The organism is Leucothrix mucor DSM 2157, from assembly GCF_000419525.1.
GTDB classification, from domain to species: domain Bacteria; phylum Pseudomonadota; class Gammaproteobacteria; order Thiotrichales; family Thiotrichaceae; genus Leucothrix; species Leucothrix mucor.
Window position 1 is genome coordinate 1 of record NZ_ATTE01000001.1, and the last position, 115343, is coordinate 115343.

The 115343-nt window shown below is 46.7% G+C and carries 106 protein-coding genes, 1 tRNA gene, 1 other RNA gene and 2 pseudogenes (1 of these 110 running past the window's edge); 54 read left to right on the forward strand and 56 right to left on the reverse strand.

Annotation, left to right across the window (positions count from 1 at the left end; genetic code table 11):
• The 5 genes from LEUMU_RS28925 to LEUMU_RS0100025 all read left to right on the forward strand — a co-directional run.
• A partial coding sequence (locus LEUMU_RS28925; protein ID WP_040503935.1) for a hypothetical protein occupies nucleotides 1-422 on the forward strand: 422 nt, incomplete at its 5' end.
• An 8-nt stretch (nucleotides 423-430) separates the two neighbouring features.
• Entirely contained in the window at nucleotides 431-3127 is a 2697-nt protein-coding gene (locus tag LEUMU_RS0100010; protein ID WP_157474216.1) for a hypothetical protein, read from the forward strand.
• Entirely contained in the window at nucleotides 3120-6098 is a 2979-nt protein-coding gene (locus tag LEUMU_RS0100015; protein ID WP_022950218.1) for a virulence factor SrfB, read from the forward strand. The genes LEUMU_RS0100010 and LEUMU_RS0100015 overlap by 8 nt, the downstream gene beginning before the upstream one ends.
• A gap of 28 nt (nucleotides 6099-6126) precedes the next feature.
• On the forward strand, nucleotides 6127-7299 hold the full coding sequence (locus tag LEUMU_RS23870; protein WP_157474218.1) for a hypothetical protein: 1173 nt from the start codon (nucleotides 6127-6129) through the stop codon (nucleotides 7297-7299).
• Nucleotides 7300-7311: 12 nt separating this feature from the next.
• Nucleotides 7312-8877: a hypothetical protein gene (locus tag LEUMU_RS0100025; protein WP_022950220.1), complete on the forward strand. Its 1566-nt coding sequence runs from the start codon at nucleotides 7312-7314 to the stop codon at nucleotides 8875-8877.
• Nucleotides 8878-9021: 144 nt separating this feature from the next.
• Here the strand turns inward: LEUMU_RS0100025 and LEUMU_RS0100030 are convergent.
• A pseudogene (locus LEUMU_RS0100030) lies at nucleotides 9022-9360 on the reverse strand (transposase); the annotation flags it as partial.
• Between the two features lie 46 nt (nucleotides 9361-9406).
• On the opposite strand from LEUMU_RS0100030, the gene tnpC reads away from it, so the two are divergent.
• Entirely contained in the window at nucleotides 9407-10873 is a 1467-nt protein-coding gene (gene tnpC / locus LEUMU_RS23875; RefSeq protein ID WP_022950222.1) for an IS66 family transposase, read from the forward strand.
• A 20-nt stretch (nucleotides 10874-10893) separates the two neighbouring features.
• Here the strand turns inward: tnpC and LEUMU_RS27590 are convergent.
• The 4 genes and pseudogenes from LEUMU_RS27590 to LEUMU_RS0100055 form a co-directional block, all read right to left on the reverse strand.
• Nucleotides 10894-11698, reverse strand: a pseudogene (locus LEUMU_RS27590) (IS256 family transposase); the annotation flags it as partial.
• A gap of 154 nt (nucleotides 11699-11852) precedes the next feature.
• Nucleotides 11853-12512: a PspA/IM30 family protein gene (locus tag LEUMU_RS0100045; RefSeq protein WP_022950223.1), complete on the reverse strand. Its 660-nt coding sequence runs from the start codon at nucleotides 12510-12512 to the stop codon at nucleotides 11853-11855.
• 10 nt (nucleotides 12513-12522) lie between these two features.
• Complete coding sequence (locus LEUMU_RS0100050) at nucleotides 12523-12795, reverse strand: YiaA/YiaB family inner membrane protein (RefSeq protein WP_022950224.1); 273 nt, start codon at nucleotides 12793-12795, stop codon at nucleotides 12523-12525.
• Between the two features lie 217 nt (nucleotides 12796-13012).
• Complete coding sequence (locus LEUMU_RS0100055) at nucleotides 13013-13753, reverse strand: helix-turn-helix domain-containing protein (protein ID WP_022950225.1); 741 nt, start codon at nucleotides 13751-13753, stop codon at nucleotides 13013-13015.
• Between the two features lie 140 nt (nucleotides 13754-13893).
• Between LEUMU_RS0100055 and LEUMU_RS0100060 the strand changes: the two genes are divergently transcribed.
• A complete protein-coding gene (locus LEUMU_RS0100060) occupies nucleotides 13894-15069 on the forward strand; it encodes an acetylornithine transaminase (RefSeq protein WP_022950226.1) in 1176 nt (391 codons plus the stop codon).
• 79 nt (nucleotides 15070-15148) lie between these two features.
• On the opposite strand, the gene msrB is transcribed toward LEUMU_RS0100060, so the two are convergent.
• A complete protein-coding gene (gene msrB / locus LEUMU_RS0100065) occupies nucleotides 15149-15592 on the reverse strand; it encodes a peptide-methionine (R)-S-oxide reductase MsrB (RefSeq protein WP_022950227.1) in 444 nt (147 codons plus the stop codon).
• Nucleotides 15593-15797: 205 nt separating this feature from the next.
• Here msrB and LEUMU_RS0100070 point away from each other — a divergent pair, with 205 nt between their 5' ends.
• Both LEUMU_RS0100070 and LEUMU_RS0100075 read left to right on the forward strand, forming a co-directional pair.
• Nucleotides 15798-16589, forward strand: coding sequence for a hypothetical protein (locus tag LEUMU_RS0100070; RefSeq protein ID WP_022950228.1), 792 nt, complete (start codon nucleotides 15798-15800; stop codon nucleotides 16587-16589).
• Complete coding sequence (locus tag LEUMU_RS0100075; protein ID WP_022950229.1) at nucleotides 16579-17535, forward strand: YheT family hydrolase; 957 nt, start codon at nucleotides 16579-16581, stop codon at nucleotides 17533-17535. The genes LEUMU_RS0100070 and LEUMU_RS0100075 overlap by 11 nt, the downstream gene beginning before the upstream one ends.
• 4 nt (nucleotides 17536-17539) lie before the next feature.
• Here LEUMU_RS0100075 and LEUMU_RS0100080 read toward each other — a convergent pair whose 3' ends face one another.
• The 6 genes from LEUMU_RS0100080 to LEUMU_RS0100105 all read right to left on the reverse strand — a co-directional run bounded on the left by LEUMU_RS0100080 (nucleotide 17540) and on the right by LEUMU_RS0100105 (nucleotide 24155).
• Nucleotides 17540-18481, reverse strand: coding sequence for an alpha-E domain-containing protein (locus tag LEUMU_RS0100080; RefSeq protein ID WP_022950230.1), 942 nt, complete (start codon nucleotides 18479-18481; stop codon nucleotides 17540-17542).
• Nucleotides 18481-19941: a circularly permuted type 2 ATP-grasp protein gene (locus tag LEUMU_RS0100085; protein WP_022950231.1), complete on the reverse strand. Its 1461-nt coding sequence runs from the start codon at nucleotides 19939-19941 to the stop codon at nucleotides 18481-18483. Before LEUMU_RS0100085 ends, LEUMU_RS0100080 begins: the two co-directional genes overlap by 1 nt.
• A gap of 80 nt (nucleotides 19942-20021) precedes the next feature.
• A complete protein-coding gene (locus LEUMU_RS27595; protein WP_022950232.1) occupies nucleotides 20022-22181 on the reverse strand; it encodes a diguanylate cyclase in 2160 nt (719 codons plus the stop codon).
• A gap of 218 nt (nucleotides 22182-22399) precedes the next feature.
• Nucleotides 22400-22891: a phasin family protein gene (locus tag LEUMU_RS0100095; RefSeq protein WP_169446317.1), complete on the reverse strand. Its 492-nt coding sequence runs from the start codon at nucleotides 22889-22891 to the stop codon at nucleotides 22400-22402.
• Nucleotides 22892-22956: 65 nt separating this feature from the next.
• Complete coding sequence (gene phaP, locus LEUMU_RS0100100) at nucleotides 22957-23274, reverse strand: TIGR01841 family phasin (RefSeq protein WP_022950234.1); 318 nt, start codon at nucleotides 23272-23274, stop codon at nucleotides 22957-22959.
• 155 nt (nucleotides 23275-23429) lie between these two features.
• Nucleotides 23430-24155: a sulfite exporter TauE/SafE family protein gene (locus tag LEUMU_RS0100105; RefSeq protein ID WP_022950235.1), complete on the reverse strand. Its 726-nt coding sequence runs from the start codon at nucleotides 24153-24155 to the stop codon at nucleotides 23430-23432.
• A gap of 107 nt (nucleotides 24156-24262) precedes the next feature.
• On the opposite strand from LEUMU_RS0100105, the gene LEUMU_RS0100110 reads away from it, so the two are divergent.
• Both LEUMU_RS0100110 and LEUMU_RS0100115 read left to right on the forward strand, forming a co-directional pair.
• Nucleotides 24263-25141, forward strand: coding sequence for a LysR family transcriptional regulator (locus LEUMU_RS0100110; protein ID WP_022950236.1), 879 nt, complete (start codon nucleotides 24263-24265; stop codon nucleotides 25139-25141).
• 387 nt (nucleotides 25142-25528) lie between these two features.
• A complete protein-coding gene (locus tag LEUMU_RS0100115; protein WP_022950237.1) occupies nucleotides 25529-26029 on the forward strand; it encodes a hypothetical protein in 501 nt (166 codons plus the stop codon).
• Here LEUMU_RS0100115 and LEUMU_RS0100120 read toward each other — a convergent pair whose 3' ends face one another.
• Entirely contained in the window at nucleotides 26030-26779 is a 750-nt protein-coding gene (locus LEUMU_RS0100120; RefSeq protein WP_022950238.1) for an endonuclease/exonuclease/phosphatase family protein, read from the reverse strand. It abuts the gene before it with no gap.
• Nucleotides 26780-26946: 167 nt separating this feature from the next.
• Between LEUMU_RS0100120 and LEUMU_RS23890 the strand changes: the two genes are divergently transcribed.
• The 3 genes from LEUMU_RS23890 to LEUMU_RS0100135 all read left to right on the forward strand — a co-directional run bounded on the left by LEUMU_RS23890 (nucleotide 26947) and on the right by LEUMU_RS0100135 (nucleotide 28628).
• Entirely contained in the window at nucleotides 26947-27858 is a 912-nt protein-coding gene (locus tag LEUMU_RS23890; protein ID WP_022950239.1) for a TraB/GumN family protein, read from the forward strand.
• Nucleotides 27859-28005: 147 nt separating this feature from the next.
• Nucleotides 28006-28227 carry an AbrB/MazE/SpoVT family DNA-binding domain-containing protein gene (locus tag LEUMU_RS0100130; protein ID WP_022950240.1) on the forward strand — a complete coding sequence of 74 codons (222 nt, stop codon included), beginning with the start codon at nucleotides 28006-28008 and terminating at the stop codon, nucleotides 28225-28227.
• Nucleotides 28224-28628: a type II toxin-antitoxin system VapC family toxin gene (locus tag LEUMU_RS0100135; RefSeq protein WP_022950241.1), complete on the forward strand. Its 405-nt coding sequence runs from the start codon at nucleotides 28224-28226 to the stop codon at nucleotides 28626-28628. The genes LEUMU_RS0100130 and LEUMU_RS0100135 overlap by 4 nt, the downstream gene beginning before the upstream one ends.
• A gap of 87 nt (nucleotides 28629-28715) precedes the next feature.
• On the opposite strand, the gene LEUMU_RS0100140 is transcribed toward LEUMU_RS0100135, so the two are convergent.
• Nucleotides 28716-29474 carry an FCD domain-containing protein gene (locus LEUMU_RS0100140; RefSeq protein ID WP_026744352.1) on the reverse strand — a complete coding sequence of 253 codons (759 nt, stop codon included), beginning with the start codon at nucleotides 29472-29474 and terminating at the stop codon, nucleotides 28716-28718.
• Nucleotides 29475-29805: 331 nt separating this feature from the next.
• Here LEUMU_RS0100140 and LEUMU_RS0100145 point away from each other — a divergent pair, with 331 nt between their 5' ends.
• Nucleotides 29806-32634: an FAD-binding and (Fe-S)-binding domain-containing protein gene (locus LEUMU_RS0100145; protein ID WP_022950243.1), complete on the forward strand. Its 2829-nt coding sequence runs from the start codon at nucleotides 29806-29808 to the stop codon at nucleotides 32632-32634.
• A gap of 176 nt (nucleotides 32635-32810) precedes the next feature.
• Entirely contained in the window at nucleotides 32811-33263 is a 453-nt protein-coding gene (locus LEUMU_RS0100150) for a hypothetical protein (protein ID WP_022950244.1), read from the forward strand.
• Here the strand turns inward: LEUMU_RS0100150 and LEUMU_RS27600 are convergent.
• From LEUMU_RS27600 to LEUMU_RS0100195, 9 genes are all read right to left on the reverse strand, one after another.
• On the reverse strand, nucleotides 33255-35435 hold the full coding sequence (locus LEUMU_RS27600; protein ID WP_022950245.1) for a diguanylate cyclase: 2181 nt from the start codon (nucleotides 35433-35435) through the stop codon (nucleotides 33255-33257). The two genes, LEUMU_RS0100150 and LEUMU_RS27600, sit on opposite strands and share 9 nt — an antisense overlap.
• Nucleotides 35436-35440: 5 nt before the next feature.
• Complete coding sequence (locus LEUMU_RS0100160; protein ID WP_022950246.1) at nucleotides 35441-36271, reverse strand: phosphate/phosphite/phosphonate ABC transporter substrate-binding protein; 831 nt, start codon at nucleotides 36269-36271, stop codon at nucleotides 35441-35443.
• Nucleotides 36272-36468: 197 nt separating this feature from the next.
• Nucleotides 36469-37698 (reverse strand): ABC transporter substrate-binding protein, encoded by a 1230-nt coding sequence (locus tag LEUMU_RS0100165; RefSeq protein ID WP_022950247.1) that lies wholly within the window; start codon nucleotides 37696-37698, stop codon nucleotides 36469-36471.
• 26 nt (nucleotides 37699-37724) lie between these two features.
• Nucleotides 37725-39707 (reverse strand): beta-galactosidase, encoded by a 1983-nt coding sequence (locus LEUMU_RS0100170; RefSeq protein ID WP_022950248.1) that lies wholly within the window; start codon nucleotides 39705-39707, stop codon nucleotides 37725-37727.
• Entirely contained in the window at nucleotides 39704-40771 is a 1068-nt protein-coding gene (galT, locus tag LEUMU_RS23900; protein WP_022950249.1) for a galactose-1-phosphate uridylyltransferase, read from the reverse strand. Before galT ends, LEUMU_RS0100170 begins: the two co-directional genes overlap by 4 nt.
• Nucleotides 40768-41928 (reverse strand): galactokinase, encoded by a 1161-nt coding sequence (locus tag LEUMU_RS0100180; protein ID WP_022950250.1) that lies wholly within the window; start codon nucleotides 41926-41928, stop codon nucleotides 40768-40770. Before LEUMU_RS0100180 ends, galT begins: the two co-directional genes overlap by 4 nt.
• Before the next feature lie 16 nt (nucleotides 41929-41944).
• Complete coding sequence (locus LEUMU_RS0100185) at nucleotides 41945-44074, reverse strand: alpha-galactosidase (protein ID WP_022950251.1); 2130 nt, start codon at nucleotides 44072-44074, stop codon at nucleotides 41945-41947.
• Nucleotides 44071-44922, reverse strand: coding sequence for a carbohydrate ABC transporter permease (locus LEUMU_RS0100190; protein WP_022950252.1), 852 nt, complete (start codon nucleotides 44920-44922; stop codon nucleotides 44071-44073). Before LEUMU_RS0100190 ends, LEUMU_RS0100185 begins: the two co-directional genes overlap by 4 nt.
• Nucleotide 44923: 1 nt before the next feature.
• Nucleotides 44924-45802 (reverse strand): carbohydrate ABC transporter permease, encoded by an 879-nt coding sequence (locus tag LEUMU_RS0100195; protein ID WP_022950253.1) that lies wholly within the window; start codon nucleotides 45800-45802, stop codon nucleotides 44924-44926.
• A gap of 194 nt (nucleotides 45803-45996) precedes the next feature.
• On the opposite strand from LEUMU_RS0100195, the gene LEUMU_RS23905 reads away from it, so the two are divergent.
• The 5 genes from LEUMU_RS23905 (at nucleotide 45997) to gcvA (ending at nucleotide 50095) form a co-directional block, all read left to right on the forward strand.
• Nucleotides 45997-46794: an IclR family transcriptional regulator gene (locus tag LEUMU_RS23905; protein WP_022950254.1), complete on the forward strand. Its 798-nt coding sequence runs from the start codon at nucleotides 45997-45999 to the stop codon at nucleotides 46792-46794.
• A 3-nt stretch (nucleotides 46795-46797) separates the two neighbouring features.
• Entirely contained in the window at nucleotides 46798-47892 is a 1095-nt protein-coding gene (locus tag LEUMU_RS0100205) for an ABC transporter ATP-binding protein (RefSeq protein WP_022950255.1), read from the forward strand.
• A 341-nt stretch (nucleotides 47893-48233) separates the two neighbouring features.
• The gene (locus tag LEUMU_RS0100210; protein WP_022950256.1) at nucleotides 48234-48599 is read left to right on the forward strand and encodes a DMT family transporter; all 366 of its coding nucleotides are present in this window, start codon (nucleotides 48234-48236) and stop codon (nucleotides 48597-48599) included.
• The gene (locus LEUMU_RS23910) at nucleotides 48596-49042 is read left to right on the forward strand and encodes a DMT family transporter (RefSeq protein WP_022950257.1); all 447 of its coding nucleotides are present in this window, start codon (nucleotides 48596-48598) and stop codon (nucleotides 49040-49042) included. Before LEUMU_RS0100210 ends, LEUMU_RS23910 begins: the two co-directional genes overlap by 4 nt.
• A 117-nt stretch (nucleotides 49043-49159) precedes the next feature.
• Entirely contained in the window at nucleotides 49160-50095 is a 936-nt protein-coding gene (gcvA, locus tag LEUMU_RS0100220; protein ID WP_022950258.1) for a transcriptional regulator GcvA, read from the forward strand.
• Here the strand turns inward: gcvA and LEUMU_RS0100225 are convergent, their stop codons facing one another.
• Nucleotides 50096-52561, reverse strand: coding sequence for an ABC transporter permease (locus LEUMU_RS0100225; protein WP_022950259.1), 2466 nt, complete (start codon nucleotides 52559-52561; stop codon nucleotides 50096-50098).
• Nucleotides 52558-53253 carry an ABC transporter ATP-binding protein gene (locus tag LEUMU_RS0100230; RefSeq protein WP_022950260.1) on the reverse strand — a complete coding sequence of 232 codons (696 nt, stop codon included), beginning with the start codon at nucleotides 53251-53253 and terminating at the stop codon, nucleotides 52558-52560. The genes LEUMU_RS0100225 and LEUMU_RS0100230 overlap by 4 nt, the downstream gene beginning before the upstream one ends.
• Nucleotides 53254-53269: 16 nt before the next feature.
• On the opposite strand from LEUMU_RS0100230, the gene LEUMU_RS23915 reads away from it, so the two are divergent.
• Nucleotides 53270-53977, forward strand: coding sequence for an arylesterase (locus tag LEUMU_RS23915; RefSeq protein ID WP_022950261.1), 708 nt, complete (start codon nucleotides 53270-53272; stop codon nucleotides 53975-53977).
• On the opposite strand, the gene lipB is transcribed toward LEUMU_RS23915, so the two are convergent.
• The 7 genes from lipB to ppa form a co-directional block, all read right to left on the reverse strand.
• Nucleotides 53922-54569 (reverse strand): lipoyl(octanoyl) transferase LipB, encoded by a 648-nt coding sequence (gene lipB / locus LEUMU_RS0100240; protein ID WP_342664658.1) that lies wholly within the window; start codon nucleotides 54567-54569, stop codon nucleotides 53922-53924. The two genes, LEUMU_RS23915 and lipB, sit on opposite strands and share 56 nt — an antisense overlap.
• Nucleotides 54557-54826 (reverse strand): YbeD family protein, encoded by a 270-nt coding sequence (locus LEUMU_RS0100245; protein ID WP_022950263.1) that lies wholly within the window; start codon nucleotides 54824-54826, stop codon nucleotides 54557-54559. Before LEUMU_RS0100245 ends, lipB begins: the two co-directional genes overlap by 13 nt.
• A 3-nt stretch (nucleotides 54827-54829) precedes the next feature.
• Nucleotides 54830-55972, reverse strand: a complete 1143-nt coding sequence (locus LEUMU_RS0100250) for a D-alanyl-D-alanine carboxypeptidase family protein (RefSeq protein WP_022950264.1) — start codon at nucleotides 55970-55972, stop codon at nucleotides 54830-54832.
• 194 nt (nucleotides 55973-56166) lie between these two features.
• On the reverse strand, nucleotides 56167-56640 hold the full coding sequence (locus LEUMU_RS23920) for an SPOR domain-containing protein (protein WP_022950265.1): 474 nt from the start codon (nucleotides 56638-56640) through the stop codon (nucleotides 56167-56169).
• 120 nt (nucleotides 56641-56760) lie between these two features.
• Nucleotides 56761-57876 (reverse strand): rod shape-determining protein RodA, encoded by a 1116-nt coding sequence (gene rodA / locus LEUMU_RS0100260; RefSeq protein WP_084707991.1) that lies wholly within the window; start codon nucleotides 57874-57876, stop codon nucleotides 56761-56763.
• A 24-nt stretch (nucleotides 57877-57900) separates the two neighbouring features.
• A complete protein-coding gene (gene mrdA / locus LEUMU_RS23925) occupies nucleotides 57901-59823 on the reverse strand; it encodes a penicillin-binding protein 2 (RefSeq protein WP_022950267.1) in 1923 nt (640 codons plus the stop codon).
• A gap of 116 nt (nucleotides 59824-59939) precedes the next feature.
• Complete coding sequence (gene ppa / locus LEUMU_RS0100270) at nucleotides 59940-60467, reverse strand: inorganic diphosphatase (RefSeq protein WP_022950268.1); 528 nt, start codon at nucleotides 60465-60467, stop codon at nucleotides 59940-59942.
• A gap of 317 nt (nucleotides 60468-60784) precedes the next feature.
• Between ppa and LEUMU_RS23930 the strand changes: the two genes are divergently transcribed.
• Both LEUMU_RS23930 and mscL read left to right on the forward strand, forming a co-directional pair.
• On the forward strand, nucleotides 60785-61327 hold the full coding sequence (locus LEUMU_RS23930; RefSeq protein WP_022950269.1) for a DUF2058 family protein: 543 nt from the start codon (nucleotides 60785-60787) through the stop codon (nucleotides 61325-61327).
• Between the two features lie 149 nt (nucleotides 61328-61476).
• Nucleotides 61477-61866, forward strand: a complete 390-nt coding sequence (gene mscL, locus LEUMU_RS0100280; RefSeq protein WP_425411581.1) for a large-conductance mechanosensitive channel protein MscL — start codon at nucleotides 61477-61479, stop codon at nucleotides 61864-61866.
• Between the two features lie 46 nt (nucleotides 61867-61912).
• On the opposite strand, the gene gmk is transcribed toward mscL, so the two are convergent.
• The 3 genes from gmk to LEUMU_RS0100295 form a co-directional block, all read right to left on the reverse strand.
• A complete protein-coding gene (gene gmk, locus LEUMU_RS0100285) occupies nucleotides 61913-62527 on the reverse strand; it encodes a guanylate kinase (RefSeq protein ID WP_022950271.1) in 615 nt (204 codons plus the stop codon).
• Between the two features lie 65 nt (nucleotides 62528-62592).
• A complete protein-coding gene (locus LEUMU_RS0100290; RefSeq protein ID WP_022950272.1) occupies nucleotides 62593-63135 on the reverse strand; it encodes a pseudouridine synthase in 543 nt (180 codons plus the stop codon).
• Nucleotides 63136-63145: 10 nt separating this feature from the next.
• A complete protein-coding gene (locus LEUMU_RS0100295) occupies nucleotides 63146-63529 on the reverse strand; it encodes an SPOR domain-containing protein (RefSeq protein WP_022950273.1) in 384 nt (127 codons plus the stop codon).
• A gap of 442 nt (nucleotides 63530-63971) precedes the next feature.
• On the opposite strand from LEUMU_RS0100295, the gene LEUMU_RS27605 reads away from it, so the two are divergent.
• Nucleotides 63972-65435, forward strand: a complete 1464-nt coding sequence (locus tag LEUMU_RS27605) for a hypothetical protein (protein WP_022950274.1) — start codon at nucleotides 63972-63974, stop codon at nucleotides 65433-65435.
• Nucleotides 65432-66973, forward strand: a complete 1542-nt coding sequence (locus LEUMU_RS0100305; RefSeq protein WP_022950275.1) for a tetratricopeptide repeat protein — start codon at nucleotides 65432-65434, stop codon at nucleotides 66971-66973. The genes LEUMU_RS27605 and LEUMU_RS0100305 overlap by 4 nt, the downstream gene beginning before the upstream one ends.
• Nucleotides 66974-67002: 29 nt before the next feature.
• On the opposite strand, the gene LEUMU_RS29000 is transcribed toward LEUMU_RS0100305, so the two are convergent.
• The 5 genes from LEUMU_RS29000 to ileS form a co-directional block, all read right to left on the reverse strand.
• On the reverse strand, nucleotides 67003-68340 hold the full coding sequence (locus LEUMU_RS29000) for a hypothetical protein (RefSeq protein ID WP_022950276.1): 1338 nt from the start codon (nucleotides 68338-68340) through the stop codon (nucleotides 67003-67005).
• A gap of 61 nt (nucleotides 68341-68401) precedes the next feature.
• Nucleotides 68402-68998 (reverse strand): protein-methionine-sulfoxide reductase heme-binding subunit MsrQ, encoded by a 597-nt coding sequence (locus tag LEUMU_RS0100315; protein ID WP_022950277.1) that lies wholly within the window; start codon nucleotides 68996-68998, stop codon nucleotides 68402-68404.
• Nucleotides 68999-69005: 7 nt separating this feature from the next.
• Nucleotides 69006-69938: a protein-methionine-sulfoxide reductase catalytic subunit MsrP gene (msrP, locus tag LEUMU_RS0100320; RefSeq protein ID WP_022950278.1), complete on the reverse strand. Its 933-nt coding sequence runs from the start codon at nucleotides 69936-69938 to the stop codon at nucleotides 69006-69008.
• 242 nt (nucleotides 69939-70180) lie between these two features.
• Entirely contained in the window at nucleotides 70181-70693 is a 513-nt protein-coding gene (lspA, locus tag LEUMU_RS0100325; protein WP_026744360.1) for a signal peptidase II, read from the reverse strand.
• The gene (ileS, locus tag LEUMU_RS0100330) at nucleotides 70686-73457 is read right to left on the reverse strand and encodes an isoleucine--tRNA ligase (protein ID WP_051156087.1); all 2772 of its coding nucleotides are present in this window, start codon (nucleotides 73455-73457) and stop codon (nucleotides 70686-70688) included. Before ileS ends, lspA begins: the two co-directional genes overlap by 8 nt.
• 547 nt (nucleotides 73458-74004) lie before the next feature.
• On the opposite strand from ileS, the gene LEUMU_RS0100335 reads away from it, so the two are divergent.
• The 6 genes from LEUMU_RS0100335 to LEUMU_RS0100360 all read left to right on the forward strand — a co-directional run bounded on the left by LEUMU_RS0100335 (nucleotide 74005) and on the right by LEUMU_RS0100360 (nucleotide 79093).
• Nucleotides 74005-75816, forward strand: coding sequence for an Ig-like domain-containing protein (locus LEUMU_RS0100335; RefSeq protein WP_022950281.1), 1812 nt, complete (start codon nucleotides 74005-74007; stop codon nucleotides 75814-75816).
• A gap of 154 nt (nucleotides 75817-75970) precedes the next feature.
• Nucleotides 75971-76546 carry a redoxin domain-containing protein gene (locus LEUMU_RS23945; RefSeq protein WP_051155937.1) on the forward strand — a complete coding sequence of 192 codons (576 nt, stop codon included), beginning with the start codon at nucleotides 75971-75973 and terminating at the stop codon, nucleotides 76544-76546.
• A 20-nt stretch (nucleotides 76547-76566) separates the two neighbouring features.
• Nucleotides 76567-77331: a biotin--[acetyl-CoA-carboxylase] ligase gene (locus LEUMU_RS0100345; RefSeq protein WP_022950283.1), complete on the forward strand. Its 765-nt coding sequence runs from the start codon at nucleotides 76567-76569 to the stop codon at nucleotides 77329-77331.
• A complete protein-coding gene (locus LEUMU_RS0100350; RefSeq protein ID WP_022950284.1) occupies nucleotides 77328-78083 on the forward strand; it encodes a type III pantothenate kinase in 756 nt (251 codons plus the stop codon). The genes LEUMU_RS0100345 and LEUMU_RS0100350 overlap by 4 nt, the downstream gene beginning before the upstream one ends.
• Nucleotides 78083-78718 (forward strand): SPOR domain-containing protein, encoded by a 636-nt coding sequence (locus LEUMU_RS0100355; protein ID WP_022950285.1) that lies wholly within the window; start codon nucleotides 78083-78085, stop codon nucleotides 78716-78718. Before LEUMU_RS0100350 ends, LEUMU_RS0100355 begins: the two co-directional genes overlap by 1 nt.
• A gap of 3 nt (nucleotides 78719-78721) precedes the next feature.
• Nucleotides 78722-79093 (forward strand): sirohydrochlorin chelatase, encoded by a 372-nt coding sequence (locus LEUMU_RS0100360; RefSeq protein ID WP_022950286.1) that lies wholly within the window; start codon nucleotides 78722-78724, stop codon nucleotides 79091-79093.
• 9 nt (nucleotides 79094-79102) lie between these two features.
• On the opposite strand, the gene ssrS is transcribed toward LEUMU_RS0100360, so the two are convergent.
• Nucleotides 79103-79282: non-coding RNA, 6S RNA (ssrS, locus tag LEUMU_RS28455), on the reverse strand.
• Nucleotides 79283-79438: 156 nt separating this feature from the next.
• Here ssrS and lexA point away from each other — a divergent pair.
• Nucleotides 79439-80038, forward strand: coding sequence for a transcriptional repressor LexA (lexA, locus tag LEUMU_RS0100365; RefSeq protein ID WP_022950287.1), 600 nt, complete (start codon nucleotides 79439-79441; stop codon nucleotides 80036-80038).
• A 133-nt stretch (nucleotides 80039-80171) separates the two neighbouring features.
• The gene (locus tag LEUMU_RS0100370; RefSeq protein WP_022950288.1) at nucleotides 80172-81122 is read left to right on the forward strand and encodes an ankyrin repeat domain-containing protein; all 951 of its coding nucleotides are present in this window, start codon (nucleotides 80172-80174) and stop codon (nucleotides 81120-81122) included.
• Between the two features lie 24 nt (nucleotides 81123-81146).
• Here the strand turns inward: LEUMU_RS0100370 and coaD are convergent, their stop codons facing one another.
• Genes coaD through rpoZ form a run of 3 tightly spaced genes read right to left on the reverse strand, consistent with a single transcriptional unit; the run spans nucleotide 81147 to nucleotide 84060 of the window.
• The gene (gene coaD / locus LEUMU_RS0100375) at nucleotides 81147-81647 is read right to left on the reverse strand and encodes a pantetheine-phosphate adenylyltransferase (protein WP_022950289.1); all 501 of its coding nucleotides are present in this window, start codon (nucleotides 81645-81647) and stop codon (nucleotides 81147-81149) included.
• 27 nt (nucleotides 81648-81674) lie between these two features.
• Nucleotides 81675-83804, reverse strand: coding sequence for a RelA/SpoT family protein (locus tag LEUMU_RS23950; protein WP_022950290.1), 2130 nt, complete (start codon nucleotides 83802-83804; stop codon nucleotides 81675-81677).
• A 4-nt stretch (nucleotides 83805-83808) separates the two neighbouring features.
• The gene (gene rpoZ, locus LEUMU_RS0100385) at nucleotides 83809-84060 is read right to left on the reverse strand and encodes a DNA-directed RNA polymerase subunit omega (protein WP_022950291.1); all 252 of its coding nucleotides are present in this window, start codon (nucleotides 84058-84060) and stop codon (nucleotides 83809-83811) included.
• 200 nt (nucleotides 84061-84260) lie between these two features.
• Here rpoZ and hemH point away from each other — a divergent pair, with 200 nt between their 5' ends.
• The 11 genes from hemH (at nucleotide 84261) to LEUMU_RS23960 (ending at nucleotide 94243) form a co-directional block, all read left to right on the forward strand.
• Nucleotides 84261-85373: a ferrochelatase gene (hemH, locus tag LEUMU_RS0100390; protein ID WP_022950292.1), complete on the forward strand. Its 1113-nt coding sequence runs from the start codon at nucleotides 84261-84263 to the stop codon at nucleotides 85371-85373.
• Between the two features lie 6 nt (nucleotides 85374-85379).
• A complete protein-coding gene (locus LEUMU_RS0100395) occupies nucleotides 85380-86315 on the forward strand; it encodes a lysophospholipid acyltransferase family protein (protein WP_022950293.1) in 936 nt (311 codons plus the stop codon).
• A gap of 100 nt (nucleotides 86316-86415) precedes the next feature.
• Nucleotides 86416-87303, forward strand: a complete 888-nt coding sequence (locus LEUMU_RS0100400) for an energy transducer TonB (RefSeq protein WP_022950294.1) — start codon at nucleotides 86416-86418, stop codon at nucleotides 87301-87303.
• Nucleotides 87304-87331: 28 nt separating this feature from the next.
• Nucleotides 87332-87898 carry a YqgE/AlgH family protein gene (locus LEUMU_RS0100405; protein ID WP_022950295.1) on the forward strand — a complete coding sequence of 189 codons (567 nt, stop codon included), beginning with the start codon at nucleotides 87332-87334 and terminating at the stop codon, nucleotides 87896-87898.
• A gap of 3 nt (nucleotides 87899-87901) precedes the next feature.
• Nucleotides 87902-88321 (forward strand): Holliday junction resolvase RuvX, encoded by a 420-nt coding sequence (ruvX, locus tag LEUMU_RS0100410; RefSeq protein WP_022950296.1) that lies wholly within the window; start codon nucleotides 87902-87904, stop codon nucleotides 88319-88321.
• Between the two features lie 42 nt (nucleotides 88322-88363).
• Nucleotides 88364-88879: a bifunctional pyr operon transcriptional regulator/uracil phosphoribosyltransferase PyrR gene (gene pyrR, locus LEUMU_RS0100415; protein WP_022950297.1), complete on the forward strand. Its 516-nt coding sequence runs from the start codon at nucleotides 88364-88366 to the stop codon at nucleotides 88877-88879.
• Nucleotides 88866-89870: an aspartate carbamoyltransferase catalytic subunit gene (locus LEUMU_RS0100420; protein ID WP_022950298.1), complete on the forward strand. Its 1005-nt coding sequence runs from the start codon at nucleotides 88866-88868 to the stop codon at nucleotides 89868-89870. Before pyrR ends, LEUMU_RS0100420 begins: the two co-directional genes overlap by 14 nt.
• A complete protein-coding gene (locus LEUMU_RS23955) occupies nucleotides 89870-91162 on the forward strand; it encodes a dihydroorotase (RefSeq protein WP_022950299.1) in 1293 nt (430 codons plus the stop codon). The genes LEUMU_RS0100420 and LEUMU_RS23955 overlap by 1 nt, the downstream gene beginning before the upstream one ends.
• Nucleotides 91159-92028 carry a YicC/YloC family endoribonuclease gene (locus LEUMU_RS0100430; protein WP_022950300.1) on the forward strand — a complete coding sequence of 290 codons (870 nt, stop codon included), beginning with the start codon at nucleotides 91159-91161 and terminating at the stop codon, nucleotides 92026-92028. Before LEUMU_RS23955 ends, LEUMU_RS0100430 begins: the two co-directional genes overlap by 4 nt.
• A 158-nt stretch (nucleotides 92029-92186) precedes the next feature.
• Nucleotides 92187-93053, forward strand: a complete 867-nt coding sequence (locus tag LEUMU_RS0100435) for a DnaJ C-terminal domain-containing protein (protein ID WP_022950301.1) — start codon at nucleotides 92187-92189, stop codon at nucleotides 93051-93053.
• A 59-nt stretch (nucleotides 93054-93112) separates the two neighbouring features.
• Nucleotides 93113-94243 (forward strand): trypsin-like peptidase domain-containing protein, encoded by a 1131-nt coding sequence (locus tag LEUMU_RS23960; protein ID WP_022950302.1) that lies wholly within the window; start codon nucleotides 93113-93115, stop codon nucleotides 94241-94243.
• Nucleotides 94244-94576: 333 nt separating this feature from the next.
• Here the strand turns inward: LEUMU_RS23960 and yihA are convergent, their stop codons facing one another.
• Nucleotides 94577-95185 (reverse strand): ribosome biogenesis GTP-binding protein YihA/YsxC, encoded by a 609-nt coding sequence (gene yihA, locus LEUMU_RS0100445; RefSeq protein WP_022950303.1) that lies wholly within the window; start codon nucleotides 95183-95185, stop codon nucleotides 94577-94579.
• A gap of 230 nt (nucleotides 95186-95415) precedes the next feature.
• Here yihA and LEUMU_RS0100450 point away from each other — a divergent pair, with 230 nt between their 5' ends.
• From LEUMU_RS0100450 to coq7, 3 genes are all read left to right on the forward strand, one after another.
• Entirely contained in the window at nucleotides 95416-96030 is a 615-nt protein-coding gene (locus LEUMU_RS0100450) for a c-type cytochrome (RefSeq protein WP_022950304.1), read from the forward strand.
• A 171-nt stretch (nucleotides 96031-96201) separates the two neighbouring features.
• Nucleotides 96202-96999, forward strand: a complete 798-nt coding sequence (locus LEUMU_RS23965; protein WP_051155939.1) for a thiol:disulfide interchange protein DsbA/DsbL — start codon at nucleotides 96202-96204, stop codon at nucleotides 96997-96999.
• A 17-nt stretch (nucleotides 97000-97016) separates the two neighbouring features.
• Entirely contained in the window at nucleotides 97017-97661 is a 645-nt protein-coding gene (gene coq7 / locus LEUMU_RS0100460; protein ID WP_022950305.1) for a 2-polyprenyl-3-methyl-6-methoxy-1,4-benzoquinone monooxygenase, read from the forward strand.
• 72 nt (nucleotides 97662-97733) lie between these two features.
• Here the strand turns inward: coq7 and LEUMU_RS23970 are convergent, their stop codons facing one another.
• The 7 genes from LEUMU_RS23970 to trmL all read right to left on the reverse strand — a co-directional run bounded on the left by LEUMU_RS23970 (nucleotide 97734) and on the right by trmL (nucleotide 104204).
• Nucleotides 97734-98927, reverse strand: coding sequence for an SEL1-like repeat protein (locus LEUMU_RS23970; RefSeq protein ID WP_022950306.1), 1194 nt, complete (start codon nucleotides 98925-98927; stop codon nucleotides 97734-97736).
• A gap of 60 nt (nucleotides 98928-98987) precedes the next feature.
• Nucleotides 98988-99239, reverse strand: a complete 252-nt coding sequence (locus LEUMU_RS0100470; protein ID WP_022950307.1) for an accessory factor UbiK family protein — start codon at nucleotides 99237-99239, stop codon at nucleotides 98988-98990.
• Nucleotides 99240-99379: 140 nt separating this feature from the next.
• On the reverse strand, nucleotides 99380-99940 hold the full coding sequence (locus LEUMU_RS0100475) for a hypothetical protein (protein ID WP_022950308.1): 561 nt from the start codon (nucleotides 99938-99940) through the stop codon (nucleotides 99380-99382).
• A 120-nt stretch (nucleotides 99941-100060) separates the two neighbouring features.
• The gene (gene ispG, locus LEUMU_RS0100480; RefSeq protein WP_022950309.1) at nucleotides 100061-101278 is read right to left on the reverse strand and encodes a flavodoxin-dependent (E)-4-hydroxy-3-methylbut-2-enyl-diphosphate synthase; all 1218 of its coding nucleotides are present in this window, start codon (nucleotides 101276-101278) and stop codon (nucleotides 100061-100063) included.
• Nucleotides 101279-101284: 6 nt separating this feature from the next.
• A complete protein-coding gene (locus LEUMU_RS23975) occupies nucleotides 101285-102649 on the reverse strand; it encodes a TolC family outer membrane protein (RefSeq protein ID WP_022950310.1) in 1365 nt (454 codons plus the stop codon).
• A 160-nt stretch (nucleotides 102650-102809) separates the two neighbouring features.
• Nucleotides 102810-103730 (reverse strand): bifunctional riboflavin kinase/FAD synthetase, encoded by a 921-nt coding sequence (gene ribF, locus LEUMU_RS0100490; protein ID WP_022950311.1) that lies wholly within the window; start codon nucleotides 103728-103730, stop codon nucleotides 102810-102812.
• Between the two features lie 9 nt (nucleotides 103731-103739).
• Nucleotides 103740-104204 (reverse strand): tRNA (uridine(34)/cytosine(34)/5-carboxymethylaminomethyluridine(34)-2'-O)-methyltransferase TrmL, encoded by a 465-nt coding sequence (gene trmL, locus LEUMU_RS0100495; protein ID WP_022950312.1) that lies wholly within the window; start codon nucleotides 104202-104204, stop codon nucleotides 103740-103742.
• A 160-nt stretch (nucleotides 104205-104364) separates the two neighbouring features.
• Between trmL and LEUMU_RS0100500 the strand changes: the two genes are divergently transcribed.
• Together LEUMU_RS0100500 and LEUMU_RS0100505 are read left to right on the forward strand one after the other, a co-directional pair.
• Nucleotides 104365-104440, forward strand: a tRNA-Phe gene (locus LEUMU_RS0100500).
• A 225-nt stretch (nucleotides 104441-104665) separates the two neighbouring features.
• A complete protein-coding gene (locus tag LEUMU_RS0100505) occupies nucleotides 104666-106876 on the forward strand; it encodes a hypothetical protein (RefSeq protein ID WP_022950313.1) in 2211 nt (736 codons plus the stop codon).
• Nucleotides 106877-106947: 71 nt separating this feature from the next.
• Here LEUMU_RS0100505 and LEUMU_RS0100510 read toward each other — a convergent pair whose 3' ends face one another.
• Together LEUMU_RS0100510 and LEUMU_RS0100515 are read right to left on the reverse strand one after the other, a co-directional pair.
• On the reverse strand, nucleotides 106948-107739 hold the full coding sequence (locus LEUMU_RS0100510) for an enhanced serine sensitivity protein SseB C-terminal domain-containing protein (RefSeq protein ID WP_022950314.1): 792 nt from the start codon (nucleotides 107737-107739) through the stop codon (nucleotides 106948-106950).
• Between the two features lie 74 nt (nucleotides 107740-107813).
• On the reverse strand, nucleotides 107814-108857 hold the full coding sequence (locus LEUMU_RS0100515) for a zinc ABC transporter substrate-binding protein (RefSeq protein WP_022950315.1): 1044 nt from the start codon (nucleotides 108855-108857) through the stop codon (nucleotides 107814-107816).
• A 1-nt stretch (nucleotide 108858) separates the two neighbouring features.
• Here LEUMU_RS0100515 and znuC point away from each other — a divergent pair, with 1 nt between their 5' ends.
• Together znuC and LEUMU_RS0100525 are read left to right on the forward strand one after the other, a co-directional pair.
• Nucleotides 108859-109617, forward strand: coding sequence for a zinc ABC transporter ATP-binding protein ZnuC (znuC, locus tag LEUMU_RS0100520; RefSeq protein WP_040504024.1), 759 nt, complete (start codon nucleotides 108859-108861; stop codon nucleotides 109615-109617).
• Nucleotides 109610-110401, forward strand: coding sequence for an iron chelate uptake ABC transporter family permease subunit (locus tag LEUMU_RS0100525; protein WP_022950317.1), 792 nt, complete (start codon nucleotides 109610-109612; stop codon nucleotides 110399-110401). The genes znuC and LEUMU_RS0100525 overlap by 8 nt, the downstream gene beginning before the upstream one ends.
• 35 nt (nucleotides 110402-110436) lie before the next feature.
• Here the strand turns inward: LEUMU_RS0100525 and LEUMU_RS0100530 are convergent, their stop codons facing one another.
• Nucleotides 110437-111597, reverse strand: a complete 1161-nt coding sequence (locus tag LEUMU_RS0100530; protein WP_022950318.1) for a DUF1501 domain-containing protein — start codon at nucleotides 111595-111597, stop codon at nucleotides 110437-110439.
• 31 nt (nucleotides 111598-111628) lie between these two features.
• Nucleotides 111629-112915, reverse strand: coding sequence for a DUF1800 domain-containing protein (locus tag LEUMU_RS23980; protein ID WP_040503937.1), 1287 nt, complete (start codon nucleotides 112913-112915; stop codon nucleotides 111629-111631).
• A gap of 253 nt (nucleotides 112916-113168) precedes the next feature.
• On the opposite strand from LEUMU_RS23980, the gene LEUMU_RS0100540 reads away from it, so the two are divergent.
• Entirely contained in the window at nucleotides 113169-113474 is a 306-nt protein-coding gene (locus tag LEUMU_RS0100540; RefSeq protein WP_157474220.1) for a hypothetical protein, read from the forward strand.
• A 94-nt stretch (nucleotides 113475-113568) separates the two neighbouring features.
• Nucleotides 113569-115343 carry the 5' portion of a translational GTPase TypA gene (gene typA, locus LEUMU_RS0100545; protein ID WP_026744365.1) on the forward strand. It continues 43 nt past the right edge of the window, so 1775 of the gene's 1818 nt are visible here — the first part of the coding sequence; the start codon lies at nucleotides 113569-113571; the stop codon falls past the right edge of the window.

The window sequence follows — 115343 nt, forward strand, 5'->3', positions numbered from 1 at the left end:
CTGAGCCACCAGTGGTACCGGGTACGGTTAAGCCAGTAGTGCCTGATACCGTTACGCCTGAGCCACCAGTGGTACCGGGTACGGTTAAGCCAGTAGTGCCTGATACCGTTACACCTGAACCGCCAGTGGTGTCGGGCGCAGTTACTCCCTTAGAAGTCGAAATAAGAAGTTTGATTCAAAATAATGAAGTCTCGACACAGCAGAAATTTGAGTTGATAGCAAAGGTCAATGAGGTAATTATCGATGGCACCTGGCAGGTTACCGATGGAGAGAATATGCTCAATCCAGTTGCGGGTTCAAATTCTATATTTGAGGCTAAATCTGGAGATTTAGTGATAACTTTTGTTTCTGATGGGCCTGAAGTTAAGAGCGTAACTCGACAGCTGAGAATTGGATCTACTACACCGCAATTTATTAAGTGATGAAAAATATGAATGATAAGGTACTTGAGGAAACACAATCCGCAATTCAAAAATTGATTGGTTGGTATTGGAGTGAGGGAGTCAATCGGGAGGGTGTGTATAAAATCAGTGGGTCTTGGCTCAGTGAGGCCTACAATTGCTTGTCGTCAGTTTCTTCAATTATGGAGCTAACGAGTTCTGATTCTCGTCCGTCATTAGCTGTTTGGGGCCCCTCGCAGACAGGCAAGTCGACTATGCTTTCAAAGGTTATAGATCATCCAGATAAATTTGATTCTGCTCTCAATTGGAGTGACAAAGATAAATATATTTTTTCTCCTCCAAATACCGAGCAATTGATCAATGGACGTTCAAATGGAATAACATTTCCTCCTACCCTAAACCCCTTTAACAACGGTGGAGATGGAAGTGCGGTTGTAGGTAGGTACTACTTGACTTCATCTGATACGCTCCCTGATACAGCCTATCCAGTCAAGATGAGCCTCGGGTCAATTGGTGATCTGATGCAAGCTCTCGCAATTGGATATATTCAAGAATGTGACACCCAACTCGATGATGAAAGTGAGAGGGTTTGGAGTGCAGAGTCACTTGAAGCAACAATACAAATGTTTAGTGGTGAGGTAAGTACTAAGGCCGATAAAAATGCAACTGAGTTGGTTATATCATTAGTCGATGTAATCAGTGAGTTTGTAAACAAGCGGCAATTTCATCGCTATACAAATCTTGCGGCTGAGAACCAGTGGCAAGCGATCTTGAGGTCTGAAATATTAAATAACTCAACTCTCCTAAGTGATCCATCAAGAGCAATAGACTTTATTTGTGAAGTGCTTTGGGATAATAGTGCACTGGTTAATAAATTATTCGAAGATTTGCTGGGCCTTAGAAGCAAAGTTTTTCTTAAAACTTCTGGAAAGCCGCTATATATAAGTTTGCCTAATGCTGGTGTGCTTCTTGATATGGATTTCTCCAAAAAGCTGGATGATAAGAACCAGCTGGCTGAAATAACAAGGAAACTTGAGAGTTTGTCCGTAACTGATGAATATGGGTATGCCACTCTTGGCAGTGAAGCTTCAGGTGATAAGCTATTTGATAATAAGAATACACTTGAGTATCAAATGGGACTCTTGCAAGCCATTTGCTGGGAGTTAGCCATACCACTAAATAAAGACTTTGCCGCAGAGATAGGTGAAGATGTTAAAGCCTCATTGTTAAATATGAATCTTCTGGATATCCCCGGTGTTTCGAAGGCGGGAGAAGGTGATAAGGACGTTAAACTTAGGTCAAATGATTTATTTAGTGATGCGCGAGTTTTTAACAGTCTTTTGAAAAAAGGTAAGACATTTAGTGTGATTAATAAATATGCAAGGGAGTATAGAATTGATGCCCTGCTATTATTAATCAGAAGTTCAGAGCCTCTTTCTACACCGAATCTATTATCAGATGGTATAAGAGCGATTTGGGAAAGTGTTGAGCCAAATTATAGAATCGGGGATAAGAAAGATCTTCCTGTTCCACTTACCATTAATCTGACGTTTTTTATGAAGGTAATAAAAAATATGTTTCAGAATTTTGATAAAGACCACAGGCTCGATACTCAAGAAGGGTTTCTTGCCCCTATGGGAAAAATTGTTCATCCTGATAATTGTTATACCTTTGTTACAAACTACCCTCATCTCCCCGACGGAGAGCCTAGTGCTACAGTACTGAATAATAAGGATCAATTAGGGTTGATTTATGGTACTGAAAGTTCTACGAAATGGATCAACTCTAGGTTTAATTCTGAAGATGAAAAGGCGTCATTTGAAAAGATATGGGAGAACGATGGAGGTGTCGGTCATCTTTTTAGTTCGCAAGCTAGGTTGATTGACAATAAAAAGAGAGCTGAAAGACTTGATGCGCTATTAAATACAAATCAGGAAGCTATATTAAGCCTCTTGTCTGAAGTTAGTCCGGATCAAGAAGATGATGGTGTTAGAGCCAAATCAGCTGTCCTAAAAATCAAGAATTATCTTGAAACTTGCCTGAAAGAAATTGAGTCTGATGAGGATAATGATGGATATGAGGAGGTGGTTCGTATTTCTTCTTCCCTCAAAACAGCTTTTTCTTGCGACCCGCAAGATATTCAGAGTACTTTTTTGAGCTCAGGATTTGTTGGTAGTTCAAAACCAGATATCCTGCTTAGGAAAATACTTAACAAATGGGCTAAAAGCAAGCAAAGATCAGTTGCTTTAAGAGAGCTCTCTCTGTCCCCTCAAGATGTTCCGCTACTTTTGGAAGCTATCAGTAACACACTTCTCGAGAGAAGCGATGAAATTCTGAATTGGCTGAAGGGGTGGTACAATTTTGAATCGAGTAGCATGACTGAGCCCTATAAAAAGAATGCGGTACGCTACATAGCAGCATATTTATCTAAAGAAATAAAAGATGGTATGGGTGTTGCAGTAGCTCCAAGCTCGGAAAGACTTCGACAGCACTGTGAGAATAAATTTGATGAGTGGACTGAAAATAGGAGCCGCTCACACATAGAATTGGTTATCTTACCTTTTATCGAATACCTTGATTGTCTCAGTTTAGGTAAGTCAAATCGAGAGCCGCAACCCGGCGATCAAGAGTTAATTGATATAATTGATTCGTATGATTTTTTAAGAACGAGTAGTAAGTTTGCGGAAGAAAGCGACACTGAAATTGAGGAAGAAATAAATGGATGAGATATTGCACAACTTACGTCTTAAAAGCGACTCAGGGCATCACTATTATTTTTTACCGATTGCTGCTTCCGCGAGTTTAACAGAAGAGCTTCTCGAGAGAGCTCAGCTCACCAGTAGGTTTCCTCCCAAACCAAGCCAGCCAAAGTTAACAAGGTCCCTTTCTGAATTTGCTTCTACTTACCCAGATTGGATAACTGGCCCTGAAGGTTTCAAGTGGATCAAGGTTAAATTTTCTGAACAGCGGATGCCAATTTCAAGAGGTATTTTAGGGGCTGGGCAGCATGTAGTTAGAGGTATTTGGCTATGTATAGAAACTAATACGGGTGCTAAAGATAAAGGTAATTTTTATCACCGCGAGATTGGTGATAGCCAAGAGGTGATTGAGTCAATAAAAGCAGAACATAGCCAATATGTCTGTACGGATCCATTGAAGCTTGATAGAACTATGAGGGTTGATTTATCAAGTGTTTTTACTCAGCTAAAAGACTTTGTTGGTTCAACAAATATCCCAAGACTAGTATTAAATATTCTTTGGAATGAGTATGACGAGTCAGATATTCCTGTGCGTTTACTGGTTGACTACGGGAACTCCAGAACAGTAGCGGCTGCAATTGATAATGCTCCTCATGCTTCTGGAGACTCACAGTTATCTTACATCTCCCGTCTAATCGATTTAAATAGTGAGTATCAAGCAGCAGATAACTTTTTTATTGAAGAAAATCAGAAAGTTTACGATGATTATATCTCAGATTCTTGGATGGTACTCAGGACCCCAATTTTTGAGGGTAGTCAGGATCCTATTACCTCTGGTTGCTCAAGAGAGTTGATAATGGAGTGGAGTAACTTAAGCTTCTGGGATAAATTGTTTCGCAGAAAAAGTAAGTTAGTATCGAGTGAGATAAATTACTATAAGCCTTACATGTTTCGAGAGCTATCACCGGCTGCGATCGGTAAACCAGCCTATGAAGTAGTCGGCAATGCGGAAATAGATGTCTTCATCAATTACTTTTTATCTGCACCTAAAAGATATTGCTGGGATCATGATCCAGTTGGTTCGGGCGGAAGCTCATATTGGTACATGATTGATACAGCTGAGAGTACGGGGCTAACAAAAACTAAAGAACTTTCAGGCGAGGCTCTACGTTACCTGCCTTATGATTTTGAAGATAGGTTTCTCGGTTTGCCAAATGGACATGATGAAGATCCGAGTATGGGGCAGTCGGGTAACCCGGTAGATCGTGAGCCTGAGCATCAGCAAATGAGTAAGCCAAGAAAGGCGGAGTACCCTAAAGCAGATGCAATGATATGGAGTGCGCTAAGAATCATTGAGATTGCTAACAGGCAGGTTCAGTCAGAAGCTTATAGGGCAGGGCGTCCCCCTGGTAAACGTAAAATAACAGAAGTGGTTTTGAGTTATCCATCAGGGTGGACACACTCAGAGAAACAATCTTTTTTAGATGCTTGGAGATCAGCAGCGAACATTTTTTACTGGAGTCGTTTTGGAGAAGAAGAGACTCCAGTGAATGTCCGTTTAGGGCTTGATGAGGCAGTTGCATCGCAATTACCCATCGTGTTTGCAGATATTACGCATCTTGGCAACAATGTTCAGAGGTGGCTTGAGCTTTACGGTAAAAAAAGGCAGGAAGGCCTATCTTGTCGAGTGTTAACCATCGATATAGGCGGAGGTACCGTTGATACTTCGGTTGTAGAGTACTTTGATGGTAGTGAGGATGATAGTCCGACAACTCCAAACCTTGCGCCAAAGGTGCTTTTGACTGATTCATCATATCATGCCGGAGATAAACTCATAAAAGATTTAACAGAGAAGCTGTTGATACCAGAACTTTGTAAAGGGCTAGAAGAGGATAGTATAAAAATTCTCTATAAGTATCTGAAAGGTGGAGATACCATGGCTGTTGATACATCTAAGAGAGCAGTGATGAATAGAACTGTTTTCTTGCCAATGATTCTAGGCTGGCTTAAAAAAATGTCATTGTATATGGATAGCTCAAGAACCGGTGGTGTAATTTCTTTAAGCGCAACTGAAGCAGGGTGTCACTATGCAAAATTAAGTGAACTTAACTTGGATCTTTCTAAGTTAGGTATTAGTGTTGACGTTTGGAAGCATGATAATCCAATGGTTGTCAATGTAAGTGACATCAGAAGTGTGGTCGTTGAGTGGCTTAATCCGCTTGTCAATAGTAGCGTAAAGTATTTAGGCGGGATGGATTGTGACCTAGTAGTAGTAACAGGTAAGCCCTCTGAAATTGAAACAGTTAGGCATGAACTGCTGGAGCGGTTACCCATAGATTCGACAAAAGTTATTTTTGCCAAGGGGTTTTATGGGGGTAAACATTTGCCTCTATCAAGTGATGGGGCGGAGGATAAGTATATTCCTGATGCAAAACTTGTGACCTTGACAGGGTCTATCATTCGCGAAGCTACTGATGTGGATAATGCTAAATTAGCAGTTGAAGGAAGTGGATCGCTGGTGAAAAACTGGCAAATTGCTTCAACAGTATATGATTCAGAGTTTTCGAAAAACTACTGGCACTTAGAAACATTTGATGGCTCAATCGATAAAGATCGTTGTCTTTTGGAGCCGGATCAGGATGATTTTATTCTTAAACACTCAGCTAAGAGCTCAGCTCATTTGTCGCGAAGTAAGTTTAGAAATGGAGAGAAAGAGTTAGTTTATGAACTCAGGCAGGTTGCTTATAATGATGAAGCCAAATTCGACGTGGTTAAGCCAATAAATTTTAAAATTAAGCGGATAATGGATAAGCAAACTGAGCAAGATCAAGTACTTATTACCGAAAAATTGGTGTTAGAGGGAGTGTCCGGTAAGTATAGAGACGGGACTGAAGCGATTCTTAGTCACTGGGAATTAAGAGTAAAAACTATGTATGGTGATCATTGGTTAGATGACCCTAAGTTTGACCGCGTTACTACAAATACAGTTTCAACTTGAGACCGCTATTGATAATTTAAGGCTTTTTATGTTTTCTTCAAAACACTCTTTTTATTTGGCAAAGTTACTAATAACATTTTTAATGTTGTTTCCCCCGGCAACAGAGCTGAATTTAGGTGATAATTTAATATTTCGTACTAGCGGATGGGGTGTCAATGCAGAAACCGAGCCTACACTACCTAGAGCTGCTGAACCGACATATACTTTCACCAATACCAATGAAGAAAGTGATAGTTCTTCCTTTGGTGCTGGGAAGGCAAAGTCAGAAGCACCAAAGTCAGAAGTACCACAGTCAGAAGTACCACAGTCAGAAGTACCACAGTCAGAAGTACCACAGTCAGAAGTACCACAGTCAGAAGCACCACAGTCAGAAGCACCACAGTCAGAAGTACCACAGTCAGAAGCACCTCTGTTCGATACCATTAGTTTTGTTTTGCGATTGTTGGTTTTATGTTTGTCAATAGTCTTTGTAATATTGAGCTGGGGTAGTATTAAAAATAAGCTTAACGGCTTTTTGGGAAGGCGAGGGGGAGTTCGTAATCTTCGAGATACTTCTGGTGGAGTGATAAATAACAAAAATGAATTTTCAGATGCCGAAAATATAACTTTTATAAAGCTACAACAGGAAATTTCGGAGTTAAAAAGGAGTAATACTGTTCTTTCTAGCAAGGTTGATGATTTAAGTGAGAGCTTGAGTAAAACGAATATTAAAAAAAGGTTAGCTGAGGAGTATAACGAAAACTTATTGAATAAAATGAGGCGTTTTTATGATAATGAAGGTGTTAGTAGCTTGGGCGTAGAGTTATCTTTGTTATCAGTTCAGAAAGGAAATAGCGGTGGAGAAGGTTTGTATGGCCTTATCCGGTCTCTAGAAGAAATTGACAGAGCTTTATTGGATACATCAAAACATATATCCGTTGTTACTGAGCAGCTGACAGATCTTGGGGCGAATCTACTGCCTTTTTTGGAAGAAATTGGGTATTCACAGATTGAGATTCCAGACGCGATAGATGGTTTAGTAGGTGAGATTCATGCTAAAAGTAAGTTTCATTTCGAATTAGAATTTCCTTTGGTAGGAACAAGTGTAAATTTAAAAAGCATGAGCGTAAAAGGTGATGGGGTCAAAGTGGGCTTAGTGTCAAATTGGGCAGTTCTTTACGACAACGAATATATTGTCAAAGCAGTTGTAAACTCTAAATAAAGGTAAATTAAAGTGGAAGTATCATGGCTTTTCAGAGTTGCGCAAGCAATTCTACTTACTATCTCTGCACTGACAACTATGTATGGTTTATCTTTTTTTATAGATGGACCAACCGTTAATATCTTTGGTTCAAAGGTTGATATATTGATAGTAGTAGTCATCTTCGTGGTTATAGCGCTGACTTTTGCAATGTTTCACTTTTTAGAGCAGTTATTTAGCAGAACGACTTCCGCACCAAAAAAGTTTTTTTCATTAATTTTGTATCTTGTTTTTGCCTGTATCTCAATCACCTTTGCTTACGGTTTTTGGTGGAAAGGTGTTGCATTTGCAGGGTGGGGTACTACAGAGTATGAAAAAATAATTACAAAAACTAAAACAGAGCTTTCAGGCTTAGATCAATCTATATCATCTTTACTGCTTGACTCTAAGTCACTTAAAAGTACCTCAGATAGAAAAATGAAACAAGAAGTGGAAGAAGGTAGTAGCTGTGATGGAAGTACATCAGGAGCGGGTGCTGGAAGGATATTTGATGAGCGTAGTGAAATTACCAAAAGAATAAGTGACTTTACGTTTTCCTTAGAAAATCAACTGCATTCAAAGCAAAAAGCCCTAGTAAGTAAAATAGAGGATGTGACGAGTAGCCTTGTTCAGGTATCCAGAACCCTCGAAGCTAAAGAGCTTCAAGGTGAGGTTGAGGAGGGAACAAATATAATTAACAGCATTGTAACAAGTTTTAATAGTGAATTAGATAGTTATAAGGCGGCAGAAGAATCTAAACTAAATAGAATTGAGCGAGCGGTACAAAAGCTACCAAATAGTATTGGAATTACAGGATATAGCTTTTTAGGCGAGAGAAAATGTAACGATGCAGAGTTGGCACAAGCAATCTTTAGTCTGAAGAGGAAATTGAGTGGATTTTCGGCGATTAAAACGATAAATTCTGATGCCATAACAACTATAGACCCCGTGGAAGTGGCTATAAAATCTTTAGTTCGAAAGGGTATAAACATTATGCCGGGAAGTAATCTTTCAGCTACGCATAATATACACTTGACGGCCTTAATTCTTGCATTCCTAATTGATGGTTTTATATTTTTATTCAGCCTTTTTGTTAAGAGACCGCTCATCAAAAGAGATCAAACTGCTTCTTGGTTGAGTGATAATTTTGATGAGAAAGAGATATCTTATTTGAATGAAATAACAAGTGATTACGCCTTAAATACATCGGAAGAGACTCTAATACCAGTACCCTCTCGCTCATGGAAAAAAAATCAAGCTGACGGTAAGGCACAGGTAAGTGATTTAAATGGTGTTATCCACAAACTAAGACGTTTCAAGATAGTTAATAATCTAAAGTCTGGTAAGTCTAAAAAAAGTGCAGACTCAGAAAGTCGAATTCAAAACTTGGGCTGGGAGAGGTCGCTTGGTGAGGCGGGGCCTGAAATCTACATTGTTGTAGATTCTGATTCATGGGAAAAAATTAGGAAGGGTCTTGCAAATACTGATGCGATAAAGAAGCCATCAGGAAGTAGGGGGCGTCCTACGCCAGCAACCAATACGAGAAAGGCTAGGTATTGATGGAGCAGGAAGTTTTAAGCTAAGATTGTCGCTGATGCTTTCCTAAGAAAGTAAAGGTCGGTATTTTGAGACGTTGCAATGAGAGGGGGAGGCAGTTTTTAGTATTGGATAGGAGGGTGTTCAAAATTCTGTGTCAGCGGGTCATCACAGTTCTAGGTGATCATCCAATCGTCCCTCGAAGTGAATCGCCAATTGCGAGAGCGTGAGGCTCCAGTTTTGAACCGGGTGACTCCAACGTTCGGACACCTTGAGTATTCCAGCGTAGAGCAGTTTGAGCAAACTGTTTTCATTGGCGAAGCCGCCCTTGGTCTTTGTCAGCTTGCGGAACTGGCGGTGCACCGCCAGTTCCGCATTAGTTGTATAAATCGCGGTACGCACGTCCTGCGGGTACTTAAAGTAGGTCGATAGCGTCGGCCATTTTAACCGCCAGGACTTAATCACCAATGGGTATTTATCACCCCACTTAGCCTCCAGGTCATGTAACCCTTCACGGGGTTGCATTTAGGCCACAATTCGTTATGATTAAACAATGAACAAACTAACTGAGGCGCTTTTCAATCACCAACTGCCCGCGGATCTGGCGGCGTCGCAGCGTCTCAATCGTCAGTTATTGGATTTAGTGACCCAACTGGAACAGCGTGTCGCTGAGCTGGAAGACATCGCAGGCAGCGGGAGTTCTTCCAGAAACTCCTCCAGACCACCGTCCCAGGATTCACCGGAACAACGGGCTAAGCGCGAGAAGAAGCCTAAGAGTCCTCGCAAGCAAGGAGCCCAGCCGGGTCATCAGGGTCATCAACGCGTTCGGGTAGAGCTGTCTGCGACGGATGAGCAAGTTCATTACTACCCAGGCACTCAATGCACCTGTGGTGCGGTGTGTGATGTCGCTCAGGAGCCTTATCAGCGACATCAGGTCTTTGACCTGCCTGAGGTTCGCAGTCAAGTCACTGAACATTGTCTTTATGAGGCAATCTGTCCGGGTTGCCGCAAGCGTCAGGTGGCTCGCTTGCCAGACACGGTTCCCTGTGGGCAAATGGGGCCGGGACTGGTCAGCTGGATTACGCTGATGAATGGCGCTTATGCCTTATCGGTGTCAAACATTCAACGCTTACTGAAAGATCACTGGCAACTCGCCTTCAGTACCGGTGCCGTGAGCCAGGCCACCCGCTCGGTCACGGGATGGTTGCTGCCGCTGTATCAGCAAGTGGGTCAGGCGGTACGGAATTTACCCGTTGCTCATGCGGATGAAACCAGTCATTACCGCAATAATGAGCAGCGTTGGCTTTGGGTGCTGTGTTCCTCGCAAGTCGTCTACTTTCTAACGCATCATTCTCGGGGTAAAGGTGCCGCGAAGGGTTTACTGGATAATTTTGAGGGTATACTGGTCACTGACCAACATGGCGGCTACAACGATTATCCGGTCGAAAAGCGCCAGCTTTGCTGGGCGCATATTATCCGTAAGTTTCGGAAAATATCAGAACGTGTGGGACGGGCCGGGGTGCTGGGGAAACAACTCTGGCGATTATCCCGCTTGATTGTACACTGTCGTAATCGTTGGCGATCGGGCGGCTATTCTGATGCTGGCTACCACACACGAATGCGACGATTCAAACAGGCGATCCATACGCTACTGTGCCTGGGGTGTGAGACCGCGCCCGCTGACCCGTTAAAAAAAGCCAGCAAAACAGCCAATCAGTGCAAACGACTGCTGGCGGATGAATCGATGCTCTGGACGTTTTTGCAGGATCGCGCGATTCCCATGACCAACAATGAAGCAGAACGTGCGATACGTCCTTATGTGATCTGGCGTAAAACCAGTTTCTTCAGTCAGTCTGCCAGAGGAGATCAGTTCCGTCCGGTGATTCTGACTCTGACTGAAACCTGTAAGCGGTTGGGCTTAGGCGTTTATGGACTATTGAGAAAAGTCTGTGAACAAGGCCTGTGTGGTGAGGCTATTACCGTACGGCTACCCTTAGGTCAGCACGCTATATCAGCGTAAGCCCCCCGTGAAGGGTTACCCAGGTCATCCAGTGCTGACTCTGCGGCATTGAGGGTTGCTGCTTTATAAACACACTTCAGGTCAGCCATAAACGCCTTCTGATTTTTAGAGCCCACATACTTCAGGGAATTGCGGATTTGATGAATGATGCAGTGCTGTATTTCAGTCTGAGGGAAGATCGTTTCGATGGCTTCCGGAAAGCCTTTCAGTCCATCAATATCAATACAGATAATCAGGATGTCCTGGACCCCTCGATTTTGCAGGTCTGTCAGGACGCTAAGCCAGTGATGAGCGCCTTCCTGATCCGATAGGTATAAGCCGAGGAGTTCTTTCTTACCGTCCACATTGAGGCCTAGAATGGTGTACACCGCTTTGCTGACGTAGCGCCCGTTTTCCTTGATTTTGTAATGAATCGCATCCAGCCAGACAATCGGATAGAGCGCTTCAAGGTCGCGTTCCCGCCAGGTTTGTAGCTCAGGTAATAACTTATCCGTGACGGCGCTGATGGTGCCATTGGGTAGCTTCATATCATACATATCGATGAGGTGATCACGAATGCTTTGATAGCTATTCCCCAGTGCAAACAGCGAAATTACTTTACGCTCAAGCTCATCCGTTAAATGCGTTTGGTGCTTTTTAATGAGCTGTGGCTCAAAGCTTCCGGCCCGATTCAGACTGTAGGTGGCTATCCAGCTCAGCCTGCATCGCGGCTTCAGTCAGCTGTTTAATCAGCGGCGTTAAAATGCCGTCTTTGCCACCGAGATCGGCCCCTTCACGCAAGGCTTTGAGTGCGGCATCCATATCGAAATTAATATTGTCTTTCATGTGTCACCCTTTTTAGCTGCAACCATTTAAAAAATTTATACCAATCAGTGCATTTGAAATGAGTCATGCAAGGTTGTTGGGATTTATGGGCTGTGGCATACAAACTAAAAATGCCCACGACCTAAGAATAAGATCGCAGGTAAGCTTATTGTTATTATTTAAATCGAGCCAGTACGGCTTCGGCTTGTTGTTGGTTTTGTTGTTGTCTGTCTGGCTCGCCTTTTAGTTGTGCATCAATATCCTGCATCGCTTGCAGGTGATCATCAAAGCCCTCATGTTTCTGGCGAATCCGGTCCAGAGATTCCTGCATTCTGGAAAACGCGTCGCCATGTTGATTGGCGTGTACTGAGATTTTCCCCATCGACTTTTGCGCCTGTTGCGTGGCTTTGGCCATGCTCAGTTCGCTGCGATATTGGCCCAGCACATAGGCCGTATTTTTCAGCTTTTGCAGTAGGGTGTGCTCGTATTCTTCCAGCTTATCGAACTGCTCTTGCTGGCGTGCCAGAAAGCTTTCCTGCTGTGCCAGCTCACCGGCTTGCTGCATGGCTTTGGCTTCATTGCCTTGCTCTAAGCTGCTGCGAATACTGGCTTCACGCGTTCTGATCGATGCTTGTTGCGCATTGAGCTGGCGCTTCAAGCTAAGCTTTTGAGCGACGACCTCGGCCAAATGGTGCTTGGACTCGGTGAGGTTGGTTTCACACTCGTAAATTTCCTGCGACATAATCCGAATCGCATTGGTGTCGACTGCTGACTCCAGCGCTTCACGGGTTCCACCACGAATGGCGGTCGATAATTTGTAGATAAGTTGCATCATGGCCGTCACCTTATTCCGTGTATTCTTTCAGGATTTTGTTGGTTTTCGCTTCGCTGATCTTGTGGATCAGGCTTTGTGCTTCGTGCTCATCACGCATGGTTTTTGACATCATGATGGTGGAGCTGATCAGGAACAGAGAGTTCAGCGCCAGGTAACCTCTCATCAATAAGCTGCCTTCCATAAAGAAGATAAAAGCGGCCATGGCTGCGATTGAGATTCCGAAGGTCAGCTTCACGAATAATAACCAGCTAGTCGAATTCGGTTGTAATGTTGCATCGCTCATAGTGTTTCCTCGCATCGTGTTGTTTTAGTGTGTTGTGTTTCGATGACTGAAGATTAGGTGAATAGTATTGATTGGAGCAACAAACATGTCGATAAATGAAAATTACACGCCTTTAGGTATTATTATTCGATACTTTGTTTCGGTATTGTAAGAAAAACGGACAAAGTGATTGAGCGACTGCAAGGGAGGGGCTTTGTATAAATTCGCTTGTGCAGGCTCAAGTCCTACGCTGTTGGCCAAACAGGCGCTCGTAGTTCCAGTCACGCAGGCCGACTAATAAGGTATAGCCCTTGCGTTGGCCAATCGGCAGATCGGCATCATCTTTACTCAGCGTATCGAAATCTTTAGCGAGCTGCGCCATTTTACGCTGGAATAGGGCATTGCTGGCATCGCTTAACATGCCATTGAGTACGACCAGTTTCTCCGTCTCACGGCTGAAATTCGTGCGGAAAAATTCAGTTTCAATCTTGGCTAAGAACAGCTTCATAATCGGGCCATCATCGCGCCACTTAAAGTTAGGCGAGACTAATAGCTTGATGCGATTACCCGGTAGCAATTCAATAATCCGCAAGCGATCCAGATGAATCAGGTGGCGAATACATTCGGCTTCGGTGAAGTTATAGCGGCTGGTAATATCCTTTAAGCTCCAGCGATTGAGCACATACACCGTGATCATTAACAGGTCGAGATTATCCGCGATTTTCTTTTCTTGCTCATGGGTGAGTTCGCTGATCGAGGTATTGTGTTCGGCTTGCATGGTGCGCACTAGGTCTGAAATCTCAATTTCCAGTAAGCCACAAATCGCATCCAAGCGTTGCAGGGATAAGTTCTGTTCTGAAAACAAGCGCTTAACACTGGCCTCAGAAAGCGCTAAGCACTCAGCCACATCCGCATAGGTTTTGCCATGCTGTTTTAGCAGGCGCTTTAAGGTGTGAATGAGGTTGGCGGTTTGCGACATAACGGAGCCTTTTTGATCGACTAGAATTAATAACCGCAGACAGAGTCTCAGGATGTTCGCGGCAGTCTATACAGCTTATTGATTGCGGTGTAGCATTGTCCATTACTAACACAAAATTCGCTGATTAATAAGGAAACCCGATGAAGACAGCATACGATTCAATCATGCAGATTGCCAAGCGGCCAGACATTGTATTTGAACTAGGAGAAGGCAGTTGGCTGATTGATAGTCAGGGTAACCGCTATCTGGATTTCATTCAGGGCTGGGCGGTGAATACGTTGGGGCATTGCCCACCGGAAATTACCGAAGCATTGACCAAGCAGGCAACGCGCCTGATTAATGCCAGCCCTGCATTTTATAACGGCCCGATGGTTGAATGTGCGGATATGCTGGTGAAGCATTCGGTATTTGATCAGGTATTCTTCGCCAATAGCGGCGCAGAGGCCAATGAAGGCGCAATTAAGCTGGCCCGTAAATGGGGTAAGGTTAATAAGAATGGCGCGTATAAATTCATTACCTTTAATGGCGCATTCCACGGCCGTACGCTAACGACGATGGCAGCCAGTGGTAAAGCCGCGTTTGCACCGATGTTTGAGCCTAAAACACCGGGTTTCACTAAGGTTGATTATAATGATCTGGCCGCAGTTGAAGCAGCGATTGATGACCAAACGGTTGCGATTATGCTGGAGCCGATTCAGGGTGAAGCCGGCGTTATTCCAGCGGAAAAAGCCTTTATGCAAGGCCTGCGTAAATTAGCTGATGAGCACAATCTGCTATTGGTTGTGGATGAAGTACAAACAGGCGTTGGCCGTACTGGTCACATGTTTGGTTATGAAGCTTTTGGCATCGAGCCAGATGTGATGACCTTGGGTAAAGGCCTGGGTGGCGGCGTGCCGATTTCTGCATTGCTGGCTAAATCATCTTGTTGCGTGTTTGAACCTGGCGAGCAGGGCGGTACTTACAACGGTAACCCGCTAATGACATCTGTGGCGCTGGCAATTCTGACACGATTGGCTGAGCCTGACTTTATGCCAATGGTGAATGCGCGCAGTGAGCAACTGACGAAAGAGCTGGATGCGTTGTCTGCGAAATTTGGTTTGGGTAAAGTGCGCGGCATGGGCCTGATTCTGGCGCTGGATACTGGCACATTGGATGCCAATGTGATTTCAGCGAAATGCATGGAGCGAAGAGTGCTGATCAATGCACCGCAAACTCACGCACTGCGTTTTGTGCCTGCGCTGAATTTAACGGAAGCTGAGATTACTCAGATGGTTAGCACGCTGGATGAAGTGATGACTGAGATGACTGCTGCTTAATCGTTAGGCTAGATTAAGCACACAAAAAAGCCGCAGATGATTGCGGCTTTTTTGATGGTGTCTTTTGGCTGTTAAGCGATTAGTCCACTTTTTTCAGCGCGACCGCATTCATGCAATAGCGCAATCCGCTCGGTGGTGGGCCGTCAGGGAATACATGGCCTAGGTGTGCGCCACAGGTATTGCACAGCGTTTCGATGCGATCACTGGCCATACTGCGATCCAGATGATACGACACGCCATTCTCTTTCAGCGGTTGGGTAAATGAAGGCCAGCCGGTGCCGGACTCAAATTTCTCAGTCGCGTCAAATAACAAAGTATCGCAGCACACGCAGCTGTAAATGCTGGGCTCAAACAGGCTACACATCTCAGAGCTAAACGGGCGCTCGGTGCCTTTTAAGCGAGTGACCTGAAACTGATCTGGCGTTAGCTTTTTACGCCATTCTGCCTCGCTCAACGTAACCGTCTTATCCGGTGTTGGATTGCCGTTTTTAGCAAACGCGAGCACATCTTCCCACTTAAGCATTGTCAGTCCCTCGATTATGATAATTAAGGTTGGATTTTAGCACAGGCAGTATTTGCAAATGCAAATCCCATGGTGTAATTCTGCCATCACCAAATAAACACGGTCTAAACCTTGTATCTGGGTAAACCAGCTTTTAAGATGAATTCAAATCAGCACGAAGTGATAAAATTCCCCCCAGTTGTGGCGTATAAAGAGGCTTAATAGTTTGGAATGGATTTCAATTATTATTGGCGTAGCAGGCTTTCTGTTTGGCATTTATGCCTATCTGAAAAATCGCTCAGTCAAAGCGTTAACCGTGATTTACTCCAATACGCTCATCGAAGCCAATAGCCCCGCAGGCGTTGAATTAGTCTTTTTGGAAACGCCGGTTTCTCACTTTATTCGCTATCAAATCACGCTGTTTAATCACGGCAATAAGACGCTATACCCACAGGATTTTCGCGAACCGTTTAAGCTCGGCTTCGAGAATATGGAGTTGGTTTCACACACTGAGCAGTTTGCCAGTGAGGATGTGAATCCGGTATTTGTTGAGAAAGCGCATGATCTGGTGGTTAACTTTGATCATATCGCGCCGAATCAACACATCACCTTTGAAGTGCTGGCGGGTACACATAGCGCCAAATTACTGCCGCCAGTGTGTAAGGCTGAAATTTTAGAAGGCCAGCCGATAGCATTTCACCAGCAGGTATTTTTTGAGGAAGATAACCGCCATTATCAGGCGCTGAGTAGTCATCTGGGCATGGTTTTAGGTTCCGGCCTGATCGGGCTTGTGCTACTGATTATTGCTGGCTTTAGTAAATATGAATCGTTAGCTGCCGTGCAATCAGCGGCCATCATCACTAAGCTTGAGCTGTTATGTCGGGTGGAATCCGTTCCCATGTTTATGGTGTTCATGGTTTCCTTGGTACTGCTGTTTTACGCTTATGAAGCCGCCAAAGTGCTAAAGCCAAAATTACGACGTTATAAGTTTGAGCAGTTTATCCAACATGAATCATAATAATGCACCGATGAACTTGGGCAATGGTCACCTCGATACCTTGCTGCCGTATTTATTTCGACCCATTAAAAAGCAAGCCTACCAGCGGGAGCGCATTGAAACGCCGGATAATGATTTTCTGGATTTAGATTGGGTAAAGGGCGGTCATCGCAAACTGTTGATTATCTCGCATGGCCTTGAGTCCAGCTCCAAAGCGCAATACGTGCAGGGCATGGCGGACTTATTTAAACAGCATGAGTTTGATGTGTTGGCATGGAATTACCGAGGCTGTTCTGGCGCGGTCAATCGCACCATGAAATATTATCACTCCGGTGCCAGTGAGGATTTGGCAACGGTTGTCGAGCATGTAGAAAGCCTGCAAGCCTATGATTCGGTATTTTTGATGGGCTTTAGTCTCGGTGGCAATCTAACACTGAAATATGCTGGTGAGCAGAGCGATGCCATTGCCGAGTCCATCAAAGGCGTGTGCGTGTTTTCAACACCGTGTTACCTCAAAACGGCGAGCCATCAATTGGCTAAGGGCTTCAATAAAATCTACACGCAAAATTTTGTACGAAGCCTCAAGCAAAAAGTCTATGACAAGCGTGCTTTGCTGGAAGCCAATGGTTTTGATCTTGCGGATATCGACAAGCTAAATAGCCTGCCAACGTTTGATGATGTGTTTACTGCGCCGATGCATGGTTTTAAAGATGCGGATGACTATTATCAGCAGTGCAGTGCCACGTTTTTTATGCCCGATATTCGCGTACCGACCTTAATTGTGAATGCGGCTAACGATCCCTTCTTATCGAAAGAATGCTATCCCTATCAGTTAGTCGACGATAATCCCTGCTTGCAGATGGAAGTACCAAAGCACGGCGGCCATGTTGGCTTTTACCAACCACTCAAAGGCAATGTGATGTGGTCGGAAGCGCGTGCTTTGGCATTTGTTCAGAGCTTGCTATAAGGCACTAATCCGCTTGCACCTGTGGCGTAAACCAAGTCTGGGCGATTTGAACATGCAGTTCCGTGAGTTCAGATTGTAAGTAATCCATCAGGATATGCACTTCCTCAGCTGGAATGCTCCCCACATCTTCCGACATCAAGTGTTTTAGCACAATTTTCTGGGTGATCAACACCTGTTTTGGTGTTGGCAAGTGCTCCACATACACCGCAATTTGCATCACCGCATAGCGAATGGCATGTGGGAATACATCACTTTGCACCAGAAAACGCAGCACATTATCCCCTTTAACCGGCGGGCGCATATGCTGCAAATACATCTGATGAGCACTGAGCGATTGCAATACATTAGTCCATAGAATGCTTTCATATTGGCGCAAGGTATCGCTGCGGGCATCGGATAATAATAGCGAGGTCATTTCCAGAATTCGGCTAGTCATATCGGCGCGTTCCAGGTACTTACCCGTCTGCACAAAGTCGTAAGTATGATTGCGGCACAAATGACTTTCTAATACGCCAAGGATGGCCTGACAGTGACTAATCACGCGTCGCAGCATCAGCTGCCGACGGTGGCGATTGCGAATGGTCGGAACCGTTTCTTTAATCAGCAAATGCGCTTGGTTAACTTGCTCCCACATATCTTCCGGCAAGATATCCAGCGTGGTGCGCACATTCTCCCGCACACTGCTTAAGGAGCTGATTAAGGAGGAGGGGTTATTCTCATCGGCCACCAAAAAATGCATGATGTCCGGCTCGTTAATCGTCAGGTGCAGCTCGTGATAGAGGCTTTCAGCATTGAAAATCTTTACCAGTGTAAACCAGTTGATTTCCATTTCAGCGGGCATATCCATTAACAAGCTGGTGTGTACGCTGATCAGGCGGGCGGTGTTTTCAGTGCGCTCTAAGGAGCGGGCCATCCAGTAAACGCGTTCGGCAACTTTTGATAACATTACGCTTCCTCCTGATAACGAGTGGTATCGACGATCCAAGTGTCTTTACTGCCGCCACCTTGGGATGAGTTCACGACTAAAGAGCCTTTGCGCATGGCAACGCGAGTCAGGCCGCCGGGTGTTACGTAGATGTCCTCACCATTTAAAATAAAGGGGCGTAAATCAATGTGGCGTGGTTCGACCTTGTTCTCGCAGCAGGTTGGCGTGACTGAGAGGTCCAATGTGGGTTGGGCGATATAATTATTGGGATCGGCAATAATCAGCTTGCGGAAGGCTTCAACTTCTTCGGCTGTTGAGTGTGGGCCGACTAACATGCCATAGCCACCGGACTCATTGGCAGGCTTTACCACCAGGTCGGCCAGATTTTCCAAAACATGTTCCAGCTCATCTGGACGACGACATAGCCAAGTGGGCACGCTGGGCAAGCTTGGCTCCTCACCCAAGTAATAGCGAATCATATCCGGTACATAGGCATAGATGACTTTGTCATCAGCCACGCCGCAGCCGGGTGCATTAGCGATCGCAACATTGCCTGCTTGCCAAGCGCGCATCAGTCCCGGAATTCCTAATTGGGAGTCTTTACGGAAGACTTCAGGGTCTATAAATTCATCATCAATGCGCCGGTAAATCACATCCACCCGCTCAGGGCCGTGGATAGTGTGCATATAGACGTAGTCATCGCTATCGACAAACAAGTCAGAGCCTTCCAGCAAAATCAAACCGGCTTGTTGAGCAAGGTAGGCATGTTCAAAATAGGCTGAGTTATAAATGCCGGGCGTGAGTAGGGCGATGGTTGGGCTGGTCATATCCGGCTTGAGTGACGCCAGCATGGAATACAAGTGTGCGGGGTAATCACTGACCGGCAGAATATTCAATGGGCGGAAAACTTCCGGTAATACGCGCTTGGTGATATTCCGGTTTTCCAGCATATAAGCAACGCCGGAGGGTACGCGTAAATTATCTTCCAACACATACATAATGCCGGAGCTATCCCTGACTAAATCCGAACCGCAGATATTGGCCCAGACCCCATGAGGCGGCGTAATACCGACACAAGCTTCGCGATAGCCTTTGGATTGAAGCACGACTTCTTCGGGAATAATGCCGTCTTTAATAATATTGCGTTCGTTATAAATATCTTGGATGAACAAATTTAGGGCTTTAATCCGCTGTTTTAGCCCCTGTTCGGTGCGTCGCCATTCATTGGCCTGAATCACTCTGGGAATAACATCAAAGGGCCAGGGGCGGTCTATATTGCCGGCATCGCTATACACGGTAAAAGTAATGCCCATCTCATGAACGACCGCTTCAGCTTCGTTAATGCACTGTTCAAAGGCATCGCGCCTCAGCCCACGCAGGTATTGCACCAGTTTATAGCTTGGCTCACGGGGTTGGTGGGGGCTGAGCATAAGCTCATCATAGAAATGGGAGGGGTTATATTGATTCCATTCAATTTTCATAGGCTTGCCCGTATCTTGTTCTGAAATTAGGGACTGATTGTCGATCAGCGCATACCTAATTTATTCAGCAAAATTCGTGCCTAAAGTGTGTTATCCGAAACGGGTGAGCAGGTGCAAGCCGGTTTACAGTCGTGAATCACTTGATTACGGCCGCCTGCTTTGGCTTTATACAGCGCCTGATCTGCGCGTTGAATCGCATTGTTCAGATTGCGAGATACTGCACGGCCACCAGTAAACACACCCACACTGATGGTGATGTTGGGGGCAACGGGAGAGGATTTGTGTTCTACATTTAGCGCTAGAATATTCTGACGCATTGTTTCAGCCATGGCCATTGCCGCGATGGCTGAGGTGTCTGGCAGTACGATCATAAACTCTTCACCGCCATAGCGAGCCACCAGATCGACCTTGCGGGTAAAGCTATCGGCTAATACTTTGGAGACTTTACGCAGGCATTCATCACCTTCTAAATGCCCGTAGGTATCGTTGTAGCGTTTAAAGTAATCAATATCACACAGAATAATGCTGAGCTCGTTGGTGCCTTTGCGTTCGGTACGTGCCCATTCACGGGCCAATATCTGATCGAGGAAGCGACGGTTTGCTAGTCCAGTCAGTGAGTCACGGCGGTTTTGTTCTTCCATTAACTCATGCGCTTTTTGCAGGTCGGCATAAGCTTTGCTGAGTTCAGCTTCTTGTTGTTTACGGTCGCTAATATCGCGGATGATGCCGGTAAACTGTATCCCTTGTTGCGTTTTTACCTGAGTAATTGAAAGCTCCAGTGGGATCAGCTTTCCATTGCGATGCAACCCATCCGCCTCTAACTCTTTGTTAGATTGCAGGCCCGATAAATTACTGATCGAAAGCATTTTATTCGTTTGCAGCATGTATTCTTGAATTTGCCCGCGTGGCACCAGAATGCCAATTGAGCGGCCCATCACTTGGCTTTTGCTATAGCCAAAAATTCGCTCTGCTGCGGGGTTAAACGTAATGATGTTGCCTTTGTCGTTTGTTGTGACAATTCCTTCGACGGCATTATCAACCAGCAGTCGTAAGCGAGCCTCGCTTTCTGTTAGCGTGGTGCGTTCTTGGTAGGCGCTAATGAGCCCGGCCAATGGCTGAAGTAAGGTTTCGATTTCCTTTGCCAGTCGTTTATTAAAGCCTTGTTTTCGATTTACCAGGCAAAGCACACCCACTAATCGGTAGCTGTTATACAGCGGTAAGCCCATAAAGTGTTCAACGGTTACGCCGGCGGGGACTGGAAAGCCTAGCTCTTCATTGGGCGACTCATTGTTATTGTGAATGACCATGCAGCCACGGCTCACTACCTCACTCAGGAGTGAGTACTCAGGACAGATTTTCGCCGGGCGATTAGAGGAGGGTAGCCCCAATGTATGATTTAGCGATAAGGGATTGATGCAAGTAACTCGGTTGTCATCTTCTACGATTTCACAAATAAGCCCGGTTTCTGACTCGGTCAGCGTTAGAATGCGTTGCTGCAGTGAGCCGTAAACTTGTTGGATATCCTGATCTAAGGTTAGCTTGCTTTGAATCAGACGCACGACATCCTGAACATCTGAAACGCGACGCATGGCTTGGTCTCGTTCCATAATTTTTTGGCGCATTACTTCAAGCGAAGCACCGAGTTGGCCGACCTCATCTGTACCGATCTTGATTTGCTTTTGCTCGTAGTCACCTTTAGAAATCTGTCCAGCAAAGCTCACCAGCTTGATTAGTGGCCTAAGGATGAGCCTATCCAAAAACAGCGAGACGGTCAGAATGGAGAACAATAAGATACCTAAAGCGGCTCGCCTAAAATGCCGGATATGGTCCAGTTGGCTGGTAACACCTTGGGAAATATTCATCGCCAACTCAAGCGAGCCACGCCGCCCACCGCTCAGCATGATGTCTGAGGTGATGGTATTCAGCTTCACGTTATCATCGTTGCTGCGCTGAGCCAGTGATAAGTTTAAAGGTTCATCCGAAGCGCGTACGCTTAACGAGTACCAGTTGCTATGTTCACTAAGAATTTCCTCTGAAAAGTCAGTTAGGGCATCCATATCATTGAGTAATAGGGCAGGCTGGAGCGTGATGCTCAGTAACTTAAGATAGGTTGATTCTTGGGTGATCGCTTCTTGCGTTACCTGTTTTTCGTACTTTGGAATGACGTACAGAGAACTACCAGTCAGTACAATACTGAACAGTAATATAAACGGTAGTAGCATTTTAAAGCGTAATTTCATTGCTAATAGATGTCGTAATAGTCTTCAGACCCATAAACTATTGGGAGGTCTTAGAGTTTTATTTTTATTATTTGAGGGCGCTTTAACTTTAATTGACTTGGAGCGTGGGGTAAACGGAATTCAGACTGCTGGTGATACGTTTTATCGAAGCATAAAAAAGCCGCAACATAATGTGCGGCTTCTCGTATCCTAGCCAGTAGTTACTGGCTATCGGTCAATTATGCTTTTGGTGTTACAGCAGTCTTTACTGCTTCAACAGCTTCTTTGCTGCTAGTCGTTACTAGCTTCTGTACTTCAGCTGTGTAGTCTTGGCTGATCTTAGCAACAGCTTTGCTGTCTTCAACTAAACCTTCCATGATTTCTTTTGCTTTTGCATTTTGCTCTGCAAAGTATGCTTTAGCTGCTTCTGCATCTTTAACTTCCATCGCTGCTTTCGCGTTAGCGATAGTCATTGCGCTGTACTTGTTTAGCAGTGCAGTGTTCAGTGCGATCAGACTTTCTGACTTTTCGATAGCCAGTGCTGCGAATGCTTTAGAAGGTGCCATTGCTTTTTCGAAATCAAATGCTTGTGTCATTTTAATAGTCTCAGTCAGTGTAAATACAAGAAAGTTGCTTTTGTGTTGCGGCGCAACATGTGCATAATCTAACAGGCCGAATGCTGCAGCGCAATATATAATTTTTGTTGTCGTGATCAGCTTTTTTAAAGACACAAAAAAGCCGCAGTACCGAAGTACTGCGGCCGTATTCATCAACTGATGACGCTGGTGGCTAAAGCTTATGCTTTAACTGAATCAGCAACCAGTTTTTGAACTTCAGCTGTGTACTCTTCGCTGATCTTGGCAACAGCTTTGCTGTCTTCAACTAGGCTTTCCATTACTTCTTTAGCAGACTCAGCCTGCTTAGCGAAGTAAGCTTGTGCCGCTTCTGCATCTTTAACTTCAAGAGCTGCTTTAGCATTAGCAATGCTCATTGCGCTGTACTTGTTCAGTAGAGCGGTGTTTAAAGCGATTAGGCTTTCTGACTTTTCGATAGCCAGTGCTGCGAATGCTTTAGAAGGTGCCATTGCTTTTTCGAAATCAAATGTCTGTGTCATGATAATAGTCTCAGTTAATATTTAAATGTTTAGGATCGTTGTTTTGATCCATTGCTGCACTGCAGCATGGGTGTAATGTATCAACGCTTATGTTGCAGTGCAACATTTATTTTAAATTAAGTTAAAATTTATTTCTACCGCCAACCTTCTGACCGCTAACTAAACATAAATAACTTAATGGCTGCGATCGCCGACATGCCCCGAATTAGCCATTTGAACTGGTTAAGGTTTAGCTTCTTAACCAGCCAATAACCCATAAAAGCGCCTATCACCATGCCCGGTATGCAATAGACACTAAACAAGATTGTTTCCTTATTCATGAGCCCGAGCATGATCAAGGGCGGAAACTTGGCCAGATTAATTAATAGAATGCACCAGGCGCGGGTACTCATATACGCGTCTTTAGGCAGCTTTTGCTCCATAAAGAATAAGCTGACAATCGGCCCTGCGGCATTCGCCATGATGCTCACGACACCACTGAGCAATCCTGCAATATAGATGGCTGTAGGGTGGCGCATAAAATTACTCGGATAGTGATCCGTAAAAATACTGTAGCTCAACATGAGCACCACCAAAACACCCAGCATCAGCTGAAACTGATCCGGATTAATACCAGACAGCAGCCAACCACCCAAGCCAACGCCCAATACGGTAATCGGTAAGAATCTGAGTAAAACACGCCATGCAATTTGTTTGCGATAAGTACTAACGGCCATGAGGTCGGTGATCACATACATTGGCGCAATCACGCCCAAGGCTTCCGGGCCGGGGAGGGCAATCATAATGACTGGCAAGATTAATAAGCCCATGCCGCCGACGGAGAATTTAGAAAATCCTGTAATCATCCCCGCCATAAGTAAGACCAACAGTGTGATGTCCAAAAGTGTGCCTCTTTGATTCGTTTGTTTGTAATAGGCGGCTAGTATATTGATCTATATGAATGCAAGATAACGACATGTTTCTATTATCCTGATCGGTTTTTACTATCATGAAAAATGACCAGTTAAAGGCATTCGTGGCAGTGGTTGAGCACGGCAGCTTTCGTGCAGCGGCCTCTGCCTTGTTTAAAACGCAATCGACGGTGAGCGCTTCGGTTAAGACGTTGGAAACGGAATTTGGTGTGCAGTTGTTTAACCGCGATGCCTATCGGCCGAGCTTAACCAGCGCAGGAAAGGTGTTTTACAGGGATGCTAAAAAGCTTGTCGCTCAAGTGCATGAATTGGAGGTATTGGGCCATCAGTTAGCTACCGGCATCGAACAGCGATTATCGATTTGCTTAAGTGCGGTCTGCGTGATTCCACCGGAGTTAAATACGGTCAAGCGCTTTTCGGCGATGCATCCGGATATGCGCCTGTCTATTTCAACGGGGCATATGTCGGGTGTGCTCGAAGGCTTGCGCTTGGAGAAAACAGATCTGGCCATCGGTCCGCATCATGGTTTGGATGATCGCTATGAGTTTCAGGAAATTAGCCAGATTCATATGACTACGGTGGCTGCCCCAAACTACATTCCAGTGGGGCCTGATACGTTGATCAGTCAGGCACAAATGCGCCAATATCCGCACATCTTAATCTCCGATACCGGCACCTCGCCATTAGATCATGTCAATGTATTAACCGGTGGCCAGCGTTGGTTTGTGAATGATTATCACATTAAGAAAACACTGATATTGGCCAGTATGGGCTGGGCGCGCATTCCAGCTCATATGGTCCAGCGGGAAGTGGCTGATGGACGATTGGTCGAACTAGCCATTGAGAACTTCAATTACACCGGCAGAATGCCTATTTATTTGATCCGTTTACGGGGGCATCCTCACAGTGAATTGGCGCGAGAATTTTGGGATGAGGTGGTTAGTAATAAGCAGTAATGAGCGCTAGCCAATATGCCTTGTTATGTATTATTTAACATCATTGTGATACTTTAATGCATAATGTAAACATTCGTAACGTTTAAATTTGACTCAGAAGTTTATAGTGAAGATAATAATTTTTTAGGGATCTAGCAGAGTGAGCTGTGGTAAGAGCCTTAGGTTCTTGTTCATTGTGCGATACAAAAATTTCTACGGGCTTGCGAAGACTGAAATCAGATGTTTATTACAAATATAATGACAACATTATCCTTTCTGATCTGTCCCGACCATCTCCAGGTCGGTAAGCAAGTTCTATCTAGTCCAAGTTTCACCAGCCAGCCATTAAGTGATGCCTGGCTCGGAAGTCTTGATACGCAACACTTTATACAGATACGACACGCCGATATGTTACATCGCTCAAGTACCGGTGCTTACTCACCTCGTTGGAAAACCGTTTCAGTTTATTTGACTGACAATGAATTTGGTCGAAGAGGCTTGTTAGAAGCATTCAATCAGCACCACCCGGAGGCTTCGGTTCTGAATGTATTCTGGAATAATAAAGCCGTCGCCCAATATCGTTGTACGGAAGAGACTTGCCGGTTTAGCAACTTCGAGCGCTTAGTTGATGGCGCTCCGATTCCGGTGGAGCAAGCCAATGCAGACTTTCTTGAGACGAGTGTGGAGCAGGGGACTAAGCAGCTGTGGTCTAACCTCTATTTTGCTGGTATCGACCCTGCTTTGGTGTCAGATTTTGAAGCGATAGAGAACGGTAGCCAATATCTGCCGCTGCAAGATAATATTCAGGTTCATACTGACTCGCAGACCCGAGTGGCTTACTTGGATTGGAGTAGTGCAGTGATTAAGAATTTTGACGCGCTGATTCAATTCTCTCGGGAGACTGCGTAGTTAGGCAGTGTCGAGTTTTAGAGTTATGGGTACGTGGTCGCTGACAGTTAGCCAGTCTTCCGGTATACCTACATCAAGTGTGCAGCGATCTAATAAATCCTTGGAGGCGAAGGCATAGTCAATATGGTAAGCCTTAGCCATCCGCCGATATAAGAAGAATGTAGCAAGGGATTCCTCTCCCTGATTCTCGCCATGCTGCCAATGATAGACGCTGCTTAATCCCAATTCGGCAAGCTCTTCAATCACATTAGAGTGATTCCACCAGCGATCGGATTTATCCCAGATAGCATTACTATTAAGGTCACCCATGATTAGTTGGCGTGGGCCTGAAAGTTGCTGCCGGTGAATCTGTAAATACTTCCAGAGCTGTCCAATATAAGCAAAGGCTTGAGAGTCTGCGCCCTTAGTCCAAACCCCCAAAACCTTGTAATCATCATTAATTGAAAATGGTAGAAACAGTTTAAGCGCTTCGGTTGTCCAGCTGCCAGAAGGGTGCTTGATACCTGCAATTTCAAATTTTCCTGACCAGTTCAACGCTGTTACCCGATGGCCGTTTTTGGGGAATATGCCAATGCCTTTATTTTTTGAATCACCAAGCCATAGGTAGTTACCCGCCCACTCCCGGTAAGCATGAGTTGAGCGAGCTGGGTCCTCACATTCTTGAATAATCAATATATCTGCTGAGAGGCTATCAGCTTGATCCAGTTTTTTCCGTAAAGCGCCACCGCAATTCCACGAAGCTATTTTCATTTTTCATTCCTAAAGTTACCGAAATAGCGGCGTGTAGTGTTCGATGGTTGCTTTAAATGGTGTTGTTTTAATCAATTGCAAGTAATCTTGAGAGTACCTCTGGCCTTTAAATATACAGAGGTTCATAAGGATATGCATATTGGATGCTCGAATATAAGGAACAAATAATGATTACTTGCAACACATGTACCAGAACCCTTTCGCTATTATCCGTCACGCTGGCGGCTGCGCTATTGAGTCAACTGGCGGTCGCTGACAGCTCAGTGTGGAAAGCGGAAAAAGACGGAAACCATATTTACCTTGGCGGCACGATTCATGTCTTAAGCAAGGATGATTACCCGCTGCCCAAGGAATACGAACAGGCCTATAAGCAATCAGAAGCGGTTTTCTTTGAAGTTGATATTAAGAAAATGAAAGACCCGGAAACTGCGCAGTTGATCATGCCGCTGCTAATGGCTCAGGATGGGGAAACACTGGATAAGGTGTTAAAGCCTGAAACCATGGAAGCGTTGACTGCTTTTACAAAAGCGCGCGGATTACCAATGACGGTAATCAACGGTTTTAACCCTAGTGGTGCTTATTTGATGCTGACCTCTATGGAGCTAATGGCCATGGGTATGATCGATGCGGGCGTGGATGAGTTTTACGATACTAAAGCACGCGAGGATAAAAAGGTACTGGGCCAGATGGAAACTATTGAGGAGCAAATGTCACTCTTCGCTCGCATAGGCAAAGATGATCCTGATCAGTTGATTATGTATACCCTTCGTGATTTGGCAGAAATGCCAGCGATGATGAAGGGTATGAAAGACGCTTGGCGCTCAGGTGATCGGGCGAAGTATCGCGAACTGTTACTGGAGCCATTTGTGAAGGATTATCCGGATGCTTATGAAGCGTTGTTGGTGGAGCGGAACAATAACTGGATGCCTAAGATTGAAGCGCTGTTTGAGACGCCGGAAATTGAGCTGGTGCTGGTGGGCGCGCTGCATATGATTGGTAAGGATGGGCTGTTGCAGCAGTTGGAGAAGAAGGGATATAGGGTGGGGCCGTTTGAGGGTGAAGATCTCGTTGCTGAATGAATTCTCATTGATGGCTGGAGACTTGACATAAGGGCTCAGATGATTCTCATCAAGCCCCCGTAGTTGCAAAATTAATAGTGATGTACGGAGGTTGCTTGCTAAAAACAGCCTTTTTCCTTACAATTAATAAAAAGTAAGGAGTTAATTATGTCATCCGCAACAATCACCAGCAAAGGTCAAACCACAATCCCCAAGGATATTCGGGATGCGTTAGACCTCCATTCAAAAGATAAAATTGAGTTCACATTGCTCCCCGATGGAACCGTCATTATGCGGGCGAAGCGACGGAGTATTCTAGAACTGCATGGTTTGTTACATTCGCCCGATAGAAAACCAATTCCTTTGGGACAAATGAGCCCTTGGAAATGAATGCAGTGTTTGGTTTAGACACCAACGTGCTTGTTCGTTTTTTACTGAATGATGATGAAAAGCAATCTGCTATTGCACGTGACAGAATCAAGCAGGCGATTAAAAGTGGCATACCTTTACGTATTAGTTTGCTTACAATTCTTGAAACTGAGTGGGTGTTACGCAGTTATGGAAAGTGCAGTAAAGAGACTATATTAGAAACGATGAAGTGCTTGCTAGAGTCTCGGGATGTTCAGATTGAGCAGGAAGAAACATTGGAGCAGGCGCTTTATTATTACCGAAATCACACCGCAGACTTTGCTGACTGCTTGATGGTGAGTCGATATCAGAGAACAGGGTGTGAGGCTATGCTGACGTTTGATGAGAAAGCATCTAAATTGCCGGGCAGCCAGTTGTTGTAGCAAACAAGGTCTGCATATTCTCAGACCTTTTTCTCGGCAGATGTCAGCTACTTTCTCAGCGTAGCCTTTCTAATTGGGCTTGTTCGGTCACCGTGCAATCTCACCAAGAATATTCAATCGGTTTAGCGAGCGTATTTTGCGGGCTTCATCATTATCAATTTCTTTAATAGAGTCTTCCACAAAAGCAAGGTGATGTTGTGCTGCTTCGCGCGCATCTTCCGGCCGTCCTTCTACCACCGCTTCCATCAGTGCTTTATGTTGCGTACTGAGAGGATCAAACACACGGGGAATGGTGTACAGTTTATCGAGGTTGTGCGTAATACTGTTTTGCAGCAGCTCAAACAGGCCGCGCATGACATGTAATAACACCAGATTATGCGAGGCTTCGACGATCGATAAATGGAAGGCGGCATCGGCGCGCGCTTCATCCATGGGATCTTTGCTGCCATGCACCTTGATCATGGTTTCATAGTTTTCACGTATCTTGGCTTTGTCTTCGTCGGTAGCACGCAGCGCGGCATAAAACGCGGCATTGCCTTCTAAGGCATGGCGAATTTCCAATACATCGAAACGGTATTCGGGATTCTCCCGAAACATGGCAACCATGGGATCATTGAAGTTGGTTGATACCGAGTTTTTCACAAAGGTTCCACCGCCGGGACGAGTGAATAACAAACCTTTGCTAATCAGTTTTTGTATGCCCTCACGCAAGGAGGGGCGGGATACTTCGAAGCGCTCAGCAAGTGTGCGTTCGGCGGGCAAACGATCGCCAGGTTGCAAGCTACCATCAGCAATCATGCTTTCAAGCTGGTCTGCGATGCGCTCAGATAAGCGTGGTTTTTTCATGACTTCCTCGTTATTGGTCTTACCAATTGATAGGGCCATTCTAATAACTTCGTCAATTGATTGCAAGCAGATCGCAGGGTGTTTTCTTCAGTCTACTGGAGGTTATATTGAGCTTTAATAATTGTTATATATACCTATTTACTGCTAAGTGTTTGATTTCTTCAATTGACTTAGTAGTGATGAATAGTCGAAAATGATTGAACTGACCAATTTACCAATAAGTGGAATTGGTAATATTTTTTAGTCGCTATCGGTGCCTTGATCATTAGATCAGTAATGACGGTAAGCTGTGGCTAAAAACGGACAATATTGCGATTTGGAGTGATGGAAAATGAAGACTGCTAACTATGATGTATTTTGTCGTGAACTCGAAACTTGGGTTCCATCCTCACGCCAATATCGGGATGATCTACATCGCCTGACTTACGGAACGGATGCCAGCTTTTATCGGCTCATTCCGGAAGTCGTGGTTAAAGTCGTTGATGAGTCCGAGATTGTTGCGCTGATTAAGTTGGCCAATAAGCACCAATTAGCCGTCACCTTCCGCGCCGCCGGTACCAGTCTCTCAGGGCAGGCAGTAACGGATTCCGTATTGGTTGTACTTGAAGGCAATAGCTGGCGCGACTATGAAATACTCAATGGCGGCAGCCAGATTCGTTTGCAGCCCGGCATTATCGGCGCACAAGCTAATAAGTACCTAGCACCCCTTGGGCGTAAAATCGGTCCAGATCCTGCTTCCATCGCAGCGGCTAAAATCGGTGGTATCGCCGCTAATAATGCCAGTGGCATGTGCTGCGGTACCGCGCAAAACAGCTATCAAACTCTGGTCGGCATGCGCATTGTATTTGCAGATGGTAGCGTACTGGATACGCGTGATGATGCCAGTTGCGAAGCCTTTGCCAAGTCACATCCTGAGTTATTAGATGGCTTGCGCAATATGGCCCTGCAAGTGAAGTCAGATACCACGCTACGCGATAAAATCCATCATAAATTCCGCCTGAAAAATACCACCGGCTACAGCTTAAACGCGCTAGTGGATTATGAAGAGCCGATTGATATTTTGCAGCATCTGATGATTGGCTCCGAAGGTACTTTGGGCTTTATCTCCGACATTACCTATAACACTGTGCCTGATCACGCAAACAAAGCCACGGCATTGGTGTTATTCCCCAATATCGAAGCGGCGTGTAATGGCGTGGCGGCGTTAAAATCGCAACCCGTCGATGCGGTTGAGCTGATGGATCGCGCCGGTTTGCGCTCGGTAGAAGATAAGCCTGGTATGCCCGCGCACTTAAAAGCGTTGGATAATGAGGCGGCTTGTTTGCTGATCGATGTACGCGGTGAAACACCGGCTGCCTTGGCTGAGAAAATCGCCGTTGTGCAAGCCACTTTAGCTGAGCACGATTTATTGATGCCCGCCGAGTTCAGCACTGACCCTACTGAATACGCGCGCCTGTGGAATATCCGTAAAGGTCTATTCCCCGCCGTTGGTGCCGTGCGTGAAAAAGGCACGACCGTTATTATCGAAGATGTGGCTTTCCCAATGGAGTATTTGGCGCAAGGTACCCGTGAGTTGCAGGCGCTTTTCCTTAAGTACAATTATAGCGAGGCGATTATTTTCGGGCATGCGCTGGAAGGTAATCTGCACTTTGTATTCACGCAGGATTTTAGTACCCAAGCTGAAGTCGATCGCTACGCAGGCTTTATGCACGATGTGGCAGAGCTGGTGGCCGTTAAATACGGTGGCTCACTTAAAGCAGAGCACGGCACCGGCCGCAATATGGCACCATTTGTGGAAATGGAATGGGGCAAAGATGCCTACCAATTGATGTGGACATTGAAGGGCTTGTTTGATCCGTCAAACCTGCTCAATCCTGGCGTTATTTTGAATGAAGATGCGGATGTGCATCTTAAAAACCTGAAGCCAATGCCGGCTGCTAATGACTTGGTAGACCGCTGTATTGAGTGTGGATTCTGTGAGCCAATTTGCCCATCACGGCATCTAACGCTCACGCCTCGCCAACGGATTGTCGCCGTGCGCGAACAGGCGCGTTTACTGGCAGAAGGATTGGATGACTCGGCCAAAATCTGGGCAAGTGCATTAGATTATGATGCGATTGATACCTGTGCAGTGGATGGTTTATGCGCCACGCGTTGTCCGGTGAATATCAATACTGGCGAGCTAATGCGTGAGCTGCGTACCGATCGCCATGGCAATTTGGCAAACAAAGTTGCAACCACCGCAGGCAACAGCATGGGCGCTTTAACTGCAGCCACACGCGTTGGTTTAAAGTCGGCTGATCTGGCCTATAAAATTTTGGGTGAGAAAAAACTAAGTAGCGTAAGCAAAGGTGTAAATAAAGTGAGTGCTGGTAGCATTCCCGTTTGGCACCCTTATATGCCGCGCGGCGCAAAGTCGTTTGAAGCAAAAAGTGCAGGGCCGTCAGCGAGTATGGTTGGCAACGGCAAGGTGGTTTATTTCCCAGCCTGCGTCACGCGTAGTATGAGCACGTCGGTAAATGATTCAGAAACTCGTGATTTGCGCGCGGTCATGGACTCATTGCTGCAAAAAGCGGGCTTTAGTTCGGTGATCCCGCCATCGGTGGATAAGTTGTGCTGCGGTATGCCATTTGCCAGCAAAGGATATCCAGATGCGGCAAATACTTCGGTTGAGCAGTTGGAAGCCGTACTTTGGGAGGCCAGCGAGCAGGGTAAATATCCGGTGCTGTGTGATACCAGCCCTTGCACCTTGCGCATGATTGAACAATTCACCAAGCCGATTAAAGTGTTTGAAACAGCCGGTTTCATCGAGCAGTATTTGTTGCCACATTTGGAGCTTAAGCAAAAAGAGCAATCTATTGCGCTCCACATCACTTGCAGTGCTCGTAAAATGGGACTGGATGCGACTTTGCGCAAACTGACTGGCTTGTGTGCCAAACAAGTTATCGAACCTGAAGAAGAGGGCTGTTGTGGCTTTGCGGGTGATAAAGGCTTTAGTGTGCCCGAGCTGAATGCCGCTGCGTTGACGCGCTTAAAGCAGCAATTACCAGATGACTGCACACAAGGCGTCAGTAACAGCCGCACTTGTGAAATTGGTTTGTCCTTACATTCTGGTCGGCAATATCATTCTATTGCTTACTTGGTGGACGATTGCAGCTAGTAGTGCTGAAACAATGGACAGCAGCTTGCCTGTGAATGCGTGATATCTGGCAGTAATTGAGTTAAAGTGAATACACCGAACTGGGCTGATTGATAAATAAAAATAATGGGGAGCCGGTCACTCATGGAGTGATGGTTAAAATTCCTTATAAAAAGTGTATAGAGGTGTTTCACACAATGACTGCCAGTCAATTCCAAGCAAAATCCGAGCTTTTGGAGCGGATACAGCGCGTGTTTAAACGAGAAGAGACCGGAATGCTAACCGTGCTCACAGATAACAATCGCTCGGTGATGATGCGTTTTACCGCTGGTGAACTGACCAGTGCGCGTTGTCGAAGCTGGGATGTTGCCAATACTATTGAGGCGTTGCTAGAGGCTAAAACAGTCAAATATACCTTTACCGCTGGCTTATCTGAGGACAAAGCGCCAATCATGGGTGCGCAAGATTTTATGGATGCTATTTCAATGGGCGAAGAGCCTTTAGAAGTGGTTAGTGAGGTGGTTGACGAAGTCGTTACAGGCGTCGTGACAGAGGTTGTCACCGAAACGGTAAGCGACTCAGCAGCAGAGCCAGAGCAGGAAAAGCCCAAGCTCGATAAGCGTACCGCAACCCGTATGAATTTATTCTGATTCGTGTAGTTTGCTGCTTGGGGTAGGGTTCAGGGTTTCATAATGAACCACCTGATTCCTGCCAGCGGCTTTAGCCTGATAGAGGGCTTTATCTGCGAAGTCGATACTCGCCTTTAAGCTTAAGCCTTCCGTATTGTGAATAGTATACACACCCGCACTAATACTAACTCTTGCCGCCACGGGCGATGATTTGTGTTCTATTGCTCGTGCCCAGATATTTTGCCGCATTTTTTCAGCTTGTCGGGTGGCCGAATCAGCCGGAGTATTCGGCAAAATAATCATAAACTCTTCGCCGCCATAGCGAGCAGATAGATCAACTTCCCGTGTGAAGCTGTTTTTAATCCCCAGCGCAACTTGCCTTAAACACTCATCGCCTTCGAGGTGGCCATAGGTGTCGTTGTAGTTCTTAAAATAATCAATATCGCACAGAATAAAGCTCAGTGGGTTATCCGGCTGGCGCTTAGCACGCTTCCATTCCAGCTGTAGTGTTTCATCTAAATGACGGCGATTCGCAAGCCCGGTTAAAGCATCGCGACGGTTCTGTTCTTCCAGCTGCTCGTGGGCTATTTGTAACTCGCCATAGGCTTCGTTTAGCTCGGCTTCGTGTTGTTTGCGCTCGGTAATGTCGCGCACGATACCGGTGTATTGCAGGCCTTGCTGAGTGACTACCTTTGAGATCGATAGCTCCAGTGGAATGAGTTTGCCATTGCGGTGTAAGCCATCAGTTTCCAGCTCATTATTGACCTGGCGGATATTGAGGTTGTCATCCAGTAAGAATTTTATCGCTTCAATATGGCTTGTATGATTGTCTTCAGGAACCAAGGAGATGACTGACGTGCCAATCATTTGATTTTGACTGTAGCCAAAAATCCGCTCGGCAGCGGAGTTAAAGTTGGTAATCGTACCTGTTTTATCGGTTGAGATAATACCTTCGACCGCATTATCCACAACCAGTCTGAGTCGGGCCTCATTGTCGATCAACGTTTTACGTTCGCGGTATGCCACAATCAATTGCGCGAGTGTTTGCAGCAAGACTTCCAGCTCACTAAACACCGATTGGCTAAAGCTTCGCTCATTGTTTACAAGGCACAAAATACCGACAAACTGGTAACCTGTGTACAGTGGAAGCCCTAGGAAATTATTGACGGTTTTATCATCGCCCAGAGAAAAGCCTAAGGTGTCATTCGGGATGCTGGGGCCATTATCAATCAGCGGCTTACCGGTTGCCATTACTTGACCTAACAACGAGTTCGACTTGCCAAGTTGTTGCTTATCATCATTTGAGGTTTTGATGATGGTATTGCCGGAGTAAAAATGAATTTTATTGTTAATTGATAAAGGGGCGATATAAGGCTGCTTCTGATTATCCAGCATTAGCTCGCCAATCAGGCCTTCACTGCAATGAGTGAGCCCTAAAATCCGAGCCTTAAGTTCTAAGAAAACGTGTCCCGCATCTTGCTCAGAAATGAATTTGCTTTGTACAAAACGAATAGCATCCTGAATGTCAGAATAATGGCCCATTTCCAGATCACGCTCATGGATCTTGTGCTGCATGGTCTCTAGCGATTTACCGAGTAATCCCACCTCATCTTTGGTGTGGATGACAGGTCGCGACTGGTAGTCACCACTGGCAATTCTGTCGGCGAAGTTGGCCAGTTTGACCATTGGCTTACGAATAAAAGCGTCGAGAAAGACCGACATCGCCAGAAAAATAACGAATAAAACCAGCATGATCGAATGCTGTATTTGTGTGACGTAATCGACTTCTTCCTGAATCGTTAGATGAAGATCCAGTTTCAGCTGTATCGTGGCATACAGCTTGCCATTGAAGATCACATCACGATTCAGTGATTCCAGTGCAATATCCTGAGGGAGGTAACGCTCAGACAGTGGATAAATCCGAATATTATCCACATTAAATAACGATAGCGCGTACCAATGCTTACGCTCTGCCAGAACCGTATCCAGCGTGCTGTACACATTAGCCAAGTCACTTTCTAAGAGATCCGGTAGTAATGCTGTAGACAGCAAATCGATGTAAGTTGACTCTTGCTCGATCTGTTTGCTCTTAGCCAATTCGACATAGCTAGGAATCATATACAGCGAGCTATAAGCGTAAACAGCAGCCAGTAACAGGGCAAAGGGTAAGATGAGTTTAAGGCGCAGATTCATGTCACTTATTTCACGTAGAATTCATCGAGCTTCATCTCATTCAGTAGCTGATAGTCTTGAATGCTGGCCTTTCCTGCGCTAACCATTGGAATCTTTTTCAGGAGTTTAGCGCCTTGTTCGGTTGCGGCTATTTTAAGAAAGGCATCGCTAACCGCTTGTTTTACCTCATCCGGTACTCGCTTGTGGGCAGTAATCGGGTGAGGAGGGACTTCCTGAGTTTTGCTAATAATTCGAAGCTGGCTAGTAATTTGCTCAGGCTGTTGAGAGAAGGTCTTTTGGACACCGCCACCAGCAGCAGCGAGCCCTAGTGCGACATTGAGGTAGACTGAGCTGTGGCTGCCAACATACATTTCTTCCACATCAATATTATATTTTCGGCTGAATTCGGCGCGGGGAATGAGCGCTGCACCTAAAGCATTAGGGGCTGGAAAGGCAACCTTTTTACCATCCAAATCTTCTATAGCATTAAATGGGCTGTCTTTTTTCACCACGATAATTCCGTATAGACTACGCCCTACATCGCGGATAATGGGCTCATAGCCTTCTCTATCATGCCCGATAATCGCGTGATAAGGATTCATATAGGCAAAGTCGTAGCGGCCTTTTATAAAGCTGCGCTCGAATGCAGGAATGTCTAAAGAGCCACTGAGCTCAAACTGCAGGCCGGTTTCTTTCTCCAGCATCTCAAGCACAGGCTCCCAAGTTCTACTAATGCGTTCAGATGAAAACTGCGGAACGACACCAAAAGAATAAGTCTTTGTTTTTACTGGCTCGTTGGCCAAACTGACTGTGGAAGCGGCAACCAGTGTCAGGCAAAGCAGCAGGGCTGATTTCATGACGGCACCTTTATTTTAATTATTAGTGCAATAACTTTAAGTTGTTTCAGCTGGCTGGAAACTGAACTCAGGCCTCAAAAACAGTTAAACATTAGGGTTATCTAATATATTGATAGTCGTGATTAGCGCTCAACTAGCATAAAAAAGGGCGGCAGTATGGTGGCTGCCGCCCTGATCTTTCAGCTGTAAGTGGTGAATTACTTCACTTTAAACTCACGCTTACGAGTCTTCTCTAACGACTCAAGGATCTTATCCAAACGCTCAGGCTTAACCATGAACTCCTGGAATCCTTTCATACCTTCTTTCGCCATGCCCGGTGTCGTATCACGGTCATAGAACTGTGCAGTACCGTCTGCTTCACTCAACATCTTAATACCGATATTCAGGAAGTAGTTATCAGCCGCTTTCGCATCTTTATTCGGTGGAATCTGGTTGATGGCGGCGTTGATTGTGGTCTGTACATCCGGTGTTGCTAAGTAAGCCAGGAATTTACGTGCATCTTCCTTGTTCTTCGCTTTAGCGGGGATGTGAACCGTATCCATTGGCGCATCTTCACCAACACCCACTTCAGGGTTGATAATCGGGAATTGGAAGAAGCCCATGTTCTCTTCCTGATCACCAAACTGAGGTGTAATGAAGTTACCCAGCAAATACATCGCCGCTTCGCCTTTCAGCAAGAACGGTAGTGCTTCCTGCCAAGAGTAAGTCGCGTGATCTTTTACAAAGTACTCTGGCTCAACCACTTTTGACCAGTTAGCGAATGTCGCTTTAACACGGTCATCTGTGTACGGGATTTTTCCATCCATCAGGTCGATGTGAAAGTCTAAACCGTTAGTACGCATGTTCAGGTAATCGAACCAGCCCGCCGCAGTCCACAGGTATTTAGTACCGATTGTAACCGGTGCAATGCCTGCTTCTTTGATCTTGGCACACGCCGCGAGGTACTCATCGTAAGTTTTTGGAATTTCGATGCCTAGCTTTTCGAAAATATCCTTACGGTAGTAAACGCCCCACTGGTAATACGTGTATGGCATGCCCCATTGCTTTTTGTCGATCGACATTGCAGGTGCTGCAGTGCTCATCTTGTTCAGCAGGTCGCCATCTGTCCACAGATCAGAGACATCTTCGAACAGTTTCTTATCTACAAATTGCTTCATGCGGTTACCGGCATACCAGAACACAACATCAGGCGGCTCAGTCGCCAGCCAGTTGCGCAGGGCTGTTTTATACGCTTCTTTATCGAAGGTATTCAGCTTAACCTTAATGTCCGGGTTAGCCGCTTCAAACTGTTTAACCACTTCAGCAAATGCCGCTTTTGGAGCCGGATCAGCTTGATCTGAGTTAATCACCAACGTACCTGCCAGAGCAGATGTTGACAGCGCAATGGTTGCCGCCAGCGTGATTAAAGTTTGTTTGATCGGATGCATAGATTTTCCTCTCTTCTCATTGTTGATCATGTGTCAATTTGAACAATTGCCAGTTGCCCCTGAGCTAAATGATGCCCACCCAGGACCGTTTGACGTTGGTTAGGTAGTGACTGATCTTCCGGACCGTAGTTAAAGAAGAACTGCCATTTCCCGACTTTCTGTTGCCGTAAGCCACCGGCACAAGGGTTGATCTTCAAGTGCTCATTGCTTTCGAGTACTTGTTGTATCAATTCGTTCAGACTGTGTTGATCGGCACAGCCATTAATATAGTGGATGTTATTGTGCTGGTAAGCAAATCCCCAGCCATCAGCCGATTGATAACTTGGGCTGAGGTCTGTTTCTACAAACTCACGCCACTTGCTAACAGTTAATGATTGTTCTTTTGAGACGCTGTGTCTCACGGTATCAGACCAGAAGTCCGCTAAAGATTCAACCCGCACCACGCGCAGAAGGATAAGCTGCTGCAAACTGCCCGGTGCTAAGTTCGCCGGGATTTGATATTGCTGGGTTTTAGAGAACGTACGCGGGCCAAGGATTACCTGTGCGGACGTGTTTTTCAGTGAGGCCAATAACTCTGCATGCTCCAGCTGCTGATTGGCAACCACAATCGCAGCATAGCCATCCAGATTCGCATTTGGTGGCAGGATATCCACATTTACACCCGCCTGACGGCAAGCGGTGTACATCGACATGGCCCAATCCAGCGGATGGTAATTATTACCTTGAGGCTGTACGCGTAAGGACCAATCACTTTCATAGTCAAAGATGAAGGCCACTTCTTTGAGAATATGGCTGGCATCAATGCCTGTATTTTCGCTGCCTGCCTGTGCAGTAAGGCTTTGTACTTCGCCAGCGGTTTGCGTGGCTTCCAGTAGGCCGATATCAACACTGTTATCCGGACGCTTTAGGCCGCTGTGCATTTGCTCTTGGGCAAATGGGGCTTGTCGCCAGCGGAAATAACTGACTACTTCTGCGCCATGGGCAAAGGCTTCCCAAGTCCAGAAACGGACCATGCCATCCAGTGGAGCAGGGTTGTGCGGTGCCCAGTTGACAGGGCCGGGTTGCTGCTCCATGACCCACCAACGACCTTTGCCCACGCCACGGTATAAATCATGGTGGAATGCGGCAAAGTCAGGGTGGCCAGTGCGCATCCATTGCTGCTTTTCAGCATCGCTGGCACGACTTTGGTCAAGGAATCCCAGCGGATAACTATCCCAGCTGGCAATGTCCAGATCGGCAGCCACATCGTGATGATTAAAGTCGGTGAAGTTACCCATATAGTTATGGATTAAGTCGCGACCCGGTGCGTATTTACGCAGAATATCGACTTGTAGCTTGTTATAGACCACGACCTGATCGCTACTAAAACGCCAGAAGTCTAGTTTGTGTGCCGGGTTGGATTCTGTAACGGTCAGGTTTGGCCGTTCGATTTCATTAAAGTCGCGGTATTCCATGCTCCAAAACACATTGCCCCAGGCTTCATTCAGGGCTTGGATATCACCGTTATATTGCTGGTGGCACCAAATGCGGAAGGCATCGCGAGCGGCTTCAGAGTAGCTGATAATGGTATCGTGGCAGCCGTATTCATTGTCTGTTTGCCAACCGGCAACGGCTGGATGGTCGCCAAACTCTTTCGCCATTTCAGTGACAATGCGAGCGCATTCCACTAAATAAGCCGCGGATGAAAAACAGTAATGACGACGCGAGCCGAAGCTGCGCGGCTTGCCGTCTTCATCAACTGCAATCATGTCAGGATTTTCATCGACCAGCCATTTGGGTGGTGTGGCAGTTGGCGTGCCTAGTACCACTTTCAGACCAGCATTACCTAAAATATCCAGTGAGCGCTTCAGCCAGTCCCAATCGTATTCACCGGCTTCAGGCTCGTAACGGCTCCAGGCAAACTCGCCTATGCGTACCCATTCGATACCGGCGGCAACCATTTCGGCAGCATCCTGCTCCCAGAGTGATTCTGGCCATTGCTCAGGATAATAACAAACTCCTAACTTCATGCGTTTTCCTCACGCTGGGTCACTTTGGCAAAGGCTTCGCGTAGCCGTTCTGCCGCGATTTCTGGTTGGACTGGGTTCACAATATTGGCGCTTCCGGACTCGTAGCCCGCAAGGTATTTCAGCTTATCTGGCTCACGCAATGGCGGCTGCATAATCATATGGAACTGCCAGTGCTCATTGTCCGGATGATCATCGCAAGGCGCGTTGTACATCAGGCTGATATTGGGACTTTCGCGCTGGAATAACTCGTTATAAGTCTTTGCCATTTTCTGATAGAGCAGGGATAAATCATCACGCTCGACATTATTCAACTGGCCAATGTGTGCGGCACGGCGTTTTGGCAGTAGCCAGCACTCATAAGCAAAGCGGGCAAAGTAAGGAATGATTGCAACGAAATGCTCGGTCTCGGCAATAAGCAGAGACTCTTTATAAGTATCGCGGCTTAGTAAATCCAATAGCAGAGTGCTGCCATGTTCACGAGCCCAGTCTGCTTGCGCTTGGCGCGCACGGCTAAAGGTATCGCCAACAAAGCCCGTCGCGTAAATCTGTCCATGCGGATGCGGGTTGGACACGCCAATCTCCTGACCTTTGTTTTCAAAAATCAGTATCTGCTGAATCGCGGGGTCTTTAGAGAGTGTGTTGTATTCTGTTTGCCAAAGCTGGCCGACAGTGCGCATGGTCTCTGTGCTGATGGTCGCTAAGGTACGGTCATGGCGCTCAGTCCAGCACAGTACACGACAACGACCTCGGTTTGAGGCGCGGCGTTGCAATGGGTCTGCCGCATCGGCTTCATCAAACACCGGTGCATTGGGCGAGAACGACGCATAGTCATTATCGAAAGCCCATGGGCCTTGATAGGCAGGATTCACTTCACCATTGGCGCGCGTGTTACTTGGACAAAGGTAGCAACTGGGATCATGCTCTGGAGGCTGCTCGGCTTTATCGCTGACGACGGCACCTTGCCAAGGGCGATTGCCCGTGGTCGCGGCAATGATTACCCACTGCGAGAGCAGGGGATGCCAGCGGCGCTCCCAGTTTCCCTGATTATCAGTCGCGGTGCTCATTCGGTAATTTCCCGCATGCCGTTGTCACTTTGCGTCGGGTAGAAATCTGCTTTTAAGCCGCAGGCTTCACGGTAGCGCTTGCCCACTGATTCGATGAAGTACTCAACCTGATCTTCTGCGACTAGGTTTACCGTACAGCCACCAAAACCGCCGCCAGTCATCCGTGCGCCAATAACGCCCGGTGTATCCAATGAAATAGCCACTAATTGGTCAATGATATCGGTAGAGGCTTCAAAGTCTTCACTCATTGATTTGTGTGATTCATTCATCAGCCTGCCGAAAGTATTCAGATCATCAGCATTCAAAGCAATAACGGCTTCACGTACCCGATTGTGCTCGGTGATGACATGCTTGGCGCGCTTTGCTACGTCAATACTGCTGAAGTACTCGAGGCTATCTTTCATCTGTGCAGGCGTTACTTCCGCCAGCTGCTTGATGTTCAGATGCTTGCTGAGATCACGAGTGGCAGTCTGGCATTCCTGAAATCTCTCATTGTATTTGGAATCCACCAGATCACGGCGCTGATTGGAGTTCACGATAACAATTTGATAGCCATCTAATTTGAGCGGCGTTTGCTCGCACTCAAGTGTGTTGCAGTCCAGCATCATGGCATGATCTTTCTGTGCCATCGCGACCGCATACTGATCCATAATGCCGCAGTTAACGCCGACAAATTCATTCTCAGCGGCCAGTGCAATGCGTACCAACTCGATATCATCAAAACCCGCACCGAACAGGCTATTTAGAGCAAACGCGGTAACGACTTCCAATGAGGCTGAGGAGGAAAGTCCGCCGCCATTAGGAATATTGCCGCTATACAAGCATTCAAAACCGGTAGTTTCAATGCCACGCTTGCGGAATTGATCAATCACACCAAGTACGTAGTTAATCCAGTTATCACCATACTTCTGATTAAGCTCAGCCGGTGATAAAGAAGCCATTAATTCAAAATTGGTAGAGGCCAGTTTGACGGTATCGTCATCGCGCTTTCTGATCATGACGGTCGTGCCGCGATCAATAGCACAAGGGAATACCAAGCCGCCACAGTAATCAGTATGGTCGCCAATTAAGTTTACCCGGCCAGGGGCATAGAAAGTGCGAACCGGATTGGAGCTTTCTTCAAAGCGCTCAATAAAAGGTTGGTAGAGTGTATTCATGCTCATAGCCCAGTGATCAAATAGAAGTGCAATGTAGTAATAAGGCGGTTTGTGGCGGCATATAAGGCAGTACTAAGCCCATTTGCATTAGCAGCTCACCGCTCAGGGTTATCGACGGCTGTTCCATCCATGCTGGCAATGCTTTTGCAAAATGTGCCAGATAAGGCAGGTTAGCATTCAGGCAAGTCACTGCATAAGTTGCTTGTGGGTCTAAACCGTGAAACTTGAATTTGCCAGCCGTTGCGTGCAAGTGGCTGCCATCGCTGACCGCGCTCCACAGCGATTGTGACTGATCTTCAGAGACTAAGCCCTGTGCGTGGATGCAGCCTTGTATCGCCGGTAAGCGCCAGAGCTTTGCTTCGGCTAACCAGTTGCGGTTGTCTTTGTAGATTTTAGTGTAGTGCTGAACCGTTGCGCGGTCGGCATCACTTAGCAAGCGGCTATCAAACTCATAGCCCGTCTGACCCTGTAAAGCCACAATGGCGCGGGTATCCAGCTCAGTCTGGCGTCCAGTTAAATGGGCAATGGCCGAGCCAATGTGCGCGCCCATGATTTCCGGTGGAAAGAATAAGCTGAAGCCGTTTTGAATGCTGATGCGCTCAATCGGGTCGATATTATCAGAAGTCCACACGCGGCCAGTATGGCGCAGTACGCCAAAATCAACGCGAGCACCGCCAGAGGCACAGGTTTCAATTTCCAGTGTCGGGTGGGCTTTATTCAGCTTGTCCATCAAACGGTAAACCGCGAGGATTTGCTGGTGTTGCGAGCCCTTGAACTGAGAGCCTGCATTGAGGGTATCGCGGTTCATATCCCATTTGATGTAATCAATTTGATATTCGCTCACAAGCGATGAAATGGCATCAAATAGGTAATCAAATAATTCTGGCTGGCTAAGGTCGAGCACTTCCTGATTACGAGCAGGTACTAATGGATAGGGCGCGTGTTGCAATGCCCACTCGGGATGCGCGCGGAATAAGGCGCTATCCGGATTCATCATTTCTGGCTCAAACCACAAACCAAACTGCATCCCTTTGGAGCGCACATGATCAACCAGTGGCTTTAGACCTTCTGGGTAAATCGCGGGATCAATCTGCCAGTCACCTAAGCCTGCTTTATCGTGGCGGCGGCCCATAAACCAGCCGTCATCTAGTACAAAGCGCTCGGCCCCAGTGGCATGGGCCGCATCAACCAAGGCAATCAATTTGTCGATGGCATGGTCGAAGTATAAGGCTTCCCAGCTATTGGCATGAACAGGGCGCTCGCGGCGTGTCCATTCCGGCAAAATATTGCGACGCGCAAAGCGGTGGAATTGCTGCGATACGCCAGAAAAGCCGCTGCTGCGAGTACTGTAAAGTAATGGGGTTTCGTAGCTTTCACCCGATTTCAGCACAATTTCGCCAGGTAGCAATAGTTCGCCACATTGCAAATAGCGCTCATGTTCGCTGAGGCTATCAATCAATAAGCGATAATTGCCGCTCCAGCCAAGGTGTGCTCCGAAGGCTTCGCCGGCGAGTTCGCTAGTGTGTGTTTCCCCGAGTAATAAGCCAGGGAAGTGTTCATGACTAGTGCGGCCACGACGATTATCAATCTGAAAACGACCGGCTTGCAACGTAGTGTTCTGAGCTTGGAACTCTTTACCCCAGCGCCCGTGCAGCGTAATCATTTGCTCCATGGCTAATGCCAATGGCAGGGTTGGGCAGCTCAGCCAGTCTAATGTGTAATCGCTATCGGCAGTGTTAGTCAGCGTATTCTGCCAGCTAAAGACATTACTTTGTGCATCGCAAGTGATCACGATTTGCAGGGCCAGGCCAGCGGCATCATCTTCAGCGAAAAAGGTAATCGCCTGCTCAGTTTGCTTAACATCAGTGACATTAAAGCGATGCGCAAACTGTGCTCCGGCGCGATGGCCTTGCAAGCCTGCTTCACCAAAATGGCCACGACTATTTTCAGGCAATAAAGCCAGCTGAGTGCGGTTATCCAGTTTGGCGTTCGGAATTGCATCAGCTGTTAATTTCAGTGCGGTCTCCGCGTCCAGTTCACTGGCCAGACGCGCCCCATAATAAATAACGGCTGGAATCGCGTTGTCAATGCTGAGTAATAGCAGCGTGCTTGCCGCGCTATCCAGCCGGTAAAGATTGTTACTCACCCTTTGTTCGCTCCCAGAGTTAAGCCCGCAACGAAATGCTTTTGCATCATGAAAAACAGCATTACGGGTGGCAATGCGGCAATCACTGAGCCTGCACTAATCAAGTGCCAGGAGGCCAGCCACTGACCACGTAAGGCGTTCAACCCCGCAGTAATCGGACGAACTTCATCGCTTTGCACCAGAATTAAGGCCCAAAAGAAATCATTCCAAACAAAGGTAAAGATTAGTACGGCCAGTGCAGCTAAAGCAGGGCGTACTAGTGGCAGAATGATATGAATGAAGATTTGCCAGTCTTTAACACCCTCAGAGCGTGCTGATTCCATTAATTCATTCGGCAGCTGCGCAATAAAGTTACGCATAAACAAGGTACAGAAGCCGGTTTGGAAGGCGACATGGAATAATACGAGTCCAATCGTCGTGTCATACAGCCCAAGGCCAATGGTCAGGTCGCGCACCGGAATCATTAGGATCTGGAATGGTACAAAGTTACCGGCAATGAAGATCGCAAACAAAAAGGTGTTGCCGCGAAACTTGTATTTAGCCAGTGCAAAGCCTGCCATGGTTGCCAGTGCAATACTGCCAATCACGGTTGGAACGGTGATTTTTAGCGTGTTTAACAGGTACTGCCACATTGGCGTTGCCTGAAAGACTTCACTGTAGTTTTCAATCATGTTCCATTCGCTGGGAATACCCCAGTAGTTACCCTGATTAATGTCTGCAATGGAGCGGACTGAGGTCAGCGCAACTGCGATTAATGGCAATAACCAGATGAGTAGTACCACCGGAACGGCAATGCGATAACTGATATTAGCGGCTTGAGAGCGATGTTTTAAAGGAGTTGGAAACATTTTAACGTTCCTCCGCACGTAACATGCGCCACAAGAAGAAGGCGATGTAAATATTCATGATCATAAACAGTACGGTGGCAATCGCCGCGCCGTAGCCCATTCTGAAGTTATTGATACTTTGCTCGTACATAAAGTACGCCAGTACCGAGCTGCTGCCGTAAGGGCCGCCGTCGGTCATGATGGCAATCAAGTCAAAGCTTCGCAGCGCACCAATCACTGTTACCACGATTGCGATAAAGGTAGCAGGGCGAAGTTGCGGGAGGATGACATACCATAACATTTTGAATCCGCTGGCATTATCAAGGCGTGCAGCTTCGATTTGCTCAGGGTTTAGGCCGTTAAGACCGGTTAGATATAGAATCATACAATAAGCGATTTGTGGCCATAAACCAGCCGCGATAATCGCGTAAGTTACTGTGTTTTCATTGGCCAGTACCGACATTGGCTCCAAACCAAAGAAGGTCATTACCTGTCCCATCAAGCCAAAACTGGGGTCGTAGAACCAGGCAAAAACTAGGCCGACAACCACTTGCGAGATAACGAATGGGAAGAAGAATAGGGATTTAGCGAGGCGGATGCCGGCAACTTCCTGATTCAAAAACAGCGCGATGGCCAATCCAATCACCGGGGCCAACATAAAGAAGACCAGCCAGAGGATGTTGTTTTTCAAGGAGGTCCAGAAATTATCATCGTCGAATAGCTCCGTGTAGTTTGCCATTCCTACCCAGGTTTTCTCGCCAAGCCCGTCCCATTCGTAAAAGCTGAGTGAAATGCTCTGGATGATCGGGTAGAGCACGTATAGCGCAAACATAACAAAGGCTGGCAGCAAAAATAGCCAGGGTGTCATGTTAACGGGTCGTTTATTCAGTGACTGACTCATCTGAAATCCTTAGAAAGTTAGCAAACTAAAAAATCGGAACATCGTTCCAAAAACAAGTATATTGATGTTTCTCGACGACTGTCAATCATTCAAAACATCTTATTTTTATTGTTTGAATTGGGGTGTTGTGTTTTTTTCAAGATAGTGGAACAATGTTCCATATGTTACTAAATCTGTAGAGTTGAAGAGATGATATGGCGAAGGTGAGCGGAGTAAAAGTAGAGAACAGTGGTTTGACCCGTGGACTTACTGTGATGTCTGCCATCGCTGATTCGCGGACACCGATGCGATTCGCAGACTTACAAACAGCACTGGATTTGCCCAAAGCAACCCTACACCGGCTGCTGGCGAGTCTACAGCTTGAGGGAATGGTGCGCTTTGATGAGGGTAACCAGACCTATCGTATAGGATACCGATTGCTGGAAATGGCTAATACAGCCTGGAAGCAGTCGGATGTTCGGGAAATTGCTCAACCACTCATGACAGAGCTAGCTGAGTTAACCAATGAGTCGGTTCAGTTGGCGGTATTGGTGGATTTAAATGCGGTGTATGTCTCTCAGGTTGAGTCCAACCAAAGCGTGCGCTACACCGTGAGCGTGGGTGATAAGTCCCCGATTTATTGTAGTGGTGTGGGTAAAGCCATGTTGGCCCACATGCCAGAACAGCAGCAGGCTGAGTTGATTGATCGCATAGAGTTTAAGCGATACACACAACAAACCATTACTTCGCCGGTTGTGCTTCAGCGACAGCTGCGGGAGGTTATAAAGCGTGGGTATGCCTTTGATACTGAAGAGCACCAGCATGGTATTCGTTGTGTGGCCGCTGCGATTGTTAATAACTCGGGCATGCCCGTAGCAGCAATTAGTGTGACAGGCCCGACGTTTCGGGTAACGGATAGTGATTTTGAGGATTGGGGGAGACGGGTAACAAAGTCAGCAGCGACTATTGCCCAACGCCTGCAGCCGGAGACAATAATGAGTGTAGAGGTTTAATAGATGGCTGACGTAACGTTAACGAAACTAGTCAAAGCATTTGGCGATGTTGAGATTATTCATGGTGTGGATCTGCAGATTCAATCCGGTGAGTTCACCGTATTTGTTGGCCCATCTGGCTGTGGTAAATCGACGCTATTGCGCTTAATTGCAGGCCTTGAAGATGTCACAACGGGTAAGATCGAAATCGGTGGCCAAGATGTCACCGAAGTAGATGCAGCCAAGCGCGGTATTGCGATGGTATTCCAATCCTATGCGCTTTATCCGCATATGACGGTTGAGCAAAACCTTGGTTTTGGTTTGAAAATGAACGGCGTTGATAAGAAAATTATCAAAGAAAAAGCCGATCATGCCGCTGGTATTTTGCAGCTTGATAAGCTGATGCAGCGCAAACCTAAAGAGTTATCCGGTGGTCAGCGCCAGCGTGTGGCGATTGGTCGTGCCATTGTTCGTAATCCAGATGTCTTCTTATTTGATGAGCCATTGTCTAATTTGGATGCTGAGTTGCGGGTTGAGATGCGCCTTGAGATCGGTAAGTTGCATCAAAAGCTGGGTAACACGATGATCTACGTGACCCATGATCAGGTTGAAGCCATGACAATGGCGGATCGAATTGTGGTACTGAAAGACGGTTATGTAGAGCAACACGGCTCTCCGCTGGAGCTTTATACGCATCCGGACAACCTATTTGTTGCGGGTTTCATTGGCTCGCCACGTATGAATTTTATTCCTGTGACCTTAGAGGCACCTGGTGCAGAAACGTCTGGCGTCAAGCTGCCGGATGGCCAAGTTATTAGTCTGAATTTCGATACTAGCGGCGCTAAAGCAGGGGATCCGCTGACGCTTGGCTTGCGCCCTGAGGACTTATCAGCTAGCGAAGGAGACTTTAACTTTGAACTTAAAGTCATTTTATCTGAACATTTGGGCGGCACCAGCTACTTATATGGTGAATACGGTCAAAACGATAACTTCGTGGTTGAACGCCCAGGTAACGATAGAACACGCTCTGGTGAGTCGGTTGCAGTCTATGCCGATGCTAAGAGTGCTTATTTGTTCGGTAGTGATGGACAAGCGTTTAAGCGTGATGTCGAAATGTAATTAGAGTTTAGCGGCTTAAAATCAATAAAAATAATCTTGTAAAGCCGCGATTCACTTGAAATGTGTTAAAAATGAGCTAATAGGATCTGGATATAGTGTCTGAACGTAAAGATACTGAGTTTCCAAGATCAGTAAAGTCAGCATGTTTTTTAGCACCGCAATGCGTAATTTTGAAGTGATTATGTTTTCCTTTTAATCAGTTTCGACCCTCGTATAGTACTTTAACCTATTGATTGTATTGGTTTTTTGAATCTAGCAACTCTCGCCTGTATGCTATATATTAGACGTGTGAACTCAGAGGCGAGCGAAGAAGTTCATATCTATACCGCGAGGGAGCGAAAGTGATTTTTACGCGTGAGGTTTTCTTGGCTTTACTCTGTTCAGTGGCATTCACCAGTGGTGGGCAGCTATTACAGAAACAAGCATCACTGAAATATGCAAATATAAAAAGCAGTAGTATTTTCAGGCGCTTATTAAGTATTGAATTTGTCGGCAGCACCGCATTTCTTGGATTAGGTCTGCTGTTCTGGATGATTGTGCTCACTAAGGTTGAACTCAGTCTGGCATATCCTCTACTTAGCATTAATTACGTACTTATTCTATTAGGTGCCCGGTATCTCTTTAAAGAGAAAATACCGTTGCAACGCTGGCTTGGTGTGTTTGTCATTCTAGTTGGGATTGGTGTTTTGCTTCGGGGCGCGATATGAGTGTCTCAGAAGATGGCAGAATTAAGCCGAGATCGTGGATAATCCTAGGTGTCGCCATCTTATTAACGGCTGTTGGTCAGCTGTTTATGAAACTCAGTACCCAGTATCTAAGCGGTTGGAGTGAGCTTTGGCAGCAGTTGACAGAGTATTCTCTAACCAGTGGTAACCAAACCGCGCTATTATGGTTCTCCCTCGGCATTCTTAGTTATTTTGTTTCGATGCTCATGTGGGTTTATGTGTTGTCGTTTCTTAAGCTGAGTAAGGCTTATCCCTTATTCAGTATCGCCTATGTCTTGGTTTACGTGGGTGCTGTGTGCTTGCCTCAATTTAATGAGACCACCAATCTTCAAAAAAATATTGGCATTCTCATTATTATTATCGGTGTGGTGATTGTCAGTTTGCCTTCTTCTCGGGAGAGAGTGATGCGTACTAGCAACAAATAAGCATTGTAAAAGCCAATAGACTATTGTTTAAAACCCTTTTTTTTCTTATGCTACATGCGGAAGACGCAGTAACATCATCTTATTATAATTTATCGCCGGATCAGCACTGACTATACTATGCCACAACTCCCTCCTTTAAATTCTTTGCGAGTCCTCGAGTCAGCGGCACGTAACCTTAGTTTCAGTAAAGCAGCTGACGAATTATTTGTGACCAAAGCAGCGGTCAGTCATCAAATCAAAGCCCTCGAAGAATATCTCGGCTTTCCTCTGTTCGAACGTAAAAATCGTTCCATTGAGTTAACCGAAGCGGCTGAAGTAGCCTTACCTAAATTGCGTGAAGGCTTTACCAATCTTGCCGAAGCGGTGAACCTTATGCGTCGTCATACGGCACATGCCAGTGTGAATGTCTGCATGGCGCCATCCTTTGCGGCTAAATGGTTAGTCCCTAAGTTGCATAAGTTTTCGGGTGCACATCCGGAAATTGACATGCAAATTACCGGTGATGACACTTTAATTAGCAATCGCAGCACTTCTGACAATATGGATGATTGGTTTCGAAGTGCTGAAATCGACTTAATTATTCGTTTTGGTGACGGTATTGCGCCTGGTTATCAGGTCGATAAGTTATTTGATGTGGCTGCAGTGCCATTGTGTAACCCGGATCTGTTGACCGAAGGTGAGCATCCGCTGAAAACACCGGACGACTTACGCCACTATACGTTGCTACATGATGATACTGGCTATACTGGCCGCCCATCTTGGGAGCGCTGGCTTGAGCTGGCAGGTGTTGAAGGAATTGATGCGAAACGCGGTCTGCACTTCAACCACGTTTCGCTGGTATTAGGTGGAGCGATCGACAAGCAGGGTATTGGCCTTAGTATGGAGCCGCTGGCTCAATATGACATTGATGCCGGTCGCCTATGCATTCCATTTGACCTGAAAATGCCGCTTGATCACTCCTACTATGTAATACGCCCCAAAACGGATACTGTAAATGAATCCGTTGAGGCGTTTGTTTCTTGGTTGTTAGAAGAAGCGGCAAATTACTCCTGATTAGCTAGCATGTTCCTGAAATAGTAAGGCTGGCGCGACATTGAGCAACGGTCTTAAGTTTAGATAGCCTGCAATTCCCACCAATAAGCCACCACTCACTATGCCGATGATAATGAGCGTCATATTAATTGACGGCTCAAGATCGAATAGGGCATAGGCGGCGACATTACTCGCAATAATTGCAAATGCTCCAGCCAAGAAGCCTGCAATGGCTCCCACCAAAGTAAACTCCAACAGAATCGTTTTCTTTAGCTGGCGTCGGCTAGCGCCAATAGTCTTTAGGATTGCGAGTTCTTTACGGCGCTCGGCTTTTTGCGACTGTAGCGCTGCAAATAACACAATGATTCCAGCAATCAAGGTAAAGGCAAAAATGGCCTGCACCGCAAAAGACGCTTTGCCGATCAGGTCTTTGATTTGACCCATAATAGCGCTGATATCAATTGAACTGACGCTCGGGTGCTGCTTGATGAGATTGGGGACCAGCGTTTTATCATTCTCTGGCACATAAATGCTGGTGATAAAGGTCTGGGGTAAGTTCTCCATTGAGCCTGGCGCTGCCAGTACAAAGAAGTTGGGTGTGAGGTTATCCCAATTAACACGCCGTACACTTTCAATCTTCTGAGTGACTTTTTGACCGGCAATATCAAAGGTTAAGGTATCTCCCAGAGCCAGCTTAAAGCGTTCCATAATGCCTTCTTCTACCGAGAATCCAGTGGTTTGGCCTTTAGTAAACCAGTCTCCATCAAGCATGATATTGGCTTCGGGTAACTCAGTTACTGAGGATAAATTGAATTCGCGTTGCAATAAGCGACGATCTCTTTCCGACTCTACGTCATCAATAACAACTGGTTCGCCTTTGATCTCAACGAGTCGGCCACGAATTAAAGGATACAAGTTTGGATCGATTTGCTTCTGTGCAAGATACTGTTTGAGGCTAGTCACTTCATCCGGCTGGATATTAATCAGGAAGTTATTAGGAGCATCGGCTGGAATACTATTCTGCCAGCGATCCAATAGGTCTCCGCGTAGAGCAGTCAGTAATAGCAGACTGAATAATCCGATTCCAAACACTACAATCAGTAACTGCAAGCGTTGGCCAGCACCAGACAGTGTGCTGAGGACTGATTTTCCTTTGATTTTGATGTGTGCCATCGACTTAAGCAGTACTCTGGCGACTAGCCAGAAAACCACAACTGCGGCAATCGTACCCGCAAACACATAAGCGCTGAGCTTTAGGTCGTTGGTTTGCATCCACATTAAAGCAAAAATACCCGCAAGAATGGTCCCGACTAAAAATTTCCAGCTGGTCGTGCTTCCTTGGGATTGGTTTTGAAAGATCTGTACTGGTGCGGTATTAACCAGCTGCACGAGCTGTGGCGATGAGAAACTCAAAACCATTAACCAAGCTGTTAGTAAGCCGGTGATTGCTGGCAGTATGCTAGGGGCTGGTAAAGTCTGGCCGATCAAATCCTTCAGCATAAAAGCAATTAGGAATTGAATGACGAAGCCGAGCAGCGCACCGAGTAGTGCTGCAGTGGTCGAGGTCAGTAATAGCTGGCTCAAGTAGCGCTGCAAAATACGGCGTCTTGAAGCGCCCATTGTTTTAAGAACAGCTACGGTGTGTGTTTCATGTTTGCTAAAGCTATAGCTGGTTAGCGCAATGGCGGCGCCCGCAAGAATAACGCTGAGTAGGGCTGCCATATTTAAAAAGCGTTGGCCGCGTTGTAATGCGGTTTGCACAGAGGGTAGACCATCATCCAATGTTTCTATGCGTTCGCCTGTTTTGAGCTGGGCTTCCAGCCAGCTTTGTAATTCATCAACTTGGGCATCACTGCCGGCAAATAAGTAACTAAAGCGGGCACGACTTCCGGGAGTTAATAAGCCAGTCGCACTCAGATCTTCCAAGGGCATTAATACCTGTGGAGAAAACTGAAAGACATTAGCGCCTTGGTCTGGCGTACTGGTAATAATTTTGGATAAGCTAAATAAGCTACGACCGATACGGACTTCAGTACCGGGCTGAACTTCAAGCGCGGTGAATAGTTGGGCAACGCCCCAGACCTGATTCGGCTTGAGCGCATCTAATGTCTCTACCGCACCCGGTTGCTCAAGGCTGTCGCTGATCTGTACTTCGCCACGCAGTGGGTAATTGTCAGTTACTGCTTTGATTTGTGCTAATTGAAGGCGGTCATCTACCGATACCATGCTGCTAAAGCTAACCATCTCAGCGGCTTGCAGTCCCATGTCTTTAGCGTGCTGCAGGTAGTTTTCATCCAACGGGCGAGAGGAGCGCACGATAATATCAGCACCGAGTAACTTGGTTGCCTGCGCAGTCATTGCGCGGTCGGTGCGATCAGTAAAAAAGTTAACCGAAGTAACGGCAGTCACTGAGACTAGTAACGCTAGGAATAACAGACGCATTTCTGCGATGCGCCATGCCTGACGCCAGTGTTTGAGTATATTCATTCTGACGTCACCACTTCGCCGTTTTGCAGGCGGTAGTGAATTTGGCATTTCGCAGCCAGCGAGTCATCATGCGTCACTAAGATCATGGTGCTCTGATTATCTTGCTGCATTTTAAATAGCAGCTTCTCGATATCCTGACCCGTTGCCTGATCCAAGTTACCCGTGGGCTCATCTGCAAATAACACTTTTGGCTTGTTAACAAAGGCACGAGCCAGAGCAATACGTTGTTGCTCACCACCGGACAATTGAGTGGGTAAGTGGCTGGCGCGCTGACTCAGACCAACTTGCTCTAGTGCATCTAACGCTTGCTGTCTGATATCACCTGAAACCTGCTCAAGTTCTAGCGGTAACATGATGTTTTCCAGAGCCGTTAAGTTGTTCATTAGGTGAAAAGACTGGAATACAAATCCCACCTGTCCTAATCGTAATGCAGCGCGTTGATCTTCACTAAGGTCTGACATGGACTTGCCAAGTAGTTTGATATCTCCGCCAGTTGGCGCATCAAGTCCCGCTAAGAGGCCGAGTAATGTTGTTTTTCCTGATCCAGAGGCTCCGGTGATCGCCACCGAGCTGCCTTGTGGAATCTGCAGCGTGATATCATGCAGTATCGGGAGTGACTCTCCTGTTTTTAGTTGGATCTTTTTGCTTAGTTGCGTTGTCTCAATGGCGTAATTAATCGCTTCTTTTGGCATTGTATTAGGACTTTTTATGAAATTAATCCGTTTAGTATACGCGTTCACCTTAGTCGTTGCAGTTGGGCTTATATTAAATTCTGGTGAGGTTTTCGCGAAATCAGAGCCGCAACCTGACAGCAGTAAGTTAACCGTTCTGGTATGGGGTGATAGCCTGAGCGCAGCCTATGGAATACCTATTGATAAAGGTTGGGTGAGCCTGTTACAGGCTGAAAATGAAGACACTTTATCTGTGGTTAATGGAAGCATTAGCGGTGAAACGACTCAAGGTGGCTTGACAAGATTGCCGGATGCCCTAGAGAAATTTCAACCTGACCTGATCTTGTTAGAGCTGGGTGCCAATGACGGTTTACGTGGTATTAAAACCGAAGTCATCGAAGAGAACCTAAAGGCGATGGTGGAGTTGGCTCAGGAGGCGGATGTTGATGTGGTGCTGCTGGGTATTCGGATTCCGCTAAATTATGGCTTTACCTATACACAAAAGTTCGAACAAGTATTTGTTGATGTTGCCAAAGAGTATGAGTTACCGATGCTACCGTTTTTGCTGGAGCCTGTCGCATTGGATTATGACTTAATGCAAAGCGATGGTTTACATCCAACTGCCGATGCTCAACCGCAAGTACTAGAGCATGTGATGACAGTCTTAAAGGATGTATTGGACGAGCAACTTAAGCCGGAGGCAGTGTCGTCATCTGAGTCGGTAGCTGTTGGTTCAGATGGCTAATTAATTCATTAGTCAGGGTCTCAATGGAGCTATTGATGCCCAGATCCTGGCACTGAATAATCTCCAGCCCCGCATAGCCGCAAGGGTTGATTCGGGTAAATGGTTCCAGGTCCATATTCACATTGAGGCTTAAGCCATGCGTGGTATAGCCTCTGGATACTCGTAAACCTAGGGCAGCAATCTTGCGTTTATTCACATACACGCCAGGCGCATCCGGGTCGGCATAAGCATCCACGTCGTAGGTTTTCAGCAGGGTCACAATGGACTCTTCCAGAATAGTCACTAGCTTACGGATGCCTAGTTTGCGGCGGTGAAGATTGAGTAGTAGATAGATGACTAATTGTCCTGGGCCGTGATAAGTCACTTGGCCACCGCGATCAATCTTCACAACAGGAATATCACCAGCATTTAGAATGTGCTCGGCTTTGCCGTTAGTGCCAAGGGTAAATACAGGCGGATGCTGTACAACCCAAAGCTCATCAGGGGAGTCTGCATCGCGAGCTCTGGTGAAGCTCTGCATCTCCCGCCAAGTGGTTTCATAATCACGCAAACCCAGTTGGCGAACAATCACATCGTTGCTTATAGCGCCCACAGAATATGTTCGCTAGCCGTCAGATCAAGATAGATCGCATCGAGGTGCGGCTTATTTTGAGCATAGACGTTGATGGTCATGCTGGTGAAGTTGCCATTCTTGCTGGCACGCGTGGTAATGCGCTCTACATCAAACTCCGGATCATGACGATGGCCGATGGTGATAATGGTCTCATGCAGTTCCGGACCCGTCTTTCCCATGGCTTTAATCGTAAAATCGCAAGGAAATTCGATTAGCGTGTCTTCTTGTTCACTCATATATTACTCCACAAATAACTTTTTGATACTGTCAGTAATATTGGTCCAAGTACCGCCAGTATCAACACTGTCCATTGCAACAAGTGGTTTTTGCAGCACAATACGGTCTACATCTTTGATGACAGCCATACCGATTAGGTCGCCACGCTTAACTGGTGCGTCGATAGATTTGTTAATTTCCATCAAGCCTTTAAGCTGTGAATAATGACCTTTTGGGATGGTGACGTAGAAGTCTTCCATGATGCCAGTAGGGACGGTGGATTTCTCACCCTTCCAAACGCGTGCCTCAGCCAGTACTGAGTTAGCATCATAAAGTTTGTGAGTTTCGTAAAAGCGGAAGCCGTATTCCAGTAATTGCTGGCTGTAATTGGTGCGGGCTTTATCGCTCTCTGCGCCAAGAACTACTGCGATCAAACGCATTGAGCCGCGCTGTGCTGAAGAAAGTAGGCAGTAACCAGCACTTTCTGTATGACCTGTTTTGACGCCATCAACGGTTTTGTCGTGCCACAGTAATTTGTTGCGGTTGTACTGTTTGATTCCGTTGTAGCTGTATTCTTTTTCGCTATAGAGTTTGTAATGCTCGGGATATTCTTTGATCACTGTACGTGTAAGCTTGGCGATATCGCGAGCGCTCATGTAGTGATTTGGATCAGGCCAGCCAGTTACATTCATAAAATGAGTGTTCGTCAGTCCTAAGCGGGCAGCTTCAGCATTCATTTTGCGAACAAACTCTTCCTCTGAGCCTGAGCTGTGTTCAGCCAGTGCCACAGCTGCATCATTTCCTGATTGGATAATTAAGCCGCTGATCATGCGCTCTAGTGGGACTTTTTTGCCGATCTCAAGAAACATGCGTGAGCCTTCCATCTGCCAGGCTTTCTCACTTACCAGCACACGGTCTTCAAGCTTGATATTGCCTTTGTCTAATTCTTGATACAGCAGATAGGCCGTCATCAGTTTTGTGATGCTGGCGGGCTCAATACGTTTATCCGGGTCTTTGGCGGCAAGTTCAGTGCCACTCAAAAAGTCGACCAGCAAATATTGAGCTGCGTCTAATTTTGGAAGTTGTGGGACGCTACTATCAGCGAAGGAGGGGGTGAGCAGACTTAGCCACAGACATACGAAAAGGGTGATGGTTCTTACAAACATACTTGTTTAAAGCCTCGACAACTGGTTAAGGTAGCTCCTGCTATATTTTTTCGCGCTAGCCGACATTATAGACTGTGAAGGCAGACCTTACAGCCTCTTTTATGCTATTTCCAGAGTTTATTCGAGGATGCTACCGGTGAGAAAATCGCCTGTTAACTGTGCGGATAATGCTCACCGGTTGCTTTGCTGTCAAATTAACTTTCAACAACCTTGAATTGTGAGAGGCCATCACTCAGCAGGCTATCTTTAACTTTGTCGATTTGCTCTTGGCGCTTGAATGGGCCAAGGCGAACCATGTGGAGTGTTTTTCCGCTCTTAGTAGTACGTGATTCCATCGTCGCATTTGGCAGGCCAATTGAAGACAAGCGAACAAAGGTATCCATTGCTTGCTCAGAATCAGGATAGGTACCCACAACAACGTAGTAATTCTTGTTAGAGCTTAGTGAATTTTGTGTACTTTGAGGTGCTTGGCGTTGCGTTGTCGCCGAGCTTACGTCAGCAGGCAATGCCAGTGACGGTGGTACCACTAAGTTAGCCTGATCTTCGCTGTAGGAATCACTTCCTTGGCCGCCCAGTTTGGTAACACTTTTTACAGATTGACTAATTTGGCTACAGCCACCTAGGATGCCAGCCACAAGTAGTAGCGACAGAGTGCTTCTTATTTTCATTATTGTCCCCTGAATCAGGTTTTATATTATTATTAGTATCGCTCAGCCCAAGCGATTGTCGTTTATATTAACATAATTTTTTGAAATGTCTTATGCTGGCTGGTTAAGCGGCGAGTTTGCTTAGGACTCGTCATAGCCGATTTTTCGCTTCTTTAAGCCCATTAGTAGGCCAAAAGCCGCCATTAGCGTAACCATTGAGGTGCCGCCGTAGCTGATAAGTGGTAGTGGAACTCCGACAACTGGCAGTACGCCGCTAACCATTCCGGTATTCACCAATAAATAAACGAAAAAGGTCAGGCTTAAACTACCACCAAGCAACCTTGAAAACGTATCAACACCACGCGTTGCAAGGTGCAACCCTCGTAAAATAATAAAGATGTAAATACCAAACAAAATCAAATTGCCGAGTAGGCCAAATTCTTCACCAAAAATAGCGAAGATAAAGTCGGTGTGGCGCTCAGGTAAGAAGTCTAAACGGGACTGATCTCCGTTTAACCAGCCTTTTCCGTATACGCCACCAGAGCCAATGGCGATTGTCGATTGCGTGATTTGATAACCCGTGCCGAGCTTATCAGAGCCGGGGTCTAGTAAGGTCATTACGCGTTGGCGCTGATAGTCTTCCATGCCAAAGAAGAATAGTAGAGGAGCTGCCCCCATGACTGCTGCAAATAACAATAGCAGCCACTTCCAGGCAATACCTGCAAAGTAGATAACAAAGAATCCAGCGCTTCCGATCAGCAGGGCGGTACCAAGGTCGGGTTGTTTGGCGATTAATAGCATCGGTACTGCAACGAGTGCTGCGGCGATGATATTGTCTTTAAACTTTGGGGGGAGGGTCTTTCTGGAGAAGTAACTGGCCACCATCATGGGGACTGCGAGCTTCATTACCTCGGAAGGTTGAAAGCGAATCGCCCCAAGCTCCAGCCAACGTTGAGCACCACCACCCATTGAACCTTGGTATAACACCAGAACTAATAAAGCGATACCGCCAAAGTAGACCCAAATCGACCACTGGCTGAGTATATGACTGGGTACTTGTGCGGCGACGAGCATCACCACCGCAGCAATAAACAGGTGGATAAAGTGCTTCTCCATCATCACCACATTTTCACCACTGGCGCTGTGCAAGGTAATGCCGCCAAGGGTTAGGAGGATAATCAATGCGATTAATAACACTAAATCAAGCTTTGATAGTACTTCCCAGGCAAGGCGAAAAATACCCATTGAGTTATTCATATGCGACAAGCCTCAGTACTATCTTTAAGTGCGATCATTATTTTTCTTGTTAACTTGAGTGGTTTTTACCTCGCCTTCCTCGGGCTTTTCAGCTTCGATTTGTACAGGTTTGGGGAGTAAGTAAGTGTCTAGTAGCTCACGTGCCATCGGCGCTGCCACCGCGCTACCGCCGCCGCCATTCTCAACAATGATTGATAAGGCAATGCGAGGATTTTCCAGCGGTGCAAAAGCCACAAATAAGGAGTGGTCGTGAAGCTTCTTGGCAAGTTTTGAGGCGTTATAGGTTTTGTTCTGCGCAATTCCAAAGACTTGAGCAGTACCTGTTTTACCCGCGAAACGATATTTGGCGCCAGCACCGGAGCGTCTTGCTGTTCCCATCGGACCATGAACCACATTGACCATGCCTTGAATGACCGCATCCCAGTGTGCATCGGTGGCCTTAATGCTGGGTAGGCGTTTAGGTACAACCACTTTTTCAGGTAAATCACGTGAGGTTCTAACCGACTTCAATACGTGGGGCATAACGCGTTGTCCACGCATTGCAACCGCTCCGGTCGCATGAGCTAGTTGTAGCGGTGATGCCGTCCAATAACCTTGACCGATCCCGATATTAACGGTATCGCCAGGGTACCAGCTTGTTTTGTAACGCTTCTTTTTCCATTCAGGGGTTGGGATAAGACCAGAGCGCTCGTGCGGTAAATCGATTCCGGTTTTCTGTCCAAAGCCAAATTCGCGCATGGCTACGGAGAACCGATCAATACCCATACGATAGGCCAGATCATAAAAATAGACATCGCAGGATTGGTAAATCGCACGGTTCAAAGAAATATGACCATGGCCTGTTTTTTTCCAGCAGCGATAACGATGTTTGGTCCCTGGAATTTGAAAGAAGCCGCGGCCATAGACTGTGCGCTTTTCATTAACAACGCCAGCTTCTAAACCAGCCAATCCTGTAATTGGTTTAATGGTTGAGCCTGGTGGGTAGGCGCCTTGCAAAGCACGGTTAAACAGTGGCCGACCGGGGTCATCGCGTAAGGCATTGTAGTCTTTGTAGGAGATGCCATTCACAAATAAGTTGGAATCAAACATCGGTACGCTAACCATGGCCAAAATTTCACCATTGCGAGGGTCGAGTGCCACGATAGCACCACGCTTTCCTTGTAATAGTGTCTCGGCTTTGGTTTGAAGCTCCAGATCAATACTTAAGAATAGGTCTTCACCTGAAATAGGGGACTGTTCTTCCAGTGTGCGCTGTGGCTCACTGTGTGCATCCATTTCAACCTGTTTGAAACCTGCTTTGCCGTGCAGTCTGGATTCATAGAATTTTTCAATGCCAGTTTTGCCGATATGGGTAGAGCCTTTGTATTCGTTTTTACCCAATCTTTCTAGGTCGCGTGTATCGATACGTCCCACATAGCCGATGACATGAGAGGCGACAGAACCTAAAGGATAAACCCGCTCGGTGCGGATATTGACTGCAAAGCCCGGAAATCGGTAACGATTCACAGAAAAAATAGAGATCTCTTCCGGCGTTAGCGCTGAGCGTAAGACAACAGGCTGAAAGCGCGAGTTAACCCGAAGCTGCTGTTTAAACTTGTGAATATCTTTGGCCGTAATTGGAATGAGTTTTTGTAGCAGGCCGATGTTTTCATCAAGCTCAGTTGCTTTATCGCGAACCACTTCCAGTACATATTCGATTTTATTGTCAGCAAGTACCACACCATTGCGATCGTAAATTTGACCACGAACTGGGGGGATTGGAATACGCTTTTGGTAGTTTTCCTGAGCAAGCTCAGTCAGGTGCTCATGCTGTGAAACCTGAAGATAAAACAGCCTGACGCTGATTGCTGAGAGCAGCATAACCACGACGCATGCCGCAACAATTGCTCGTGAGCGGAAGAGAAGGTGTTCTTCTTTTTCGTCTTTTAGTATTTTACTTTCCGACATCGTCGCCGCAGTAGTTAGAGAATCGATTATATGAAAACGGACTGTACTAAATTAGCACAGTCCGTCAATTATTGTTATTACTATCGAGTTAACACTTTTTGATCATTCAGAGCGACTTACTTAGAGTAAGCTTCAACACTTTCCTGGATCGCTTGACGTGCTGCAGCTGCATCAGCCCAATCGTCAATTTTTACCCACTTTCCTTTCTCAAGCTGCTTGTAGTGCTCAAAGAAATGCTCGATTTGCTGAAGTAGCAACTCAGGCAGGTCTGTGTAGTTTTGAATGTTGTCGTACTGAGTTGACAGTTTGCCAGCTGGCACTGCAACGATCTTTACATCTCCGCCGCCTTCATCAGACATGTTCAAAACGCCAACTGGGCGAGCTGGGATAACACAGCCATGAACAAGAGGCTCTGGAGTAACAACCAATACGTCAATCGGGTCGCCATCATCTGCCAGAGTGTGCGGTACGAAACCGTAGTTTGCTGGGTAGAACATTGGAGCAGTCATGAAGCGGTCAACCATCAACGCACCGCTGTCTTTATCAACTTCGTACTTTACAGGTGAAGCGTTAGCAGGGATTTCGATGATAACGTTAACGTTATTGGGTACATCTTTTCCTACGGAGAGTTTGTCGATATTCATCGTCTGAGTTCCTTTAGATGTGGAAATAAATTTGTCGCAGCATTATAACGAACCTAGGTGTGGTGCACTACGGCTAATCTTCTGGGCTGTTGAAATTTAGGGCTTATCTTAAAATCCTAATAGTCGCTATAGCATTGTCTGGATAAAAAATCAGAGAGGCTACTGATTTATAAGAGTGATGCACTTGGCTTTATTGGCTAGAGCAAGTGTTTTTATGTGACAAAGTAGGGCGCACTCTATATTATGCCGAGCAGTATGCGCTGAGATTATGATGTGCTTTTCTCCCATTTAGTTAATACAGAATTAAGTAATCCAAAATGAGTTCTATTCGAGACCAACTGTTAAAGGCTGGTTTGGTAACTGAAGAGCAGGTTAAACAGGCAGAGACTAAGCCTAAATCTGTAAAAAAGAGTGCCAAGCCAAATAATAAAAATAAAGCCGCTAATTCAGGCAGTAACCGTAACAAGCGTGCTGAGAAGCCTGCCAAGACGCATGAGCCTAGTGATCTCGAGCTGTTTTATAAGCAGCGATCTGCGACTGAGAAAGCAGAGCAGGCAGAGCAGGAAAAGCAACGCAAAGAAGCGGCTAGGGTTCGTAAGATAAACCGGGCAAAGATTGGTGCGTTGATTCGTGACAATGCGAAAAACGAAGAGTCGGCTGATATTCGCTATAACTTTGTTGTTGGTAGTTCAGTTAAATACTTGTTTGTTACTGAGGCTCAGCAAGAGCTACTTTCTGCCGGAGAACTAGCCATTGCCTTCTTGGGCGAGCGACGTTGCCTGATCACCCCGGAAGTTGCCGATCAAATCCAAGCAATCGAATCTTCAAGATTAATCATTCGTTTTGAACCGGAAAATTAATAATAACCACTAACGGTTTTTCCTGACAGAAAAAACAAATCACACGTTTAGAGTTTTCATGCAATGTCTCTACCGAGTACTTGCGTGAAAGCTTGAGTGTGCTTCATTAAATAATTTTATATAAATATAGAGAGAAAAAGAAAATGGGTATGATTGCTGAATTTAAAGAATTTGCACTGAAAGGTAACTTGGTCGATATGGCTGCAGGTATCATCATCGGTGCTGCAATCGGTAAAGTTGTTTCATCATTAGTTAGCGATATTATCATGCCACCAATTGGTGTGATGATGGGTGGCGTTGACTTCACAGACCTCTCTTATGTGATTCAGGAAGCGGCAGGGGATGTTCCTGCGGTAGCAATTAACTACGGAGCATTTGCTCAGACATTCATCGATTTCATGATTGTAGCAATGGCTATTTTCTTGATCATTAAATTGATGAACAAGGCGCAACGTAAGCAGGAACCAGAGCCTGAGCCAGCTGGCCCAAGCAGCGAAGATCTGTTGGTTGAGATCCGTGATTTGCTGAAAAAAGCATAAAAATATTGCAGGCCCGTCTACTTAGGCGGGCCTGCTTTAAAACCGATTAATCGATTAATGCTCTTAGTATGTCAGCATTGCGTAATTCAGCTTTGCTTAGTTTGACTCTTTGGCTTACAAAGATACTCTGCAGTTCCTCTAGCGCCTTTTCAAAATCCTGATTAATGATGACATAGTCATACTCTGAAAAGTGAGTCGCATCCTCTTTTGCCTGAGACAAACGTCTGGCAATAACTTCATCTGAATCCTGATTTCTTGATTGTAAACGCTGCTCTAAGGCTTCAATTGACGGTGGCAGTATAAAGATGCTGCATGCTTCGGGTTCCAATACTCTAATTTGCTGGGCACCTTGCCAGTCAATTTCAAGAATGACATCAATGCCTTGTTCCAGGCGTTCCTTAACCGTTGACTTAGACGTGCCATAGAAGTTATCAAAAACTTGCGCATACTCTAAAAACACGCCCGCCTCAATACCTTCCTTGAAGCTTTCAACCGACACAAAGTGATAATGCTGACCGTGAATCTCACCATCCCGTGTTGGACGCGTGGTATGAGAAACCGAGACTTCGATACCTGAGTTCTTTTCCAGTAGAGCACTGATCAGGCTGGTTTTTCCGGCACCCGAAGGTGCTGAGATAATATACAGTGTTCCAAGTGTCATAACAGATTCCACAACCGTGAGGCTCTCTTAAATAATGCAGGATTGTAGCGCGAAACGGTTATCGGCTAAACAGTTTCTGAGCGCCAAAGGCCATTGTCGAGGCCATCAATAGTCCATGAGCCAACCCGATATCGGATTAGCCTTAGAGTGGGTAGACCTACTGCGGAAGTCATTCGGCGCACTTGTCGGTTGCGACCTTCGCTGATGGTGATTTCAATCCAATGATCCGGCACACTTTTGCGCTCTCTCACTGGTGGGGTACGCGGCCATAAGATGTGTGGTTCTGCCATAAGGCGTGCTTTGGCTGGGCGTGTCATACCGTCTTTAAGTAAAACGCCGTCGCGTAATTGCTGAAGTGCAGTCTCATCCGGTGCACCCTCAACTTGCACCCAGTAACATTTCGACATCTTTTTTGCAGGGTTGGCGATGCGGTGCTGTAACTTGCCGTCATCAGTGAGCAGTAATAAACCTTCGCTGTCTTTATCTAGTCTTCCCGCAGGATAGCAGCCGGGAGCCTCGATAAAATCTGCTAAGCTGTTAACACCCTCTTCAGCGGTAAACTGAGAGAGAACCCCATAAGGTTTATTAAATAAAATCAGTTGTGCCATGGTACTTGTCTCATAATTTCTTTTTCACAATGGCGTCTTTTAAAAAGCCATATTGTGGATACTGATGAATAACTCGCAGCTTGGCGTTACTCGCCTTAAAGTGTGAGTTGAATGGGCCGATCTGTACTTGATAGAGGGAGGTGCCTTGTGAGTCATGGGTTTTTACAAAGGCGGGAAAGCCATGCATCATTAAGGTGTTTTTTATGCCCTCTGCCTTCTCAGCGCTCTGGCTGGAAAGAAATTGCACAACGTGACTTTTCATCAACTGCGGAGACAGTTTTGTTGAGGTATAAGGTGGGTTGGACTTTACGGTTTGCCAGTTAGCTTGTGTAGCAGAGTTAATAAGTAGTGACAGACATATGATTGCTGTTATTTTAAAAGGGATGTTATTCATCCGACTATTCCTCGAGATTACAACGGAAGTGGTCCGGCCTTTAATGGCTCTTTTTAGTGATCAGTGTAACACTTGAACAGAGAAAGGTCGTTCAATCGTTAAGTTGAAGGCCTTTGCCTGATACTAATTTACCGCTAATAGGTTGCGATAGTTTTGTGCTATTTTTGCTTGATAATAGTACGATGAGTATGTTTTTTTGGTAAGTTATATGGCTGTTTTACTGGTAATCTAGTCCTGTTGGTTGCGTAGGAGGCGATTGCTGACAATGTGCTATTTATAGCGGAATAGTTTTTGTTTGCATTTAAGGTTATATCTATAAAATAGCCGACATTAATAAACCAGCCACGGGCTTGTCGCGACGAATGATAAGCGTCTTTTCATGCCCCTCAGGCCTGCTGGTATTTTCTAATAAAAGAGCAGCGTTTAGCTGAAAAATCCGTCAATGATGATAGATGAATTTCACTTGTCCAAAGAAATGGATTTTCTTTGTGCATCCAGTTGGTTTTCCAATAAGCCACAAATGAAGCGTTTGCTAAGCCACTTAGTGAGTCATGCGCTGAATAAAGATGAGAAGCCGTTTGATCAGCGTGCGATAGCCGTGGAAGGGTTGGGAAGAGGTTTTGATTTCGATCCGGCTGAAAACCCATTGGTGCGTATCGAAGTAGGGCGCTTAAGGCGTCTATTGAATGATTTTTACGTTACTAATCAAGAACGTCCATTTAGGATCACCATTCCACTACGTCAGTACCGACCAGAAATAATCCCATTATTACCTGACTCCACCCCTAATCCAGCTTTACCAAGCTTGCAGTCATTGGTCGTAAAAGAAGAGCGTCTCTCTGTGCTGCTGCAGTTTTCTACTGAAGGCGGTGAAAGTGCTGAACTCTATTTATTGCGTCACCAGATTCGGATTGGCCTGACGCTTCAGCTTAAGCAGCTGGAAGAGATTAGGTTGATTATTGCGATACCTTCCGCAGCAGGAATGGTTGCCGCTAAAGCCGATATTGTTATAAAAGTAACATTAAGCACGGTGGAGCAGCAGTATCATGCTCAAGCGCAAGCCTCTTGGATGGGCGAGGATAGGCCTTTTTTTGAGTCTAAGCTATCGCTGCCGTTGATATATGAGGCGCAGAGTCTGGAGCAAAAGCTACTGCATTGGGTTTCTGGTCTGTTTGATATTGAGATGGGTTTGGCTTGGGGGAAGTGGATTCAGGCAAATGGTGACTATCGCGACACCCCATACCCTAGTCTTGGTAAAGCCATTTTACTGTACTTGAGTTTTCTTCGGGATGGTGGTGAGCGGTCATTCTTGGCAGCCTTAGCTGCAGCAAAGGCGGTTGTTGAGCACTATCAAAACCCCAGAATCGCTAAATGTATTTTGGCAGACTTACATTATCAGGGAGTATTGCGTGGTTATGGTGTCGTCGAGCATTTGCTGGGATCGGGGCTAGGATATGCCGGAGAGGCGCTACGTACTCATCCAGCCTGTCCCAGAATGCATATGACTTTAGCATCGCTTAGCTACTTCTTAGGTCAGGATAGTTTAGCTGAGCTGCAATTTCGCAATCCCGTCGAGAATGAGAATAGGATCTACTCGATTGGATTTCATCGAAATGTTTTAAAGAGCTTGGCTTTTGACTGGAAGCAAGGGTTTAAGAGCATTGATGAGTTAGTCGAGGCTTTTGATTATTACCCTGATTTATATCCGGTGATGGCTTATATCAATGTCTTTTTGGGGTCAGACCTACAGGCTAAGCAGTATTGGCGCTCAAAAGTGTTGAAGTTAGGCTCTGAGCGCAGTGTTCAGCAGTTCGTCAAGCTGATCCGAGACCCAGAGCAATTAGGTTGGGCCGGTGGGCGCGATGAGCTAGGTGCTCTGATGGCTGAAGATTTGGTTGCCAAGTGATTACTGAGGATCGAGTTGAGCGAACACTGCGCTTAGTTAGCCAAAGTGACTTATTTCGTGAAAAGCTTCAAATGATTCGTCTGCTAGGCTACTTGTCCAGGCATAGTCGCAATGAGCGATCGACGGCTTTACAGCAGCGGGAAATTGCCATTAATTGCTTGGGACGAAGTGAGACTTTTGACCCAAATAAAGACCCCATTGTTCGGATTGAAGCGGCAAGGCTAAGAAAGCTACTAGATACGTTTTACGAAACACCCGATGCTAAGCAAGCCTGCTGCCGTATCTTGATGCCATTAGGCGGTTATCGACTTGAATTTTCGGAGTATCTGAACCGACATCAGAGCACCGGCTTGAGCATGCTACTCATTTGCCAAAGTCATGAAGGTGCTCCTAGGGCGCTAAGCCAGTTGGCTTTGGAAATACGTCAAACCTTGTCGTTGCGTCTTCCTCAGTTTGAGCACATTAACTTAAGTGTTGATTTTTTGGAGCAGCATCAAGCTGTAGAGATGGGGGTCGCCCATCTATTGACGGACGAGGCACATGACTACATTCTCCGGATAGAAGTGGTTGACGACTTGGATCTTAATTTCTTGATTAGTAGTGTCCTGATTCATCGGGCGACACAAGAGATTATTTGGAGCCAATGCGCCGACTTGCCCAAGCAATATAATGAGGCGGAAGCGGAAGGCTTTTATCGAGGTTTGATTGCTCCTGTAGCGGGGGATGCGTTTGGTGTAGTCGGGCAGCATTGGTCGGATCGGCATTGGAAGCTGGGTATTGAGCAAATTGATGCTCGATTTCAGGCATTCGTATGTTTAATTCAGGTCGTTAGATTTCCAACCCTTAAGAACTGCCAGCAGGCGGTTAATTTGCTTCAAGAGCACCTAAAGCAGAACCCTAATGATATTCACGCACACTTTTGCTATCTGTCGATGGGGTGTATTGGCGATATATTGAATTATAAATTGGTGGATGGCGATTCAGGTAATCAACTGACCAAGTGTTTGAACCTGATGGCCTTTGCTCCAGATCATGCTGGTATCGTCGCCCTGCTGGGATTCTGTTACTTCAAGTCGGGAGATAACGAGAAAGCATCTTTGTATTTAGTGGATGCAATGCGCTTATGTCCTGACAGTGGTTTGCTGAAATTTATGTACAGTGCCTTTTGTTTACAAGAGGGGTGTGCAGCTGAAGGGATTGAGCTGATTAATGAGCTGTTGCAATACAATGAAAACCCGCCCGCGCTGTACTATATTCCTCTGTTTTTCTCGCACATCGGTGCAGGACGCTTATCAGAGGCTGCTTTTTTAGCGACAAAGGTTGTTAATGTCGATGGTCTCAGTGACTTGTCTGAGTTGCTCATCGCGATTGAGGTTGGCAGTGTAAAGTTTGACTCTGGAAGTTTGAGGCAGGGAGTAAAGCAGGGTGATACCAATCATCAGATACTTCCTGACTGGATAGAAAGTGATCTACTGAATAAATACCCTGATATGAAGCAGAAAGTTAAGGGCTTACTAATGATGCGACAGAGCTTGTAAGTAGATTACAGGCTCTGTCGCTCAGCAAATTAAATCACAAATGGTTGACGGTAAGTGTTAATTCTCACAGTCCAGCCGCGCATCCAACGGTTTTCATTGCGAGCAGGGTTCGAGTTATTAACACGACGCTGCAAAGTTTGAATCGCTGAGTCTGCAAAGTTGTTCAGTGCCATTTGGCCTGGTTGGCTAGGGCGCATATTTTCCAGAACCTGTAACAAGCCCCAGTTTTGTCCTTTATAACCACCACTGCGATTCAGGCCTTCACCTTTAAAGTTCACGTAATCAATTAATGCATACCAGCCACCACGTGTGTTAGCCACGGCGTTTAGGTTTTGTGCCACAAGCGGGCGCAAATGTGGTGGTGCGGTTTTAACCAGTTTTGGCATTGCACGTTTTGCACGCTCAAAGATATAGCTAGCTTGCAAATCACGTGTTTGATACAGCAAGTTTTGGAAGTCTTTGATCTGAGCTGAGGCTTTGGCATTGCCCAGTTCACCTTTAGTGCGCCATGGTGCTCCCTGATGACGAGCTCTCTGAACCCATACTGGCAAGTTGACGCCATTTGCTTTCAAATGATCCAGCAAGCCGGGGAAGGTATTTCCATAGCGAGTTCTGCGGCCAGCTGGGTACCAAGTGAAATGGCCAATACCCATTGAGGCAAAGTTCTCACCATCATTCCAATGCACCAACTTATTGATGTCACCACCGCTCTCATTTAGGAAAATTTTGTCACCGATTGCACGCATTTCAGCCTGAGATAAGCCTGAAATACCGGTGTTTCTGCTTTGTGGTGCCTGTTGTGGACGCTGCTGTAATAGCATCGCGTATTGCTGTGCCTGTTGGCGCGCCGCTAGTTGCTGTTGTTGAGCACGTTGTTGGGCCTGCTGTTGTGCAAGCTGCTGAGCTTGTTGCTGGGCTCTTTGTTGTGCAATCTGGCGAGCCTGTTGCTGCTGCCAAACATTGCGGGCGTGTTGTTTTTGCTGAATTTGTGCTTGTGCCTGAGCCGCTAACTGCATCGTGCGATTTTGCTCGGCGGCCTGCTTCTGTGCTTGCTGTTGAGCTTGCCAATTACGGTGATACATCTGGCGTTGCTGTTCTTTTTGGCGGGCTGCTGCAGCCGTTTGTTGCTGTTTTTTGAGTTGCTGCTGTTTAGCATAACTGTTTGATGCGGTATTGATTTTCGATTGCGCCGCCTGAGCTTGCGGCGCATTCTGCCTTGTTGCATAGCGTGGTTTAGATGATTTAGTAACCTGCTTGGCTGCCGGTTTTACACTGCTATAGGCTTTCGTATTACGTGGCTGATTGCTGCAGGCAGAAAGGCCAAACAGCGCAATAAGCGATAAGCTGATCAAGGCTTTATTATTCATATTTTTATTGCCATTTTGTGTAGTTATTATTTTTTTTATGGGAATCTGAACCCGAGATTTTTTACGTTCCCCTTATGCGCCACCAGATTCTTTCCAGGAATAGTAGCGTAACGATGACCGCGTAGATGAGCGGTTCTGTCGTGTCAGATTTAACCAGCAACCAAAAGTGTAGCACGCTGAATATGACTGTAGGATAAACGAGTAAGTGAATTAATCCCCAAATCTTGCCCAGTTGTCGCATTTGAGCGCGGGTAGAGGTCATAACAAGCGGAATCAGGAATACGAAAGCAGCAAAGCCAAATGTGATAAACGGGCGATCAATAACGTCTTCGATGAGAAATTCAAGTACAAAGCTGAGGTCGAACCAGAAGTAGCAAATAAAGTGCAAGCTGGTGTAGTAGAAGGTAAATAAGCCGAACATGCGGCGTAATGAAAGCAGTTGGGGCCAGTCTAATAAGCGACGAATTGGCGAAATCATTAGTCCCATGACCAATATACGCAGCGCCCAGTCTCCAGTAATCCGTAGAATGGCTTCGGGTGGGTTTGCACCCAAAGTGTTGGTATAGACTCCCCAAATAATGCTGACAACCGGCAGCATCAATAGCAAAAAGGCTATCGGTGCTAAGATGTTCTCGAAGATTTTTTCTTTGATTTGCACGGTGTGATTAGAAGTAGCGTGCCAAGTCCATTCCGGTATACATTCCGGCGACCTGCTCAGCATAACCATTAAACATTTCTGTTTTACGCTTTCTAAACTCCCCAATGCGGCGCTCTCTGCTTTGGCTCCAGCGAGGGTGTGGTACTTCCGGATTTACATTGGCATAAAAGCCGTACTCTGTTGGCGATGACATCTGCCAGGAATTCAGTGGCTGCGTTTCGCTAAACACAATGCGCACAATGCTTTTGATACTTTTAAAGCCGTATTTCCATGGCACGACTAAGCGTAGCGGCGCGCCGTTCTGGTTGAGTAACTCTTTGCCATACAGTCCGGTGGAAAAGAGTGTCAGCGGGTTCATTGCCTCATCCATTCTCAGGCCTTCCATGTAGGGCCATTCCAGCTCATCAGTGCGCTGTCCGGGCATGACGTCAGGATCGTAAAGTGTTTCAAAGCCAACGTATTTGGCATTGGAGTTTGGCTTCATACGTTTGATTAATTCCGCTAGCGGGAAGCCCATCCAAGGAATAACCATCGACCAGCCTTCGACACAGCGTAGTCGGTAAATTCGCTCTTCAATGGTGACTGATTTGAGAAGGTCTTCTAGAAGGTAAGTGCCGGGATTATCGCATTCGCCGTCGATATCAATTGTCCACGGTGTTGTGATCATTGATTTGGCGTGCTTGGCAGGATCTTTCTTGGAGGTTCCGAATTCGTAAAAATTACAGTAACTTGTGATGTCTTTGTATTTAGTGAGCTTGTCGCCAGGCATTATTATTGGTGTGGGATTCTCGGCTTTGGCGCTGAGGTGGTGGGTGGCAAGGCCGGTTGTCGCAATAATGCCAACTCCCGCAGCAGTTTTCATGAAGCGCCGACGGTCTTTATAGATTTCGTAATCGGTTACATCATTCTCGGTAAGATCATTTTTTTTGGAAAAATGCATAATTTGCCCCCGGGTATGCAGTCTCAGCTCGGGATCGAGAAATCCCAGCAATCGAATATACCGCGTTATTGATTTACAGCAGCTTAAGTGGTCTTTTAGTTATTATGCTTAGGCTTACGTTTACACGATTCAATATGAATGCGCCTTAAGCTCGCCACTATGTTTATCGTTATAGTGGCGAGCCTTTGGTTTTGACACATGATGGAGTGTGGTGTTCCATCATTTTACTTTTTTATAGTCGATCAGGTTTTTGGTGAGTCTTCGTTACTGGCATCAGTATCCGGTAGGAACAGGCTCATTACCACCAGCAAAATCGCGCCCAGAGTAATGGCAATATCTGCGATATTAAAGATCGCAAAATGGCCGTTATTCAAGAAGAACAGATCCATATCAACATAGAGGTCGATAAAGTCAGTTACCCGTCCGCTGATCAAGCGGTCTATGCCGTTACCGAGTGCGCCACCTAAAACCAGCGCTAGCGCAATGGCTGTCCAGCGCTCGGAACGATCCAGCTTCTTCAACCAGTACAGAATGTACGCACTCACCAAAAATGACAGCACGACAAAGAACCAGCGCTGCCAGCCACCTTGGTCACCCAAGAAGCTAAATGCAGCGCCGTAGTTATAAGCCAGTGTCATATTCAGGTGAGGGATGACCGCAATAGGAGTGCCCATATCGAGGTTCGCGACAGCGACCCACTTGGTGAGCTGGTCCAGAATCACGGTCACAATGGAAATCCATACCCACTTAAGCACAGTGTCGTACCTCACCATCACCACTGACGTTGCTTACACAGCGTCCACAAAGTTCAGGATGCTCAGGGTCAATGCCAATATCTGGCTGATGATGCCAGCAGCGCACACATTTCTCATCGGTAGAGGCTTGTGACTCAATCCAGATGCCGGGCAACTCATTAATGGCCACCGCATTTTCCGGAGCAGAGTCCGCTTCGACAAGCGTAGCGCCAGAGGTAATCAGCACAAAGCGTAGCTCTTGTTGCAGCTTGCTTAGGCTGGCGAAGTGCTCGCCTGAAGCATAAACCGTTACAGCGGCATCCAAAGATGAGCCGATTTTGCCTTCGCCACGCAGAGTTTCAAGTTGCTTACTGACTGCTTCGCGTACTTTGAATAAGGTCGCCCACTCGTCATTGCTGAGTAAGTCATTGTCATTCAAGGTAAACAGCTGATCAGACCATAAGCTGAATTGCGCATAAGGCAGGGTTTTATCCGCCGCATTGTGCGGCATTTCCTTCCAGATTTCTTCTGCAGTGAAGGTGGTGATCGGTGTCATCCAGCGTACTAGTGCGTGCAAAATCAGGTAAGCCGCTGTTTGTGCTGAGCGACGTGGCTGTGAGTCTGCAGGCATGGTGTACTGGCGATCTTTGGTGATATCCAGGAATAGGCTGCCCATTTCAATGGAGCAGAAGTGCAGCATTTCCTGATAAACCAAATGGAACTGCATTTTGGCATAAGCATCGGTAATGCGCGCTTGTACTTCGGCTGCTTTAGCAACAGCCCAGCGATCCAATGGCAACATATCTTCCGGAGCCAATACGTCGGTTTCCGGATTAAAATCACTTAAGTTCGATAGCAGGTAACGCGCCGTATTACGAATTCGGCGGTAAGCATCCGCAGAACGGTTGATGATTTCATCCGATACAGTGATTTCACGGCTGTAATCTGATGATGAAATCCATAAACGCAGGATATCCGCGCCCAGCTTGTTGATGACGTTTTGCGGTGCGATCGTATTACCGATCGACTTCGACATCTTCTTGCCTTTAGCATCCACAGTAAAGCCGTGAGTTAACACGTTCTTATAGGGTGGTACGCCGTTCATTGCCATTGACGTCAGCAATGAAGACTGGAACCAGCCGCGATGCTGATCCGAACCTTCCAGATACATATCAGCTGGGAATGATAGTTCCTCACGGGTGCGCAGTACAGACTCATGCGTGGTGCCAGAGTCAAACCACACATCAAGCGTGTCCATCGCCTTTTCGTAGTCATCAGCGTCATCGCCAATAAGCTCTTTAGCGTCAACACTATGCCAGTACTCAATGCCCTCTTTTTCCATGCCTTGAGCGACTTTTTCCATAATCGCTAAGGTGTCAGGATGCAGCTGCTGCGTTTCTTTGTGTACGAACAAAGAAATCGGCACACCCCAGAAACGTTGGCGCGAGATACACCAGTCAGGACGTGACTCGATCATCTTGTAGATGCGATCGATACCCCAGCCTGGAATCCACTGAACTGTTTTGATAGCTTCCAATGTTTTCTGGCGAAGGCCTTGTTTTTCCATGCTGATAAACCACTGAGGTGTCGCACGGAAAATGATCGGCGTTTTGTGGCGCCAGCAATGAGGGTAGCTGTGACGGATTTTTGTGGTATTCAACAATTGTCCGTTTTCTTCCAGCAATGCAATGATCGCTTTGTTGGCTTGGTAGATATCTAAGCCTGCAAACAGTGGGGTGTCTGGTAAGAACTTACCGTCACCGCCGACTGGGTTGTAAACTTCAAGCTTGTACTTTTGGCCAACCACGTAGTCGTCCGCACCGTGAGCAGGTGCGGTATGTACTTCACCAGTACCACCTTCGGTTGTTACATGATCGCCCAAGATGATCGGTAATACGCGATCATAAAATGGGTGTGCCAGCTGAACTAAGTCCAGATCTTGGCCTAAGCAGCTACCAACCACTTCGGCAGACTCAATGCCATAACGCTCCAAAGAGCTCCGTTGCAGAGACGGCTCTAAAATCAGGTAGCCACGCTCAGTTTTTACCAAGTTATAGGTAAAGTCCGGGTGAACCGTTACAGCCATGCTGGCAGGTAGTGTCCAAGGCGTTGTGGTCCAGATCACGGCTGAGATATCGCCATCAACCGTTGCGCCAAATTTAGCGGCGACCGCTTGGGTATCAACCACGTTGTATTTCACATCAACTGTTGGAGAGGTCTTCTCTTCGTAGTCCACTTCGGCTTCAGCCAATGAAGAACCACAGTCGATACACCAGTTGACTGGCTTCTCGCCTTTCATCAAGTGGCCTTTATCGATGATCTTAGCCAGTGAGCGAACGATGTTCGCTTCAGTTTCGAAGTTCATCGTCAGGTAAGGATTGTCCCAGTCACCGAGTACGCCCATGCGCTTAAAGTCATTACGCTGACCATCAATCTGCGTTAGCGCAAACTCACGGCACAGTTGGCGAAACTTTTTGGCGTCTACTTTAACGCCGACTTTGCCAACTTTCTGCTCAACCTTTTGCTCGATCGGCAAACCGTGGCAGTCCCAGCCCGGTACGTAAGCCGCATCAAATCCCGCAAGATTCTTACTTTTGGTAATCATGTCTTTCAGGATTTTATTTACAGCATGTCCAATGTGTAAATCGCCGTTAGCGTAAGGAGGGCCATCGTGCAGCACGTAACGTGGCCGTCCGGCAGCATGCTTGCGCATTGCCTGATATAACCCATCGTCGGCCCATTGGCGCAACATGTCCGGCTCACGCTTTGCAAGGTTTCCACGCATTGGGAAACCTGTGCTTGGCAGATTAAGCGTCGCTTTGTAGTCGGTCGTTTTTTCTGTCACCGTCAATTACCTGAATGATCTTTTTCTGAACGGTGGAGAATATCAAGTTTTCACCGAAAAACCGATATCTATTAATGCATTGAATTTGTTCGAGCTATATTTTTAAGCAATTGGCGATTAATGGCGCTGTATTTGGTCTGTGGCGGAGTCTTTATCTGTTAAGTGGGGATGGTGTGGTGCTAAGTCTTCACTTCAGAGGCTGAGATAGTCTTTGGTAATCGAGTCGGCATCACTCTAATCGTCATTATTCAGCCAATGCGTTAGCTCGATTTAATGATAATTAATGATCAGCCATTATTAACGGTATTAATCGGCCGATAGGATGATGGTCTGGAGTAAAAAACTGGATGAGTGGGCGCTTTTGGAAATGGATAGGTTGCGATAATAAATCTCGTAAGCCCGCTTCGAATAGTCATCCCGACATTGGATTGTCAGGATATAAAAAGGTGAGATAAAAAGGCTCGCCGAACGCCATAGGAAAAACAATATGTTCTCCCCAGATAACAAGAAATTTGTCACACGGTTGGTACTGCCCATTACTTTTAGCTCGTTAGCCTGTGCTTCTGCACAAGCGGCGGTCTTTCCGGTTGCTGTTGCTGATAGTTATACGACGACTTCCGGTCAAACACTTCAGATTAAACCGCTTGAGAATGATACGGGCGAAGGCTTGTTCATTGAAGAAATTAATTCACCAAGACCATTTGGTTCAGGGGCAACGGTACTGGTTGATGGTTCCACGTTGACCTATACCGCACCTGATGGCTTTGTTGGTACTACTGAGTTTAACTATGGCATTAAAGATGTCGATGGCCAGATTACCAGTGCACTTATTACAGTCGAAGTAACCGCAGGCTCTGGTGTGAGCTTTCCAGTTACGGTAGCGGACGCTGCGACCACCACGAAAGGCCAGCCAGTCACTATCGATGTGCTAGCCAATGACAGTGGTAGCAATCTGTTTATCGAAGAAGTCGATTCACCACGTCCGTATGGCACAGGTACGAATGCGATTTTGAATAACAAGGTTGTATACACGCCGCCGGTAGGTTTTACTGGAACGAGTCAATTTCATTATGGTGTGAAAGATTCTGCCGGACAAATTAATAGCGCTGAAGTCACAATTACCGTGACTGAGCCTGTTTCCACCTCTCCTTGGCCAACGGCTGGTGCTGATTACGCGACCACAACTTCAGGCACTATCATCTATATCAACCCATTGTGGAATGATACGGGTAGTGGTTTGCGAGTAACGGATGTGAACTCAGTAACTACCTTAGGTGGCTCTGCTTCAATCGATAACAATCAACTGGTTTTCACTCCATCTGTTTACTCAAAGGGTGAGGATAGCTTCTGGTATCAGATTACCGATGATCAGGGGCGTACTAATGCCGCGAAGGTTACGGTAACCGTTAATGGTGCGGTAGTCGATATGGGGCCATACCCAACGGCTGGCTCTGATACATACACCGTCAATAAAAATTCTTCTGATAATGTATTCGCAGTGTTTGCGAATGATACCGGTTCCGGTTTGTCGTTCCATGAGACTTATGCTTATTCGCAGAAGGGTGGCAAAACAACGCCAACAAGTGGAACGATAGTGTATAGCGCACCAGCTCAGTTTGTAGGAACAGATGAGTTTTGGTATGCGATGAAAGATGCTTATGGTCGCACTAATGCCGCTAAAGTAACGATCAATGTTGTCGACAATGAGCCCGGCCCAAATACTGAGCCAGATGCGGTTGAGGATATCTTCCAAAAGTCTATAAATGGTGCTGAGAGTCGTTTAGATGTGTTGGCAAATGATGTTGATGCAGATGGAGATACCTTGGTCGTTGATAGTGTTGGCGCAGCAACCTTTGGCTCTGTTCGACTGAGTGGAGCAGGCCGGGTGTTTTATACGCCGCCATCCACTCCAGTGAGTGATTCATTTAGTTATGAGATCTCTGATGGTAATGGTGGTACGGCAACCGCAGTCGCAACAATTAGTGTGACAGACCCTAACGATGGCAATGTCAGCTATCCAACTATTACCGGTGAGTTTGTAACGGTTGCTCCAGGTGCTACGGTTCTGATCAAGGTGCTTGATAACGACTTTGACTCCGATGGCGATACGCTGGTGTTAGATCAGGTAACGAGTGGCTCGCAGGGTGGTACTACGAAAGTGGCTGATAATAATGGTGAGTTACTTTGGGTTGAGTATACGGCCTTGTCAACAGCAACAGGCACTGATGAGTTTTACTATGGTGTGCATGATGGTCGTGGTTTGAATGGCTCAGGTAAAGTAACCGTTACTTTCGAATAAGTCAGAATAGCTCCACCAATAAAGGCCGAGGCTTGTCCGGTAACTCCGGATAGGTCGCGGCCTTTTTGCGTGCTATTGTCAGCGGGTTTTATGCTAGTATTCTGCTGGATAGTCTCTGATTAGACTTAATAGGCACGTGGGGGTGCTGCGGCAAATGGCGCAAACGGTAGTGAAAAAACGGAAAACAAGCTGGTCACGGCTGCTGGTAGAATTGCTGCTGATTGTAGCGATCGTACTCGGTGTACGCATGTGGTTTCAGCGTGATATGCCCTCTGGCCCGGCTCCAGACTTTCAAGCAGTTACAATGGATGGCAAGTTGGTTAATCTTCAGGACTACCGAGGCGAGCCATTATTGCTTCACTTCTGGGCTAGCTGGTGTGACTTCTGCCAATTTAGTGAGAAAAGTATTACCGGTATCAGTCAGGATTGGCCAGTGCTGAGTGTGGCTTATCAGTCTGGAGATAAGGCTGAAGTATCTGAGTATATTAAGTCGCATGGACTTGAAGGGTGGACGACAATTCCTGATGAAGATGGCCGTTTGGCTGAGTTGTTTGGGGTCTCTGCTGTACCTGCCAGCTATGTCATCGATGGTAAGGGGAATATCCGAATCAAAGAAGTGGGCTTAACCACTGGCTGGGGCTTAAGAGTGAGGCTTTGGTATGCCAAAAATGTCGATAGCTTAGGTGGTCTTTTCGGCTTTCCGTCCGCTGTTGCAGGCGATAATAAATAATAACGACTCAGGCGTTGCCAATGCAATCTGAACGAATTAGCGCAGAATTTTTAATACAAAATAGCCGCCAGCAATGGGCGGATATTCAGGTGCTTGATCGCATCGACTCGACTAATAATTACCTTAAAAATAAATCGGAAGCTCGCTTGGTATGCCTTGCTGAGCAGCAAACTGGTGGCCGTGGTCGACATGGAAATCAATGGCGATCGCCAGATGCGCAAAATATCTACCTTTCCTATAGCTGGGAGTTTGAAACTCCACCAGACCATTTGGGTTTATTGAGCCTTTGGGTGGGTATTGTGCTGGCTAAGACGCTCGAAACATTCGGCTTAAGCGAGCATGGAATTAAGTGGCCCAACGATGTGTACTGGCGACAGCAAAAAATGGGCGGCATTCTGATTGAAGGAAGTAATCTATCGCCGGTTTTGGTGGTTGGTATTGGCCTCAATATTAATATGCAAAATGGGGCTGGGATTGATCAGCCGTGGGTTAGTTTAAGTGAAGCACTTGATAAGCCGGTCAACCGTAATCATTTATTGATTGCGATGTTAGACGCACTTTATGAGGCGATGGAGGAGTTTGGGCATATGTCGCCAGCAGACCTTTTACGAGACTGGCGTCGATGGGATCTGATCCGAGATCATGCTGTCAGTTTTATGGATAACCAGGAATTACTTCAGGGCAAGGCGCGCGGCGTTAGTGCTGATGGTAAGCTGTTGGTCGAGTTGCCTTCCGGTGAAGTAAGGCCATTCAGTACCGCCATTAATACGGTGCGTTGGAAATGATTCTGCTGGTGGATATGGGGAATAGCCGGTTGAAGTCAGCGGTCTACAGCGCAAGTGGTCTATCCGACTTTCACTCTGAACCTTATGATGGACGTAAAGCCATAGAGTGCCTGAATGAGCACTTGCTGCAGCATAGTGATGTGACTGATTTAGCCTTAGTTTCAGTGCGTGGCAAAGGATTTGAGGCGGATGTTCGCGAGCTTTGTCAGCAAAGCGGCATCAAGCTGCACTGGGCGGGCTCAGTTGCAGAGGCACATGGGGTTAAGAACCAATATCGACTGCCTGAGACTCTAGGTAGTGATCGCTTTGTTGCGCTGGTTGGTGCGCATCATTTATTGCCTAATGAGCATTGCATTGTTGTCGATTGTGGAACGGCAGTCACCATTGATGGTTTAACCGCTGACGGTGAGTTTAGTGGCGGCGTCATTATCCCTGGCCTGCGGCTTTGGGGGGATAGCCTGATACAGCGTGCAGATCAGCTCAATGAGCACCGCCTACAGCATCCTGAAGTTTTTGCTAAAGACACTGCACAAGCGATCGGTAGTGGAAGTTTGTACGGATTAGTGGGTGCAATAGAAGGCATCTGTCAGCGCATGCAAGATCAGCTTGAAGCCCGCTTTGGCTCAGAGATTCATGTTACCCGTATCTTGTGCGGCGGTGATGCTGAGTTGATTGCGGAGCACGCGCAGTCCAAATTCCAGTTACAGCCACATCTGGTTTTGCAGGGCTTGGCCCAATTTGTGGACTGCTAATGCGCATTCTGATCATCACACTTATCACGCTAAATATTCTCTATTTTGTTGGAGTGTATTTATTTAGCTTGGTATTTGATCAGCGCCCACCAATTAACGAGCCTAATATTCCAACGATTACCTTGCTAAGCTCGGGTAATGAGAATGATTTGGGTAAAGTGGTTGATACGCAGTGCTTCACCGTTGGCCCCTTCAGTGTTGAAAAGACCGCACGCTTAGTGGCGGATAGGCTCTCAGATGCCGGCTTTGCTGTTAATATTCGTCGACAGCAAACTGATCAAATTCAACAATATCTGGTGTTCTTACCGCAACTAAAGAGCCGTGAAGCGGCTGAAAAAGTGGTTGCCGATATTAAAACTCACAACATCAAAGATTACTCGATTATTGCCAGTGGGCCTTATAAAAACGCCATTGCACTGGGTGTGTTTAGTAATCTGGATAAGGCGCGGCGACATGCAGAGTATGTGCGGTATTTGGGTTACGATGCCCGATATACCGAGCAGCGTCAGCGGGCGGTGGTGTACTGGATTGGCTATGATGAGCCATTTGGCGAGCCAGCTCCGGTGCTTAAGTGGGCAAAAGAGGTTGATCCGAAGGTCAGTGTGCAAAAAATTCCTGAAGCCTGCGAGTTCTGATCTATGAAAACCTTGTTATTGGTTGCCCATGGCAGCCGAAAAGTTTCATCTAATGCCGCGATTGAAGCTTTAACTGAAAAACTTCGCCAGCGCTTGGCGGGAACCGATTTTTCTGCGATTACTCATGCATTCTTAGAATTAACAGAGCCTTCTATTCCGCAAGGTATTGCCAATTTAGTCGATGGCGGTGCGAAGCAAGTTGTGATTATGCCTTATTTTTTGGCACCGGGTACCCACGTAGTGGATGATGTGCCAGAGCTGGTTAGTGAGGCGAGATCCCGATACCCTGAGATTGAGTTCACTATTATGCCGTACTTAGGGGAAACAGAAGGGATCATCGACCTGATACTGCTGAGTGCAGCTCAGGCCGATTAGAATTAGGTGGATGCAACCAAGTCGCCGTTGTAACTCATTGTCCTTGAACCAACGGTTCAAGTGGGAGCCATGAGAGTGATATTAGGCTTACCGAAAAACGGTCATGCGCACAGCCACTCCACAAGTGCTCCCGGGTAGCATAATTAGGCTCAAGGGAAACCCGAGCACTGACAAATGACCCAGTAGACATCCGTATATTTAATATAATCTATCTGAGCAGTTTTGTTAAGTACTCTCTATCTAAAATAAAATTTAGAGTAAATAGTTAGCAGATATTGATGAGTGCTTGAAAGTTTTCTTTTTGTTCGCTATAACTTTTGCAGGGGCAAACTTAAGGAAACAATCATGTTAACGAATAAGCAGCAAAATGTGTTGATGGTTATTCAGGAATTTATCCGAAACAACCAGCGTCAGCCTACATTAGAAGAGGTTGGAGATCATCTGGGGATCGGTCGCAGCACAGTTCATAAGCATGTGCATGCATTAATTCGTGCGGGTAAGTTGTTTGAGTCATCAGGCAAGGCAGCTTATGAATATGTCGATGATGACGAAGATGTTGGTACATTGCCGTATCTTGGTCGCATCGCAGCGGGTAAGCCAATTGAGGCAGTGCTGGATCAGAAGCAGGTTAATCTCGCGAAATTCTTCTGCGGAGCGGGGCGTTACGTGCTTCGCATTAGTGGTGATTCGATGGTCGACGCGGGTATTTTTGACGAGGACTATGTGGTCATTCGCAAGCAGGAGACTGCACGCCCGGGGAGTATTATTGTGGCCTTAGTGCAGCAGCGCGAGGCTACGCTCAAATACTATCACCCTCACGATACTGGGGTGATTGAGCTACGCCCTGCAAACGCTAATGTAAAAAGCATGTACTACCCCGCTGATCAAGTTGTGATCCAAGGCGTACTGATTGGCGTATTTCGGGATTATCAGGCAGTTGCTTGAATGTGTCGGCCGTTTTCTCACGAGCGGCCGGCACTATCTGTATCATTAATGTTCAGATGGCAGAGAACTATACACATACGGTTTCAATATAAGCTACACTAACAGGCTCGATTTCACAGTTTGGGGACTGAAGATGTTATCGCGATATTTCAGTTTTATTACGGTGATGGGTGTTGCGCCTGTTGCTATGTTTGTCACTATGGGTATGAGCTTTCCTGCTTATGCTAACGCTAATGTCTTGCTGGATACCAATGGGAATCCTTTGCCTAATGACTTTGGAGCTCTAATTGAGTTGCTGGACTCTGCCAGCGCAGAACAAAAACGTAAATTGCTTGGTACTAGCGCGGTCAGTGCTCCAAGATCGGTTACGCCTGAGCCCGCGTCTGCTACTAAAAGTACTCCGGCAGCATCTGCTGAGGCTGTAGAGCCAGAAGTTACTGAAAAACAGAAAAATCCTGCTTTTTATAATCCTGAGTTAGCCAAGCGTTTGTATGATGCTTTGGATGTCGGTGACGCTGCGCGTTCTAAGTGGTTGCTGGATTCCGGGGCGGGTAATAAATACGTCACTGAAAAAGGTGACACCAGCTTACGGTTGGCGATTCGTAAGCGTTGGGCATCTGTTGTGCGCGTTCTATTAGAACGTGATCCTGATTTAACTCAAATGGATACAGGTAAAGTTAGTTTGTTGCATGAGGCCAGTGCGCGTGGTGCTTACGATATCGCTAAGATGTTGATTGATGCAGGACTTGATCCGCACGCTAAGACGGCTAAAAACTGGACCAACTTGCACTTGGCGGCACGCTTCGGCCATGCGGATATGGTGCGTTACTATTTGCAGATTGGTTTAGACCCGAATGCCAGAAACTCTGAGGGAAATACCGCTCATTGGTTGGCAATGCATCTGAGGCATTATCAGGCGGGTGCTTATTTGGCTCCACATACCAGTGCCACATCACACCAAAGTTTTGGTGATGAGAAGAGTAAAAAAGGGAGTTCTAAGCGCTCCAGGCGATCTACCCAGAAGTCAAAGCCAGCAAGAGGATTCTCACCGGCTGAGCTTGAAATGCTGAGATCTATCCAGTAATTGATTTAAAAAGTATGGGCGACCTTAGTCGTCCATACCGTTTTGTAGTGCATCTAATACGATTGGGTGTACAAACCGTGAAACATCCCCACCCAGTGCGGCGACTTCTTTAACCAAAGAAGATGAAATAAACGCATACTTCTCTTCCGGCATTAAGTAAACCGACTCAATTTCAGGGCGCAGGCTGCGATTCATGCTAGCCAGCTGAAACTCATATTCAAAATCCGAGACTGCTCTCAGCCCACGAATCAGTACATTGGCCCCTTGCTCGTGTGCAAAGTCTGTCAGCAGAGTATTAAAACCCATAATAGTCAGGTTTTCTTTGTCACCAACCACTTGGCGGGCAAGCTCTAGGCGCTGCTCTAAACTGAAGCGTGGGTTTTTCTTAGAGTTTGAGGCAATGGCTAAAATGACGTGATCAAATAGATTGCATGCACGACGTAGCAGGTCAGTATGACCGTTAGTAAGAGGGTCGAAGGTGCCTGCATAAATAGCAGTTCTTGGTGGTCTTGTTGATGATGTCATTGGCTATGGGGTCTTGAGTAGGAAATGTTACATGGGTCTTGAAACGGACAGTACCAGATCAAGTTCCTGTAATTTATGAGCAACGCTGTGCAGGTGCTCAGTATCGAGTACTTCAATGACAATATAGAAAACTTTCGTGTCATTGTCGCCGCTAATATGCATTTCTTCAGTGTTTATTCCAAGGTCGTGCAAGGTATTACTTACACTGGAAAGCGCTCCCACTCTGTTGCTGACTTCGATCGAGAGTGCAGCAGGGTAGGTTTGTGTTTGGTTGGGTGCCCAGGATATTTTGAGCGGGCGGCTATTGGCATGCTTAAGATTGGGGCAGTTGGCGCGATGTATTGCCATGCCTTTATTTTTCTCTAGCTGAGCCACGATAATATCGCCGGGGACTGGGTAGCAGCAGGGTTGCAAGTCTACGGCTAAGCCTTCGGTGCCTTTAATCAGAATAGGGCGCCCCAAGTCTTCATCGCGAGTCTTTACGAGGTTATCTTCATCGATTAAGCGTCTTGCGACTAGCTTTGAGCACTGCTCTCCATTAGCGATTAAGCGATAAAGCGTCTCATTGGAGTCTAGCTTTAGATTTTTCAGGGTTTTCAAAAACTGTTTTTTCGGTAAGTCTTCCAGTTTAATACTATGAGATTCTAGCGCTTGTTCCAGTAGTTTTTTGCCAAGAGCGATGAATTCACTGTCTTTGCGGTTTTTCACCCACTGACGAATCGCCGAGCGCGCTTTTCCCGTGGCAACATAGCTTAGCCATGCAGGCTGTGGTGTTGAATTTTCATCTGAGTAAATTCTGACGGTGGAGCCATTTTTCAGCTGTGTACTTAACGGGACGCGTCGGTGATCAACAACGGCAACCTTGCAATGATTGCCAAGGTCGGTATGGATATCATAAGCGAAGTCGATGGGTGTTGAGCCAACCGGTAAGGTTTTGATGTCACCGCGAGGCGTATAAACCTGTATTTCCTGTAGGAACAAATCAGAGCTAATGTCTTCCATGAACTCAGAAGGACTGCCGCTGGTGCGCTGAATATCTGCAACTTGTTTAATCCAGCGATCCAGATAGATCTTGGAAAAATCGGTTGGAGACATTGAGTTCGGGTAGCGGTAATGCGATGTGACGCCGTATTGCGAAATATGGTACATCTGCTTAGTTTGTATTTTTACTTTGAGTAGCAGACGTTCATAAGTGATTAGTTCGGTTTGTAGCGCCTGATAGCCATAAGCTTTTCTGGCAGCAATGAAGTCTTTGAATTTGCCATCTTTTGGGCTGTATAGCTGGTGGATCAAGCCTAGCGCTAGATAACACTCTGGTGTCTTATCAACTAATATCCGGATTTCAACAACGTCTGACTCGTGGCTCAGGTATTTATTATTGCGATGGTGAAGCGCTTCCTGATGAACCCGGTATAGGTTTTTTTCCCAAAGGAATACCGAGCTTTCGACGTGCTGATTACGCAATGCCTTGGTGATGTCGTCTAATATACGTTCGTGCGTGACATGGTTTTGCTCAAGATTCGCATCGATTGCTTTGAGCATGATCTTGTAGCGCCAAGGGTGTAGGTGGCTTAGGCAAAGCAGCTGAAGTTCTTTACGAAACTTATTCATGCCCATGCGTCTGGCAAGTGGGGCGTGAATAGAGAGTGTTTCGTTGGCTATGCGGCGTTTTTTCTCGGCAGGCATGGAGCCAAGAGTGCGCATATTGTGTAAGCGGTCTGCCAATTTAATCAACACAACCCGGTAATCCTGAGTCATGGCGATCATCATTTTTTGGAAGCTGGCTTCTGAGGCCTCAGTGCGGGAGGTGAAGTGGTTGCCGGCAAGCTTGGTGACGCCGTCTACCTGATTGGCAACGACTGAACCAAAACGGCTTTCTATATAAGCTTTATCGTAATCTGTGTCTTCGATGACATCATGAAGTAGGGCGGCGCAAATGGTTTCGACATCCATATGCAAGTCCGCCAGGATTCGGGCAACTTCCAGAGGATGATGAATATAAAGTTCGCCAGACTTGCGGCGCACTCCACCGTGAGCCTCTGCCGCTAAAGTATACGCTTTGCGGGTAGTCTCAACGTCTTCGGGTGACTGGTATCGCTGAACTATGCGATACAAGTCTGTCGCTCCGAACTCCGGTGCCGCCTGATCCGCGGACATGGTGTTAACCTGCGATACGGATTTCGATCGCTTCGTTGTCTTTGCTGACAAGAAGCTCATCCATTGAATCATTCGCTTTGGCAACTGCTTGTTCTGCGATTTCGCGCAAAGCAATTACGGTAGGCTTGTCGTTATCGCGATCTACCAAAGGCTCAGCACCTTCTGCGATAGCGCGTGCGCGCTTAGAAGCCTGCAGTACGAGAGCATAGTTGCTTTCTACGTGTTTTAAACAATCTTCGACCGTTACTCGGGCCATAGTTTTACCTAATCAAAATCATACAAGGGACATTGATTATAGACGGATGCTCGTTAATTACCACCATAAATGGTAGTAGGGTGACGAATATCCCTTGTCCTTAATGATAAATATTGGCAGCTTGAGCGACTGTGGTATTCTGCGGTGCAACAGAAACCGGTGATTACTGGTTATTAAGGTATAAAAAACGGATCAAAATAATGAGTCGATACAGTCACGATGAGCAGTTTTTCCATGGTAAAGCGGAAAGTCTGGGTGTTTTAATAGTTAACCTTGGTACACCAGATGAGCCAACCACGCCATCGGTACGCCGCTATTTAAAACAGTTTTTATCCGACGAACGAGTGGTCGAAATACCTCGTGCTATTTGGTGGTTTATCCTAAATGGCGTCATTCTGCGTCGTCGTCCGGCAGCCAGTGCCAAATTGTATGAATCCGTTTGGGAAAAAGATGGTTCGCCATTGCTGAGTATCAGCAAGCAACAGCAGCAAGCTTTGCAGCAAGAAATGTCTGTCCGCTTTAATGGCCCGGTGCATGTTGAGTTGGCGATGCGCTATGGTAATCCTTCAATGTTAAAAGGCTTACAGGCACTACGCAGTAAGGGTGCGCAGCGCTTACTAGTGTTCCCGCTGTATCCGCAATATTCTGCAGCAACCACTGCCACTTCTTATGATGCTGTGAGTGCTGAAATGAAGCGCTGGCGCTGGATTCCTGAAATTCGTTTTATCAATCACTATCATGACCATCCCCGTTATATTAAAGCACTTGCACAAAGTGTGAAGGCGCACTGGGAGAAGCATGGTCGTAATGAAAAGCTAATGATGTCGTTTCATGGTTTGCCTAAGCGCAACTTGGAGCTAGGCGACCCGTACCACTGCCAGTGCCATAAAACAGGGCGTTTGCTGGCAGAAGAGTTAGGGCTTAAGAAAGAGGAGTGGGTGTTAACCTTCCAATCCCGCTTTGGGCGTGCAGAGTGGCTCAAGCCATATACTGATAAAACATTGGAGTCATTAGCCAAATCAGGCGTTAAGGGCGTTGATGTAGTGTGTCCTGGTTTCTCTGTGGATTGTCTGGAAACGTTGCAGGAAATTGCGCTAGAGAATAAAGAAGTTTTTGAAGAGGCAGGCGGCAAGCAATACAGCTACATTCCTGCGCTAAATGCAGATGGTGAGCATATCCAGGTACTGGCTGACTTAATTCAGCAGCACACCCAAGGCTGGCCAGAAACGGATAAAGGCTGGAGCGAAGCCGTGCAGGAAACAAATAACCAAAAGACTCAGGCTCTGGCAAAGGCCTGCGGCGCAAAACTTTAAGTAGCTATGGCATCAACTGATTATCCAGACGTTCCATTTCAAACGAGCATGTTACATCCTCGCTATTGGCCGACGTGGCTAGGTTTGGCATTTGCCAGTTTGCTGGTTCAGCTACCGTTGTCTTGGCGGCATAAGTTGGGCGATAAGCTTGGTGCCTATTTGTATCGGCAAAGTGATAAACGACGAAATATTGCACGAGTTAATTTAAGGCAGGCATTTCCGGTGCTATCAGAGGCTGAGCTGGAGCTAAAAGTAAAAGCGCATCTTCGATGGTATGGGCGCGGCTTAATTGATTACAGTGTGTTTTTCTTCTCCGGTCGCCAGCGTTTACTGGAGCAGGTTGAGATTGAGGGAGGTGAAGTTCTTGAGCAGGCCCACTCTCAGCAGCAGCCGATCATTTTGTTGCTGGCTCACAGTGTAATGTTGGAGTTTGCCGTTATCGCGCTGTCGACTCGTTATGAAAGCTTTGGCTCGTATAAAAGCTCGAATAATCCGGTGTTAGATTGGATGATTGCTCGCAGTCGTTGCCGCTTTGCTGATTTTGTCGTGCCTCGTGACGCAGGGCTGCGACCATTGGTTCGGGCGATTCAATCTAAGCGCATTATGATTTTCTTGCCTGATGAAGATTTGGGCTTGGAAAATGCGGTATTTGCGCCATTTTTTGAGCGTCAAAAAGCGACATTAACAACACCTGCTCGTTTAACTAAGCTTGGTAAAGCGCAGGCGATTGCCGGATTTGTGGCATTTGATGAGTCCAGGAAGCGCTATGTACTCAAATTAAAAGCAATGCCGGAAAATTATCCTACGGGTGAGTTAGAAGCGGATGCAGTGTCGTTAAATAAAGCATTAGAAGCACTGGTTTCAGAGTCTCCTGAGCAGTATATGTGGCTAATGAAATGGTACAAAACCACTGCTGAGGGTGACGAGTATTTATATGGCTAGTCTTGAACTACCCGTTCGTCATATTGACTCGGCGGGCTTATAGGGCTAACCTAGGCAGTAGAACTAAAAATAAAAACAATCGCCTGTAGTGAGTTGCCTTATGTCCACCCTTTTCTCAAAAAAAGCTGAATCAAGCCCGTTATTTAAAAGTTTACCGGTTGCCGTGTTTATTCACGGAGCGCTTATCTTTGGTACTGGTTTTATGATTCCGGAGCCAAATGCGGTCCGTCAGGGCGCATTGCTGGATATTACGCTGGTAAATACCTTCTCAGATATTGAACCGGAAGATGCTGACTTTTTGGCGCAGTCTAATCAGCAGGGCGGCGGATCACTTGAGGAAAAGGCGCGAATTACCAGCAAGATGGCTTCTGAAAACCCCAACGATACCGATGGGGAGCAGAGTTTTGCCAGTGAGGAATCCGCACCAGAGATTGTTCAAAGGCCTAAGCCAAAAGTATTGACCACCAAAGGCGCGACTAATAAACGCATTAAGAAAGAGCCTGAAGAGGAAGAGGTTGAAGAAACCAAGGTCGTTGATAACGAGCTTTCTGAAAAGGCGGATGAAATTGCCATGCTCATGGCGGAAATGAATAAGGACGAGCAGCGCTACGCTAAGCGTCCCCGAATTCATTTTATTGACTCGATCAGTGCTAAAAGTGCGGTTGAAGCACAATACATCTCGAACTGGGCTAGAAAACTGGAACGAATTGGTAATATTAACTTTCCAGATGAAGCAATTCGCCTGAGTTTGAGTGGTACTTTGATCCTGAATGCAACATTGGATCGTGCCGGACGTGTTGTTGAGATGCAGATTACTGTATCATCAGGATCTAAGATCTTAGATAAAGCGGCCTTACGCAGCGTGAAGCTAGCGGCTCCTTATGAGCCATTGCCTCCTGAGATCCGTAAAAAATACGACCGCCTCAACATCACACGTTCTATTGTGTTTCATAAGGAGAATGGTAAGGCGGCTTTTTACACCAATTAAGGTGATAGTCTATTCAGGTCAATAATCTATGCAGGTGACATCGTCTAATTTGCGTAACCAGCTCTTAATCGCGATGCCGGGAATGGAAGACCCCATGTTTTCACGAACCGTTACGCTGATCTGTGAACATAATGATGAAGGCTGTTTTGGTGTAACCATCAACCGGCCCATAGATATTACGCTGGGTGACCTGTTTAAACAGCTCGATATTGATTGTGTAGAACAAGACTGGCTAGATAGCACTGCTGTAAAAGGTGGTCCGGTACAGCCCGGTCAAGGCTTTGTCATTCACGACACTTCCCGTTCTTGGGAAGGGACTCTCCAAATCGATGATAACCTTGCGATTACTTCTTCGCGCGATATCCTGGATGACATTGCCACAGGGCAGGGGCCTGAACACTTCCTGCTGGCCTTAGGCTGTTCAAGCTGGACGGCTGGACAAGTTGAAGAAGAGCTGCTGCAAAATGCGTGGTTGACCTGTCCGGTTGACCCTCAGATTCTGTTTGAAACCCCTTTTGATCAGCGTTGGTCAAGTGCCGCTAGCACGCTTGGTATTGACCTAAACCTTATTAGCGACGTCGCAGGGCACGCCTGAATTATGTCAACCGTTCTTGTGTTTGATTTTGGCATGCAGCGCACCGGCGTGGCTGTGGGTAACACCATTGTTGGTACTGCCTCGACTCTAACAACCCTCCAAAGTATTAATCAAAAGCCTGACTGGGAGGGGATCACTCGTTTAATTAATGAGTGGCGACCTTCATTGTTGGTGGTTGGCGTGCCGCGCAATTTAGATGGTGAAGATGTGCCCATCACGCCGATTGTTGAGAAGTTTTGTAATCAGCTGCGTGGTCGTTATAATTTGCCGGTCGATGAAGCGAACGAGCAATTTACATCCATCGAGGCAGGTCGCCGTTTAAAAGAAGTGCGGCAAGCAGGTCGGAAGCGTAAAGTCAGGAAAGAAGAGGTTGATCAGGTATCAGCCGTTATTATTTTTGAAAACTGGTATCAAAACCAGTAGTGTCATTTCCCCGAAAACATTAGTCCGGAAGCTCCCAGAATCATGGAATACGATAACGAACGCGTTAATCAAATGCTGCAGAAAATGCAGGCAGATCTTGAACAACATATGCAACAAGCGAATATCACCTCACCGTTAATGGTCGGGATTCATTCTGGTGGTGTTTGGGTAGCGCAGCGCTTGCATGAAATGATGGGCTTTGATGAGCCATTGTCTGCTTTAAACAGTGGATTCTATCGGGATGATTTCTCAAGCAATGGTTTGCAGGCGCAACTTAAGCCATCGCAAATGCCACTGAGTATAGAGGATCGCCATATTATTCTGGTTGATGATGTATTATACACGGGCAGAACGACCCGGGCGGCGATGAATGAGCTGTTCGATTATGGTCGTCCTGCCAGTATTACGTTGGTCGTATTGATAGATCGCGGGCATCGTGAGCTGCCGATTGAGGCGCAAGTGGTTGGCGTAAAGCATGAGCTGGCTCTAGAAGATTACTTGCAGGTCTCAGGCCCTGATCAACTGGAAATGAGTATAATTCGTCGTGAACCTCACTAATGCCTATTTAGCGCCCGGCCCGCTCCCGGCCTCGCTGCAACTCACACCGGATGGCAAGTTAAAACACTTCCTAACCGTTGAAGGTTTATCCCGTGACTTGCTAAACGAAATTCTTGATCGTGCCGAGCAATTTGTCACCTTGCCCAGCAAGGCACAGAAGAAATTCCCGCTGTTGCGCGGTAAAACTGTGATGAATTTGTTCTTCGAAAACTCCACTCGTACCCGTATTACCTTTGAATTAGCCGCTCAGCGCTTGTCAGCTGATGTGGTGAATTTGGATATTCGCAATTCCTCTGCCTCAAAAGGGGAGAGTTTGCTGGATACCATTCGTAATTTGGAAGCCATGAACTGCGACATGTTTGTGGTGCGCCATCATCACAGTAGTGCGCCGCATTTCATTGCTCGTTACTGCGCGCCACACATTAGTGTGCTGAATGCAGGTGATGGTAATCACGCACATCCTACGCAAGCGATGTTGGATATGTTGACGATTCGTCAGCACAAGCCTGATTTCACTGCACTCACGGTAGCGATTACGGGCGATATCATGCACTCACGGGTTGCGCGTTCACAGATTCATGCGCTGAAAACGTTAGGTGCTCATGAAATTCGGGTGATTGGTCCGCGGACTCTGATTCCGATGGGCATTGAGCAGATGGGCGTAAAAGTCTTTCATGTTATGGAGGAAGGGCTGCGGGATGCGGACGTAGTGGTGATGTTACGCCTTCAAAAAGAGCGCATGCAGGGGGCATTATTGCCCTCAGAGCGAGAGTATTTCTCCATGTACGGACTCACAGAAAAACGCTTGAAGCTGGCAAAGCCGGATGCGATGGTTATGCATCCCGGTCCAGTAAATCGCGGCGTGGAAATTGATTCCTACGTAGCAGACGGGCCTCAGTCGGTGATTATGCAGCAGGTGACTAATGGTATTGCGGTGCGTATGGCGGTGATGTCGATGGTAATGGGTGCGCAATCGGAGAGGGGAGTCTAATGCCTAAAGTATTAATTCAGCAGGGGCGCTTAATCGACCCTGTCAGCAATACTGATCAGATCTGCGATATTCTAATTGAGCAGGGAAAAGTCAGCCGGATTGCAGCTTCGATTACGGATGTGCAGGATGCCGATGTGGTTGATGCAACCGGCCACTGGATACTGCCAGGTGTTGTAGATATTGGTGTGTATGTGCGTCACCAAGAGCGTAAAGCCACGGTTGAAACTGAGTCGGTTGCGGCCGTGAATGCAGGTATTACGCGGCTGTGTTGTATGCCAGAGCTGGCGAAGCCGATTGATTCCACTGCAGAAGTGAATTTGATTAAAGATCAGGCATCTCGTACCGGACGAGTTTGGTTTGAAATTATCGGTGGTATTACTGATGGCCTGCAAGGTGAGCAACTGACTAATATGGGGGGCTTGAAAAAAGCCGGCTGTGTGGCGGTAAGTCAGGGGCATCATCCTTTTATTAGTTTGGATGTCATGCGAAAAGCCATGGAATATGCCCATACCTGCGGCTTACCATTGTTTTTACATCCGGTGGAATACGGCTTGATTGGGCGTGGTTGTGTGCATGAAGGCGCTATTGCGACACGTATTGGTTTGCCCGGTATTCCGGTGGCTGCTGAAACAGTTGGCTTATCCCAAATTTTATTGCTGGCTGAGCAGGCTCAGGCACAAATTCACTTTTGCCGCGTATCCAGTGCCGCAGGTGTTGAGCTAATTGCTCGTGCCAAGCAGCAAGGCTTGTCGGTGACTGCAGATGTTGCTGCGCACCAGCTATACCTGAGTGAGCAAGATATTCAAGACTACAACCCACTCTGTCATACCATGCCGCCATTGCGGAGTATGGCAGACCGTGAAGCGCTGAGGAAAGCGGTCAGTGATGGTGTCATTGATGCGATCTGCTCTGATCATCAGCCGCACGATATTGATGCAAAATTGGCACCGTTTCAAGAGTCTAGTCCCGGTATCTCGTCACTGGAAACTCTGATCCCATTAACTATGAAGTTGGTTGATGAAGGTGTGCTGACAGTGATGCAAGCGGTTGCGAAGTTGAGCAGTGGCCCTGCTGATATTATTGATCGACCAACAGGGCGATTATCTGTTGGTTCAGTGGCCGACTTGCTGATTTACGATCCGCAAAAGCAGTGGGTATTTGAAGTAGAAAAGATGCGAAGCACTGGCAAAAACACCCCATTTGGCGGCTGGCCATTTACCGGTAAAGTCGTGCAAACCTATATTCGTGGCCAACGCGCTGATAATCAGCTGCATTTTGAGGAGATTGCATGATCCATAGCATGACTGCTTTTGCCCGGGGTGATGATGCCAATCATGCCGGTTCGCTGACTTGGGAAATTCGCAGCGTTAATCACCGCTATCTCGATACCTCAATGCGTTTGCCGGATGGTTTTCGAAGTATGGAAAATGACTTTAAAGAAATTGTTCGTAAAAACGTTGCGCGTGGAAAGGTTGATGCAACACTGCGATTTGAGCTGGATGGTGCAGAAAAGCAAACCACGATCTCTTTGGATGATGCGCGCATTCAGGCATTGATGACGGCTCAATCACAGGTTCAGTCTCAGTCTCCAGATGCTACGCCATTAACAGTCTCACAAATTCTTGCTTGGCCGGGTGTGGTCAAGGCTGAAGAAACCGATTATGAAGAGCTTTTTGATTCAGCTCGAAAGTTGTTGGTAGAAACTCTGGCTGAGTTGGTAGAAGGTCGAGCGCGAGAAGGTGCCCGTTTGGTAGCGTTTATTGAGCAGCGTTGCGACCAAATTGAAAGCATCGTGTCTGAGGTGACTGAGCGGCGAGAAGTAGTCGTAGATGGCGCTCGTGCGCGCTTAATGCAGCGTATTGAAGGCTTAGATCTTGAGTTTGATCCGCAGCGCTTAGAGCAGGAGTTGGCGATTCAGGCGCAACGTCTGGATGTCACTGAAGAATTGGATCGCTTAGGAGCGCACCTTGCAGAGTTACGTCAGATTTTGAGTAGTGGCAAAGCGGTTGGTCGGCGACTGGATTTTTTGATGCAGGAGCTGAATCGTGAAGCCAATACCTTGGGCTCTAAATCCAATGATGCGATTACTACGCGATTCTCTATGGACCTAAAAGTACTGATCGAGCAAATGCGCGAACAGATTCAGAATATAGAATAATGAGTCGCTAAGAATGGGTGGAAGCATCCGCCCATTTGCTATTCACCGTTAAAACCACATTATTTACCCTTGTAATTGGCGCATTGCGTCGCCATTTTAGGTGCATCTGTGGCTGCTTTAAGCGGCCTATCTATATTGAATAAGGTAAGCGTAAATTCATGGAATACAAAGACTATTATAAAGTTTTAGGCTTGGATAAGACGGCTGACCAGGATGCAATTCGTAAAAGTTATAAGCGTTTGGCACGAAAATACCATCCCGATGTGAGCAAAGAGCCTAATGCTGAGGCAAAGTTTAAGGATGTCAGCGAGGCCTACGAAGTGCTGAGCGATAAAACTAAGCGTGCACAGTATGATCAGATGGGAAGAACAGGTTATCGCAATGCTGATCCGTTTAGCCAAGGTGGAGGCTATGCGTCGGGTGGCTTTGGCGGAAGCGCTTCTGGTTTCGGTGACTTTTTCGATACTTTCTTTAACGGTGGCGGCCGGTCAGCAGGAGGTGGGCGTCGACCTCCACCGAAAAAGCCTGAGTCACAAACAGCCACTGTTTATCTGGATTTAGAAGATGTGTTTGCCGGTGCGAATAAGCGTATCCGCGTTCAAACAGGCTCTAGTATTGAGGTAAAAATTCCTCGGGGTATTGAGGAAGGCAAAAAGATCCGTTTAGCAGGTAAAGCCAGTAATGGTGGTGATTTACTACTGGAGATTAAGCTGAATCCGCATCCAAAATTCCGCGCGGAAGGTAAAGACATTTATGTGGATTTGCCGATTGCGCCATGGGAGGCAGCATTAGGCGGTAGTGTGACGGTACCTACTTTAAATGGTAGTATTAAATTAACGATTCCGGAGGGCTCAAAGTCCGGAGGTAAGATGCGGTTAAAGGGCAGGGGGTTGCCAGGAACTGTACCGGGTGATCAGTATGTGGTGTTGAAGGTGGTGGTGCCTGAAGCAAAAACAGCTGAGCAGCGGGATTTTTACCAGAAAATGCAAACATTATTCGATTGGGATCCTCGTCAATCAGTATAACGCGGGAGCGCCTTTTTGTGCTCTGCAGAAAAGCTAATGCGTCAGAGTAGGAATAGGGCATGGGAAAGTCAGTAGTAAGGTGGTACCAGAAAAACATCAAGCGCGTTTGTGGTGTGGCTTTGATGTGTATGCTGGTGCAAAGTGGCGCCTCAGTTGCAGCGCTGCCAAGCTCGGTTAATGGGCAAGCCTTACCATCGCTGGCTGACATGCTGGAGAAAGTGATGCCTGCGGTGGTCGATATTGTGACCGAAGGCTCAGCGTCTGAGGCTGCGGATGGTAATTACCAGCGCTTATTTGGCGGAGAGCTACCAGAGCGTGGTCGTGGTACTGGCTCTGGAATCATTATTGATGCCCAAAATGGTTATGTCGTCACCAATGCGCATGTTGTTAATGGTGCGCAAAAAATAAAAATAACCTTAACGGATGGCCGTGAGCTGGAAGCCGAATTAGTCGGTGAAGATGCTGGTGCCGATGTTAGTGTGCTGCAGGTTAAGCCGGAGCGACTGGTTGCGTTAAAGTTAGCTGATAGCGATAAGTTGCGGGTTGGCGATTTCGTGGTCGCAGTAGGTAATCCCTTCGGCTTAGGCCAAACCGCTACTTCAGGAATTGTGAGTGCACTAGGGCGTTCCGGCCTTGGTATCGAATCCTATGAAAACTTTATTCAAACTGATGCGCCGATTAATCCGGGTAACTCCGGCGGCGCTTTAGTTAACTTACGTGGTGAGTTAATTGGCATCAATACGGCTATTTTAGGTGGCCGTGGCGGCGGAAGCGTCGGTATTGGTTTTGCCATTCCATCGAATATGGTCGGCAATATCAAAGACCAGCTCATTAATTTTGGTGAAGTCAGGCGTGGTCAGCTCGGGGTCGAAATCCAAAACTTAGAGCCAAATATGCTTGAGGCCTTGTCGATGAGTAATGCCGAAGGTGCCTTTATTTCCCGAGTTGTAATCAACTCGCCAGCAGATCAGGCAGGCTTGCAAAGCGGTGATGTGATTGTTCAGGCGAATGGCAGCCGAGTTCGTAATAGCGTTAGCCTCCGCAATATCATTGGCAATCTGCCGATTGGTACGCGGGCTGCGATTGAGTTTGTTCGGGATGGGCGTGCTTTAATTACAGTTGCTGAAGTGAGCAAAGTAGACAGCCGCAGTGGTTTCAGGCCACAGCATAAAAAAATATTCCCTCAGTGATAGAAAATCGGAATGTAGTTCGAGGGTGACAAACGGTAGCTGATGTAATAGTATCAAGTCATAGTTTGTTGAGGCGGTTTTCGTTCGTCTGGAATCAGTCGTTCAGCTAAGGTTCAGTTTGAGCTTTCGCAAAACAAGAATCCGTTCAATAAGTCGTAACCAGTTTTCCGCTGTATGGGAAAGGTAAGTTATAGATGCTTAAGCCCGGTGTCTTTACCTTTCTTAGCGGACGCAGATTTGGTGTCCCCAATCCAAGTCTGTTCTTTAGCCCTTTCAATGGACCCCCTGTTGATTGGGCTTTTTTATGCGCGCCCAATCAACAGGGGCTACTAATTACTCTTCAATAACAGGGTTCATCCAGGTATCTAGCTGCTTTGCCAGATCTTCCACGCCTAAGCGCTTTAATGATGAGAATGTTTGAACCGTTGCAGGTAAGTCGTATTCTTTAAGTGCCTTGCGAGTATCGTTCAGGGCTTGCGTCATTGCGCCACGTTTTAACTTATCTGACTTATTCAAGATAATATGCACGGGTAATTGGCGTGATTCCGCCCATTCCAGCATAATATGATCGTAGTCAAGCATGGGTCGTCGAATATCCATGATAATGACCATGCCGACTAGTGTCGTGCGCCCGATCAGGTAGCTTTCGATAAACGCTTGCCACTCCAGTTTCATGTGTTCCGGAACTTTTGCGTAGCCATAACCTGGAAGATCGACCAGTGCATTGCCGTTAGGTAGCTCAAAGAAATTGATTAACTGAGTACGGCCTGGTGTCTTACTGACTCGTGCCAGTGATTTTTGTTCACAAAGACAATTAAGCGTGCTGGATTTCCCGGAGTTTGAACGGCCAGCGAAAGCGACTTCTAAACCATGCTCCGGAGGGAGAGTTTTGGTCGTTGTGGCGCTGGATAAAAAGCGGGCATTTCGGTAAATCGAACTCATGGTTTAATTGTCTCTTTTTGGATTCGGTGTTTTGCAGAACTGATGGAAACTGTGTTATAAACTGCGGCTAGTTAATGATGCACGTTCGAGGCCTTTCGCTGCCTGTTCATGCGATCGAATTCGAGTGCGGTACAGACTAGGCGGGGTTGTGCCGTTTTGCAAGCATTGTGTGTGATGTCGCAATGTTGTGCCTAGTAGCAGCATTTATTTGGTATTTTTGGAGCACGTAAATGAAAAAAGCATTGGTAGTAGTTTTAGCGAGTTTGGCGATGATGGCCTCTGCCGTTAGTTTCGCTAAAGGAGACCCTGTTAAGGGTAAAGAGTTATCAGCAACATGCGCTGCGTGTCATGGTGCCGATGGTAATAGTGTTAACCCCGAGTGGCCTCGGCTCGCTGGTCAGAATGAGTCTTATCTGATCAAGCAACTCAATGATTATCGTAGTAAAAATCGCGTTAACGCGGTAATGAGTGCTCAGGCTATGCTGATCGCATCGGATGAAGATGTTGAGCATTTAGCGGCTTATTTTGCTTCTCAGCAAGCTAAACCAGGCGCTGCTGATGAGACAAAAGTAAACGAAGGGATGCTGCTGTATAAAGGCGGAAAAATCTCTACAAAGGTAACTGCTTGTGCGGCTTGTCATGGTCCTACCGGTATTGGTAATGAGGCGGCTAAGTTCCCAAGACTGGCGTCACAGCATCCGAAGTACCTGATTGATCAGTTAAAGCTATTCAGATCTGGTGCACGTGCTAACGATGCAGGTCAGATGATGCGCAATATCGCTAGCAAAATGTCAGATACTGATATGGAAGCGGTTGCTGAATACATCTCAGGTTTGAAAGAATAATCAGCAAAAAGCCTAATGATTAGTTAATATCAATTATTAGAGTTTTGATGATCTATTCCCAGACAAAAGGTAGCTTAATGCTGCCTTTTGTGCGTTTGGTGCATCCAAACTCCGAACTTTCCAGTATTATGTAGGTCATTGAATTAACGTTTCTCAATAGGATAAAACTAAATGAATACGCAAATTTCTCTACTAGCCTCCAGTCTGGTAGTGCTAACACTTGTATTAGCTGGCTGTGATTCAGCAACTGCAACAAACGATAAGAAAGCGGTAGAGTCTAAAGTTGAGGTTGCTGAAAAAACAGTAGCTGCAGCTGCGACACCTGTTGCTGAGACGGCTCCTGCTGAAGTGGCTAAAGCTGAAGAAGCTGCGCCAACTGAAACTCAGGCGGTAGTGAACAAGACCGAATTTAAAGAAGGTGTTCACTATTTCGAAATTTTCCCACAGATGCAAACAGATGCACCAGCAGGAAAAGTTGAGGTGGTTGAGTTGATGTGGCTGGGTTGCCCTCATTGCTTTAATCTTGAGCCAACAATCGAACAGTACAAAAAGAGTCTTCCTGACTACGTTGCGTTCAAACAGGTTCCAGCAATGCTGAATCCACGTTGGGCTGCCGATGCTAAAACATTCTACATTGCCGAGTTGCTTGATCCGACGGGTGAGAAGAAGCTGATTCCAAAGATCTTCAATGCAATTCACGTGCAGCGTCGCGCCAGAATGTCTGATCCAGGCGTGGTAAAAGATTACCTGCTACAGCAAGGTATCAGCGAAAAGGATTATGATAATGCCGTTAACTCTATGGCATTACAGGCTAAATTAAGCCGTGCACAGCAAATCAGTGCAGATTCTCAAGCACAATCAGTACCTAGCATCATTATCGATGGTAAGTACCGCACCAGCCCTTATGCGGCGGGTGATGAGAAGAAGTTGCTTGAAGTCATTGATATGCTGACAGAGCGTTCTAAGTAAGAAATATTGAGGTTGTTATGCGCCATTTAAGTTTGCTCGATAAGTTATTGGTTGAAGTTGATCAGTCACTGCGCACCGTGTACGCCACGGCGCCGTTATCGGGTAGGCCATTGCCCACTGACGACATGCAGTCAGTCGGCTCGCTAACCGATGCTGAGAAGCGCACAGCGGCAAGTTTGATGCGAATCAACCATGCTGGCGAAGTCGCTGCGCAGGGTTTGTATCGCGGGCAGGCGCTTAATGCGAAGAGTGCTGAAGTTAAAGCTCAGATGGCAGAGTCTGCTGCTGAGGAGAATGATCACTTGAACTGGTGTGAAGCTCGCATTAAAGCCTTGGGGAGTCATAAAAGCTACCTAGGGCCGTTTTGGTACTGGGGCTCCTATAGTTTAGGCGCTATTGCTGGCGCTGCGGGAGATCGCTGGAGTCTGGGCTTTGTGAAAGAGACTGAAGATCAAGTGACTCGTCATATTGATCAGCATTTGCAAAAGTTACCACCTGCGGATAAAGCCAGTCATGCTGTTCTGCTGCAGATGAAGCAGGATGAGCAGCATCATGCTGAGGTTGCTCAACAAGCTGGTGCGGCGCGCCTACCTTGGCCTGTGCGTAAGATCTTTATGCCTTTAACGTCAAAAGTGATGACAGGTCTTTCCTCAAAGATTTAATCGCTCAAGAATGTAACACATATAAAAAGCCTCATTACTGAGGCTTTTTTATTGTCTAGGATTTGAGGCTTGCTACTGCTGAGCCATTTTATCCAGCTGCTCTAGTGCCGTGCGTGCTCTAGGTAAGCCCTGCTTGGCGGCTCTTTGGAACCATGCTTTAGCTTGATTAAGGTCTTGCTTGACGCCGAAGCCATTGGCATACAGTGCGCCAACGCTATACTCTGCCATGGGTAGTCCTTGGTTGGCGGCTTTGCGATACCAGTTCATGGCTAGCTGATAGTTTTTGGCTTTAACGCCGATACCATCAACATAAAGATCACCCAATAGGAATTGCGAGTTCGCGAGTCCTTTCTGAGCTGATTTATTAAGCCAGTTAAAAGCCATTCCCGGGTTCTTTGCTGTGCCTTGGCCTTGTAGGTACATCAGTCCCAAGTTGTGCTGTGCCAGTGGGATATTTTTCTTAGCGGCCAGATCAAACATTTTAAAGGCCAATTGCTCATTGGCCTTGGTGCCTACGCCCTGTAAATACATGGCACCCAAGCTGTACTGTGCAGAAGGCATTCCTTTGTCGGCGGCAATTTTCATATTCCGGAAGGCTAGCTGCGGGTTCTTTCTAGTGCCTTCGCCGGTGGCGTACATCAGGCCCAGCAAGTAGTTTGCTTCAATGGCTTTTGACTGTGCGGCTTTGTTCGCAAAGGCAAATGCTTTGGCTGGATTCTTCTTGGTACCAATACCGTTGAGGTAGCGCTCTGCCAGCATCATTTGTACATCAACCATGCCTGCATTCGCGGCTTTTTCATACCAGCCCATTGCGGCGCCTATATTCTTGGTGATGCCATCACCTTTTTCGTACATCACACCAAGGCTGCGAAATGCATCGGGTACGCCACGCTGTGAAGCACGGTTAAACCAAAGCTGGGCTTGGTTCATGTCTTTTCGCGTGCCTTCGCCTGTGGCATAGAGTGTTCCAATTGCGAACTGTGCCAGTGGGTGGTGTTGATCAGCTGCTTTTTTGAGCCAGCTAAATGCAATCGCTGGGTTCTTTTGAACGCCGCGACCATTTAAATAGAGCTGCCCGAGAATGTATTGCCCTGCAGCATCACCTTTTTTCGCGTAATCGGATGAAATGCTGAATACTTTACGAAAGTCTTTGCTTTGATAGGCTTCTTTAAGGGCGCTATTGGGGTCTTGTCCAGCACTTATGGCATTGCCGCTTAATAGGAATAAGCTGCACACGGTGGCTGCAAGAATAATAATTTTTTTCATAATAAAGTCTGCTGTAAAAGGCCGTTAATATTTATTTTGCTATTGTTTTTAGGCGTTCTTTCAAGAGGATGACTTTGATGCCTCAAGTTCGCTGACGCGTTGCTCCAGTTGCTCAAGTTTTTCTCTTGTACGTCTTAGGACAGCAGTCTGAACATCAAATTCCTCACGAGTGACTAAATTCATTTTGCGCAATCCACTTTCAAGTCCCGACTTTAAGTTGGACTCGATATCTTTTTGAGTGGCTTGTAGCGGTTCTGGAATAAGGGAGGCGAGGCGTTTACTGAGTTGGTCTAGCTGATCAAGAGGATCCATCGAAGTTGTTCCAAAGTTATTTTTTTAACAGTGGCATTCTAAAGGGAATCAGCTGGATAATGAAATGAGATTTTCGTAATGCGGGAATTTTAAGCTCAACCCGATCAACAGAAAGTGATCAGGTTGAGCTTAATGTGGCGTTAAAGCATTTTAACGCGGGTGAATAAACGAGTTTCAGTTTGGTCACCATCGCTTGCGAGTCCAGCACCGACTTGAATCTTTTCATCAATATCGTAAAGTGCGCTTGCTGTTCCGCTAACGCCAGTGCCTTCGTCCGCATTGGAAAATAGCAGATCAATGCCGCCTTCCAGTTCAATGGCATCACTTAATTGGAAGCGAGCGCCAAAGCCCACGTTAACCGTTTGGTGTGAACCGCTGTCATCTTTTCCATGTTTGAAGCCAGCACGAGAGTAGTAGTCCATATCTTCGGAGCTTGGCTTGTAAGCGCCAATTCCGACACTGATCTCATTAGCAGTCGCATTGCTGGTGATATCGGTTTTAACGCCACCGGTGATGTAGTGATTGTTGTTTATTTCCATTGAGCCACTAGCGGCAAGACTAGTGTAGGATTCATCATCTTCATTAGTGGATGAAATTCCGACTTCATAAAAGTCGTAATTAAAATTGCTTTCGGCCATGGCGATAGGGCTTAAAAGGGCGCCCGCCAGCATGGCGCTTAGTACAGTATTTTTCGAGGGCATTAGGTCGTACCTTTTTGTTATCATTGTCGAGGTATGACCTAATCATAGCCAGTTTCGTTCGCTGGCTGCACTTATTTGTGGATAAGTGGCTGCACCGTATAACCGAAATCTGGGGATTTACTAAGCTTTGTAAGTGCGCTCTACGTAGTCTTCTACTAGCTTCTGGAACTCTTGGGCGATGTGCTCCCCTTTAAGGGTCACAGTCTTCACGCCATCCTCATAGACCGGTGCGACCGGGCTTTCGCCAGTGCCGGGTAGGCTGATGCCAATGTTAGCGTGCTTGCTTTCACCAGGGCCATTGACTACGCAGCCCATCACCGCGACAGACATGCTTTCAACACCAGGGTGGTCAGCTTTCCAGTGGGGCATTTGGTGGCGCAAGTAGGACTGGATGTCTTCAGCTAAATGCTGAAAATATTCGCTGGAAGTTCGGCCGCAGCCTGGGCAAGCAACTACTTGTGGAGTAAATGAGCGCAGTCCCATGCTTTGCAGGATTTCCTGACCAACAATGACTTCTTTCTCACGCGGCGCGCCAGGTTCCGGTGTTAGTGAGATGCGAATGGTGTCGCCGATACCTTCCTGTAGCAGCACTGAGAGGGCAGCTGTGGAGGCGACAATGCCTTTACTGCCCATGCCTGCTTCAGTAAGGCCGAGATGTAGTGGGTAGTCGCAGAGCCTAGATAAGTCTCTATATGTGTGAATCAAGCCTTGTACACCGCTGAGCTTGCAGGAAATGATAATTTTATCGTTAGCTAATCCGTAGGACTCCGCTTTGCGAGCACTGCCAAGTGCAGACTCGATCAATGCGTCATGCTGAACTGCCATTAAATCACGTGGTGTTGCCAGTTTGGCATTTTCATCCAGCATACGCGCTAACAGCTCTTGGTCTAGCGAGCCCCAATTCACACCAATGCGAACCGGTTTGTCGTACTTGCAGGCAAATTCGATCATGCTGGCAAACTGCTCATCGCGCTTTTTACCACGGCCTACATTGCCGGGATTAATCCGAAATTTTGATAAAGCCTGTGCGCATTCTGGTACTGCAGTTAAGAGCTTGTGACCATTGAAGTGGAAGTCTCCCACCAGTGGCACATCGCAATTGATCTTATCCAAGCGCTCGCGAATTTCCGGAACTGCTTGGGCAGACTCCAGATTATTCACGGTAATCCTAACCAGTTCCGAGCCTGCTTTAGCAAGTTCAGCGATCTGCTTTACCGTTCTGACAACATCCGCTGTATCAGTATTGGTCATCGACTGAACAACGACTGGCGCATCGCCACCAACAGTGACGTTGCCGATCATGACAGGAACAGTTTTATGGCGCTGGATAGAGTGCATATTAAATTATTCTGCTGGTTTCAGTGGTGCAAAAGTGGTGCTGCTGGAGCGATTCAGAATGCGTGATAGCGATGCTAAATCTTGCTCTGACAAAGTGCCCGCCGCTTGCTTTAAGCGAATAGTATTTAGTAAAAAGGTGTAGCGTGCCGAGGAGTAATTACGCTGTGCGCTATAGGTGCCGCGTAAAGAGTTTAATACGTCAACCGCTGTTCTGGTACCAACCCGGAATCCTTCCTGAGTTGCTTTGTCCGCGACTTCATTGGACTCTAAAGAGCGCTTCAGGGCTTGGAGCTGGGATAAGCCCGTGATGATATTTAGGTAGTAAGTGCGAACGCTCTGAGTCGCTGTGCGTTTACTTGATTCGAGTTCTTGTAGTGCCTTGTGGAAGTTATAACGCGCTTCGCGAATTGCAGCATCGGCATTACCTGCATCGTATAATGACATACTGAATTGGATGCCAAGACTGGCACTTACAGATTCTGAGTCGGAGGTGTTTTTACCTCGGGAGATGCTGCCATCATGATTGGCAAAGAAATCCAGTGTTGGTTTTTTTCCGGCACGAGCGATATCGACGCTTTTCTGGGCGATCTCAACGGCATACTGTGCCACTTTGATGCTTTTATTGTTTTGTAGTGCTGCATCGGTCCAAGCTTTGATGTCCTTGGGGGCAGGCACAACCAGTGGCGTGTTGTCTGATGCGCCACGTAAAATCTTATAATAGCGCCCAGTCAGTGTTTGTAAGCTTTCCAGTGCGATTTCGACGTTTTGGTCAGCAAGCGCTACATTGGCTCGTGCTTCGTCGTATCTTGCTTGCGACTCTTTCACGTCGGTGATGGCTGAGCGTCCAGCTTCGAAGTACGCTTTAACCTGATTGTACTGTCGCTCAATGGCTACTGCTTCTGAGCGTGAAAACTCGGCAGAATCACGAGCATTTAAATAGCTAAAATACGCTTCGGCAACTCGGGAGATAAGATTTTGTTGTTGCGCTAGCAATGACTCTTGAGCTTGGGCAATAACAATATCGGTTTGTGCAATTTGTTCATTAATCTGGCGGCGGTACAGCGGCTTGGTCAGGCTCAGCGAATAAGCTGAGTTCGCAAGTCCTGCGCCAGTGTCAGTGTAGTTAGTCCAAGACTGACTTAATGTGTAACTTGAGCTGCCCGATAACTTAACAGATGGCCTTAAGGCGGCAAGAGCCTGAGGGCGTTTTTCCAAGGTGGCCAGGTAGCCGGCTTCAGCAGCACTAATTTGCGGGTCGCTTTCTTTAGCCTGCATGTACACGGTTAATAAGTCTTCAGCGTTAGCCGTTTGGGCAAGAGAAATCGTAAGCAGGCCTAATGCAGCCAGTCCGATTCTGAGGTTTATTGTCATTGTCTGAACACCATTTTTGAATAATTCCAACTACTTTGGGGGAGTACCTTAGGTAATTGCGAAGAAATTGCAAACCGATTTTACTGGATCTTTACATCGAGTAAACATATTTATGATAACGGGCACATTACAGAAAGTTGTGTTTTGGCTAGATTTTTCGCTAGTGCAGCAATTCTCTGGCCAGTGTGGCATCTTTTTGTATCTGCTCTCGAAGTGCCGAGAAGTCGGCAAACCGTTGCTCAGGTCGGATGAATGTTTCTAGCTCCACTTCAATATGCCGGCCATATACCGACTCATCAAAGTCAAAAACATGAACTTCCAAGCGCGTTTCAGTGCCGCCAACCGTTGGGCGATTGCCAAGGTTAGCAACACCTTTGAGGATCTGGTTGTTGATTCCATGTAGTTTGATCGCGTAGACGCCTTTGGCCGCCGCGATATTGTCTTGAATGCGTAAATTCATAGTTGGGAAGTTGATGGTGCGCCCTAGCTTATTGCCATGACGAACCCGGCCACTTAATGTGTAGCTACGTCCGAGCAGTTTGCGGGCAGCTTCCATTTCCCCTTGCTGTAAGTGGTGCCTGATTCGGGTGCTGCTAATGCGTCCCTGTTCATCACTGCAAGTTTGGTTGTTACTTACCAGCATGCCGTGTTTGCTGCCCATGGATTGTAGTAATTCGTAATTACCTTGTCGGTTGCTACCAAAGCAAAAATCATCGCCAACAACTAATGAGCGAACTTTGAAGTGATTAATGAGCGCATCCTGTACAAATGGCTCCGGTGGCATATTTGCAAATGCTTCGTTAAATCTTAAACATAGGAAGTGATCGATTCCAAGCTGCTCCAGCTGTTTCACTTTGTCACGAAAAGGGGAGATGCGCAGAGCTTTCTCCGCAGAGAAGTGCTCAATCGGCAGCGGTTCAAAGCTAATGATCACCTTCGGGAGTTGGTGCTGCGTTGCTTGCTCAGTCAGCTGCTGAATAATACGTTGATGCCCCAAATGCAGGCCATCGAAGTTACCAATGGTTGCTACACAGCCATTCTCAAGTGACTCAATGGATGTAATGTCGCGTGTCAGATGCATGGGATCAGTTTACCGTAATCCAGAAAAATTGTGTTGTCTGAGTGCTTCATAGGTCGCAATAGCGACTGTATTTGACAGATTAAGGCTGCGGCTGCCGGCTATCATCGGGAGCCTGAGTAGCTGCTCTGAGGGTAGGGTGTCCATCACTGGCTCTGGAATGCCACGAGTTTCAGGTCCAAATAGCAGGACATCATTTGCCTGAAACTTGGCATCACTGTAGTTAAGTGTCGCCTTGGTGCTGAAAGCAAAAATGCGACTGGCTTGATGCTCTTGGTAGAAGCTCTCCCAAGATTCATGCTCGCGCACTTGCATTAAATCCCGATAATCCAGACCCGCGCGGCGCAGCTGTTTTGTTTCCATGCTGAAGCCCAGTGGGTGAATCAAGTGTAAAATGCAGCCGGTATTAGCACACAGGCGAATAATATTGCCGGTGTTGGGGGGAATCTCGGGCTGATATAAGGCGATTTGAAACATGGTTATCCGGTCAGTTTAATGCAGGTGGCTAGCATACAGGATTTTTTGTGAGAGACATAAAACCTGAGTGACTTTGACGCTAGGATAATTAAATCAAAAATAATTGAAAAATTTTATTGACAGATCCTCGGATAAACGTTTTAATAGCGCCTCTTTTGCGGGCCGGATAGCTCAGTTGGTAGAGCAGCGGATTGAAAATCCGCGTGTCGGCAGTTCGATTCTGCCTCCGGCCACCAAAAGAAAATCTCGCAAAATTTCTTACACCAGTTCTGGTTGTCACACGTTATCTCCATCTAGTTTCATCAAATAACTAAGAATCAATTTCTTAGTAAATAATCACCACTTATCGCCAATTCACTTCAATAAATCACTGCATTCGTTTGGATGCTGTTGAATTTCATGGCAATATCGTCTCTATTTGATGCTCACAAAAACCAAAGCTTTATTGGTTCGGAGAATAAATGCAACTTACACAAACACTCTCATCTAAATTATTGATGGCTTGCCTGCTATTGGGTTTTGCCGGACAGGCTGCTGCAAAGTACGACCCTAATCCTCGGCTTGGTTCTAATGTGGGTAGTCCGGATAAAATGACGGCGTCCATTCCATTTACCGATATCTTCAAAAGCGCTACTGGTTGGTATACCTCCTGTGAATTTGATTGGCGCCAAAAAGTAGGCATCGATCCGGGTTGTACGCAACAGATGGCGTTTAATACCCGTGAGCAAAAGCTTCTGGACTTAGATCCAAATGGCTGGGTTCGCTCGTTACCAACACCAGAACAATCACCAATTTTTACTAGTGTTACGAGTAGCTGGAATTTGCCGGATAGTTTTCCGACAGGTCGCTATGTGGTGCTATATGAAGGGCAGGGTGTTATCAAGCTAACTGGTGACCTCAAAGTTGTTGCGAACCATCAGGGGCGAATGGTCTTTGATTTGGCATCACCGAAGCGTAACTTGCGCTTGAATATTTCACAGATTAATCCTGCTAATTACTTGCGCAATCTTAAAATTGTCCCGATTCAGTATGAGGCAACTCACGCGCGGACAATTTTTAATCCAGACTATATTGCGCGTATGGCACCATTTCATTCCTTGCGTTACATGCCATGGACTAACCCTCGCGGCAATGATGCTGAAGAATGGAATCAGCGCGTACCGCTAGGGAATGCGCATTACACCGGACCAAAGGGTGTACCTGCTGAGCGCATGATTGACCTGTCGAATGCAACTGATACTGCGCCTTGGATTAGTGTGCCTTATAAGGCCAGCGATGATTATATGCGTCAGTACGCGCGCATGGTGAAGTCACGCTTGCGTCGTAATCAGAAGGTTTATCTCGAATACTCCAATGAAATGTGGAATGTGATCTTCCCTGGTACGACTTATGCCGCACGTAAGGCGGATAAGCTTTGGAATTTCCCCTACAAAGAAAAGAACTCCTACCAGCGCCGTGTATCAATGGCTGCTAACTGGTATGCAAAGCGTACTGTTGAAATGTGTCAAATCTGGAAGAAGGAATTTGGCAATGAAAGTGGTCGGGTCGTGTGTATTTTGGCCTCTCAATCTTCTGCTCCTTGGGCGGGTAAAGAAACTTTAGATTGTCCGCTTTGGAAAGAGGCGAATGGCTGCGGTCGTTATGTAGACGCCTATGCGATTGGTCCTTATTTCGGGGATTATATTGCCCGTAAAGAGCATCGTGAAACCGTTAAAAGCTGGTTGCGTGATCCGGATGGTGGCATGAATCGTCTATTTACCGAGATTGAGCGCGGAGGCATGGTTGATAAAGAAACCGGTGGTGGATCAGTTGCACTGACGATGAATTCTTACGTAAAGCAGAATGTGGCATTGGCGCAGAAGTATGGTTTACCACTAATGGCTTATGAGGCGGGGCAACATTTGATTCGTTTTGATCCGCCGCACACGGTAAAAGATCCTGCAGTGTTAAATCTGTTTATGAGTGCTCAGAAGCACCCAAGAATGCGCGCAGCATACCAGCGTTATTTAAATGGCTGGAATCAGGCCACGCGTGGTGGTTTGATGATGCATTATTATGGTATCGGTGCGCCAACTCAGAAGAACTTCTTCTCAATGTTGGATCATTCTCGTCAGCCAAGTACGCCAAAGTATCAAGCGTTGATGGATTATCTGGGTGCGCCAGCAAACTATGCGCCAGTTGTGCGTACTGCGCCGGTGCCAATGGCTCCTGTGGCGCGTGCTCCCGCTCCAGCAGTGCGGGCTCCGGCACCTGTTCCCGTTGCGCCAGTAGTGCGTCGTCCGGCGGCTCCGCAGCAGCCTGTTGTGAGTGCGCCGGCGGCACCAGCAGGTGTTGCGATTAGTGGTACGGGTGTGCGTGGTTGGGCTATTACTGGTAATAGCGCTATCTCACCAGCGATTAAGCTCAATGGAAATCGCCGTCACGAGCTGTCGGTGCTTTGGCAGTTTGCTAATCTGCAGTTAACGGGGCGTGAATACTTCCATATTTTTGCAATCGATGTGCGTGGTGGTCGCAAATTGTTGATGAAGCAAACGACTACCGATATGGCTGAGGTTGGTGAAATGGCGCAGATTTATGTTGAAGACATCAGTCGTTATGTGGGGCCGCCAATCCGATTGCAGCTTGAAGTAAGCCCAGGTTTGCAGGTTGTTGTTGAAGACGTTAATTTCTAAACGTCGCTAATCTGTAAGCACAAAAAAGCCGACTTGATGTCGGCTTTTTTTATGCCTGAGAAAAGAGGTGTTTAGTGAAGCTGCGTGGTGGTGGCCACATAGAATGGCTTCACTTCTTCAGTCAGGAAGGTGCTAATGTCAGGATCTTCGTCTGTAATGGTAAAGAAGTCGAACATTTCGTATTCGCTGTCATTGTCCTCATCCAAAATGCGGTTCGCAGATGATTCAATGGCTGCTTCTAGGTCGCCTATACCTTTGATGCCGACTAGCAAGTGTGGGTTAGGGTCTAGTGCAGGTTCGTGAATCACAGCCAGATAGGCTTCAGCAATTTCCGGGTACTCAGCAAAAACTTCACGCATTCTTTTACTAAGTGTTTCTGGCAGTTCTGTCAGTGTGTCCAGATAAGTTCCGTCATCAATTTCGCCGTCTTCACTATCAATTAGTTCGCTAAGGTCAGCATCCACATTGCCACTACCCAGTAGTGAAACGATATCTTCTGGTGAGAACTCCATGCCGTAATCGGTATTTGGATTGAGCACCATTGGTACGCCTAGTGTCATGCGAAATAGTGCTTCGGCTGGTACTTCAAGGTAAGGCTCGTCTTCCGGAATTACTTTCTGCAGTGTTTGCAGTGAGGTAAAAAACGGAATAACCGGGCTCTTATCCTCATCGCTCTCCCAGTGATTGATCATCAGCTCATCATCTTCAGTCAGTGTGAAGTTGCTGTCGGTGATTTCTCTGGCGGGCTTGCCAAGAATGAAGACTCTTGATTCCATTAGTACAAGATAGAAGTCGACAACTTTTTTGTCATCAATCGCTGCATTGTGCAGGGCTTTTTCAAGGGGATTAGCAGGTAACAGCATGGTAAAAATCCTGATTTTCTTAATTCGGTTCGTGTCAGTGTAGCAAGTGCAGGTGACAAGTCTTTAGTGTTTACTTACAAAGTGTTGTCTTTTTGCAGGCAACTTAATAGTTTGTCCGCAGTATCTTGTAATAATTCCGGATAGCTTTGTGAGCTGATTGCGATATTTCTGCCTAACGGGTCTATTTGTGCGGTGTTTACCTTAAAGTCTTCGGTGAGCACTTTGAGGGTATCCAGTCTAAAGTTTGGCTCGGTGACTACGCAGGTCACGCCACTGCTGCGAATCATTTCACGAGCTTCTGAGATGGCTTTAGCGCTGGCTCGTAAGTCTTCTTGCAGAGTGACGCTGGACAGTTGATTGAGTTTGTAGTGCTTGCTGAAATACTGCCAGGCATCGTGCATTACAATAAATGGGCTGTCAGTAACGCCACTGAGTTGTTTGCTAATGGCTTCATCTTTCTGGGTGATGGCATCAATCAGTTGCTCAGCGTTTTTGGTGTATTGCTCTGTATTTTTAGCATCCATTTTGATGAGCTGGTCGCGAATCTGCTTCACCATGGCAATGGCGTTGTTGGGATCTAACCAGAGATGGTAATCATTCTCGGCGGCATTCTCTGCTTCATGGTGCTCGTCGTGATTCTCCATAGCGTGACTATCATGAGTTTCATGCTCCTCGTGCCCTTCGTGGCTGTCATGAGTTTCATGTTCTTCATGGTCGGCATGTTCCTCATGGCTTTCGTGTTCGTCGTGAGTCTCGTGCTCATCATGGGAGTGATTTGCTTTGAGTAGAACTAAGCCTTCCGAGTCCGATAGTGATACCAGCTTATCTTTGGTAATACTGGTCAGACTTTTATTGAGGAATGACTCCATGTGCTCATCAATTCGAAACACTAAGTCTGCTTTGCTTAATCTGCGAAGGTCAGAGGGTTTAAAGCTGTAGCTATGGGGTGAGGCATAGTCCGGAATAATTTGAGCGGTATCCGCTGTATCTCCCGCAATGGCGCTAACCAAGGCGTGCACCGGCTTAATTGTAGAGAGCACCAAGCGCTTGTCGTCAGCCAGTAATGGTGATGTTTGGAGTGCTGCAATTACGGATAAAAAGAGTACAATGCGCTTCATTATGACGAACCCACAAAAAATAATTGCCGTATTAAAACATGTAAACCTGAGTCTCGGAAGCAGGCAAGTGTTACAGGATGTTAGCCTAAGCTTAGAAGCCGGTAAGGTGTTGACGATTATCGGCCCAAATGGTGCTGGAAAATCAACGCTGTTACGTGTGCTTTTGGGCTTACAGGCGGTTGATTCCGGCGAAGTGATCATGAGCCCTAAATTGCGCATTGGCTATGTGCCGCAGTCGATTACGATTGATAGCACGTTGCCATTAACCGTACAGCGCTTTGTTTCTTTAGGTGGTAAAGGTGATGTGTCGGTAACGCTTAAAGAGTTGCGTATCGAGCATTTGGCGCAATCCTCCATTCAGTCAATTTCTGGTGGTGAGTTTCAGCGTGTCTTGCTAGCTAGAGCGCTACTTCGTGAGCCGGATTTATTAGTGTTGGATGAGCCGGCTCAGGGCGTCGATATCATGGGGCAGGGCGAGCTATACGATCGGATTTCAAAGCTGCGACAACGCTACGGATTTGCTGTGATTATGGTGTCTCACGATCTGCATCTGGTAATGGCTAAGACTGACCAAGTGCTGTGCTTAAATCAACACATCTGTTGCCAAGGGGTGCCGGATGATGTGAGTCGCCACCCTGAGTATCAGCGTTTGTTTGGTGATATGCCGGATAGAGGTCTGGCGGTGTATACCCATCATCATGATCACGTACATGATTTACAAGGTAATGTCGTGCCAGAAGAGGGATGCAAGCATGGATGAGTTTTTAATTCGGGCATTGCTGGCCGGGTTCTTGGTTGCCTCTGTCGCAGGCTTGCTCGGCGTGTTTGTGGTGTGGCGGCGTATGGCTTTTTTTGGCGATACGATGTCGCATTCGGCGTTGTTGGGTGTGGCCTTAGGGATTTTGCTAAATATTGGTTTTATGTTTGGTGTAATGATGTCGTCGCTATTGATTGGCTTTATTTTGTACGCCTTTCAGCGCCAGAAGAAAGTTGCAAATGATGCTCTGCTGGGGATCTTAGCGCATGCAGGCTTATCTCTGGGACTTATCGCGCTCAGTTTTGTAAAAAATCAGAATGTGAATCTTGAGAGTTGGCTGTTCGGGGATATTCTGTCGGTAACTTGGGAGGATATCGGGATTATTGCAGTTGTCATGGTAGTAATCGTACTAGTGCTCTGGCGGATTTGGTCGCCTTTATTAACCTTGACGATTCATGATGAGTTGGCGCGTGTGGAAGGGGTGAATGTGAATCGCATTAACCTGATTTTTGTTCTGCTGATTGCGCTATTGGTCGCGACCTCAATGAAGATTGTAGGTGCATTGCTAATTACCGCTTTATTGATTATTCCAGCATCCGCTGCGCGCAGCTTATCTAAGACGCCTGAGCAGATGGCTTTGCTGTCTGCGGTTGTGGGGTTGGTGTCGGTGGTTCTGGGCGTTACGCTGTCTGCATTTGTCGATACTCCGGCAGGGCCTTCGATCATTGTTTCAGCGACGCTGATTTTCTTCTTAAGTCAATTAACAATGCTTTGGCAGCGTAATTAGCTACCAAAGCATTATTTTCTATCGCATATATCTGGTCAGACAAACATCACAGGACGATGTTGATTGCCCCATGGGCTTGGGCGTTTCCACCAGCGTTGCGCGATCGTGGCATAGATTTCTCTGAAGTCCGTGCTGTGTGCTAAGTCACCATTGATTAGTGCGTCTTCATTCAGGTTTGGATTGTCACCATACAGGCCGCCAGTAATTGCGCCGCCAAGTACCATATTCACTGAGCCAGAGCCGTGATCGGTTCCTGCGCTTCCATTTTCCTGCACCCGACGGCCGAACTCAGAGTAGGTCACAATCAGTACATTATTCCAAAGCTTGTGGTGCTTCATTGATTGCACGAAAGAAGCTAGGCCTTGGCCTAAGTGGTTCATTAGGTTGTTGTGTACGTCACGCTGGTTAGCGTGGGTATCAAAGCCATCTAAGCTTACTTTGTAAACTGGTAGCTGCATGCCGTTAGTGATCATGCGCTCGATTTGAGAAAGCTGTCGGCCGAAGCTGCTGTTAGGGAAGCGAATTGGCGACGGTCTTGCGTTCTTGAGCTTATCTTCTAAAAGGTTAGCCGCGAGGTTTATCTGGTTTTGCACATTGAGCATGTGGCTCAGGGCGTCGTTACCAGTATCAAATGATTCCTTGTTTAAGTACTTGGTCTGTCGCAAGAACTCATCAGAATTCTTCATCGCTACCGAGCGGCCTTGCTCGCCAGCCATTGGGCCAAGGTTGTTATCACCTAGTACGATGCCGTTTAGATTCAGCTGATTGTTTTTCAGCGCTCTGGAAACCCAGCCTTGCTCATCGCGACCATCCAGATTGCCACTTTCCCAAATATCAGCGGAGTGGAAATGTGAGCGGCTTGCGTTCGGATAGCCGACGCCTTGTACCCAAGCCATGTCGCCTTCTTTCCAAAGCGGCAGTAATGCCTTCAGGTAAGGGTTCATGCCCATGTCATTTTTTAGCGGGATCGAGTTGTTAACGGCGATATTCGGACGTAGCTTGTAATATAGCTCGTCTTCGAATGGAATGAGGGTATTTAGCCCGTCATTGCCGCCTTTAAGTTCGACCATCAGAACAATCCGGTCCTGAGATTGTAGCGCTTGGTTTGCATTATTTTGATTATTGGCAAACACATTCGGTACTGAGCCAACCAGGGGAGCCAGGCTGGCGTATTGCATAAATTCACGACGGTTCATAAGTTGGGTGTTCCTGTACAAGCAAAAAGCATCACTTTAATTGGTATGCGGGGTCTAACACTAAGGCCTTAACCAAGCGTAGCTTGCCGGGGGTAGTTGGTAAGCTTAACGCGGGCTGCCGGGGTAGCAACCACTCAACGACTTTTTCGCCGTCAGTGTTTGGTAGGCTACGTTCAATGTGAGCGTCTGCTTTACTGTGACGCGTTGTTTGGTTCAGAAATGAGGTTCTGACCAGTAAAGTTTGTGTATCTATCCATGACTTACCGCCAGCCCAGCCTTTTACATTCGGTGGGTCAAACAAATCTTGCCCAAGAAGCTGAGTAATACGAACCAGCTCTTCAGTCGGTGGGCGTAGATAGGGTAGGGTGCGTAATGTGCCGATGACTAAGTCAACAGGTGACTTGATCAGGCCACTACGGTATCGGTTATCCCAAAATTCATTACTGTTGAGTACTTCTTTCAATAATACCGAAATTTGATAGCCGGAAGTGCGGAAGTTATGTCCCCAGCGGCGAATAGTGCCAGCCGGTGGTGCATGGTAGCTAATAAACTCATGCCAAAACTTTTCAGCAATATGGTCCGCTGTGCGAGGGTGTTTCAAAAGTACGTCGATGACTTGGTCACCGCTCTCAACCCATTGGTTGAGGAATTTTACTTTTTTGCCTTCATTCTCGCTGGAATCATATGTAAAGACACCCTTAGCGCGGTCTGCACCCCAGCCAGTAAAGGCGATGGCGGCGGCTTTAATGTCTTTCTCGGTGTAGTGTCCGCGACCTAGTGTAAATAACTCCAATAGCTCGCGAGCAAAGTTTTCGTTTGGCTTGCCTTTTTTGTTCAGTGAGCCATCCAAGTAAACCAGCATTGCCGGGTCACGTGCAATCTTGCGCAGCATAACGGCAAAGTTACCCAAAGCATTATCGCGCAATAGTTGATTCTGCACGAGCATGATCTTGGGTTGCTCCACTTTTTCAAAAGAGGAGGTAAAGTGATTGTGCCAGAACAGAGTCATGCGTTCTTGAACAGGGGCTTTAGTTGTCAATAAATGTTGCAGCCACCACTGCTTCATTCGTACCGATTCGCGTCCCATTTGCATACGGGCATTGCGTTTGCCGGTATTGCTATGGTTGCTCATACCCATGATTTTATTCCATGGGGTCATCGGTGGTAGTGCTGGGGTTGGGTTAGCGGTTGTTTTTAACAATATATTAACAGCGTCGGCACGAGTCCTGTTCTGTAATTGTTCCACGATGGACCACTCTTGTCCCAGCGCAGTTCGAGCAACTAAATGCCGTGCATCAGAAAAATTGAGCCTTTGCATTAACTTCCCTACTGAGGTCTGCTTGCGATTAACATATAAGGGTGTCTGTAATTATAGTTATTTTTCTCTTATCTAATTTGTAAGAGTTTATCCCGAAAAAGCAGCGCACAAGGATGTGATCCCTTGTTTGGTAGAAGTTGTGCCTCCATTCCCCCGATTCAGTTGACCGTTAGGTGCTGATGAAATGGAATCTACCATGGCTGAATTTTGGTCTTTAACACCCGAGCAGTCGGAATCTAATCACAGATTAATTATGAATTCAAGTTACATAGACGAGTTAGAACAGCGCCTGACAAGCTTTATGTCGGACTGGGAGGATGCCTTGAGAAAGCGAGTGATTCTCTGGCGTGTACGGTTATTGATCGGTGTTGTATTATCTTTAGTGCTTCCGCTGTTTATTCCGAGCTTTTATTGGTTATGGTTAGTAGTGATGGGTATGTCTGCAGGTTCATTGTTTTCATTACTAAAAATGAACGCCGACATGAGAAAACATGTAAGCATTTGTCGGGAGCATATTCGTAATGCGCGCATTTATGAAGGCTGCTCCGACCAGAAGTAGGCTGCCTGTAATGTTTTTGTAGTAATATTAATGGTGTAGTCCAGCCCCAAGTGTGCGTATAATCCGCGCCATTATCTTGTTTAGAGAAAAAGTTGTGATTGAGAATTTAAGAAATATTGCCATTATCGCTCACGTTGATCATGGTAAGACGACGCTTGTTGATAAATTGTTGCAGCAGTCTGGTACTTTGGGTGATCGCGCTGAAATGGTTGAGCGCATGATGGACTCCAATGATTTAGAGAAAGAGCGTGGTATTACGATTCTTTCGAAGAACACAGCATTGCGCTGGAAAGACTACCGCATCAATATCGTTGATACCCCAGGCCACGCCGACTTCGGTGGTGAGGTTGAGCGTGTATTGTCGATGGTTGATTCAGTACTGTTGCTGGTTGACGCAGTTGATGGCCCAATGCCACAGACGCGTTTTGTAACCTCTAAAGCATTCGCGATGGGCTTCAAGCCGATCGTAGTAATCAATAAAATTGACCGTCCTGGCGCACGTCCTGACTGGGTATTGGATCAGACTTTCGAGCTGTTCGATAACTTGGGCGCGACTGATGAGCAGTTGGACTTCCCGGTTGTTTACGCTTCTGCTCTGAACGGTTATGCCGGTATGGATGCAGACGTACGCGAAGGTGATATGACGCCATTGTTCCAGGCAATTATCGATAACGTATCTCACCCTGATGTTGAGCCGAACGCTCCATTCCAGTTACAGGTGAGCTCGTTGGACTATAACTCTTACGTTGGTCTGATCGGTATCGGTCGTATCAAGCAAGGTAAGGTTACCAAGAACACTGCGGTTAAAGTTATCGATATCGACGGTAACATCCGCACGGGTCGTGTATTGCAGCCACTGGGTTTTAACGGTTTGGATCGTGTGCCAGTTGATGTCGCTCAAGCGGGTGATATCATTGCATTCACGGGTATGGATAAGCTGAATATCTCTGACACCTTGTGTGATCCTGATCATGTTGCTGCACTTCCTCCGTTGACGGTTGATGAGCCAACAGTAAGCATGACTTTCGTGGTGAATAACTCTCCATTCGCAGGTAAGGAAGGTAAGTATGTTACTTCGCGTAACATTTATGACCGTCTGCAAGAAGAGCTGTTACACAACGTTGCACTGCGTGTTGAGCCAACTGAAGATCCTGAGAAGTTTAAAGTATCTGGTCGTGGTGAATTACACCTGGGTATCCTGATTGAAACCATGCGTCGTGAAGGTTTCGAATTGGCGGTTTCTCGCCCACAAGTTGTTGTGCGTGGTGAAGGTGCTGATCGCGAAGAGCCTTATGAAGCGTTGACCGTTGATGTGGAGGAGCAGCATCAGGGTAGCATCATGGAGAAGCTGGGTGAGCGCCGTGGTGATCTGAAGAACATGGTTCCAGACGGAAAGGGTCGTGTACGTTTGGAGTATGTGATTCCATCACGTGGTCTGATCGGCTTCCAAACTGAGTTCATGACGCTGACTTCTGGTACCGGTTTGCTGTATCACACATTTGATCATTACGGACCTTACCGTAACGAGAAAATCGGTCAGCGTATGAGTGGTGTTCTGATCTCTAGTACTACTGGTAAAGCATTGGCTTATGCATTGTTTAACTTGCAGGAACGCGGCAAGCTATTCATGGGTCACGCTGAAGAAGTATACGAAGGTATGGTTATCGGTATCCATAGTCGTAACAGCGACTTGGTTGTGAACCCAACTAAAGCTAAGCAGTTGACGAACATCCGTGCAGCCGGTACTGATGAGAACTTGGTTCTGGTTCGTCCGATTCGCATGACTTTGGAGCAAGCGCTGGAGTTCATCGATGATGATGAGCTGGTTGAAGTAACACCAAAGAGTATTCGTATTCGTAAGCGCTTCCT

Coding starts and splice junctions, on each gene's coding strand:
- LEUMU_RS0100085 (WP_022950231.1), bottom strand. CDS start 19,941: ATGAAAATTGAATGGAATCAATATAACCCCTCCCATTTCTATGATGAG.
- LEUMU_RS0100080 (WP_022950230.1), bottom strand. CDS start 18,481: ATGTTATCAAAAGTTGCCGAACGCGTTTACTGGATGGCCCGCTCCTTA.
- LEUMU_RS0100050 (WP_022950224.1), bottom strand. CDS start 12,795: ATGAGCGATGCAACATTACAACCGAATTCGACTAGCTGGTTATTATTC.
- trmL (WP_022950312.1), bottom strand. CDS start 104,204: ATGTTTCAAATCGCCTTATATCAGCCCGAGATTCCCCCCAACACCGGC.
- LEUMU_RS0100010 (WP_157474216.1), top strand. CDS start 431: ATGAATGATAAGGTACTTGAGGAAACACAATCCGCAATTCAAAAATTG.
- ppa (WP_022950268.1), bottom strand. CDS start 60,467: ATGAATATCGACAAACTCTCCGTAGGAAAAGATGTACCCAATAACGTT.
- msrB (WP_022950227.1), bottom strand. CDS start 15,592: ATGCTTAAGTGGGAAGATGTGCTCGCGTTTGCTAAAAACGGCAATCCA.
- LEUMU_RS0100510 (WP_022950314.1), bottom strand. CDS start 107,739: ATGCTGTTACCTGCTAATCCCCTTGAAAAAGCCCTGCACAATGCAGCG.
- LEUMU_RS23920 (WP_022950265.1), bottom strand. CDS start 56,640: ATGAAAATAAGAAGCACTCTGTCGCTACTACTTGTGGCTGGCATCCTA.
- LEUMU_RS0100435 (WP_022950301.1), top strand. CDS start 92,187: ATGGAATACAAAGACTATTATAAAGTTTTAGGCTTGGATAAGACGGCT.
- lexA (WP_022950287.1), top strand. CDS start 79,439: ATGTTAACGAATAAGCAGCAAAATGTGTTGATGGTTATTCAGGAATTT.
- LEUMU_RS0100045 (WP_022950223.1), bottom strand. CDS start 12,512: ATGATGCAACTTATCTACAAATTATCGACCGCCATTCGTGGTGGAACC.
- znuC (WP_040504024.1), top strand. CDS start 108,859: ATGACGAACCCACAAAAAATAATTGCCGTATTAAAACATGTAAACCTG.
- LEUMU_RS0100405 (WP_022950295.1), top strand. CDS start 87,332: ATGCAGGTGACATCGTCTAATTTGCGTAACCAGCTCTTAATCGCGATG.
- ruvX (WP_022950296.1), top strand. CDS start 87,902: ATGTCAACCGTTCTTGTGTTTGATTTTGGCATGCAGCGCACCGGCGTG.
- LEUMU_RS0100140 (WP_026744352.1), bottom strand. CDS start 29,474: ATGAAAAAACCACGCTTATCTGAGCGCATCGCAGACCAGCTTGAAAGC.
- ispG (WP_022950309.1), bottom strand. CDS start 101,278: ATGCACTCTATCCAGCGCCATAAAACTGTTCCTGTCATGATCGGCAAC.
- yihA (WP_022950303.1), bottom strand. CDS start 95,185: ATGAGTTCGATTTACCGAAATGCCCGCTTTTTATCCAGCGCCACAACG.
- LEUMU_RS0100160 (WP_022950246.1), bottom strand. CDS start 36,271: ATGAAATCAGCCCTGCTGCTTTGCCTGACACTGGTTGCCGCTTCCACA.
- LEUMU_RS27600 (WP_022950245.1), bottom strand. CDS start 35,435: ATGAATCTGCGCCTTAAACTCATCTTACCCTTTGCCCTGTTACTGGCT.
- LEUMU_RS0100360 (WP_022950286.1), top strand. CDS start 78,722: ATGAAAACCTTGTTATTGGTTGCCCATGGCAGCCGAAAAGTTTCATCT.
- LEUMU_RS23905 (WP_022950254.1), top strand. CDS start 45,997: ATGGCGAAGGTGAGCGGAGTAAAAGTAGAGAACAGTGGTTTGACCCGT.
- LEUMU_RS0100450 (WP_022950304.1), top strand. CDS start 95,416: ATGAAAAAAGCATTGGTAGTAGTTTTAGCGAGTTTGGCGATGATGGCC.
- LEUMU_RS23955 (WP_022950299.1), top strand. CDS start 89,870: ATGCCTAAAGTATTAATTCAGCAGGGGCGCTTAATCGACCCTGTCAGC.
- LEUMU_RS23890 (WP_022950239.1), top strand. CDS start 26,947: ATGATTACTTGCAACACATGTACCAGAACCCTTTCGCTATTATCCGTC.
- LEUMU_RS0100395 (WP_022950293.1), top strand. CDS start 85,380: ATGGCATCAACTGATTATCCAGACGTTCCATTTCAAACGAGCATGTTA.
- ribF (WP_022950311.1), bottom strand. CDS start 103,730: ATGCATCTGACACGCGACATTACATCCATTGAGTCACTTGAGAATGGC.
- LEUMU_RS0100015 (WP_022950218.1), top strand. CDS start 3,120: ATGGATGAGATATTGCACAACTTACGTCTTAAAAGCGACTCAGGGCAT.
- LEUMU_RS23970 (WP_022950306.1), bottom strand. CDS start 98,927: ATGAAAAAAATTATTATTCTTGCAGCCACCGTGTGCAGCTTATTCCTA.
- rpoZ (WP_022950291.1), bottom strand. CDS start 84,060: ATGGCCCGAGTAACGGTCGAAGATTGTTTAAAACACGTAGAAAGCAAC.
- rodA (WP_084707991.1), bottom strand. CDS start 57,876: ATGAATAACTCAATGGGTATTTTTCGCCTTGCCTGGGAAGTACTATCA.
- LEUMU_RS23945 (WP_051155937.1), top strand. CDS start 75,971: ATGGCGCAAACGGTAGTGAAAAAACGGAAAACAAGCTGGTCACGGCTG.
- hemH (WP_022950292.1), top strand. CDS start 84,261: ATGAGTCGATACAGTCACGATGAGCAGTTTTTCCATGGTAAAGCGGAA.
- phaP (WP_022950234.1), bottom strand. CDS start 23,274: ATGACACAGACATTTGATTTCGAAAAAGCAATGGCACCTTCTAAAGCA.
- LEUMU_RS23910 (WP_022950257.1), top strand. CDS start 48,596: ATGAGTGTCTCAGAAGATGGCAGAATTAAGCCGAGATCGTGGATAATC.
- LEUMU_RS0100180 (WP_022950250.1), bottom strand. CDS start 41,928: ATGAATACACTCTACCAACCTTTTATTGAGCGCTTTGAAGAAAGCTCC.
- LEUMU_RS0100075 (WP_022950229.1), top strand. CDS start 16,579: ATGAATCATAATAATGCACCGATGAACTTGGGCAATGGTCACCTCGAT.
- LEUMU_RS0100295 (WP_022950273.1), bottom strand. CDS start 63,529: ATGAATAACATCCCTTTTAAAATAACAGCAATCATATGTCTGTCACTA.
- LEUMU_RS0100475 (WP_022950308.1), bottom strand. CDS start 99,940: ATGCCCTCGAAAAATACTGTACTAAGCGCCATGCTGGCGGGCGCCCTT.
- LEUMU_RS0100245 (WP_022950263.1), bottom strand. CDS start 54,826: ATGAGTGAACAAGAAGACACGCTAATCGAATTTCCTTGCGATTTTACG.
- gmk (WP_022950271.1), bottom strand. CDS start 62,527: ATGACACTTGGAACACTGTATATTATCTCAGCACCTTCGGGTGCCGGA.
- LEUMU_RS0100335 (WP_022950281.1), top strand. CDS start 74,005: ATGTTCTCCCCAGATAACAAGAAATTTGTCACACGGTTGGTACTGCCC.
- LEUMU_RS0100505 (WP_022950313.1), top strand. CDS start 104,666: ATGCAACTTACACAAACACTCTCATCTAAATTATTGATGGCTTGCCTG.
- LEUMU_RS23950 (WP_022950290.1), bottom strand. CDS start 83,804: ATGTCCGCGGATCAGGCGGCACCGGAGTTCGGAGCGACAGACTTGTAT.
- LEUMU_RS23930 (WP_022950269.1), top strand. CDS start 60,785: ATGAGTTCTATTCGAGACCAACTGTTAAAGGCTGGTTTGGTAACTGAA.
- galT (WP_022950249.1), bottom strand. CDS start 40,771: ATGAGCACCGCGACTGATAATCAGGGAAACTGGGAGCGCCGCTGGCAT.
- LEUMU_RS0100530 (WP_022950318.1), bottom strand. CDS start 111,597: ATGAACCGTCGTGAATTTATGCAATACGCCAGCCTGGCTCCCCTGGTT.
- LEUMU_RS0100225 (WP_022950259.1), bottom strand. CDS start 52,561: ATGAATATACTCAAACACTGGCGTCAGGCATGGCGCATCGCAGAAATG.
- mrdA (WP_022950267.1), bottom strand. CDS start 59,823: ATGTCGGAAAGTAAAATACTAAAAGACGAAAAAGAAGAACACCTTCTC.
- tnpC (WP_022950222.1), top strand. CDS start 9,407: ATGAACAAACTAACTGAGGCGCTTTTCAATCACCAACTGCCCGCGGAT.
- coq7 (WP_022950305.1), top strand. CDS start 97,017: ATGCGCCATTTAAGTTTGCTCGATAAGTTATTGGTTGAAGTTGATCAG.
- LEUMU_RS0100250 (WP_022950264.1), bottom strand. CDS start 55,972: ATGTTTGTAAGAACCATCACCCTTTTCGTATGTCTGTGGCTAAGTCTG.
- LEUMU_RS23980 (WP_040503937.1), bottom strand. CDS start 112,915: ATGCAAAGGCTCAATTTTTCTGATGCACGGCATTTAGTTGCTCGAACT.
- LEUMU_RS0100150 (WP_022950244.1), top strand. CDS start 32,811: ATGACTGCCAGTCAATTCCAAGCAAAATCCGAGCTTTTGGAGCGGATA.
- LEUMU_RS0100525 (WP_022950317.1), top strand. CDS start 109,610: ATGGATGAGTTTTTAATTCGGGCATTGCTGGCCGGGTTCTTGGTTGCC.
- LEUMU_RS23975 (WP_022950310.1), bottom strand. CDS start 102,649: ATGACAATAAACCTCAGAATCGGACTGGCTGCATTAGGCCTGCTTACG.
- LEUMU_RS0100170 (WP_022950248.1), bottom strand. CDS start 39,707: ATGAAGTTAGGAGTTTGTTATTATCCTGAGCAATGGCCAGAATCACTC.
- gcvA (WP_022950258.1), top strand. CDS start 49,160: ATGCCACAACTCCCTCCTTTAAATTCTTTGCGAGTCCTCGAGTCAGCG.
- LEUMU_RS0100290 (WP_022950272.1), bottom strand. CDS start 63,135: ATGGCACAACTGATTTTATTTAATAAACCTTATGGGGTTCTCTCTCAG.
- LEUMU_RS0100205 (WP_022950255.1), top strand. CDS start 46,798: ATGGCTGACGTAACGTTAACGAAACTAGTCAAAGCATTTGGCGATGTT.
- LEUMU_RS0100350 (WP_022950284.1), top strand. CDS start 77,328: ATGATTCTGCTGGTGGATATGGGGAATAGCCGGTTGAAGTCAGCGGTC.
- LEUMU_RS23965 (WP_051155939.1), top strand. CDS start 96,202: ATGAATACGCAAATTTCTCTACTAGCCTCCAGTCTGGTAGTGCTAACA.
- LEUMU_RS0100400 (WP_022950294.1), top strand. CDS start 86,416: ATGTCCACCCTTTTCTCAAAAAAAGCTGAATCAAGCCCGTTATTTAAA.
- LEUMU_RS0100115 (WP_022950237.1), top strand. CDS start 25,529: ATGTTACATCGCTCAAGTACCGGTGCTTACTCACCTCGTTGGAAAACC.
- LEUMU_RS0100130 (WP_022950240.1), top strand. CDS start 28,006: ATGTCATCCGCAACAATCACCAGCAAAGGTCAAACCACAATCCCCAAG.
- LEUMU_RS29000 (WP_022950276.1), bottom strand. CDS start 68,340: ATGAATAATAAAGCCTTGATCAGCTTATCGCTTATTGCGCTGTTTGGC.
- LEUMU_RS0100515 (WP_022950315.1), bottom strand. CDS start 108,857: ATGAAGCGCATTGTACTCTTTTTATCCGTAATTGCAGCACTCCAAACA.
- LEUMU_RS0100110 (WP_022950236.1), top strand. CDS start 24,263: ATGAAAAATGACCAGTTAAAGGCATTCGTGGCAGTGGTTGAGCACGGC.
- pyrR (WP_022950297.1), top strand. CDS start 88,364: ATGGAATACGATAACGAACGCGTTAATCAAATGCTGCAGAAAATGCAG.
- LEUMU_RS0100345 (WP_022950283.1), top strand. CDS start 76,567: ATGCAATCTGAACGAATTAGCGCAGAATTTTTAATACAAAATAGCCGC.
- LEUMU_RS27605 (WP_022950274.1), top strand. CDS start 63,972: ATGATGATAGATGAATTTCACTTGTCCAAAGAAATGGATTTTCTTTGT.
- LEUMU_RS0100055 (WP_022950225.1), bottom strand. CDS start 13,753: ATGTCGCAAACCGCCAACCTCATTCACACCTTAAAGCGCCTGCTAAAA.
- LEUMU_RS23870 (WP_157474218.1), top strand. CDS start 6,127: ATGTTTTCTTCAAAACACTCTTTTTATTTGGCAAAGTTACTAATAACA.
- ileS (WP_051156087.1), bottom strand. CDS start 73,457: ATGCGTGGAAACCTTGCAAAGCGTGAGCCGGACATGTTGCGCCAATGG.
- LEUMU_RS0100190 (WP_022950252.1), bottom strand. CDS start 44,922: ATGTTTCCAACTCCTTTAAAACATCGCTCTCAAGCCGCTAATATCAGT.
- LEUMU_RS27595 (WP_022950232.1), bottom strand. CDS start 22,181: ATGAAATTACGCTTTAAAATGCTACTACCGTTTATATTACTGTTCAGT.
- LEUMU_RS0100370 (WP_022950288.1), top strand. CDS start 80,172: ATGTTATCGCGATATTTCAGTTTTATTACGGTGATGGGTGTTGCGCCT.
- msrP (WP_022950278.1), bottom strand. CDS start 69,938: ATGCATTTTTCCAAAAAAAATGATCTTACCGAGAATGATGTAACCGAT.
- LEUMU_RS0100165 (WP_022950247.1), bottom strand. CDS start 37,698: ATGCATCCGATCAAACAAACTTTAATCACGCTGGCGGCAACCATTGCG.
- LEUMU_RS0100195 (WP_022950253.1), bottom strand. CDS start 45,802: ATGAGTCAGTCACTGAATAAACGACCCGTTAACATGACACCCTGGCTA.
- LEUMU_RS0100540 (WP_157474220.1), top strand. CDS start 113,169: ATGAATTCAAGTTACATAGACGAGTTAGAACAGCGCCTGACAAGCTTT.
- LEUMU_RS23960 (WP_022950302.1), top strand. CDS start 93,113: ATGGGAAAGTCAGTAGTAAGGTGGTACCAGAAAAACATCAAGCGCGTT.
- mscL (WP_425411581.1), top strand. CDS start 61,477: ATGATTGCTGAATTTAAAGAATTTGCACTGAAAGGTAACTTGGTCGAT.
- LEUMU_RS23915 (WP_022950261.1), top strand. CDS start 53,270: ATGAAATTAATCCGTTTAGTATACGCGTTCACCTTAGTCGTTGCAGTT.
- LEUMU_RS0100430 (WP_022950300.1), top strand. CDS start 91,159: ATGATCCATAGCATGACTGCTTTTGCCCGGGGTGATGATGCCAATCAT.
- LEUMU_RS0100135 (WP_022950241.1), top strand. CDS start 28,224: ATGAATGCAGTGTTTGGTTTAGACACCAACGTGCTTGTTCGTTTTTTA.
- LEUMU_RS0100060 (WP_022950226.1), top strand. CDS start 13,894: ATGAAGACAGCATACGATTCAATCATGCAGATTGCCAAGCGGCCAGAC.
- LEUMU_RS0100470 (WP_022950307.1), bottom strand. CDS start 99,239: ATGGATCCTCTTGATCAGCTAGACCAACTCAGTAAACGCCTCGCCTCC.
- coaD (WP_022950289.1), bottom strand. CDS start 81,647: ATGACATCATCAACAAGACCACCAAGAACTGCTATTTATGCAGGCACC.
- LEUMU_RS0100120 (WP_022950238.1), bottom strand. CDS start 26,779: ATGAAAATAGCTTCGTGGAATTGCGGTGGCGCTTTACGGAAAAAACTG.
- LEUMU_RS0100355 (WP_022950285.1), top strand. CDS start 78,083: ATGCGCATTCTGATCATCACACTTATCACGCTAAATATTCTCTATTTT.
- LEUMU_RS0100145 (WP_022950243.1), top strand. CDS start 29,806: ATGAAGACTGCTAACTATGATGTATTTTGTCGTGAACTCGAAACTTGG.
- LEUMU_RS0100230 (WP_022950260.1), bottom strand. CDS start 53,253: ATGCCAAAAGAAGCGATTAATTACGCCATTGAGACAACGCAACTAAGC.